At 64.7% G+C, this 111,924-nt stretch carries 101 protein-coding genes, 1 other RNA gene and 9 pseudogenes (1 of these 111 only partly in view); 50 read left to right on the forward strand and 61 right to left on the reverse strand.

Features of this window, described 5'->3' with window-relative positions:
• The first annotated feature begins 124 nt into the window (after positions 1–124).
• Positions 125–2,191 carry a TonB-dependent receptor gene (locus ACCQ13_RS12515; protein WP_104605241.1) on the forward strand — a complete coding sequence of 689 codons (2,067 nt, stop codon included), beginning with the start codon at positions 125–127 and terminating at the stop codon, positions 2,189–2,191.
• A gap of 111 nt (positions 2,192–2,302) precedes the next feature.
• Here the strand turns inward: ACCQ13_RS12515 and ACCQ13_RS12520 are convergent, their stop codons facing one another.
• The 7 genes and pseudogenes from ACCQ13_RS12520 to ACCQ13_RS12550 all read right to left on the reverse strand — a co-directional run.
• Positions 2,303–2,506, reverse strand: a complete 204-nt coding sequence (locus ACCQ13_RS12520; RefSeq protein WP_104605239.1) for a hypothetical protein — start codon at positions 2,504–2,506, stop codon at positions 2,303–2,305.
• 151 nt (positions 2,507–2,657) lie between these two features.
• On the reverse strand, positions 2,658–3,164 hold the full coding sequence (locus ACCQ13_RS12525) for a transcriptional repressor (RefSeq protein WP_104605237.1): 507 nt from the start codon (positions 3,162–3,164) through the stop codon (positions 2,658–2,660).
• A gap of 13 nt (positions 3,165–3,177) precedes the next feature.
• Positions 3,178–4,581 carry a glutamate--tRNA ligase gene (gene gltX, locus ACCQ13_RS12530; RefSeq protein WP_159407279.1) on the reverse strand — a complete coding sequence of 468 codons (1,404 nt, stop codon included), beginning with the start codon at positions 4,579–4,581 and terminating at the stop codon, positions 3,178–3,180.
• A 69-nt stretch (positions 4,582–4,650) separates the two neighbouring features.
• Positions 4,651–5,742, reverse strand: a complete 1,092-nt coding sequence (locus tag ACCQ13_RS12535; protein ID WP_104605233.1) for a DUF3616 domain-containing protein — start codon at positions 5,740–5,742, stop codon at positions 4,651–4,653.
• A gap of 146 nt (positions 5,743–5,888) precedes the next feature.
• A complete protein-coding gene (locus ACCQ13_RS12540; RefSeq protein ID WP_104605231.1) occupies positions 5,889–6,785 on the reverse strand; it encodes a carbon-nitrogen hydrolase family protein in 897 nt (298 codons plus the stop codon).
• A gap of 91 nt (positions 6,786–6,876) precedes the next feature.
• Entirely contained in the window at positions 6,877–7,488 is a 612-nt protein-coding gene (locus ACCQ13_RS12545; RefSeq protein WP_104605230.1) for a GNAT family N-acetyltransferase, read from the reverse strand.
• 202 nt (positions 7,489–7,690) lie between these two features.
• Positions 7,691–8,290 (reverse strand): annotated as a pseudogene (locus tag ACCQ13_RS12550) (inner membrane CreD family protein); the annotation flags it as partial.
• 366 nt (positions 8,291–8,656) lie between these two features.
• On the opposite strand from ACCQ13_RS12550, the pseudogene ACCQ13_RS12555 reads away from it, so the two are divergent.
• Positions 8,657–9,469: pseudogene (locus tag ACCQ13_RS12555) on the forward strand (C1 family peptidase).
• Positions 9,470–9,590: 121 nt separating this feature from the next.
• Here the strand turns inward: ACCQ13_RS12555 and ACCQ13_RS12560 are convergent.
• Positions 9,591–9,794, reverse strand: a pseudogene (locus ACCQ13_RS12560) (ATP-binding protein); the annotation flags it as partial.
• A pseudogene (locus tag ACCQ13_RS12565) lies at positions 9,785–9,859 on the reverse strand (two-component system response regulator CreB); the annotation flags it as partial. The pseudogenes ACCQ13_RS12560 and ACCQ13_RS12565, both read right to left, overlap by 10 nt.
• Before the next feature lie 164 nt (positions 9,860–10,023).
• Here ACCQ13_RS12565 and ACCQ13_RS12570 point away from each other — a divergent pair.
• The 3 genes from ACCQ13_RS12570 (at position 10,024) to mfd (ending at position 15,848) form a co-directional block, all read left to right on the forward strand.
• The gene (locus ACCQ13_RS12570) at positions 10,024–10,932 is read left to right on the forward strand and encodes a 23S rRNA (adenine(2030)-N(6))-methyltransferase RlmJ (protein WP_104605228.1); all 909 of its coding nucleotides are present in this window, start codon (positions 10,024–10,026) and stop codon (positions 10,930–10,932) included.
• 394 nt (positions 10,933–11,326) lie between these two features.
• Positions 11,327–11,869 (forward strand): GNAT family N-acetyltransferase, encoded by a 543-nt coding sequence (locus ACCQ13_RS12575; protein WP_029219309.1) that lies wholly within the window; start codon positions 11,327–11,329, stop codon positions 11,867–11,869.
• A 511-nt stretch (positions 11,870–12,380) separates the two neighbouring features.
• Complete coding sequence (gene mfd / locus ACCQ13_RS12580; protein ID WP_104605224.1) at positions 12,381–15,848, forward strand: transcription-repair coupling factor; 3,468 nt, start codon at positions 12,381–12,383, stop codon at positions 15,846–15,848.
• 148 nt (positions 15,849–15,996) lie between these two features.
• Here the strand turns inward: mfd and ACCQ13_RS12585 are convergent, their stop codons facing one another.
• The 19 genes and pseudogenes from ACCQ13_RS12585 to ACCQ13_RS12675 form a co-directional block, all read right to left on the reverse strand.
• A complete protein-coding gene (locus tag ACCQ13_RS12585; protein WP_159407281.1) occupies positions 15,997–17,370 on the reverse strand; it encodes a Tle-like phospholipase domain-containing protein in 1,374 nt (457 codons plus the stop codon).
• The gene (locus ACCQ13_RS12590) at positions 17,367–18,026 is read right to left on the reverse strand and encodes a hypothetical protein (RefSeq protein WP_159407282.1); all 660 of its coding nucleotides are present in this window, start codon (positions 18,024–18,026) and stop codon (positions 17,367–17,369) included. The genes ACCQ13_RS12585 and ACCQ13_RS12590 overlap by 4 nt, the downstream gene beginning before the upstream one ends.
• Positions 18,023–18,553 carry a hypothetical protein gene (locus ACCQ13_RS12595; protein WP_159407283.1) on the reverse strand — a complete coding sequence of 177 codons (531 nt, stop codon included), beginning with the start codon at positions 18,551–18,553 and terminating at the stop codon, positions 18,023–18,025. Before ACCQ13_RS12595 ends, ACCQ13_RS12590 begins: the two co-directional genes overlap by 4 nt.
• Before the next feature lie 148 nt (positions 18,554–18,701).
• A complete protein-coding gene (locus tag ACCQ13_RS12600; RefSeq protein ID WP_223214324.1) occupies positions 18,702–19,304 on the reverse strand; it encodes a DUF4189 domain-containing protein in 603 nt (200 codons plus the stop codon).
• Positions 19,273–20,346, reverse strand: a complete 1,074-nt coding sequence (locus ACCQ13_RS12605; RefSeq protein ID WP_159407284.1) for a TrbL/VirB6 family protein — start codon at positions 20,344–20,346, stop codon at positions 19,273–19,275. The genes ACCQ13_RS12600 and ACCQ13_RS12605 overlap by 32 nt, the downstream gene beginning before the upstream one ends.
• 4 nt (positions 20,347–20,350) lie before the next feature.
• Positions 20,351–21,724 carry a Tle-like phospholipase domain-containing protein gene (locus ACCQ13_RS12610; protein WP_372372126.1) on the reverse strand — a complete coding sequence of 458 codons (1,374 nt, stop codon included), beginning with the start codon at positions 21,722–21,724 and terminating at the stop codon, positions 20,351–20,353.
• The gene (locus ACCQ13_RS12615; RefSeq protein ID WP_159407286.1) at positions 21,721–22,380 is read right to left on the reverse strand and encodes a hypothetical protein; all 660 of its coding nucleotides are present in this window, start codon (positions 22,378–22,380) and stop codon (positions 21,721–21,723) included. The genes ACCQ13_RS12610 and ACCQ13_RS12615 overlap by 4 nt, the downstream gene beginning before the upstream one ends.
• Entirely contained in the window at positions 22,377–22,907 is a 531-nt protein-coding gene (locus ACCQ13_RS12620; protein ID WP_104605662.1) for a hypothetical protein, read from the reverse strand. The genes ACCQ13_RS12615 and ACCQ13_RS12620 overlap by 4 nt, the downstream gene beginning before the upstream one ends.
• A 176-nt stretch (positions 22,908–23,083) precedes the next feature.
• Positions 23,084–23,632, reverse strand: a complete 549-nt coding sequence (locus tag ACCQ13_RS12625; RefSeq protein ID WP_104605660.1) for a DUF4189 domain-containing protein — start codon at positions 23,630–23,632, stop codon at positions 23,084–23,086.
• Between the two features lie 17 nt (positions 23,633–23,649).
• Positions 23,650–24,117: pseudogene (locus ACCQ13_RS12630) on the reverse strand (type IV secretion system protein); the annotation flags it as partial.
• 14 nt (positions 24,118–24,131) lie between these two features.
• Positions 24,132–25,250, reverse strand: a complete 1,119-nt coding sequence (locus ACCQ13_RS12635; protein WP_159406429.1) for an ISL3 family transposase — start codon at positions 25,248–25,250, stop codon at positions 24,132–24,134.
• A gap of 255 nt (positions 25,251–25,505) precedes the next feature.
• Positions 25,506–26,207: pseudogene (locus ACCQ13_RS12640) on the reverse strand (TrbL/VirB6 family protein); the annotation flags it as partial.
• A gap of 23 nt (positions 26,208–26,230) precedes the next feature.
• Entirely contained in the window at positions 26,231–27,586 is a 1,356-nt protein-coding gene (locus ACCQ13_RS12645) for a Tle-like phospholipase domain-containing protein (protein WP_159407287.1), read from the reverse strand.
• On the reverse strand, positions 27,583–28,242 hold the full coding sequence (locus tag ACCQ13_RS12650) for a hypothetical protein (protein ID WP_159407288.1): 660 nt from the start codon (positions 28,240–28,242) through the stop codon (positions 27,583–27,585). The genes ACCQ13_RS12645 and ACCQ13_RS12650 overlap by 4 nt, the downstream gene beginning before the upstream one ends.
• Positions 28,239–28,769 (reverse strand): hypothetical protein, encoded by a 531-nt coding sequence (locus tag ACCQ13_RS12655; RefSeq protein WP_159407289.1) that lies wholly within the window; start codon positions 28,767–28,769, stop codon positions 28,239–28,241. The genes ACCQ13_RS12650 and ACCQ13_RS12655 overlap by 4 nt, the downstream gene beginning before the upstream one ends.
• A gap of 128 nt (positions 28,770–28,897) precedes the next feature.
• On the reverse strand, positions 28,898–29,413 hold the full coding sequence (locus ACCQ13_RS12660) for a DUF4189 domain-containing protein (protein ID WP_159407290.1): 516 nt from the start codon (positions 29,411–29,413) through the stop codon (positions 28,898–28,900).
• A gap of 40 nt (positions 29,414–29,453) precedes the next feature.
• The gene (locus ACCQ13_RS12665; RefSeq protein WP_159407291.1) at positions 29,454–30,590 is read right to left on the reverse strand and encodes a TrbL/VirB6 family protein; all 1,137 of its coding nucleotides are present in this window, start codon (positions 30,588–30,590) and stop codon (positions 29,454–29,456) included.
• Between the two features lie 31 nt (positions 30,591–30,621).
• On the reverse strand, positions 30,622–31,269 hold the full coding sequence (locus ACCQ13_RS12670; RefSeq protein ID WP_167527009.1) for a hypothetical protein: 648 nt from the start codon (positions 31,267–31,269) through the stop codon (positions 30,622–30,624).
• A 1,187-nt stretch (positions 31,270–32,456) separates the two neighbouring features.
• Positions 32,457–33,056, reverse strand: a complete 600-nt coding sequence (locus tag ACCQ13_RS12675; protein ID WP_104604492.1) for a hypothetical protein — start codon at positions 33,054–33,056, stop codon at positions 32,457–32,459.
• A 549-nt stretch (positions 33,057–33,605) separates the two neighbouring features.
• On the opposite strand from ACCQ13_RS12675, the gene ACCQ13_RS12680 reads away from it, so the two are divergent.
• The 8 genes from ACCQ13_RS12680 (at position 33,606) to ACCQ13_RS12715 (ending at position 42,403) form a co-directional block, all read left to right on the forward strand.
• A complete protein-coding gene (locus ACCQ13_RS12680) occupies positions 33,606–33,935 on the forward strand; it encodes an STAS domain-containing protein (protein ID WP_104604490.1) in 330 nt (109 codons plus the stop codon).
• A 19-nt stretch (positions 33,936–33,954) separates the two neighbouring features.
• Positions 33,955–35,955, forward strand: a complete 2,001-nt coding sequence (locus ACCQ13_RS12685; protein ID WP_104604488.1) for a chemotaxis protein CheA — start codon at positions 33,955–33,957, stop codon at positions 35,953–35,955.
• A gap of 66 nt (positions 35,956–36,021) precedes the next feature.
• Positions 36,022–38,175, forward strand: coding sequence for a methyl-accepting chemotaxis protein (locus ACCQ13_RS12690; RefSeq protein WP_104604486.1), 2,154 nt, complete (start codon positions 36,022–36,024; stop codon positions 38,173–38,175).
• Between the two features lie 12 nt (positions 38,176–38,187).
• Entirely contained in the window at positions 38,188–38,700 is a 513-nt protein-coding gene (locus ACCQ13_RS12695; RefSeq protein ID WP_104604484.1) for a chemotaxis protein CheW, read from the forward strand.
• Between the two features lie 25 nt (positions 38,701–38,725).
• The gene (locus ACCQ13_RS12700; RefSeq protein WP_104604482.1) at positions 38,726–40,012 is read left to right on the forward strand and encodes an EAL domain-containing response regulator; all 1,287 of its coding nucleotides are present in this window, start codon (positions 38,726–38,728) and stop codon (positions 40,010–40,012) included.
• A gap of 3 nt (positions 40,013–40,015) precedes the next feature.
• The gene (locus ACCQ13_RS12705; RefSeq protein WP_104604480.1) at positions 40,016–40,822 is read left to right on the forward strand and encodes a CheR family methyltransferase; all 807 of its coding nucleotides are present in this window, start codon (positions 40,016–40,018) and stop codon (positions 40,820–40,822) included.
• Between the two features lie 15 nt (positions 40,823–40,837).
• Positions 40,838–41,968 (forward strand): protein-glutamate methylesterase/protein-glutamine glutaminase, encoded by a 1,131-nt coding sequence (locus ACCQ13_RS12710; RefSeq protein ID WP_167526910.1) that lies wholly within the window; start codon positions 40,838–40,840, stop codon positions 41,966–41,968.
• Positions 41,969–42,079: 111 nt separating this feature from the next.
• Positions 42,080–42,403 carry a hypothetical protein gene (locus ACCQ13_RS12715; protein WP_104604478.1) on the forward strand — a complete coding sequence of 108 codons (324 nt, stop codon included), beginning with the start codon at positions 42,080–42,082 and terminating at the stop codon, positions 42,401–42,403.
• A 50-nt stretch (positions 42,404–42,453) separates the two neighbouring features.
• Here ACCQ13_RS12715 and ACCQ13_RS12720 read toward each other — a convergent pair whose 3' ends face one another.
• From ACCQ13_RS12720 to gpmA, 3 genes are all read right to left on the reverse strand, one after another.
• Positions 42,454–44,016 carry a phospholipase D family protein gene (locus ACCQ13_RS12720; protein ID WP_159407292.1) on the reverse strand — a complete coding sequence of 521 codons (1,563 nt, stop codon included), beginning with the start codon at positions 44,014–44,016 and terminating at the stop codon, positions 42,454–42,456.
• A 192-nt stretch (positions 44,017–44,208) separates the two neighbouring features.
• Entirely contained in the window at positions 44,209–46,311 is a 2,103-nt protein-coding gene (locus tag ACCQ13_RS12725) for a M13 family metallopeptidase (RefSeq protein ID WP_159407293.1), read from the reverse strand.
• Between the two features lie 123 nt (positions 46,312–46,434).
• Positions 46,435–47,184 (reverse strand): 2,3-diphosphoglycerate-dependent phosphoglycerate mutase, encoded by a 750-nt coding sequence (gpmA, locus tag ACCQ13_RS12730; RefSeq protein ID WP_104604474.1) that lies wholly within the window; start codon positions 47,182–47,184, stop codon positions 46,435–46,437.
• Between the two features lie 103 nt (positions 47,185–47,287).
• Between gpmA and nfi the strand changes: the two genes are divergently transcribed.
• Entirely contained in the window at positions 47,288–47,998 is a 711-nt protein-coding gene (gene nfi, locus ACCQ13_RS12735) for a deoxyribonuclease V (RefSeq protein ID WP_104604502.1), read from the forward strand.
• 363 nt (positions 47,999–48,361) lie between these two features.
• Positions 48,362–48,823, forward strand: coding sequence for a hypothetical protein (locus ACCQ13_RS12740; protein WP_159407294.1), 462 nt, complete (start codon positions 48,362–48,364; stop codon positions 48,821–48,823).
• Positions 48,824–48,904: 81 nt separating this feature from the next.
• On the opposite strand, the gene ACCQ13_RS12745 is transcribed toward ACCQ13_RS12740, so the two are convergent.
• Positions 48,905–49,759 (reverse strand): pirin family protein, encoded by an 855-nt coding sequence (locus ACCQ13_RS12745; protein ID WP_167526911.1) that lies wholly within the window; start codon positions 49,757–49,759, stop codon positions 48,905–48,907.
• Positions 49,760–49,991: 232 nt separating this feature from the next.
• Between ACCQ13_RS12745 and ACCQ13_RS12750 the strand changes: the two genes are divergently transcribed.
• Positions 49,992–52,064: a carbon starvation CstA family protein gene (locus tag ACCQ13_RS12750; RefSeq protein ID WP_104604470.1), complete on the forward strand. Its 2,073-nt coding sequence runs from the start codon at positions 49,992–49,994 to the stop codon at positions 52,062–52,064.
• Positions 52,064–52,288, forward strand: a complete 225-nt coding sequence (locus tag ACCQ13_RS12755) for a YbdD/YjiX family protein (protein WP_104604468.1) — start codon at positions 52,064–52,066, stop codon at positions 52,286–52,288. The genes ACCQ13_RS12750 and ACCQ13_RS12755 overlap by 1 nt, the downstream gene beginning before the upstream one ends.
• Positions 52,289–53,159: 871 nt before the next feature.
• On the opposite strand, the gene ACCQ13_RS12760 is transcribed toward ACCQ13_RS12755, so the two are convergent.
• Positions 53,160–53,864: an HAD-IA family hydrolase gene (locus ACCQ13_RS12760; protein ID WP_167527010.1), complete on the reverse strand. Its 705-nt coding sequence runs from the start codon at positions 53,862–53,864 to the stop codon at positions 53,160–53,162.
• 192 nt (positions 53,865–54,056) lie between these two features.
• Here ACCQ13_RS12760 and ACCQ13_RS12765 point away from each other — a divergent pair, with 192 nt between their 5' ends.
• Together ACCQ13_RS12765 and ACCQ13_RS12770 are read left to right on the forward strand one after the other, a co-directional pair.
• Positions 54,057–54,866: an ankyrin repeat domain-containing protein gene (locus tag ACCQ13_RS12765; RefSeq protein ID WP_208800370.1), complete on the forward strand. Its 810-nt coding sequence runs from the start codon at positions 54,057–54,059 to the stop codon at positions 54,864–54,866.
• A gap of 36 nt (positions 54,867–54,902) precedes the next feature.
• Positions 54,903–56,096, forward strand: coding sequence for a Tle-like phospholipase domain-containing protein (locus tag ACCQ13_RS12770; RefSeq protein ID WP_159407297.1), 1,194 nt, complete (start codon positions 54,903–54,905; stop codon positions 56,094–56,096).
• Positions 56,097–56,290: 194 nt separating this feature from the next.
• Here the strand turns inward: ACCQ13_RS12770 and ACCQ13_RS12775 are convergent.
• From ACCQ13_RS12775 to ACCQ13_RS12785, 3 genes and pseudogenes are all read right to left on the reverse strand, one after another.
• Positions 56,291–57,531 (reverse strand): annotated as a pseudogene (locus tag ACCQ13_RS12775) (DUF819 family protein).
• Between the two features lie 180 nt (positions 57,532–57,711).
• Positions 57,712–57,927, reverse strand: a complete 216-nt coding sequence (locus tag ACCQ13_RS12780) for a hypothetical protein (protein WP_104604461.1) — start codon at positions 57,925–57,927, stop codon at positions 57,712–57,714.
• A gap of 530 nt (positions 57,928–58,457) precedes the next feature.
• A complete protein-coding gene (locus ACCQ13_RS12785) occupies positions 58,458–59,066 on the reverse strand; it encodes a nucleotidyltransferase family protein (RefSeq protein WP_159407299.1) in 609 nt (202 codons plus the stop codon).
• Positions 59,067–59,123: 57 nt separating this feature from the next.
• Between ACCQ13_RS12785 and ACCQ13_RS12790 the strand changes: the two genes are divergently transcribed.
• Positions 59,124–59,348, forward strand: coding sequence for a hypothetical protein (locus ACCQ13_RS12790; RefSeq protein WP_104604457.1), 225 nt, complete (start codon positions 59,124–59,126; stop codon positions 59,346–59,348).
• 254 nt (positions 59,349–59,602) lie between these two features.
• Here the strand turns inward: ACCQ13_RS12790 and ACCQ13_RS12795 are convergent.
• The 4 genes and pseudogenes from ACCQ13_RS12795 to paoA form a co-directional block, all read right to left on the reverse strand.
• Positions 59,603–60,603: pseudogene (locus ACCQ13_RS12795) on the reverse strand (XdhC family protein).
• Entirely contained in the window at positions 60,600–62,807 is a 2,208-nt protein-coding gene (paoC, locus tag ACCQ13_RS12800) for an aldehyde oxidoreductase molybdenum-binding subunit PaoC (protein ID WP_159407300.1), read from the reverse strand. Before paoC ends, ACCQ13_RS12795 begins: the two are co-directional and overlap by 4 nt.
• Position 62,808: 1 nt before the next feature.
• A complete protein-coding gene (locus ACCQ13_RS12805; RefSeq protein ID WP_104604454.1) occupies positions 62,809–63,759 on the reverse strand; it encodes an FAD binding domain-containing protein in 951 nt (316 codons plus the stop codon).
• A complete protein-coding gene (paoA, locus tag ACCQ13_RS12810; protein ID WP_167526913.1) occupies positions 63,756–64,397 on the reverse strand; it encodes an aldehyde dehydrogenase iron-sulfur subunit PaoA in 642 nt (213 codons plus the stop codon). The genes ACCQ13_RS12805 and paoA overlap by 4 nt, the downstream gene beginning before the upstream one ends.
• Positions 64,398–64,886: 489 nt before the next feature.
• Between paoA and ACCQ13_RS12815 the strand changes: the two genes are divergently transcribed.
• Positions 64,887–66,296, forward strand: a complete 1,410-nt coding sequence (locus ACCQ13_RS12815) for a GGDEF domain-containing protein (protein ID WP_372372419.1) — start codon at positions 64,887–64,889, stop codon at positions 66,294–66,296.
• A gap of 532 nt (positions 66,297–66,828) precedes the next feature.
• Here the strand turns inward: ACCQ13_RS12815 and ACCQ13_RS12820 are convergent.
• From ACCQ13_RS12820 to ACCQ13_RS12835, 4 genes and pseudogenes are all read right to left on the reverse strand, one after another.
• Positions 66,829–67,008: pseudogene (locus ACCQ13_RS12820) on the reverse strand (IS30 family transposase); the annotation flags it as partial.
• 29 nt (positions 67,009–67,037) lie between these two features.
• A complete protein-coding gene (locus tag ACCQ13_RS12825) occupies positions 67,038–67,346 on the reverse strand; it encodes a hypothetical protein (protein ID WP_146090343.1) in 309 nt (102 codons plus the stop codon).
• Positions 67,347–67,421: 75 nt separating this feature from the next.
• On the reverse strand, positions 67,422–68,372 hold the full coding sequence (locus ACCQ13_RS12830; RefSeq protein WP_104604448.1) for a type II toxin-antitoxin system HipA family toxin: 951 nt from the start codon (positions 68,370–68,372) through the stop codon (positions 67,422–67,424).
• Positions 68,369–68,572: a helix-turn-helix domain-containing protein gene (locus ACCQ13_RS12835; protein ID WP_249027661.1), complete on the reverse strand. Its 204-nt coding sequence runs from the start codon at positions 68,570–68,572 to the stop codon at positions 68,369–68,371. Before ACCQ13_RS12835 ends, ACCQ13_RS12830 begins: the two co-directional genes overlap by 4 nt.
• A 200-nt stretch (positions 68,573–68,772) precedes the next feature.
• Here ACCQ13_RS12835 and ACCQ13_RS12840 point away from each other — a divergent pair, with 200 nt between their 5' ends.
• Positions 68,773–69,093 (forward strand): hypothetical protein, encoded by a 321-nt coding sequence (locus ACCQ13_RS12840; protein WP_159407303.1) that lies wholly within the window; start codon positions 68,773–68,775, stop codon positions 69,091–69,093.
• Positions 69,094–69,451: 358 nt separating this feature from the next.
• Here ACCQ13_RS12840 and ACCQ13_RS12845 read toward each other — a convergent pair whose 3' ends face one another.
• On the reverse strand, positions 69,452–69,991 hold the full coding sequence (locus ACCQ13_RS12845; protein ID WP_104605359.1) for a single-stranded DNA-binding protein: 540 nt from the start codon (positions 69,989–69,991) through the stop codon (positions 69,452–69,454).
• A 272-nt stretch (positions 69,992–70,263) separates the two neighbouring features.
• On the opposite strand from ACCQ13_RS12845, the gene ACCQ13_RS12850 reads away from it, so the two are divergent.
• A complete protein-coding gene (locus tag ACCQ13_RS12850; protein WP_159407304.1) occupies positions 70,264–71,262 on the forward strand; it encodes a polyprenyl synthetase family protein in 999 nt (332 codons plus the stop codon).
• Between the two features lie 197 nt (positions 71,263–71,459).
• Here ACCQ13_RS12850 and ACCQ13_RS12855 read toward each other — a convergent pair whose 3' ends face one another.
• From ACCQ13_RS12855 to ACCQ13_RS12875, 5 genes are all read right to left on the reverse strand, one after another.
• A complete protein-coding gene (locus ACCQ13_RS12855) occupies positions 71,460–72,260 on the reverse strand; it encodes a dienelactone hydrolase family protein (protein ID WP_104605355.1) in 801 nt (266 codons plus the stop codon).
• Positions 72,261–72,429: 169 nt separating this feature from the next.
• Positions 72,430–73,836, reverse strand: a complete 1,407-nt coding sequence (gene murD, locus ACCQ13_RS12860; protein WP_159407305.1) for a UDP-N-acetylmuramoyl-L-alanine--D-glutamate ligase — start codon at positions 73,834–73,836, stop codon at positions 72,430–72,432.
• Positions 73,817–75,172, reverse strand: a complete 1,356-nt coding sequence (gene murL / locus ACCQ13_RS12865) for a UDP-N-acetyl-alpha-D-muramoyl-L-alanyl-L-glutamate epimerase (protein WP_159407306.1) — start codon at positions 75,170–75,172, stop codon at positions 73,817–73,819. Before murL ends, murD begins: the two co-directional genes overlap by 20 nt.
• Positions 75,169–75,627, reverse strand: a complete 459-nt coding sequence (locus tag ACCQ13_RS12870) for a hypothetical protein (protein ID WP_104605349.1) — start codon at positions 75,625–75,627, stop codon at positions 75,169–75,171. Before ACCQ13_RS12870 ends, murL begins: the two co-directional genes overlap by 4 nt.
• Positions 75,611–78,220: a bifunctional aspartate kinase/diaminopimelate decarboxylase gene (locus ACCQ13_RS12875; protein WP_104605347.1), complete on the reverse strand. Its 2,610-nt coding sequence runs from the start codon at positions 78,218–78,220 to the stop codon at positions 75,611–75,613. The genes ACCQ13_RS12870 and ACCQ13_RS12875 overlap by 17 nt, the downstream gene beginning before the upstream one ends.
• A gap of 183 nt (positions 78,221–78,403) precedes the next feature.
• On the opposite strand from ACCQ13_RS12875, the gene ACCQ13_RS12880 reads away from it, so the two are divergent.
• Positions 78,404–79,282, forward strand: a complete 879-nt coding sequence (locus ACCQ13_RS12880) for a PhzF family phenazine biosynthesis protein (protein ID WP_104605345.1) — start codon at positions 78,404–78,406, stop codon at positions 79,280–79,282.
• A 31-nt stretch (positions 79,283–79,313) separates the two neighbouring features.
• The gene (locus ACCQ13_RS12885) at positions 79,314–80,192 is read left to right on the forward strand and encodes a PhzF family phenazine biosynthesis protein (protein WP_159407307.1); all 879 of its coding nucleotides are present in this window, start codon (positions 79,314–79,316) and stop codon (positions 80,190–80,192) included.
• 74 nt (positions 80,193–80,266) lie between these two features.
• On the opposite strand, the gene ACCQ13_RS12890 is transcribed toward ACCQ13_RS12885, so the two are convergent.
• From ACCQ13_RS12890 to ACCQ13_RS12910, 5 genes are all read right to left on the reverse strand, one after another.
• Entirely contained in the window at positions 80,267–80,878 is a 612-nt protein-coding gene (locus ACCQ13_RS12890) for a glycine zipper 2TM domain-containing protein (RefSeq protein ID WP_167526914.1), read from the reverse strand.
• A 154-nt stretch (positions 80,879–81,032) separates the two neighbouring features.
• On the reverse strand, positions 81,033–81,467 hold the full coding sequence (locus tag ACCQ13_RS12895; protein ID WP_104605341.1) for an OsmC family protein: 435 nt from the start codon (positions 81,465–81,467) through the stop codon (positions 81,033–81,035).
• A gap of 297 nt (positions 81,468–81,764) precedes the next feature.
• Positions 81,765–82,712, reverse strand: a complete 948-nt coding sequence (locus tag ACCQ13_RS12900) for an aspartate carbamoyltransferase catalytic subunit (RefSeq protein ID WP_104605337.1) — start codon at positions 82,710–82,712, stop codon at positions 81,765–81,767.
• A gap of 13 nt (positions 82,713–82,725) precedes the next feature.
• Entirely contained in the window at positions 82,726–83,193 is a 468-nt protein-coding gene (gene ruvX, locus ACCQ13_RS12905) for a Holliday junction resolvase RuvX (protein WP_104605335.1), read from the reverse strand.
• A complete protein-coding gene (locus ACCQ13_RS12910; RefSeq protein ID WP_104605333.1) occupies positions 83,186–83,752 on the reverse strand; it encodes a YqgE/AlgH family protein in 567 nt (188 codons plus the stop codon). The genes ruvX and ACCQ13_RS12910 overlap by 8 nt, the downstream gene beginning before the upstream one ends.
• A 77-nt stretch (positions 83,753–83,829) precedes the next feature.
• On the opposite strand from ACCQ13_RS12910, the gene ACCQ13_RS12915 reads away from it, so the two are divergent.
• Together ACCQ13_RS12915 and ACCQ13_RS12920 are read left to right on the forward strand one after the other, a co-directional pair.
• Positions 83,830–85,683, forward strand: a complete 1,854-nt coding sequence (locus ACCQ13_RS12915) for a DUF4153 domain-containing protein (protein ID WP_159407308.1) — start codon at positions 83,830–83,832, stop codon at positions 85,681–85,683.
• Positions 85,680–86,219: a DNA-3-methyladenine glycosylase I gene (locus ACCQ13_RS12920; protein WP_104605329.1), complete on the forward strand. Its 540-nt coding sequence runs from the start codon at positions 85,680–85,682 to the stop codon at positions 86,217–86,219. The genes ACCQ13_RS12915 and ACCQ13_RS12920 overlap by 4 nt, the downstream gene beginning before the upstream one ends.
• Before the next feature lie 115 nt (positions 86,220–86,334).
• Here the strand turns inward: ACCQ13_RS12920 and ACCQ13_RS12925 are convergent, their stop codons facing one another.
• From ACCQ13_RS12925 to ACCQ13_RS12940, 4 genes are all read right to left on the reverse strand, one after another.
• Positions 86,335–87,009 (reverse strand): YitT family protein, encoded by a 675-nt coding sequence (locus tag ACCQ13_RS12925; protein ID WP_167527011.1) that lies wholly within the window; start codon positions 87,007–87,009, stop codon positions 86,335–86,337.
• Positions 87,010–87,198: 189 nt separating this feature from the next.
• Positions 87,199–88,182: an IS5 family transposase gene (locus ACCQ13_RS12930; protein WP_159406471.1), complete on the reverse strand. Its 984-nt coding sequence runs from the start codon at positions 88,180–88,182 to the stop codon at positions 87,199–87,201.
• A gap of 220 nt (positions 88,183–88,402) precedes the next feature.
• Positions 88,403–89,533, reverse strand: a complete 1,131-nt coding sequence (locus tag ACCQ13_RS12935; protein ID WP_104604006.1) for a PilT/PilU family type 4a pilus ATPase — start codon at positions 89,531–89,533, stop codon at positions 88,403–88,405.
• 114 nt (positions 89,534–89,647) lie between these two features.
• Positions 89,648–90,685: a type IV pilus twitching motility protein PilT gene (locus tag ACCQ13_RS12940; protein ID WP_104604005.1), complete on the reverse strand. Its 1,038-nt coding sequence runs from the start codon at positions 90,683–90,685 to the stop codon at positions 89,648–89,650.
• A 243-nt stretch (positions 90,686–90,928) separates the two neighbouring features.
• On the opposite strand from ACCQ13_RS12940, the gene ACCQ13_RS12945 reads away from it, so the two are divergent.
• The 3 genes from ACCQ13_RS12945 to ACCQ13_RS12955 all read left to right on the forward strand — a co-directional run bounded on the left by ACCQ13_RS12945 (position 90,929) and on the right by ACCQ13_RS12955 (position 93,406).
• Positions 90,929–91,621 carry a YggS family pyridoxal phosphate-dependent enzyme gene (locus tag ACCQ13_RS12945; protein ID WP_159407309.1) on the forward strand — a complete coding sequence of 231 codons (693 nt, stop codon included), beginning with the start codon at positions 90,929–90,931 and terminating at the stop codon, positions 91,619–91,621.
• A gap of 48 nt (positions 91,622–91,669) precedes the next feature.
• Positions 91,670–92,521: a pyrroline-5-carboxylate reductase gene (proC, locus tag ACCQ13_RS12950; protein WP_159407310.1), complete on the forward strand. Its 852-nt coding sequence runs from the start codon at positions 91,670–91,672 to the stop codon at positions 92,519–92,521.
• 462 nt (positions 92,522–92,983) lie between these two features.
• Positions 92,984–93,406: an HU family DNA-binding protein gene (locus ACCQ13_RS12955; protein WP_104604003.1), complete on the forward strand. Its 423-nt coding sequence runs from the start codon at positions 92,984–92,986 to the stop codon at positions 93,404–93,406.
• Positions 93,407–93,562: 156 nt separating this feature from the next.
• Here the strand turns inward: ACCQ13_RS12955 and ACCQ13_RS12960 are convergent, their stop codons facing one another.
• Positions 93,563–93,745 carry a hypothetical protein gene (locus ACCQ13_RS12960; RefSeq protein ID WP_104604002.1) on the reverse strand — a complete coding sequence of 61 codons (183 nt, stop codon included), beginning with the start codon at positions 93,743–93,745 and terminating at the stop codon, positions 93,563–93,565.
• A gap of 34 nt (positions 93,746–93,779) precedes the next feature.
• Between ACCQ13_RS12960 and ACCQ13_RS12965 the strand changes: the two genes are divergently transcribed.
• The 4 genes from ACCQ13_RS12965 to ACCQ13_RS12980 all read left to right on the forward strand — a co-directional run bounded on the left by ACCQ13_RS12965 (position 93,780) and on the right by ACCQ13_RS12980 (position 96,015).
• On the forward strand, positions 93,780–94,376 hold the full coding sequence (locus tag ACCQ13_RS12965; protein WP_274391961.1) for a M23 family metallopeptidase: 597 nt from the start codon (positions 93,780–93,782) through the stop codon (positions 94,374–94,376).
• Between the two features lie 91 nt (positions 94,377–94,467).
• A complete protein-coding gene (locus tag ACCQ13_RS12970) occupies positions 94,468–94,770 on the forward strand; it encodes a DUF3861 domain-containing protein (RefSeq protein ID WP_167526915.1) in 303 nt (100 codons plus the stop codon).
• A 224-nt stretch (positions 94,771–94,994) separates the two neighbouring features.
• Positions 94,995–95,363: a hypothetical protein gene (locus ACCQ13_RS12975; protein WP_104604009.1), complete on the forward strand. Its 369-nt coding sequence runs from the start codon at positions 94,995–94,997 to the stop codon at positions 95,361–95,363.
• Between the two features lie 55 nt (positions 95,364–95,418).
• Positions 95,419–96,015, forward strand: coding sequence for a YceB family lipoprotein (locus ACCQ13_RS12980; protein ID WP_104603999.1), 597 nt, complete (start codon positions 95,419–95,421; stop codon positions 96,013–96,015).
• Positions 96,016–96,321: 306 nt separating this feature from the next.
• On the opposite strand, the gene ACCQ13_RS12985 is transcribed toward ACCQ13_RS12980, so the two are convergent.
• Positions 96,322–96,789 carry an SET domain-containing protein gene (locus tag ACCQ13_RS12985; RefSeq protein ID WP_104603998.1) on the reverse strand — a complete coding sequence of 156 codons (468 nt, stop codon included), beginning with the start codon at positions 96,787–96,789 and terminating at the stop codon, positions 96,322–96,324.
• Between the two features lie 174 nt (positions 96,790–96,963).
• Between ACCQ13_RS12985 and ACCQ13_RS12990 the strand changes: the two genes are divergently transcribed.
• The 16 genes from ACCQ13_RS12990 to ACCQ13_RS13065 form a co-directional block, all read left to right on the forward strand.
• Positions 96,964–97,422, forward strand: coding sequence for an SUF system Fe-S cluster assembly regulator (locus tag ACCQ13_RS12990; protein WP_104603997.1), 459 nt, complete (start codon positions 96,964–96,966; stop codon positions 97,420–97,422).
• A gap of 15 nt (positions 97,423–97,437) precedes the next feature.
• A complete protein-coding gene (gene sufB, locus ACCQ13_RS12995) occupies positions 97,438–98,895 on the forward strand; it encodes a Fe-S cluster assembly protein SufB (protein WP_104603996.1) in 1,458 nt (485 codons plus the stop codon).
• A 165-nt stretch (positions 98,896–99,060) separates the two neighbouring features.
• Positions 99,061–99,825: a Fe-S cluster assembly ATPase SufC gene (gene sufC, locus ACCQ13_RS13000; RefSeq protein WP_104603995.1), complete on the forward strand. Its 765-nt coding sequence runs from the start codon at positions 99,061–99,063 to the stop codon at positions 99,823–99,825.
• Entirely contained in the window at positions 99,825–101,087 is a 1,263-nt protein-coding gene (gene sufD / locus ACCQ13_RS13005) for a Fe-S cluster assembly protein SufD (protein ID WP_104603994.1), read from the forward strand. Before sufC ends, sufD begins: the two co-directional genes overlap by 1 nt.
• Entirely contained in the window at positions 101,084–102,328 is a 1,245-nt protein-coding gene (locus tag ACCQ13_RS13010) for a cysteine desulfurase (protein ID WP_104603993.1), read from the forward strand. Before sufD ends, ACCQ13_RS13010 begins: the two co-directional genes overlap by 4 nt.
• A 294-nt stretch (positions 102,329–102,622) precedes the next feature.
• The gene (locus ACCQ13_RS13015; RefSeq protein ID WP_104603992.1) at positions 102,623–103,162 is read left to right on the forward strand and encodes a GNAT family N-acetyltransferase; all 540 of its coding nucleotides are present in this window, start codon (positions 102,623–102,625) and stop codon (positions 103,160–103,162) included.
• The gene (locus tag ACCQ13_RS13020; RefSeq protein ID WP_104603991.1) at positions 103,159–103,488 is read left to right on the forward strand and encodes a non-heme iron oxygenase ferredoxin subunit; all 330 of its coding nucleotides are present in this window, start codon (positions 103,159–103,161) and stop codon (positions 103,486–103,488) included. The genes ACCQ13_RS13015 and ACCQ13_RS13020 overlap by 4 nt, the downstream gene beginning before the upstream one ends.
• A gap of 373 nt (positions 103,489–103,861) precedes the next feature.
• A complete protein-coding gene (locus ACCQ13_RS13025) occupies positions 103,862–106,180 on the forward strand; it encodes a TonB-dependent receptor (RefSeq protein WP_159407311.1) in 2,319 nt (772 codons plus the stop codon).
• Positions 106,181–106,228: 48 nt separating this feature from the next.
• Positions 106,229–106,915, forward strand: coding sequence for a Fe2+-dependent dioxygenase (locus ACCQ13_RS13030; protein ID WP_159407312.1), 687 nt, complete (start codon positions 106,229–106,231; stop codon positions 106,913–106,915).
• On the forward strand, positions 106,908–107,642 hold the full coding sequence (locus ACCQ13_RS13035; RefSeq protein WP_159407313.1) for a tetratricopeptide repeat protein: 735 nt from the start codon (positions 106,908–106,910) through the stop codon (positions 107,640–107,642). Before ACCQ13_RS13030 ends, ACCQ13_RS13035 begins: the two co-directional genes overlap by 8 nt.
• Positions 107,643–107,649: 7 nt before the next feature.
• A complete protein-coding gene (locus ACCQ13_RS13040; RefSeq protein WP_104603987.1) occupies positions 107,650–108,288 on the forward strand; it encodes a PepSY-associated TM helix domain-containing protein in 639 nt (212 codons plus the stop codon).
• A 20-nt stretch (positions 108,289–108,308) separates the two neighbouring features.
• Positions 108,309–108,824 (forward strand): DUF2271 domain-containing protein, encoded by a 516-nt coding sequence (locus tag ACCQ13_RS13045; protein ID WP_159407314.1) that lies wholly within the window; start codon positions 108,309–108,311, stop codon positions 108,822–108,824.
• A gap of 175 nt (positions 108,825–108,999) precedes the next feature.
• Positions 109,000–109,803: a DUF4198 domain-containing protein gene (locus tag ACCQ13_RS13050; protein WP_104603985.1), complete on the forward strand. Its 804-nt coding sequence runs from the start codon at positions 109,000–109,002 to the stop codon at positions 109,801–109,803.
• 61 nt (positions 109,804–109,864) lie between these two features.
• Positions 109,865–109,941, forward strand: a non-coding RNA gene (locus ACCQ13_RS13055) — sX9 sRNA.
• Between the two features lie 212 nt (positions 109,942–110,153).
• Positions 110,154–111,128 (forward strand): FAD:protein FMN transferase, encoded by a 975-nt coding sequence (locus ACCQ13_RS13060; protein WP_104603984.1) that lies wholly within the window; start codon positions 110,154–110,156, stop codon positions 111,126–111,128.
• Positions 111,125–111,924 carry the start of a sulfite reductase subunit alpha gene (locus ACCQ13_RS13065; RefSeq protein ID WP_104603983.1) on the forward strand. The gene runs 826 nt beyond the window's last position, so the window shows 800 of its 1,626 coding nt (coding positions 1–800); it begins with the start codon at positions 111,125–111,127; its stop codon lies off the right edge, out of view. The genes ACCQ13_RS13060 and ACCQ13_RS13065 overlap by 4 nt, the downstream gene beginning before the upstream one ends.

Consider the following 111,924-nt stretch of genomic DNA (forward strand, 5'->3'; position numbering starts at 1 on the left):
TAACATCTTGTTTGTTCCAGCCTCGCACCGGTGCATCACGCCCGTGCGATGCCTGCCGTCGGCGCCGCAGTTCCGCTGCGCCATTCCATTGCTCCACGGTCACCATCATCGAGTCCGGTCCACCATGCCCCTGAGTGTTGCCTCTTCCCTTCGCCGTTCCACGCTTGCGTTGGCCCTGGCCAGCGTGCTGCTTCCCGTCCTGGCCACGGCCGCGGAGGGCCCGCTGCCCGCCGACCCGCAGACGCCTCCAGATTCGGACAACCGGCATGACGCCTCGCCGTCCAGCGGGCGCCATATCAAGGACCTGGACAAGGTGGTGGTCACCGCCAGCCCGCTGCGCGACGCGGCCGGCGAGCTGAGCCGCCCGGTCGAGGTGCTGGCCGGCGCGCGTCTGGATGAGGTGCGCACCTCCAGCCTGGGCGAAACCGTGGCCAGCCTGCCCGGCGTGCAGAGTTCCAACTTCGGCCCTGGTGTCGGCCGGCCGATCATCCGTGGCCTGGACGGTCCGCGCGTGGCGGTGCTGCGCGACGGCCTGTCCACCCAGGACGTGTCCACCGTCAGCCAGGACCACTCGCCGGCCATCGAGCCATTCCTGGCCAACCAGATCGAAGTGCTCAAGGGTCCGTCCACGCTGTTGTACGGCTCCGGCGCGATCGGCGGCGTGGTCAACGTGGTCGACGGGCGCATTGCCGAGACCCCGGTGGACGGCTTCAACGGCCGCGCCGAAGTGCGTTTCGACGGCGGCGACAAGGACGGCAACACCGATATGTTCCGCGTCGATGCCGGCAACGGCAGCGGGCTGTCGATCCATGCCGACGGCGTGTACCGCAACCAGAACGACTACGACACCCCGCGCGGACGCCAGCTCAACAGCTGGATCGACTCCAAGGTGGGCTCGATCGGTGCATCGCTGGCCGGCGATTGGGGCTTCGTGGGCTTGTCGGCCTCGCGCTTCCGCGACAACTACGGCAATCCGGGCGAACCGGGCGACCCCTCGATCGGCGAGCGCGGCGTGTCGTTGAAGCTGCAGCAGGATCGCTACGACCTCAAGGGCGGGCTGACCGACCCGTGGGGCGACGGCAGCGCGCTGCGCTACAGCTTCGGCCACACCGACTACGCGCATACCGAATTCGAAGGCGACGAAGTAGGCACCGTGTTCTCCAAGCGCGCCAACGAGGGCCGCGTGGAAGCATCCTTCACCTTTGGCGGCGGTTGGCAGACCGCGTTCGGCCTGCAGGGCAGCGACACCACCTTCCAGGCGATCGGTGAAGAATCCTTCGTTCCCAAGACCGATACCCGCTCGCTGGGCGCCTTCGCCGTGGCGCGCAACAGCTGGGAGCGGGTGACCGCCGAAGTGGGCGCACGCGTGGACAAGGTCAAGTACCAGACCGACATCGGCGTGGACCGCGACTTCACCCCCACCAGCTTCTCGGCCAGCGGCGGCTTCCGCTTCAACGAGCAGTGGCGCCTCACAGCCAACCTGGACCACGCCGAGCGCGCGCCGGCCGAAGAGGAACTCTTCGCCAATGGTCCGCATATCGCCACCCTCGCCTTCGAGATCGGCGATGCCAACCTGAAGACCGAGAAGGCCAACCAGGCCGAGCTGGGCCTGAACTTCCAGAACGACTGGGTGGATGCCAAGGTGGCGGCGTACTACAACCGCTACGACGATTTCGTCTACATCGTCGACACCGGCAACCAATGGTTCAACGAAGAAGACAACGACTTCCTGCCGATCCGCCAGTGGACGCAGGCCGATGCGGTCTTCCACGGCTTCGAAGGCGAAGCCACTTTCCACCTGGCCAACAACGACACCGGTGCCTGGGACCTGCGCATGTTCGGGGATACCGTGCAGGCACGCTTGAAGGACGGCGGCAACCTGCCGCGCATCGCGCCAGGCCGGTTCGGTGCGCAGCTACGCTGGGATGCCGAACAGTGGCGCGCCGCAGTGGGCGCCACCCGCACGATGAAACAGGACAAGGTGGCGGTGAACGAAACCCCGACCGACGGCTACACCTTCGTCGATGCGCACCTGGCCTACCACGTGGACCATGGCAGCAATGCCTGGGAAGTGTTCCTGGACGGCAACAACCTCACCAACCAGGACGCCCGCGTGCATACCTCGTTCCTCAAGGACGATGTGATGCTCCCGGGCCGCAGCGCCTCCTTTGGCGTGCGCATGTTCTTCTGACGGCGGACTCTCTCCCCCGCCGACTAGAAGCGAGGCCGCCTTCGGGCGGCCTTTTTCATCGCGGCGCATTCGCCCTTGGCAACGACCATCCTTCAGCAACGGGATCGACGATCAGCGCCTGCCGCGCTGCAGGCGCTTGTGCAGGCTGCGCCGCTGCGCAGCGCTCAACAGGTGCCCGTGCGTGCGCAAGATGCCCAGGATCTGCAGGTGCGCCTGCGCGGTGCGCCGGGCAAGCTCGGCGGCAGCGGCGGCTTGGAGCTGTTGCCACTGCGCCGGGCTGCTAGGGGTCGAGAATGGCAAAGGTTTGACGGGCATGGACGCGTGCGGTGACTGGGTTCGCGACCATGATACGCGGCGCGCGTGAGCGGCCAGAGGGTGCCCATTCCCGATGCCACCGGTGGTGGCGCTTCATGCCGCCACCATCTGGCAGGCAGGCTCCCGCCCGGCCTGCAGCCAGGCGCGTGAGTTACTTTGCCACCGCGCACTTGGCGCACAGGCCATGCACTTCCAGCGTCTGCGCCTGCGGCTGGAATCCCAGTGCCTTGGCGCGGGCGTCCAGTTGCGAGACCACGTCGCGGTCTTCCAGCTCCACCGCGCTATGGCAGCGGTCGCAGATCAGGAACGGCACCGAGTGCTGGGCGCTGTTGGGGTGATGGCAGGCGACGAAGGCGTTGACCGATTCGAGCTTGTGCACGAACCCGTTGGCCATCAGGAAATCCAGCGCGCGGTAGACGGTGGGCGGGGCATCGGCGCCCACGCCCTTGCCTTCGCGCACCCAGTCCAGCAGTTCGTAGGCCTTGACCGGCTTGCCGGCATCGGCAATCAGCCGCAGCACGTTGGCGCGGATCGGCGTCAGCCGCAGGCCGCGTTCGCTGCAGGCACGCTCCACCGCGCGCACGAAACCGTTGGCGTCGTCGACGTGGTGATGCGGCTCGGTGCAGGCATGGTCCTGCGTGTGGGTGTGCTTGGTCATACAGGCTCCGGCGTCAGGCCGCTCCGATCTTGATGAGTGCCGCATCGATGCGTTTCAAGGCACCCTCGCGGCCGGCCAGGTACACCGTCTGCGAAATATCCGGGCTGACCTGGGTGCCGGTGATGGCCACGCGCAGTGGCTGGGCCACCTTGCCCATGCCCAGCTCCAGCGCCGCGGCGGCCTCGTGCAGCGCTGCCGAGACGCTTTCCACGGTCCATTCGCGCTGCGCCGCCAGCAGCTCGCGCGCCTTGCCCAGCGGCACTTCGGCGCCCAGCTTCAGGTGTTTGATGACCGCCGCTGCGTCGTAGACCTCCAGCGGCTGGTACCAGACCACGGCTTTTTCGGCCATGTCCTTGAGGGTCTGCACGCGCTCGCGCAGCGCCACCACCACGTCGGCGGCGGCCGGGCCGTTGGCCACGTCGATGCCCAGCTTGCCCAGCTGGTATTCCAGCTGCGGCGCGATGCTGGCCGGGTCGTCGGTTTTCAGATAATGCTGATTGACCCAGCCGAGCTTGGCCATGTCCAGCCGCGCGGCCTTGGAATTGACATCGGTAATGTCGAACAGGTCCAACAGCTCCTGGCGGCTGAACAGCTCCTGGTCGCCATGCGACCAGCCCAGGCGGGCCAGGTAGTTGATCAAGGCATGCGGCAGGTAGCCGGCGTCCTTGTACTGCATCACGTCGGCCGCGCCGGTGCGCTTGGAGAGCTTGGCGCCCTGCTCGTCCAGGATCATCGGCATGTGGCCGAAACGCGGCACCGGCGCACCCAGCGCTGTGTAGATGTTGATCTGGCGCGGGGTGTTGTTGATGTGGTCGTCGCCGCGGATCACCTCTGTGATGCCCATGTCCCAGTCGTCCACCACCACCGCGAAGTTGTAGGTGGGGTAGCCGTCCGGGCGGAAGATCACCATATCGTCGAGCTCGCTGTTGGCGATCTCGATGCGGCCCTTGATGAGGTCGTCGAAGACCACGCTGCCGTCCAGCGGATTCTTGAAGCGGATGACGCGATTGGGGTCGTCGCGGTACGCCAGCTGCTGCTCGCGGGCAGCGCCGTTGTAGCGCGGCTTTTCCTGTTTGGCCATCGCGGCCTCGCGCATGGCATCGAGCTCTTCGCGGGTTTCGTAGGCGTAATAGGCCTTGCCCTGCGCCAGCAGCTGCTCGGCCACTTCCTGGTAGCGGGCGACGCGCTGGGTCTGGTAGACCGGGCCTTCGTCGTAGTCCAGTCCCAGCCAGTCCATCGCTTCCAGGATGGCATCGATGGCCGCCTGGGTGCTGCGTTCGCGGTCGGTGTCTTCGATGCGCAGCACGAACTGCCCGCCGCGACGACGTGCCTCCAGCCAGCAATACAACGCGGTGCGGGCACCGCCGATATGCAGGTAACCGGTGGGGCTGGGGGCAAAGCGGGTGCGGCAGGTCATGGAGCGCTCGGCGAAACGGGACTGGGCCGATTTTACCTTGCGCAGCGCGGCCCTGCCCGGCCCGCCGGTTCAGCGGTTGCGCAACAGGTCGCCGTACACCACGCACTCGCCACCGCTGCGCGCGGGGCCGGGCGCGTCGTACAGCACCAGCCAGCTGGGCGTCCTGCCGGCCAGCTGCGGCGGCAGGTTGCAGATCGCCTCGGCGCGGTCGCTGTCTTTGCCGTGCGGCAACACCGCCGATTCCAGCAGGGTGTGCTGGAAGCGCACCGGCGCGCGATTGGCGGCCAGTTGCTGGCGGGCGTCCGGCCATTTGAACAGGCGGATCTCGCCGTTCAACACCATGGTCGGCCCGGCCAGCAGGTAGAGATCGTCGCCGGAATAATGCAGATCACGCACGCCCAGCCCGCCCAGTTGCAGGAAGTGCTTGCGCAACAGGGTGCCGTCCTCGTCCAGCGGTGCCAGGCGCAGATGGTCGCCATGCGCTTCCACCGCGATCTCCAGCAAGGCCGACCAGCCACGCAGCACCGGCCCACGCAGGCCCAGCAGCAGGCGTTGGCCGTCGACCACGATGCCCTCGATGTCGAAGCCGTTGTCCTTGCCGGGAATCGTCAGGAACGGACCGAAATGCGGGTCGTCGGCCAGCAGTTCGGTGAGCTGGTTGTGCTTGGCATCGCCCTTGAGCCGCAACGCGCGGCGGCCGTCGGCGGTCTCGCGCACCAGCCGCGGCGTGCCGTCGTCGTCGCGTTCGATCGGCAGGCAGGCCAGCAGACGGCGGTTGGCGTCGAGCTTGAGCTTGGTCAGGCGCTTGGCGTTGTCGGCATCGTCGCGGCCGGGCTTGGCGTTCTTGCGCTTCAACCCATGCGAACCGACCACCCACAGATACCCATCGGACAGCGCCATGCCTTCCAGGTCGGCCTCCTCGGCGTCTTGGCCGGGCAGGTCCAGCAGCTCGGCCAGCGGAAAACTCTGCCCCTCGCCGAAGCGCAAGCGCTCGCGCTGGCCGGGCGGCAGCCTGCGCAACCGGTCCACCGCGCAGGCTTCGTCGCCGGCGACCCACAGCCAGTCGTCGGTGAACGCCGCGCCGGAAAGATTGCTGTGCACCAGCGCGCCCGGCGTGAACTCAAGCCGGACGCTATGCGGAATCAGGGTTTTCTTGGCCATGGGAGCGGGTGAACGACCGTGCTGGAGATGGTCGCCAGTACACCACGAGCGCAGGGCTGGCGGGTACGGCCCGTGATAGCACTGGAGGATGGGCTGCGGCCCAGGAGCGCGCGGTCATGTCCTTGGCAACACCCGGCACGGCTGACTCATTCCCACCTCGCCAGCCGCGCACGCGCCAGACCGGCTGTCCATTGCCCCGGCCAATCGCGATCGTTGGCCACTTGCGCGTGTGCGCGGCGGGTTTCCAAGGCATCGATATCCAGCGACGCATACGCCCACGCCGCCTCGCCCCGGGTCTGCGCCAGCACGCCGTCATCCGGGAAGCCCACATCCATCGGCGCGAACACCGCCGCCTCGCCGGTGTTGACGTCCAGCGCCGGGCTCCAGGGCGCCTGGCCGGCAGTGACCGACTGCGCGACGAACATGCGGTTTTCCAGCGCGCGCGCCAGGCAGCCGATGCGTACGCGGGTGGCGCCGGCGGCGGTGTCGGTGCAGCTGGGCACGATCAGCAGGCGTGCACCGGCCTCGTACTGCGCCCGCACCGGCAGCGGAAATTCGCTGTCGTAGCAGATGGCGATCGCCGCACGCACGCCATCGAGGTCGAACACCTTGAGCGCATCGCCCGGCTCGATCAGCCCGGTGGCCTTTTCGAAGCCGGTGAGCTGCAGCTTGTCCTGCCAAGCGTGGCGGCCATCGGGGGTGAACCAGTCGCTGCGATTGCGGTAGCGGCCCTGGCCTGGATCCAGCAGGAAACTGCCGGGGATCAGGTGCAGCCGGTGCTGGCGCGCCAGGCCGGCAAAGAGTTCAAGCCATGGTGCACGCAAGGCCTGGATGGCGGCCAAGGATTCGGGCAGGCCGGCAGACACCTGCGTGCCGAAGGTCGCGCCCAGCTCCAGCGACAGGTATTCCGGTAGCACCGCCACGCGGGCACCGGCCAGCGCAGCCTCGCCGACCAGGGCCGACACGCGCGCGGCAAACGCATCGAAATCCGCCGGGCGGCCGATCGCGTACTTGGCAACAGCAATGGTGAGCGGCGCATTCATGGGCTAGGTCCTGTACCTGTAGCGGCAAGTGGAGACACACACGGGCCGGCAATGGTCGCAGCCAGCGGCAACGCAGACGGTGCAAGCGCGGCTAGTCTGCCAAGGCGCATGTCCACACGCTCAAGCGGTGGTCGATCTGGCCGTGGTGCAATTCTGCCCAGGCCAGCCGCACCTGCAGGTGCGGCTGCGGCGCATAGCCGCGCTTGCGCCAGAACGCATCGTTGGGGCGATAGTCAGCCGGCGTGCGCGGATCGTCGGGCGCACGGTCCACCGAGCAGAAGGCGGTGAGCGCAAAGCCGCCCAGCGCGCGCGCATGCGCCTGTCGGCGGTCGAAGAACGCGTGGCCGATGCCACGCCCGCGATACGCGGGCAGCAACACCGACTCGCCGAAATAGAACACGCCAGCCGGGTCGATGCCGGCTGCGCGGAAGGGCGCGTGGAAGGCGTCGCCGTCATCGAGCAGCGGCAGGCCAGTGGAGGCACCAATCACCGCATCGCCATCGCGCGCCAGCACGAACACGCTGCGTGGCGAGGCCGCATATGCCGCCAGATAGCTACGTTCGTAATCGGCATCGCCGTCGTACAGATACGGCCATGCACGGAACACCGCGATGCGCAGCTGCGCCACCGCGTCCAGGTACGGCAACCCCGCGTTGCCGCTTACCGCTTCGATGACGAGGGGAGTACGGGTCATGCCGGCCATGGTAAGCGACCGCGCCACCGCCGCTCAGCGCAACCAGCGGCGGTGGTGCCGTTCCGTGGCAACCGGCTGTTGCCACATCAACCAGACCGCCGCTTCTTCTGCAGCCACCAGCACCCCGAGCAGCGCATCGTTGCTGCGGGTCCAGTAGCTGCCATTGCTCAGGCGTTGCCATGGTCCATAACGAAGCAGTCCCGTGGTTGCGGCTGGACTGCAGCTGCGTTTGTGCGCCGGTGGCTAGCGACGACAGCGACCAGCTGGCATCGAAGCCTTTCGGGCCGATGCTGGGTGCGTTGGGCAAGAAGCGGCCGCCGCAGGACGGGGGCTGCCAGGCGGAACGCAAGGCAATCCCGTTGTTGTCGGCGATCGGTGCGATGGCCAGCCGGCGGGTGCCGTCCAGCACGAACTGCATCTCCACCCCATTGCCCTCCTGCAGCCGCCCGGCCACCGGGTCGGCCAGCGGGCTCAGTTCGGCATGCACGCCCGACGACCGATCCGCGAGCGCGCCAGCGCCGCTTTCCAGTGCCACTGCACGCCCATCCATCTGCAGCTGCGGCGTCCCGACCAGCCCACGCACATCGGAAATGCCCACCGCCAGATGCGGTTGGCCATACACGCGGGTGGGCACGGCGGCGTAGTCCAGCGGTGCGTATTCCGCGTGCAGCGCCGCTCTGCAAGAATACACCTGCACGCGATACAGACCCACTTCGCGCACCGACGGCACCATCTCGCCGCTGAGTTTCAGGCTGCGCGGGGTCTGCAACAGCGCGCCCTCACGCTTGCGCCACACTTTGCGCTGGTTGCCCTACTCGTCCGGCAATGTGAAGTGGGCGTTGCCCCGACCTGCGGCCGCACTGTGACGCACTGAAGAAATCCGCAGTTCCACCGGCACAAGTGCAACCCAGGCCCACCACGGACTTCCGTTTCCTCGACAGCGCTTCGCATCGCTACGGCACGCTGTGGCGGCAAGCGCAACGATTCGCCTGCAGTGACGTCCTGCAGATCCATCTCTTCGTTTTCGATTTCGTTCTGAACACGACTTTCCAGCCTCGTCGCTCCATACCGATGTCCGTTACTTCGCGCGCGCCGCACCGGTCGCCTGCCTGCTTGCCTGGCGTGGCTCTACTCCCTGCGCCGACTGCATTCCTCTCTAGCCTGGAGTTTCCCTCCCATGAACATCCAACGTTCGCTCGCACTCTGCCTACTCGCTGCACTGAGCCTGTCCGCCGCCGCACAGGCGGCAACGCACGGCATGGGCTTGAAACCATAGTCGTTGATGCAGCCGGTCACACCGCTGTTCGGAACAGCGAGCGCCGCCAAGTCGGTCCCCGCCAGCGTGGACCTGACCGCCTGGGCGATTCCGCCAGGCGACCAGGGCCAAGTGAATGCATGTGCATCCTGGGCAACGGCCCACACCCTGACCGGCTGGTATGCCAACGCCAACAAGCAGGCGCAGACCCGCTTTGCCCCGATGTATCTTTACAGCCAGGTCAACGGCGGCGTCGATGAGGGCTCCACGCTGGACGCCCCACTGGAGGTGGCGTTGGCGCAAGGTATCGACACCGAGCAGCATTATTCATGGGGCAACTACAACTGGAAGAACCCGCCCACCGCCGCCGACCGCGCCAACGCCGCCAAGAACCCCACGCCGTACCGCAAGTACACCGTGTTGTATTCGGACAACGGCGGCAACGGTGGGCGAGCCTTGATCGAGCAGATCAAGCTTGCGCTGGCCTCGTCCACGCCGGTGGCGATCGGCTTCCAGGTCCGGCAAGGCTTTGAAGACCTCAGCTCCAAGAACCAGGTCGACTACGACACCTCCACGCCGCTGCTGGGCGGTCATGCGGTGGTCGCGCTGGGCTACGACAGCGAAGGGTTGCTGGTCGAGAACAGCTGGGGCACCGGCTGGGGCAACAAGGGCTTTGGCAAACTGGCGTGGTCGGTGGTGGCCAAGGACGTCATGCAAGCCGACGTACTGCACTGAACCCGCAGCGCACATTGTAGTGCGCGATTGACACATCGGCGGCATGTGCTACGGCGCATGCCGCAACTGCCCTGGTGCGGCGATCTGCAGCCGGCCTGTCGCACACGGCAGCCAGTGCGTTTCAGCCGTTGGGTAGGTGCAGGGCCGCTACCGCGCCACCGCCCTCACGATTGCGCAAGGCCACCTCGCCGCCATGCAGACGCGCCACCTCACGCACGAACGGCAGGCCCAGACCAGAGCCACGTTGCCCGGTCAGCGGGCGCGCCAGCGAGTAGAACCGCTCGAACACGCGTTCGATCGCGTAGTCCGGCACGCCACGGTATCGGCGATGGCGGCTTCGTCTTCGACGACGAGCACGCGGACGGGAGGGTCGGACATGGCGCGCAGCATAGCCGCAGGCATGCACGATCTATAGCGCTGTGCCGCCGCGGCAGCGCGCGCGAGGTTCCCCGGCAGCGCAGGCCTGATCGCCGGCGCCGCCAGCACTGGCAGCAGCAGACCGCAAGCGACCGCGCACCCCAGCGCAAACCACCGCGCCCGCTTACACTGCTGCGATGAACTATCGCCACGCCTTCCATGCCGGCAACCATGCCGACGTGCTCAAGCACATCGCCTTGCTGGCGCTGATCGACTCGCTCAAGCGCAAGGACACCCCGTTCTTCGTGCTCGACACCCACGCCGGGCGCGGCCGCTACCAGCTCGGTGGCGAGGAAGGCCGCAAGACCAGCGAGGCCGACGCCGGGGTGATGCGGCTGATGGCCGCGCCCACCCTGCCCGAAGTGGTCGAGCGCTACCTGCGTGCGGTGCAGGCCGACAACCAGGCCTCGGCGCGCCACGCCGCACCCGGACAAAAGCCGGCCCGGCCCACCGCCGGCATCCAGCTCAACCATTACCCCGGCTCGCCGCTGCTGGCGGCTCAGGCGCTGCGCGACCAGGACCGCATGGCGTTCTGCGAGCTGCAACCGGACGAAGCCCAGGCCCTCAAGAGCCTGTTCGACAAGGACAGCCGCGTGCGCGTGCACGCCGGCGACGGCTATGCGGCGATCCGCGCCTTCCTGCCGCCGCGCGCAGGCGATACCAAGATCGGCCGCGGGCTGGTGCTGATCGACCCGCCCTACGAAGCGCAGGATGCCGAGTACCCGCAGATCATCCATAGCGTGCGCGAGGCCCTGGCACGCTGGCCGCAGGCGATCTGCATGGTGTGGTACCCGATCAAGCTGCGCCGCAGCCTGCAACCGTTCATGCGCAAGTCCGCCACGCTGCCCGCCAAGTCGGTGCTGGTCGCCGAGCTGCAGGTGCGCCCGGACGACTCGCCGCTGCGCCTGACCGGCAGCGGGCTGTTGATCGTCAACGCGCCCTGGCAGTTCGACCAGGTGCTGGCCCCGGCCTTGCCGGTGCTGAAGCAGCATCTGGGCGAACCCGGCGCCTCCACCCGGCTGGAGTGGCTGCGGCAGGACGCCTGATCCGCTGCTGGCCGCTGCGGTGGCCGGTGGTGGACGGGACGCAGGACGCTGCGCTGCGGCACGCCCCTGACCATCCCCCTGCATGCACGCGGTGCGGACTCCGATGCACTGCGCTGCACGGGCATCACCAGCGGCCCCTGGCCTTGCCTGACGGCACGTCCGTCGGGATAGCGCGCGGGTCGGTGCCCACTGTGGCGCTGCCGGCGGACCATCGATTAACCGCGTCCGAGCCAATACCCGCGCCCACACTCTCACGGCTGGCTCACGGCTCGGCTCGTTACAGTGAAGTGAGAAGCACTGCCACCTCGTTGGCTCTTGGCGGCGCACCGGATTCATTCACGGTTGCGCGCCGGGCTGGTGCCAGAATCTTCCGACCTTGAAGGAATTACCGGTCATGGCCATTCGCAATCGCATGCCTCCCTGGCATGAAAACTTCAGCCTGCCCAATGGCCGCACTCTTCTGCTACGCCCGATCCGTCCCGAGGACGGCCCGCCGCTGCAAGGGGCATTCAGCCTGCTGGGACCGGAGGAAATCCGCGCGCGCTTTGTGCGTTCCTCCGCCGAAATCACCCCGGAAATGGTGCAGCGCCTGACCCATCCCAACCCCAAGAGCGAGATCGTGCTGGTTGCCGCCGAGCAGCTGCCGCCCGGCGAAGCCCTGGTCGGGGCGGTGGCGCGGGCCGCGTTGGTACCGGGCACCCGCCAGGCCGAGTACACCATCCTGGTCAGCAGTTTCGTCGCCGGCCAGGGGCTGGGCCGGCAGTTGATGCGCAAGCTGGTCAAGTGGGCGCGCCGCAAATATCTCGATTGCCTGTTCGGCGACGTGCTGCAAAGCAACGTACCGATGCTGCAACTGGCCGAATCGCTGGGCTTCAAGCCGCAGGCGCATCCGGAATCGCCGGAATTGGTGCGGATGGTGCTGGAGTTGGATGCCTGAGGGGCTGGGAATCGGGAATCGGGATTTAGGAGTCGGCTTAGCGCTGGCGATCTGCGACTTGGTTGCAAGGCCCTTGCCCGCTCACCATCGCGGGACACGCTGCAAGTACGTCCTTGTAAGCTCTGGCGCGGCATCCCTGCCGCTCAAGGTCCCACGACGGTAAGCGGGCAAGGACCAGTCGAGTCGGTCGGTGCGCATAGCTTTCAATAAAGCCACCAGCAAACGCTCTGGCGCGGTGCCCTTACCGCTTGCGGGACCGTTGGCGGCATGGATGCCGCCACCGAGCCTCCAGGGACGGATTCACGGCGTGTCCCGCAAGCGGTGAGGGCACCGCGCACTCGACCCGCGTGGCTTTGGACTTTCCAGGCCCCACTAAAGAGCCGCCGACAAGACAGATGCACGAGCTCGCAAGGGCTGTAGCCCCGCAGCGCCCTTCTGCATGCACCGTACGAACCACCTTTCACGCCAGATGGACCGGGCACTGCGGGGGCTCTGGTAAAATTGCCGGCTGATGCCGTCGCCTACCTACCCCTCTCCGCCGCTGCCCAAGTCTGGCCAGCTCCGCGCCTATTGGCGCGCACCGTCGTCTCCCACTGCGTTGGCCTGGTCGATCGCGCGGGCCGCCGAGGCGCATGCCGGGCCGCTGCTGGTGATCGCACGCGACAACCAGAGCGCGCACCAGATCGAATCCGACCTGCTGGCCTTGCTGGGCGAGCATTCCGCGCTGTCGGTGGTGCCGTTTCCCGACTGGGAAACCCTGCCCTACGACCAGTTCAGCCCGCATCCGGAAATCATCAGCCAGCGGCTGGCGGCGCTGCATCGCCTGCCCGGCTTGAGCAAGGGCGTGGTGATCGTGCCGGTGCAGACCTTGCTGCAGCAACTTGCACCGCTGAGCTACATCGTCGGCGGCAGCTTCGATCTCACCGTTGGCCAGCGGCTGGATCTGGACACGGAAAAACGCCGTCTGGAGAGCGCCGGCTACCGCAACGTGCCGCAGGTGATGGACCCGGGCGATTTCGCGGTGCGTGGCGGCCTGCTGGACGTCTTCCCGATGGGTGCGGACACGCCGCTGCGGGTGGAGCTGCTGGACGAGGACATCGACTCCATCCGTGCGTTCGATCCGGAATCGCAGCGCTCGCTGGACAAGGTGGATGCGGTCAAGATGCTGCCCGGCCGCGAAGTGCCGATGGACGATGCCAGCATCGAACGCGTGCTGGCCTGCCTGCGCGAACGTTTCGACGTGGATACCCGCCGCAGCGCGCTGTATCAAGACCTGAAATCCGGCATCGCGCCCTCCGGCGTCGAGTATTACCTGCCGATGTTCTTCAGCAAGACAGCCACGCTGTTCGATTACCTGGACACGCGTGTGCTGCCGCTGATTGCCACCGGCGTCTCCAACGCCGCCGATGCGTTCTGGACCCAGGCGCAACACCGCTACGAACAGCGCCGCCACGATGTGGAGCGGCCACTGCTACCGCCGGACGCGCTGTATCAGTCGCCCGATGCGCTGCGCGAGCGGCTCAACAAGCTGGCCCGCATCGAAGTGTGGCCAGCCGATCACCCGCGCATCGAGGACGCCGCCGCGCTCGGCGAACAACCGTTGCCGCCGCTGCCGGTGGCCGCCAAGGACGCACCGGCCGGGCAGGCGCTGGCGTCCTTCCTGGGCCATTACCCGGGCCGCGTGCTGGTAGCCGCCGATTCGGCCGGCCGTCGCGAAGCCTTGATGGAAGTATTGGCCGCCGCACAGCTCAAGCCGGAGGTGGTCGCCGACCTGCCTGCGTTCCTGGCCGCGGCCACGCTACGTTTCGGCATTACCGTGGCGCCGCTGGAAGATGGGTTCGCGCTGGATGACCCGCAGATCGCGGTGCTCACCGAGCGCCAGCTGTTTCCGGAGCGGGCCAACCAGCCGCGCCGCACGCGCCGGGTGGGACGCGAGCCGGAAGCCATCATCCGCGACCTGGGCGAGCTGTCCGAAGGCGCGCCGATCGTGCACGAGGATCACGGCGTGGGCCGTTACCGTGGCCTGATCGTGCTCGATGCCGGCGGCATGCCTGGCGAGTTCCTGGAAATCGAATACGCCAAGGGCGACCGGCTGTACGTACCCGTCGCACAACTGCACCTGATTAGCCGGTATTCCGGTGCGTCGGCCGAGACCGCGCCGCTGCATTCGCTGGGCGGCGAGCAATGGACCAAGGCCAAGCGCAAGGCCGCCGAAAAGGTGCGCGACGTGGCCGCCGAACTGCTGGAAATCCAGGCACGCCGCCGTGCGCGTGCCGGACTGGCACTGCAGGTGGACCGCGCGATGTACGAACCGTTCGCGGCCGGCTTCCCGTTCGAAGAAACCCCCGATCAGCTAGCCGCCATCGATGCCACGCTGCGCGATCTGGGCAGCAGCCAGCCGATGGACCGCGTGGTCTGCGGCGATGTCGGCTTCGGCAAGACCGAAGTGGCCGTGCGCGCCGCCTTCGCCGCTGCCAGCGCCAACAAACAGGTGGCCGTTCTGGTGCCGACCACCTTGCTGGCCGAACAGCATTACCGCAATTTCCGCGACCGCTTCGCCGATTACCCGATGAAAGTGGAAGTGCTCTCGCGCTTCAAGAGCACCAAGGAAATCAAGGCCGAACTGGAAAAGGTCGCCAGCGGCGATATCGACGTCATCATCGGCACGCACCGGCTATTGCAGCCCGACGTCAAGTTCAAGGATCTCGGCCTGGTCGTGGTCGACGAAGAACAGCGTTTCGGCGTGCGCCAGAAGGAAGCGCTCAAGGCGATGCGCGCCAACGTGCACCTGCTCACGCTCACCGCCACGCCGATCCCGCGCACGCTCAATATGGCCATGGCCGGGCTGCGCGACCTGTCCATCATCGCCACCCCGCCGCCGAACCGGCTGGCGGTGCAGACCTTCATCACCGCCTGGGACAACACACTGCTGCGCGAAGCATTCCAGCGCGAGTTGAGCCGCGGCGGGCAGCTGTACTTCCTGCACAACGACGTGGAAAGCATCGTGCGCATGCAGCGCGAGTTGTCCGAACTGGTGCCGGAAGCGCGCATCGGCATCGCGCATGGGCAGATGCCCGAGCGCGAGCTGGAACGGGTGATGCTGGATTTCCAGAAACAACGCTTCAACGTATTGCTGTCGACCACGATCATCGAATCGGGCATCGACATCCCCAACGCCAACACCATCATCATCAACCGCGCCGACCGTTTCGGTCTTGCGCAGTTGCATCAGCTGCGAGGCCGCGTAGGCCGCTCGCATCACCGCGCCTACGCCTACCTGGTAGTGCCGGACCGGCGCTCGATGACCTCCGATGCCGAGAAGCGTCTGGAAGCGATCGCTTCCATGGACGAGCTCGGTGCCGGCTTTACGCTGGCCACGCACGACCTGGAAATCCGCGGCGCCGGTGAGTTGCTGGGCGAGGACCAGAGCGGGCAGATGGCCGAGGTCGGCTTCAGCCTCTATACCGAACTGCTGGAACGCGCGGTGCGCAGCATCCGCCAGGGCAAGCTACCCGATCTGGATGCTGGCGAGGAAGTGCGCGGGGCCGAGGTGGAACTGCATGTGCCCTCGCTGATACCCGAGGACTACCTGCCCGACGTGCACACGCGCCTGACCTTGTATAAGCGTATTTCCAGCGCACGCGATGCCGAGGCCTTACGTGAATTGCAGGTGGAAATGATCGACCGCTTCGGCCTGCTGCCGGACCCGGTCAAGCACCTGTTCGCCGTTGCCGAGCTCAAGCTGCAGGCCAATGCGCTGGGCGTGCGCAAGCTGGATCTGGGCGAGAACGGCGGCCGACTGGTGTTCGAGGCCAAGCCGACGATCGACCCGATGACCGTCATCCAGATGATCCAGAAGCAGCCCAGGATCTACACCATGGACGGCCCGGACAAGCTGCGCATCAAGCTGCCGCTTCCCGAGGGCGCGGATCGATTCAATGCCGCGCGCGGGCTGCTGGCAGCATTAGCACCGAGCTAAGGAAAGTCCAATCAGTTTGAAAAACACGAAGTCACCGAGGCCGATATCCGCCAAGAGCTGCAACCGGCTGATCGCACGATGCGCACGTCGGTCTACAGTGGCGGTAGTCTGCAAGGGTGCAGTCATCGGCGCATCCGGTCATCCATCGCTACATTCCACGCATCGGTGCCGGTGGGGGCATGTCTGGCTGGCTGCGCTGCGCATCCAGGGCCTGCGACTGGCGGACGCTCTCCTGCAATGGAGGTACGGTCTCGGACAAATCCACCTTGGCCCGAAAGCCCGGTGTCTGGCCGATGATCCAAACCACGTCCTGATGCAATGTCACGCTGTGCAATTGATCGACACTCAGGATACCCACACGCTTGGCTTCCACCGTTGCATGCATGGCCTCGGCCGGCGAGGTGCCGGCAGGGAGCTTGCTGTGGATGGCCTGATAAAGCGGATCGTTGGGAACCGATGCGGAGGCAGGCTCGCCAAACCGACCAGGCGGCGTTGTCGACCCATCCACTTCGCTGCCTGCCCCCAACGGCATCTTCCAGCCGGGTGCCACGTACTGCTGTTGGTGCTCTGCCTCCATGCGCTGTTGCACCTCCTGCCAGCGTGCGGCGGCCATCTCTGTCGTTCCAGCGCCAGTTTCCAACGTTCCGCGCAGACGATCGATGGCATCGACGGCCAGGCCATAACCACCGCGTGCACCAAGCGTCAAGCCACCACGCAACACTTCCACGTCATCGCGGTACTTGTCGATCATTGGCGCATACTGACGGGCTAACTGCTGCGCCTTGGGGTCTTCCAGCACCGAGCGGTCTGGACTGCCATTGGCATCCACCGGCAGGAAGTTGTGCATGCGGTGCGAGTCGGCGAGCGGTTGGGCGACCGCTGGATTGCGTGCATCCAAAAGACTGCGGTCATTGGCGTAACCCGCTTTTTCCAGCAAGGCAATCTCCTGCTGAGTGGCGTAGAGCTTGACCTGGCCATAGTGCTTGCTGGCAGCACTGACCGCATCGCCAGCCATCACATGATTGATGACAGCGGTGCCGCCCTCGGGAATGCGACGATCCAGGCTGACTGCACCATAGGCGTTGAAGGTCTCACCCTTGAGGCCGAAGTGGTGCGCAGTGACCTGGGCCAGGTTGCCGCCGAGCGAGTGGCCGGTGACGGTGACGTCGGGGGCTTTGCCGCCTTTGCCGAGTTCGTGCGCATAGTTCAACGCATATCGCGTCAGCTCAAGCGCCTCGGCAGCCTGGTTGTTGTGGCGGGCTGCAACCATGCCACCGTCGGTGTAGATGCCATCTTCTTTCAGCTGTCGGTCGGTCTCGGTGCCGCGGTGAGCGACGATGATCTCACGCGTATCGACGCGCTGATAGACGATGCCTTGATAGCCAGAAGGGCTATCCACATATTTGAGGCGCTTGTAAATATTTCCACCGATATTTACAGGGTCGCTGTCCTCTCCGGTTTTGATTGGCTTGTCGTATGAATCTCTCGAAAGTGCGGCGTATTGCTGGCTCGTAAGACTCATGGGATCACCTTTTTGGTGGACAGGGTGACTTTAAAGAGGTTATTGCGAGCAATATCATTGAAATCATCAACCTTGGATTCGCCACCGTCAGGAAAGTCATCCATACCTGCCTTTGGATAGCGCTCTTTCCAAAAATATGTGATCTTTGGCGTCGATCTATAAATTTCATTTTTGAATAAGATGGGCTGAAATCGAGTCTCCTCTTTCTTGCCAGTAGCTCTCAAAGAGATGCCAACTCCATTCAGCTCGAAGAGGCAAACGCCCTTGCCATAATAGTCAGCATCGATCATGCCGTCAGCATAAATCGTCGCCACATATGTTGTGTCACCAGCCTTCTCGAAGTTGATGGGAATCCCATCTTCCTTCTGCTTTGTCGACATGGCCAATGAGCGATCGAAGGGCGTGCACGCATCGCGATTGGTCATTTCATAGAACGCAGTTCCCGACACCCACTCGAACGGCCCCGGCGCATCCTCGATGGTCATCGTGATCCGGTACGCCTGGGTCGGATGCGGGTTCTTGCGGTAGACCGGATCGCCGTCGGTGGTGGTCGCGCCGGTGTCGTGTCTTTCAGAGCCAGTGTTCATAGGGTTGCATCCTGTCAAGAAAACCAAGACCAGAGAGCCAGCAATTCTGATTCCCAGCTTCCCGTTCATGCTGTCATCGTGCGTTGTGCCGCACGCTGCGCAGCTGTCATGGAATCGGTGAGTCGTGAACAAATGCGGTTAATGTTGACACGATATATCAACAAAGTGATGAGCATGAGCGCGAAGACCAAACCGAACTCGGGAACCTTCCTAATGACATCCATCACAAAGGGGACGCAAGCCGCTGCCACTACAAGCATGAACATCAGAAGTGTCATTGCACCCGCACTGACAATCGCCCGGCGAAGCTGTCTCGCCTCTTCGGTATGTTTTCCCGCTGCTTGCAGCTCTTTCCAAACAGTCATAGCACCAGCAACGAGCCCCAGCAGCATCGACACCACGGCGAAGTGCAATACAGCACAGATGGTGGCGGCATACTGTGCAAGGCCCATCAGGAACGTGAACGAAGTTCGATAGGCGAGGACGACCAAGCTCGCGGTCAGTAAGGTTGAAATCAGCAGGATAGTCAACATGCGTCGAACGCCCCGGGGTGAGCGGTACCAATCTAAGCTGCGGGAGGAGAGCACGGTATCCATTACATCGCTCCATTGACTTAGCGGCGAACGTGTTCAAGGACAAGGGATGAACGTTGAGGGATGCAGGTTGGAGATGCTTTTGGGCGCGCAACTCTTGCGTATCTAACCTTCGCTTGATGATGAATGTGGCAATGCATTCAGGCATGCATCAGAACTTCTCAAAGATCGGATCCGAGCAGTTGGAATAAATAACTCTACACGAACTATTATTTACAGAGGCACAGTCTTTTTCTGCCTTTACTGTAACTTTCTCAAGTGCCGCACCTGTGGAAAATTGTAATTTTCCATCAGAAGATTTTCCATCCTTATAAGGTTCCGCCACAGCTGCGCATTGATTAAAGTAAGTCACCCAGTCGCGGCAATCTTTGCCTCCTGTTTTGAAACAACCGGATAAAGCAGCCTTTTGCGCGTCTCGCTTAGAACGTTCTCTACTTGCGACTCCCAACACACCCGTGCCTGACTCATCAAGTGCAACAGCCCCCCAGGTTTTGATCCATTTCCCAAGAGGCCGAGGGGTAGCAGAGCCCTGCTGCTCGTAATAACCGGAGGGAATAGGACCACAGGAGGTAATACTGCCGTTCGCCATTGCAGGAATCTGACCCGGAGGACAGCCCTGCTCAGCCATTGCTGGGACCCCAACGACCATAAGAAATAACAACGCAAATCTGCTGAAACCCATATATCCACACCCTCTGCAAGAAAATTGAGTGCCAACGATTCTAAGCATTGCCATTTTCATTTCTTCCCGCATTACCTCGAGATCCTGGTATTGGACTAGATTCAGATCCCCTCAGGGGGCTAACAGTACGGTTCGTCACCTGACTGGTAGACTGAGCTCTATTAACTGAATCCTCATTAGAAGCCCTAGGCGCTTGCTGCGGCACATACGACCCAGCCGGCTGCCCCTGCGGCCCAGGGCTCGATGCAGCGCCTCCACCAAACGCGGAGAAGTGCATGAAGTTGCTCATGCTGCCTTGCCAGACGGCCGCCGCCAACGTAGGCACGGTGATGATGAGCATCGTCATAATCAGCCCAATACCACCCTGTTGCAGCGCCTGGCTCGACAATCCTTCCGCATTGCCCAACGTGAACAGTTGTGCAGCCCAGTAGGCCGCAGCCACTTTTGCCGTGAATTTCAGCACCATCGCCGTCACCGCCGACAGCATGGCCATCGAGAACAACGTGCCCAGTAAATAGAACAGCCATTTCTTGAACAGGTCCTTGGTCTGGTCGAAGATCAGCGCCAGGATGAAAATCGGCCCGATCCCGATCAGGAAGGCCATGGTGAACTTGAACAACAGCAGCATCGCCCCAGCCGCCATCGGCGGGCTGGCAGTGCCGAAGCCTGCCAGCAGCACAGCACGGCTTTTCTTCTCCAGTGCCTCAGGATCGGTGGGGTCGACGCGCACCGCATCCAGCGCCGTCAGCGCCAGCTGCGTGTAGGCAAGATTTTCGTCGATCGCATCGGAGGCGGTGCTGTCTTGCTCACCGGTAAACAGACCATGGATCTCCTTATCCAGGCCTTGGGTCATGGTCTGGTGCAGCATTGCGCCGTTGACCCCGACAGCTGAAGCAACGCTGATGATGATCGCGACCTTCGCCGCCTTGATCATTGTCGCCATTGCGTTTTCACGCGATTGCCCGGTGGCGATGCGATAGCCCAGAAGCAAGACCCACAGCGTGGTGACCGTCAATGCGATCGTACTGACCCACCTCATGGTACGGCTCATCAGCTGCAGGCCGAACGCCTGAATCTCGTTGCTGAACTCCTTGCTGTCGATCCGCTCACCCATCGTCTTACATTCCACGCATCGGTGCCGGCGGGGGCATGTCTGGCTGGCTGCGCTGCGCGTCCAGGGCCTGCGACTGGCGGATGCTCTCCTGCAATGGAGGCACCGTCTCGGACAAATCCACCTTGGCCCGAAAGCCCGGTGTCTGGCCGATGATCCAAACCACGTCCTGATGCAATGTCACGCTGTGCAATTGATCGACACTCAGGATACCCACACGCTTGGCTTCCACCGTTGCATGCATGGCCTCGGCCGGCGAGGTGCCGGCAGGGAGCTTGCTGTGGATGGCCTGATAAAGCGGATCGTTGGGAACCGATGCGGAGGCAGGCTCGCCAAACCGACCAGGCGGCGTTGTCGACGCATCCACTTCGCTGCCTGCCCCCAACGGCATCTTCCAGCCGGGTGCCACGTACTGCTGTTGGTGCTCTGCCTCCATGCGCTGCTGCACCTCCTGCCAGCGTGCGGCGGCCATCTCTGTCGTTCCAGCGCCGGCTTCCAACGTTCCGCGCAGACGATCGATGGCATCGACGGCCAGGCCATAACCACCGCGTGCACCAAGCGTTAAGCCACCACGCAACACTTCCACGTCATCGCGGTACTTGTCGATCATTGGCGCATACTGACGGGCTAACTGCTGCGCCTTGGGATCTTCCAGCACCGAGCGGTCTGGATCGCCATTGGCATCCACCGGCAGGAAGTTGTGCATGCGGTGCGAGTCGGCGAGCGGTTGGGCGACCGCTGGATTGCGTGCATCCAAAAGACTGCGATCATTGGCGTAACCCGCTTTTTCCAGCAAGGCAATCTCCTGCTGAGTGGCGTAGAGCTTGACCTGGCCATAGTGCTTGCTGGCAGCGCTGACCGCATCGCCGGCCATCACATGATTGATGACAGCGGTGCCGCCTTCGGGAATGCGACGATCCAGGCTGACTGCGCCATAGGCATTGAAGGTCTCGCCCTTGAGGCCGAAGTGGTGCGCAGTGACCTGGGCCAGGTTGCCGCCGAGGGAGTGGCCGGTGACGGTGACGTCGGGGGCTTTGCCGCCTTTGCCGAGTTCATGCGCATAGTTCAACGCATATCGCGTCAGCTCAAGCGCCTCGGCAGCCTGGTTGTTGTGGCGGGCTGCAACCATGCCGCCGTCGGTGTAAAAACCATCTTCCTTGAGCTGTCGGTCGGTCTCGGTGCCGCGGTGAGCGACGATGATCTCCTGCGTATCGACCCGCTGGTAGACGATGCCTTGATAGCCGGAAGGGCTATCTACATACTTCATGCGTTGATAAGAAACCCCGCCGATATCCACAGGCGGGCTTCTTGGTCCTGTCTTTTCTGGTTTGTCATAGACATCGCGCGAAAGTGATGCATATTGCTGGCTAGTCAGGCTCATGGGGCTATCCTTTCAGCTATTAGCGTCACCTTGAACAGATTACTCCGTGCATCCTTATTAAAGTCTTCGGCTTTCGACTGACCCATGTCGGGGAAGCCCGCCATCCCGGACGCTGGGTAGCGAGACTTCCAAAAATATTTGGTTTCAGGAGTCAGTGTCGCGACCTGCTTATTACCTAGACTCGGCAAGAATTCTGTTTCCTCGCCTTTACCTGTCGCTTTCAGTGAAACTCCTAAACCGCCAAATTCCCAATAGCAGATACCTTTGCCGTAGTAATCAGCATCGGCCATGCCATCTGTGTAGATCGTGGCCTCGTAAGTGGCGTCATTGATCTTTTGGAAATCGATTGGAATCCCATCTTCTTTCTGCTTTGTCGACATGCCCAATGAGCGATCAAAGGGCGTGCACGCATCACGATTAGTCATATCATAGAACGCAGTTCCCGACACCCACTCAAACGGCCCCGGCGCATCCTCGATGGTCATCGTGATCCGGTACGCCTGGGTCGGATGCGGGTTCTTCCGGTAGACCGGATCGCCGTCGGTGGTGGTCGCGCCAGTGTCGCGCCTTTCAGAGCCAGTGTTCATAGGGTTGCATCCTGTCAAGAAAACCAAGACCAGAGAGCCAGCAATTCTGATTCCCAGCTTCCCGTTCATGCTGTCATCGTGCGTTGTGCAGCACGCTGCGCAGCTACCATAGAATCCGTGAGTCGTGAACAAACGCGGTTAATGTTGACACGATATATCAACAAAGTGATGAGCATGAGCGCGAAGACCAAACCGAACTCGGGAACATCCCTGATTACATCCATCGCAAAGGGGACGCAGGTCGCAGCCACTGCAAACATAAACATCAGAATTGTCATTGCAGTCGCGCCGACAATAATCTGGCGAAGCTGTCTCAGTTCTTCGGTATTTTTTTCCTCTGCTTGCAGCTTTTTCCAAGCAGTCAGAGCACCTGCAACGATCCGCAGTAGCATCGACACTACAGCGAAGTGCAATACAGCACAGATGGTGGCCGCATACTGCGCAAGCTCCAAGAGGACGACGAACGAAGTTCGATAGGCCAAGGCAGCCAAACTTGCAGTGAGCAGGGTCGACGTCAGCAGGATAGTCAACATCCGCCGAACGCCCTTGGGTGAGCGGCACCAATGTACGTGATGGGAGGAGAATACTCTTTCCATTACATCGCTCCTACAAGCTATATTGAACTAACAGCGGCCGCAACCAGGGTTTTAATGAGGAATGACTTCATAGAATTCGCCACCCTGAATTAAACCAGATAGCAGTAGCGTACAGGAAGAACGCTGCGAAAATTCTGCAAACCTTGATGAATTTTCCTTTTTATACCGTAAATTTATCAATAAGATTTGAAAATAGGTTCCGAGCATGCTTCATAAATAATCTTACACTCTACGCCCGGCGTAGCCCCATTGTCAGCTTTGCATCTATCCAAAGCAACATTACTTGCCTCTACAGTTGTCCCAGCACCCACAAAATTTGAACGGCCAGTTGAAAATGGCTTGCCGTTAACTTTTGGCTCAGCGATAGCAGCACATTGGTTTTTATAAGCAAGCCCGATCCTGCAGTCTTTTTCGCCATGGGAGGCGCAACGATTGAGAGCGTCCTTTTCAGCCTCAGCTTTGGAGATTTTTCCGGTAGTTACGCCATAGCTAAAAATAGAGTCGACAGACCCCATCGCTATAGCTCCCCACGTTTTTATCCACTTGCCACTCGGCCGAGGGGCATCAGAACTCTGCTGCTCGTAATAACCGGTGGGAATAGGACCACAGGATGTAATACTGCCGTTTGCCGTCGCAGGAATCTGGCCCGGCGGGCAGCCTTGCTCCGCCTTAGCATTACTGGCAATACACAGGGCGAAAAAAATCAATACCCAGCTAAATTTCATAAATACCCCTCTTCGACTCAAGTCAGTCGGCTATCACCCTGATTAGCTATACCTCTAGAACCACTACCCTCTTGAGGGGGAGCGGCTTGTGGAGTGCCGGAAACCCGCTGACCCACTGAACCCAGAGATGAGGGAGGTGTAACCGAATTATCTTTAGCTATCTGTTGCGGCACATAAGACCCAGCCGGCTGCCCCTGCGGCCCAGGGCTCGATGCAGCGCCTCCACCAAACGCGGAGAAGTGCATGAAGTTGCTCATGCTGCCTTGCCAGACGGCCGCCGCCAACGTAGGCACGGTGATGATGAGCATCGTCATAATCAGCCCAATACCACCCTGTTGCAGCGCCTGGCTCGACAATCCTTCCGCATTGCCCAACGTGAACAGTTGTGCAGCCCAGTAGGCCGCAGCCACTTTTGCCGTGAATTTCAGCACCATCGCCGTCACCGCCGACAGCATGGCCATCGAGAACAACGTGCCCAGTAAATAGGGATCTTCGCGGATCACTGTGGGTGCAATCGAGCATTTTCGGGTAGCGCGGGCAGGAAGCTGGCGATGATCTTGAGCCTCAGGAACTCCTCGTCGCGATAGCCGTAGGCGCTGCGCTGGATGACCCGGATCTTGTTGTTGAGCCCTTCCACCAGGCCGAGGCTGACCTTGTTCTCCGGCCTGCAGTACGCCGCGATGCCGTCCCAGTGCCGCTCGATCATCCCCACGAACGTCTGGTAGGGCGCCAGCCGCTGCCAGCGCAGACTCTGCTTCCAGCGCTCGAAGAACTCCCGTGCACCTCGCTCGGTGCGGTAGCTCCACAGCTGCCCGAAGGACTCTTTCAGCAGGTACGCCGTGTTCAGACGTTTGTTGGCCGCCAGCAGCTTGGCGAGCGCCTTCCGACCGTCCAGGGTAAGGTTTTCGCGATTGCTCAGCAGGGTGTAACGCTGGCCCTTGATGTAACTGCGATCCTGGCCTTGAAGGCGCTTGTACTCGTCGCGCCGCACCTGATCGAGCGCGTCGGACAGGTGGCGCATGATGTGGAATTTGTCGAACACGATGCTGGCGTTGGGCGCGTTCTTGCCCACCGAGTTGCGAAACGGCCGCCACATGTCCATCACCGCCACGTCGATGCCGGCGCTACGTTTTGGGCCCAATTCGGCGAAGAACTGGTCGATGTCCGCCTCGGTGCGCCCACTGCCGCCGAACCAGATCGGTCGGCCGCGCTCCAGATCGCTGACCACAACGCGGTAGTCATGGCCCTTGTGGATCGCGATCTCGTCGATGCCGATGGCGCGCGGCGCCGGCGTCCCCGCCCGGCGCACCTGCTCGGCCATGTACAGCTTGGACAGCTCCTTGACCGTGCTGTCGTGCAGGCGCTCCAGCTCAGCCACGGCCTTGTGCGTCATGCTCCGGCACAGATTGCCCACATGCAGGGCGAATCGCTCGGTGTAGCGCGGATTCTTGGCCAGCCAGTCCAGCCGCTCTACGTGCACGCCGCCGCACCCCGGGCAATCGACCCGCCAGCGCTCAAACTCCACGAACAGCATCCAGCCGGCCGCCCGCAAGTCGCGGGCGCGGCACAGGCGCTTGTCGTAGCGGCTGCGACACCGATGGCCACAGTTGGAACACACGGCCGTTTTTTTCGGCGCCGCAAGGTCACGATCCGCGCCTTCGGGGCGCCGAACACGCCCTTGAGCGTGGACTCCGCCGCGAAGCCAGGGAAGGAAAACAACTCACTCAGCCGACGGCCCGTTTTCATGCAGAACACCGCGTCAAGAAGTCAGCACAGGATGTACCACCTTCTGGGACGGTGGAAAGGGCCTGTTTCCAAGGCTCAACGCAGATTCAGGGGCCTCAAGGCACCCACACGAATCCGCGATGAGCCGTAAATAGAACAGCCATTTCTTGAACAGGTCCTTGGTCTGGTCGAAGATCAGCGCCAGGATGAAAATCGGCCCGATCCCGATCAGGAAGGCCATGGTGAACTTGAACAACAGCAGCATCGCCCCAGCCGCCATCGGCGGGCTGGCAGTGCCGAAGCCTGCCAGCAGCACAGCACGGCTTTTCTTCTCCAGTGCCTCAGGATCGGTGGGGTCGACGCGCACCGCATCCAGCGCCGTCAGCGCCAGCTGCGTGTAGGCAAGATTTTCGTCGATCGCATCGGAGGCGGTGCTGTCTTGCTCACCGGTAAACAGACCATGGATCTCCTTATCCAGGCCTTGGGTCATGGTCTGGTGCAGCATTGCGCCGTTGACCCCGACAGCTGAAGCAACGCTGATGATGATCGCGACCTTCGCCGCCTTGATCATTGTCGCCATTGCGTTTTCACGCGATTGCCCGGTGGCGATGCGATAGCCCAGAAGCAAGACCCACAGCGTGGTGACCGTCAATGCGATCGTACTGACCCACCTCATGGTACGGCTCATCAGCTGCAGGCCGAACGCCTGAATCTCGTTGCTGAAGTAGTCGTTGACCAGTTTGAAGAACACGAAGTCGCCGAGGCCGATATCCGCCAAGGGCTGCAACCGGCTGATCGCACGATGCGCACGTCGGTTTACAGCGGCGGTAGCCTGCAAGGGTGCAGTCATCGGCGTCATTCGGTCATACATCGCTACATTCCACGCGTCGGTGCCGGCGGGGGCATGTCCGGTTGCGGCCGCTGTGCATCCAGAGCGTGCGACTGCTGCTGGCTCTCCTGCAATGGCGGCACGTCGGCTGCCAGATCGACCTTGGTGCGGAAACCCGGTGTATGACCAAGGATCCAGGCATTACCATCCTGCACGGTCACACTGCGCAGATGATCGACGTTGACGATACCAGCGCGTTTGGCCTCCACGGTCGCATGCATGACCACTGCATCGGAGGTGCCCTGTGGCAGTTTGCTGTGGATGGAGCGATACAACGGATCGTTCTCCATGGAAGCGGCGTCCGACTCGACACAATGCTCGGTGGAGGTGCCAGGGGCGCCCAACGGCATCTTCCAGCCGGGTGCCACGTACTGCTGTTGGTGCTCTGCCTCCATGCGCTGCTGCACCTCCTGCCAGCGTGCGCCGGCCATCTCTGTCGTTCCAGCGCCGGCTTCCAACGTTCCGCGCAGACGATCGATGGCATCGACGGCCAGGCCATAACCGCCGCGTGCACCAAGCGTCAAGCCACCACGCAACACGTCCACGTCATCGCGATACTTGTCGATCATCGGCGCGTAGTGACGGGCTAACTGCTGCGCCTTGGGGTCTTCCAGCACCGAGCGGTCTGGACTGCCATTGGCATCCACCGGCAGGAAGTTGTGCATGCGGTGCGAGTCGGCGAGCGGTTGGGCGACCGCTGGATTACGTGCATCCAAAAGACTGCGGTCATTGGCGTAACCCGCCTTTTCCAGCAAGGCAATCTCCTGCTGAGTGGCGTAGAGCTTGACCTGGCCATAGTGCTTGCTGGCAGCACTGACCGCATCGCCAGCCATCACATGATTGATGACAGCGTTGCCGCCCTCGGGAATGCGACGATCCAGGCTGACTGCGCCATAGGCGTTGAAGGTCTCGCCCTTGAGGCCGAAGTGGTGCGCAGTGACCTGGGCCAGGTTGCCACCGAGCGAGTGGCCGGTGACGGTGACGTCGGGGGCTTTGCCGCCTTTGCCGAGTTCGTGCGCATAGTTCAACGCATATCGCGTCAGCTCAAGCGCCTCGGCAGCCTGCCTGTTGTGGCGGGCTGCAACCATGCCACCGTCGGTGTAGATGCCATCTTCTTTCAGCTGTCGGTCGGTCTCGGTGCCGCGGTGAGCGACGATGATCTCACGCGTATCGACGCGCTGATAGACGATGCCTTGATAGCCAGAGGAACTGTCTACATACTTCATGCGTTGATAAGAAACCCCGCCGATATCCACAGCCGGGCTTCTTGGCCCTGTCCTTTCTGGCTTGTCATAGACATCGCGCGAAAGTGCTGCATATTGCTGGCTAGTCAAGCTCATGGGGCTATCCTTTCGGCTGTTAGCGTCACCTTGAACAGATTACTCCGTGCTTCCTTATTAAAGTCTTCGACTTTCGACTGACCCATGTCGGGGAAGCTCGCCATCTCGGACGCTGGGTAGCGGGAGCTCCAAAAATATTTCGTTTCAGGAGTCAGTGTCACCACCTGCTTGCCACCTAAACTCGGCAAAAATTCAGTTTCCTCGCTTTTACCTGTCGCTTTCAGTGAAACTCCTATGCCGCCAAATTCCCAATAGCAGACACCTTTTCCGTAGTAATCAGCGTCAGCCATGCCATCTGTGTGGATCGTGGTCACGTAAGTGGCGTCATTGATCTTTTGGAAATCGATTGGAATCCCATCTTCCTTGGCTTTTGTTGACATACCCAATGCAGCATCGAACGGCGCACAGTCGTCGCGGTTGGTCATGTCATAGAACGCAGTTCCCGACACCCACTCGAACGGCCCCGGCGCATCCTTGATGGTCATCGTGATCCGGTACGCCTGGGTCGGATGCGGGTTCTTGCGGTAGACCGGATCGCCGTCGGTGGTGGTCGCGCCGGTGTCGTGTCTTTCAGAGCCAGTGTTCATAGGGTTGCATCCTGTCAAGAAAACCAAGACCAGAGAGCCAGCAATTCTGATTCCCAGCTTCCCGTTCATGCTGTCATCGTGCGTTGTGCCGCACGCTGCGCAGCTGTCATGGAATCGGTGAGTCGTGAACAAATGCGGTTAATGTTGACACGATATATCAACAAAGTGATGAGCATGAGCGCGAAGACCAAACCGAACTCGGGAACCTTCCTAATGACATCCATCACAAAGGGGACGCAAGCCGCTGCCACTACAAGCATGAACATCAGAAGTGTCATTGCACCCGCACTGACAATCGCCCGGCGAAGCTGTCTCGCCTCTTCGGTATGTTTTCCCGCTGCTTGCAGCTCTTTCCAAACAGTCATAGCACCAGCAACGAGCCCCAGCAGCATCGACACCACGGCGAAGTGCAATACAGCACAGATGGTGGCGGCATACTGTGCAAGGCCCATCAGGAACGTGAACGAAGTTCGATAGGCGAGGACGACCAAGCTCGCGGTCAGTAAGGTTGAAATCAGCAGGATAGTCAACATGCATCGAACGCCCTTGGGTGAGCGGTGCCAATCTGCGTTATGGGGGGAGAAGACGGTATCCATTACTTCGCTCCTGCGAGCTCTATTAAGCTAACTACGGACGTAGTCAGAGGTAAGGGATGAGCTTTGAGGGCTACCAAGTGGGAATTCCGCATTTAAAGATTGACGCCTTCGATTTTGAATTTTCGAATTCAATATTTTTTGAAAATCGGCTCCGAGCAAGCGGAGTAAAGAATTCCACATTGCATGCTGCTTGCTGATGAGCAACCATTCACTGCATCTCGTTGAACATCATCAATTGATGGACCTCGCGCGAAATGGAGCCTCCCTGAGGCATTAGCCCCATCCTTTTGAGGCCCTGCTATCGCGACGCACTGATTCTCGTAGTTCACCCAATCCTTACATTGACTTCCACCAACCTCAATGCATTTAGCTCGCGCTTCTTCCTGCGCCTCACGCTTAGAAATTCTACCTACTGCAACACCAAGTGTTCCGCTTATCGGATCGTGTGCAATTGCCCCCCAAGTTTTTATCCACTTACCGCTCGCACGAGGTTGCTGCTGGATAGAATTTTCTTGGGGAATAGGTGCACATGCAGCCACTCCTTGCCCACCGATGGGGTACTGCCCCGGGGGACAGCCCTGTTCAGCCATAGCTGAAAACCCGACCATCAATAAAGAAAATGGATAAACATTATTAAAACGCATATTCGCACGACCTTTTTAGCACAATACATGAGTGGTGCCTTTAGACGTCGCCGCTTTCACGTCTTCCGGCATTACCGCGCGAGCCTGCTTCTTGGATGACCGCAGAGTTTGCCGCACCACCAATCGCTTTAACTGCAGCAGTTGACTCTGCACTCTGTCCTTGCGCTTGATTAGTATTTCTATCTATCTGCTGCGGAATATACGACCCAGCAGGTTGCCCCTGCGGCCCCGGACTCGCAGCACCACCGCCACCAAATGCCGAATATGCCATGAACGTCCCCATATTCCCCTGCCAAATTGCGGCCGCCAATGTTGGCACGGTGATGATTAGCACCGTCATGAACAGCCCGATACCGCCCTGTTGCAGCGCCTGGCTCGACAATCCTTCCGCATTGCCCAACGTGAACAGTTGTGCAGCCCAGTAGGCCGCAGCCACTTTTGCCGTGAATTTCAGCACCATCGCCGTCACCGCCGACAGCATGGCCATCGAGAACAACGTGCCGAGTAAATAGAACAGCCATTTCTTGAACAGGTCCTTGGTCTGGTCGAAGATCAGCGCCAGGATGAAAATCGGCCCGATCCCGATCAGGAAGGCCATGGTGAACTTGAACAACAGCAGCATCGCCCCAGCCGCCATCGGCGGGCTGGCAGTGCCGAAGCCTGCCAGCAGCACAGCACGGCTTTTCTTCTCCAGTGCCTCAGGATCTGCAGGGTCGACGCGCACCGCATCCAGCGCCGTCAGCGCCAGCTGCGTGTAGGCAAGATTTTCGTCGATCGCATCGGAGGCGGTGCTGTCTTGCTCACCGGTAAACAGACCATGGATCTCCTTATCCAGGCCTTGGGTCATGGTCTGGTGCAGCATTGCGCCGTTGACCCCGACAGCTGAAGCAACGCTGATGATGATCGCGACCTTCGCCGCCTTGATCATTGTCGCCATTGCGTTTTCACGCGATTGCCCGGTGGCGATGCGATAGCCCAGAAGCAAGACCCACAGCGTGGTGACCGTCAATGTGATCGTACTGACCCACCTCATGGTACGGCTCATCAGCTGCAGGCCGAACGCCTGAATCTCGTTGCTGAAGTAGTCGTTGACCAGTTTGAAGAACACGAAGTCGCCGAGGCCGATATCCGCCAAGGGCTGCAACCCGTTCATCGCTCCGTGGAGAACTGCGTCCATTATCTTCTGCCTGCCTGTCGTGATGGAACGGTCAATTGGACAAGGCTGCTTTCAGCGTTGCGGCCTGCACGACCTGCCCCAACGGTTTGAGCCAGCTGTTCTTGTCGCCATCCAGCGCTTTCCTGGCCAATCGCGACTGGTCTTCCTTGAGCCCAACGATATAGCTGTCATACGCTGTCATCTGCGCCTGCCAGTAATCCAGGTCCATGGCGTTCTGTGCGATGAAACGCTGCACTTCGTTATCGTTGGCAGCAAGCGCTCCTTGGCTGGTACCACCTTTGTCGCGCTGCGCCTCCACCGTTTTGAACTGATTGTTGCGCTCTATGAGGCGCTTGATCATGCGTACTGACTCGTTGTACTTGGCATTTTTCGCCAGCACCATGCGTGTGCATACCTTCATTTGCTCCTCCACCATCTTGCCACTCATGTTCGGTGCGAGAGATTTGAATTGCTGCAGCATTCCTGAGAGGCCGGCTGGCGAGGAACCCGGGCAGTCGTCTTGCAGGCCATAGTCTTCAGGACGTTCGGCAAAGTTGTCGGCCATGGTGGAAGTCCCCAGGTTCAACCGCTGAAGCTTGATGAGCTGCTGCTGATAATGATCCAGCTGCTGCTGATACTGCTTGAGAGTGTCGGTCCATCGCTTGGCCTGCTCTGCGTACTCCTGCAAAGCCTTCCCCATCGACGTTGGGTCATTGACAATCACACCCACCGCATTCGCGGGCCCAGCGCCAAGACCGGCAGCAAGTAACAAGCCTGCGGCGAGGCGTGAGAACGAAGGGCGTGAGCGGCGTGAGCGGTCATTCATGGCGGGACTCGTCGATCTTGTTGGGTGCAGATGGAGGGCGGGGCAGCAAACGAGGGATAACGAGGGCACAGGCAGGAAGGCAATACATAGCCCAGGCAAGTGGCCGGGAGTCAAGCGCGTCACGCAATCCTGAAGTGCCAGAGCTCTGTTCAGACACAGGCGCAGCGACGTGAAAGACGTCGCCAGGGGTGCGGAGATGAGCGCCCGCTGGGCCATTATCCTATGTAAGGTTGAGGCAGGTTGTTAGCAACACTGGCATAGGTCAAGACAAATTGCCACTATTTGCCAGCGCTCCAGACCGTCATTCCATCGTCTAGCGTCCGCCACCTCAGGAGCAACGTTGCCCGAGTAGGAAAAATCTGACATCCGATCGGGGGGTTGCCTCACCCTAGGCAGCTACTGGAGACGTGCGCGTGCCCCCCCCCCCATGTCACGACAGGTGGCCGATTCCGGGTCAGTGGGCGATCTCCGTCAAGGCGTGTAGCCCCACTTCGAGATGATCAATTCCAGGGTCGCTTGATTCACTGGGACAACGCCTGGACACGTCATCAGGTAGGTCCGGCGTGCAGTCGCCGTGGCCGGCGGGTTGAAGGCCGGGCTCCATACCTGGATGGCATGGAAGGCTGCGATCGACGCCGTACATTCGGGACCGGGAGCGCCAGCGTCAGGGCCGGACACGCCGGCCATGCAAAGAAAGACCGAACACGGATCTACCGCCTGGGCGCGAACTGGGGCGCTCACGCCAAGACCTAACGCCGCAGCCAGTGCAAGCGTGGTGGCCATGGTGCATCGCTTCATGATGAATACCTCCCTGGTAGTAGTTGAAGTGACATGCTTGTCTCTGGACGATTTGCGATAAGCATGGCTCAGCGAGACAGTCTAGCCACCGGTTTCCACGGCCCAGACTGGGGCGCCTAACTTTCCGTCTTCGCCAGAATGGCAGCCCTCAAATTATCATTGGAACCGATGCACGCGAAATTATCATTGGAACCGGCGCACGCGGCGTGGGGATCAGGCACCGCTGGCTAGCCGCTCAGCAATTGCTGCAGCGCAACGTCCCGCTACTCGCCTTTCTGCTCTTGGAGCGCGGCATTCGCCTCGCCAGCGGCGCACGGCCGGTCATTGCCGCAGGGCACCAGCTCCGTGCGCTCGACCCGTTCCGGAACGACGAATTCTGCCCGGTCGTGCGCCGTCTCGGTCGCCAGTGACATGGCGGTGTACACCACGTAGCCGGCCATCGCGATACCGATGGCGCCTGCCACCAGCATGGCGGTGGACGCAAGCCACAGGCGCCGCGCGGCGGCGGTCTCGAAGGACCGCTGCGCTTGCAGGAAACGCTGTGTGGTCTGCTGCAGACTGGTTTCGGCCTCGGCCAGCGTCTTGTCGAACTGGTCCAGTGCCGGATCCAGCCCCTGCTGGCTCGCTTGCACCAGCTGCGGCAGCGCACTTTCCACTACCTGGTCGATCCGCTGATCGGCGTCGTCGATTGCATACTGCAGCGTCTGCATCTGCTGCTGTACCAGCTCCTGCAGGCGCTCGTCGCGTTGCCTCATGGTCGCGAGCAGTATGGCCATGGCCTTGACGGCCTCCTGCAACTGCTGTCTGGACGCCCCCAGAATGGCGTTGGCTTGCAGCAGTTCGGGGACATTCTGGCTCTTCATCGTCGTTCTCCCAACGTTTGGATGCAATGCGCGTTAAGTGGATTACCCGCCACCGCGACCTCCACCATCCCCACCACGTCCAGCAGTTCCCGGCAGGCCGTAGTGGAGCATACGCCACGGGGGCACTCCAGGATCTCCTGCGCGTGAATCGATTATCCAAGGATGCTGGTCGATCGATCTTGCACGCCAGTCGCCAGGCGGCATCCGCCACCGGCAGGCAAGCCCAGCAGGAGCAGCCGCCTCTCCGGCACAGCGGCAAGCCGAGCGCATGTTCGCCAGTCTGGCCGCCCTGCGCCCCCCCCCTACCGCCAACCGCCGCCGCTCCGGACCGATCGCCAATCGCTGCCTTTGAGCTCGCTTGCGACGAACCTGAGCCATTAACCTCCATGGAGTGACCGGCTTCGCAGTTCCACAATCGCGCTGAATTTCGACTAAATATTCCTGCAAGGAGCCGATACCTCCTTGGACCGGCACCTTGCGGCATGCGTGGAGCGCATGTTGCCCGTGTCGCAGCGAACTCCCCGCGCCACCGTACCGCCCGAGGCACCCATGAGCACCCTATCGCCCGATTTGCCTGCGCCGTTGACGCTTGCCCTGGAAGGCGAGATGACCATCCGCCGCGCCGCCGAGCTCAAGCCGTTGCTGCTGCCGGCGCTGGAGCATCCGGGCGGGCTGCATCTGGATCTGGGCGCGGTCAGCGAGATCGACACCACCGGCCTGCAGTTGCTGCTGGCCACCAAGCAGGCGATCCAGGCCGACGGACGACCGTTTTCGCTCACCGATTCCAGCCGCGCCGTAGTCGATGTGATCGAACTGCTCGGCCTGCTCGAAGCCTTGTATCCGCACGCGGTCGCAAGCCTCGACGCACGAATTCACTAACGGACCGGGTGACGCGCGCATGGACATGCACCAGCTGATGCAAACCTTCCTGGCCGAAAGCCGGGACCTGCTCGAAGACATGGAACGCCACCTGCTCGAAGCCGAGCGCGGCGAATCCTCGCCCGATGCGGTCAACGCGATCTTCCGCGCCGCGCATACCATCAAGGGCTCGGGCGGCCTGTTCGACCTGCCGCAGCTGGTGGGCTTCACCCATGTGGTGGAAAGCGTGCTGGACCTGGTACGCGACGAAGCGCTGACACTGAGCTCTGAACTGATCGCGCTGCTGCTGGTGTGCTGCGACCACATTCACGCCTTGGTGGAGACTGCGGCCGATCCCGGCCACGCCGATGCGGCCGCATTGGCCGCCGAAGCCGAACCGCTGCTGGCGCAGTTGCAGACCTATCTGCAGGGTAGCGCCTGCGGCGTCACCGCCGCAGTTGCGCAACACGGCGCGCCCGAAAAACAGAGCGGTTACTGGCGCATCAGCCTGAAGCTGTTCGCCGATGCGCTGCGCTTCGGCAATTCACCGCTCAAGCTGATCCGCAACCTGCGCAGCCTGGGCTCGGTGGAATCGATCAGCACCGACTACAGCCAATTGCCGAGCCTCGAAGCGCTCGACCCGGAGGCCAACTATCTCGGCTTCCGGATCCTGCTGCGCAGCGATGCCGATCGCGCCGCCATCGAGGACGTGTTCGAATTCGTACGCGAAGACTGCGAGCTGGAGATCGCCGCAGTAGCTGCACCGACCGATGCGACCGCGTTGGTCACCGTTGCGCCGGCGGCGATGACGGTGCCGGCCAGCACACCGGCAACCGCATCGGCCCCACCACGAGCAGCAGCGGAGACCGGCACGCGCGGCGGAGCCGAAGCGCGCTCGATCCGGGTGGATGCCGACAAGCTCGATCGCATGATCGACCTGGTGGGCGAACTCATTATTGCCGTGTCCAGCACCAACGCCAACGCGCAGCGCAGCGGCGATGCACAACTGCTGGAATCGGCTTCGATCCTGGCCGGGCTGGTGGAAGAAGTACGCGAAAGCGCGCTGCAGTTGCGCATGGTCAAGATCGGTGGCACCTTCAGTCGCTTCCAGCGCGTAGTACACGATGTGGCGCGCGAACTGGGCAAGGACATCGCGCTGGTGGTGGCCGGCGAAGACACCGAACTGGACAAGTCGGTGGTGGAAAAGATCGGCGACCCGCTCACCCACCTGGTGCGCAATGCAATGGACCACGGCATCGAACCGGCTGACGTGCGCGTGGCGCGCGGCAAACCGGCGCGCGGCACGGTGGGCCTGAACGCGTATCACGACTCCGGCAGCATCGTCATCCAGATCACCGACGACGGTGGCGGCCTGAATCGCGACAGGATCCTGGCCAAGGCGCTGGAACGTGGTCTGGTCGAACCCGGCCGCCAGCTCAGCGACCGCGACGTCTTCGCGATGATCTTCGAGCCGGGTTTTTCCACCGCCGAAAAGGTCACCAACCTGTCCGGCCGCGGCGTTGGCATGGATGTGGTCAAGCGCAACATCACCGCGCTGCGCGGCACGGTGGACATCGACAGCGCCGCCGGCCTGGGAACCACCATTTCGGTCCGCCTGCCGCTGACCCTGGCCATCATCAATGGCTTCCAGGTCGGCGTGGGCAAGTCGGTATTCGTGGTGCCACTGGACGTGGTGGAAGAGTGCGTGGAATTCGCACCGGACTACGCCAGCGACTACATCGACCTGCGCGGCAGCGTGCTGCCGTACGTGCGCCTGCGCGAGCTGTTCGCGCTTGGCAGCAAACAACCTGCACGCGAAAGCATCGTGGTGATCCGTCAGGGCACGCAGCGCTTCGGCCTGGTGGTGGACACCTTGCTGGGCGAATGGCAGACGGTCATCAAGCCGCTCTCGAAGGTCTTTGCGCAGGTCAAGGGCATCAGCGGCTCCAGCATCCTGGGCAGCGGCGATGTCGCACTGATCCTGGATGTGCCCAGTCTGATCCAGCAATTGCATCCCACCCAGGACGCGCTGGCCGCCTGAGCGCTCGCCGTTGCTCTGCTGTCACCGCATCGTTTCGTCGTCACCTGACACTCGGAAACCACCGCCATGTCACATCGTCTCCCGCCCGCTACCCAGCTCTGGCTCAGCACCGCCGTGGTCGTTGCCGTCCCCGTGTTCGTTGTCGTGGCAAGCATTGCATTGTCGCTGTCGTCCACTGCCCTGCTGGCCGCCAGTACGGTCGCCGCGCTGCTCGGGGCAGCGCTGCTGGCCTGGTCCATCCGCAGCACCAGCACATCGCTACAGCTAGCCACCACCACCGTGGATGCCTTCGCGCGCGGGCATTTCGACGTGACCCTGCCGCCGCTTCGCGGCGAGCCGGCCAGCGACCTCCTGCGCAGTCTGCACACGCTGCAAGATGGCATGCGCCACCTGCACCAGGAGATCGACCGGGTCTTGCGCGAACACGATGGCGGCGAGATCGATGCGCGCATCGATGCCGCGCGGTTCGATGGCGACTTCCACGCCATGGGCGATGGCATCAACCGCATGGTGACCAGCCACATCGCGGTCAAGAAGCAGGCCATGGCCTGCGTGGCCGAGTTCGGCCGGGGTAACTTCTCCGCAGAACTGGAACGCCTGCCTGGCAAGAAGGCCTTCATCAACGAGATCGTCGACCAGGTCCGCGCCAACCTCACCGGCCTGGTCGCCGAAGTCAACCGCATGTCGGGCGAGCACGATGCCGGCGATATCGATGTGGTCATCGACACCCAGCGTTTTGCCGGCGATTTCCGCCGCATGGCCGAAGGCATCAACGCCATGGTGGCCAGCCATATCGCGGTCAAGAAGCAGGCCATCGCCTGCGTGGGCGAATTCGGTCGCGGCAACTTCACCGCGCAGCTGCCATTGCTGCCTGGCAAGAAGCGCTTCATCAACGACACCATCGAACAAGTGCGCGGCAATCTCACCGGACTGATCGCCGAGATCAACCACATGTCGGTGGAACACGAAGCCGGCGACATCGACGTGGTGATCGACAGCAGCCGCTTCGATGGCGACTTCCGCAGCATGGCCACCGGCATCAACCAGATGGTGGGCGCACACATCGCAGTGAAGAAGCTGGCGATGGGCGTGGTGGCCGAATTCGGCCGCGGCAATTTCGACGCACCGCTGGCCCAGCTTCCCGGAAAGAAAGCCTTCATCAACGACACCGTGGAGCGCGCACGCGGCAACCTGCGCAGCATCTCCGAGGTCATCCAGGTGATGGGCGCGATGGCCGACGGCGACCTCACCCACACCGTGGAAGGCCGCTACGAAGGCGCGTTTGCCGACATGCAGCGCTACGTCAACACCACCATGAGCCGCCTCACCGAGATCGTGGACGAAGTCAATCGCAACGCCGAAAACCTGGCCAGCGCCTCGGAAGAAGTCAGCGCCACCGCGCAGGCGCTGGCCCAGGCGGCCAGCGAGCAGGCCGCCGGCGTGGAAGAAACCAGCGCCTCGCTGGAGCAGATGACCGCCTCCATCGGGCAGAACACCGAGAACGCACGCGTCACCGACAGCATGGCCGCCAAGGCCGCCAGCGAAGCGGCCAACGGCGGCGACACCGTGCGCGCCACGGTGGTGGCGATGAAGGACATCGCCAAGAAGATCGGCATCATCGACGACATCGCCTACCAGACCAACCTTCTCGCCCTCAACGCCGCCATCGAGGCCGCGCGTGCCGGCGAACACGGCAAGGGCTTTGCGGTGGTGGCCGCCGAGGTGCGCAAGCTGGCCGAACGCAGCCAGATCGCCGCGCAGGAAATCGGCGAAGTGGCCGGTTCCAGCGTGGAGCTGGCCGAAAGCGCCGGCCGCGTGCTGGGTGAGATGGTGCCGTCGATCCGCCGCACGTCCGACCTGGTGCAGGAAATCGCCGCCGCGTCCGAGGAACAGACTGCAGGCGTCAGCCAGATCAACACCGCCGTTGGCCAATTGAACCAGACCACGCAGTCGGCCGCGGCCAATGCCGAAGAACTGGCCGCCACCTCGGAGGAGATGAGCGCACAGGCCGAACAACTGCAGCAACTGATGGGCTTCTTCCGGCTAGGCAATGGCGGACGTGGCGTCGTCCAGGCCAGCAAGCCAGGGCCGCGCCGGGTGGTAGCGGTCGGCCAAGCCACCACCGCCCACGCGCCGGCACGGCGCACCAACGTGCGCCAGATCGGTGTGGTGGCCGCTAGCGCCGATGCCATCGACGAATCGCAGTTCGCCAGTTTCTGAAGGAGGCAGACGATGCAACCGCACAGCAGCGCAACCACCGGCACGCCATCGCCCACGGCACCGCAGCAATACCTGACCTTTTCGTTGGGCAAGGAACTGTTCGGCCTGGGAATTGTCGGCATCAAGGAAATCATCGAATACCGTGTACCCACCGATGTGCCGATGATGCCGCCGGCCCTGCGCGGGGTCATCAACCTGCGCGGTGCGGTGGTTCCGGTGGTGGATCTGCAGCAACGCGTGGGGCGCACCGCCAGCACGATCACCAAGCGCAGCTGCATCGTGATCGTGGAGATCGCCCACGGCGACAGGCACCAGGTCCTCGGCCTGCTGGTGGATGCGGTGAGCGAAGTGCTGGAGATCGCGGCCAGCGATGTTGTTGCCACGCCCAGCTTCGGCGCAGGCGTGGCGCGCGATCTTGTTCATGCCATGGGCAAGATCGGCGAGCGTTTCGTGATCCTGCTCGATACCGATGCCGTACTGGGCCAGGATGCACTGGCCCAGCTTCCCGCCGCACTGGCGGCCTGACCTCCGGATGCCCGCCAGGATGCCCATGCGCCCCGCCCTTCTTTCCTGCAACTGCACGCTGGCTGGCCCGGTCCTGGTGGTCGACGACAGCGCGGTCCAGCGCGAACACGCCATGGCCCTCTGCCGCCAGCTGGGCGCCGATGTGGTCGATGGCGCCGCCGATGGGCACGCCGCGCTGGACTGGCTGAGCCGCGCCAGCGCCCCATCGCTGCTGCTGATCGACCTGGAAATGCCCGGCATGGACGGCGTGCAGTTGCTCGATGCGCTGGCACGCGGCCAGTACACCGTGCCGGTGGTGGTGGTCTCGCAACGTGGTGGTGCACTGATCGATGCGGTAATGCAACTGAGCCGCAGCGCCGGGGTGCGCGTGCTCGCCGGCATCGAAAAGCCGCTGCATCTGCAGGACCTTGCCACCGTACTGGAGTGCGAACCCGCATCACGCACTACGGCGGCCGGCACGCTGCCGTCGGCGGCGATTTCGCCATTGACCCCAGGTGGCGCCGCTGCCGCCTCGCGGCTGGATCGCGCCATGCGTCGCGGCGAAATCCGCGTGGCCTACCAACCCAAGCTCGATCTGAAGGATGGCCGGCTGCGCGGCGTGGAAGCGCTGGCGCGCTGGCGCCGCCCGCAGGGCGACATGATCGGCCCGGACCGTTTCATTCCGCTGGCCGAACGCGAGGGCCTGATCCACGCACTGACCCAGCAGGTGATCGACAAGGCGATCGCACAACTGGTGGCCTGGCGCGGCGAGGGTCTGCACTTGTCGCTGGCCTTGAACCTGTCGCCCAAGCTGCTGGGCGAACCAGGCTTTCTCGAGCAGCTGTGCGCCAAACTGAGCGACAACGGCCTGAGTCCGGCCGATCTGGTGCTGGAACTCACCGAAAGCGCCATCGTGGAGCCGGCCACCGCGCTGAGCATGTTGGCACGCCTGCGCCTGCACGGGTTCGGGCTGTCCATCGATGACTACGGCACCGGCTTCTCGTCGCTGCAACGCCTGGCCAGCATTCCGTTCACCGAACTCAAGCTGGACCGCAGCTTCGTGCAGGCTGCCCACCGCAGCCACAGCCAGCGCACGGTGCTCGAATCCACGCTGGAACTGGCCCACCGGCTGGAACTGACCGCCGTGGCCGAAGGCGTGGAAACCCCGGATGACTGGCGCCTGCTGCGCGAGCTGGGCTGCGATCTGGCGCAAGGCTATCTCATGGGCTCGCCGATGCCCGGGCCGATGCTCTCGGACTGGTGGCGCGAACATGCCGTCCGCATCGCGCGCCTGAGCGAAGGCTCCTTCTCTGCCGATGCGGATGTGGCCTGAACCATGAGTACCGCCACTGCCATCACCGAACAGGAGTTCGGCCGCTTCCAGCGCTTCATCTTCGAGGCGGCCGGCATCAGTATTTCCTCCGGCAAGAAGGCCATGCTGTGCGGCCGCCTGGGCAAGCGCCTGCGCGAGCATCAGTTCGACAGCTACACCCAGTACCTGCAGCTGCTGGAAAGCCGCCAGGACCGCACCGAGATCCAGACCGCAATCGATCTGCTGACCACCAACGAAACCTATTTCTTCCGCGAGCCCAAGCATTTCGACCTGCTGCGCAAGCTGTCCGACGAGCACCGCGGCGGGTTGCCATTCCGTTGCTGGAGCGCGGCCAGTTCCAGCGGTGAAGAGGCCTACAGCATGGCGATGGTGCTGGACGATAGCCTGCAGGGGCGTCCGTTCGAGGTGGTGGGTACCGACATCAGCACCCGCGTGCTGGCCAAGGCGCGCACCGGGCACTACGCGCTGCAGCGCATCGACGGTATTCCGCAGCCGTATCTCAAGCGCTACTGCCTGCGTGGCCAGGGCGAATACGCCGGCACCTTGCTGGTGGAACGGCGCCTGCGCGAGCGCGTGCAGTTCGTGCACGCCAACCTCAACACCGCGCTGCCGCTGCTGGGCAGCTTCGATGCGATCTTCCTGCGCAATGTCATGATCTATTTCAACGGCCAGACCAAGCGCGAGGTGATCCTGCGCGTGCTCGCCAACCTGAAATCGGGCGGATATTTCTGCATCGGCCATTCGGAAAGCCTGAGCGAACTCGACATCGACCTGGTCCAGGTGGCACCCTCGATCTTCCGCAAAGCATGAGCCCAAGGATCCGCCGTGCCGACAGCGTTCAACCGCCCCGCCGCCCAGCCCGCCACCAACACCCACACGAATACCATCAAGGCGATGGTGGTCGACGATTCGGCGGTGGTGCGCCAGGTGCTGGTGGGCGTGCTCAACGATGCGCAGGGCATCGAGGTGATCGCCACCGCCGCCGACCCGTTGCTGGCGATCGAGAAAATGCGCCAGCAGTGGCCCGACGTGATCGTGCTGGATGTGGAAATGCCGCGCATGGATGGCATCACCTTCCTGCGCAAGATCATGAGCGAGCGCCCCACCCCGGTGGTGATCTGCTCCACGCTCACCGAAAAAGGCGCGCGCGTGACCATGGATGCGCTGGCTGCCGGTGCGGTGGCGGTGGTGACCAAACCCCGGCTGGGGCTCAAGCAATTCCTCACCGATTCGGCCGATGAGCTGGTGGCCACGGTGCGCAGCGCCGCACGCGCCAACGTCAAGCGGCTGGCCGCACGCGTGACCGCCGCACCACTGGAAGCCGAGGTCAAGCACACCGCCGACGTGATCCTCCCCGCGCAAAGCGGCCGTGCGCTGGCACAGACCACCGAACGCATCGTGGCCATCGGTACCTCGACCGGCGGCACCCAGGCGCTGGAAGAAGTCCTCACCGCCCTGCCACGCGTCTGCCCGGGCATCGTCATCGTCCAGCACATGCCGGAAAAGTTCACTGCGGCCTTTGCCACGCGCCTCAACGGCCTGTGCCAGATCGCCGTGAAAGAGGCCGCCAACAACGACCGGGTGATGCCCGGCCGGGCATTGATCGCCCCCGGCGGCAAGCATTTGCTGCTGCGGCGCAGTGGCGCGCAGTACTTCGTGGAAGTGATGGAAGGCCCGCCCGTGAACCGGCACCGCCCGTCGGTGGATGTGCTGTTCCGCTCGGCCGCACGCGCAGCCGGCAGCAATGCGCTGGGCATCATCATGACCGGCATGGGCGACGATGGTGCCGCCGGCCTGCTGGAAATGCGCCAGGCCGGCGCGCGCACGGTGGCGCAGGACGAACACACCAGCATCGTGTTCGGCATGCCCAAGGAGGCGATCAAGCGCGGCGGCGCCGACCGCGTCCTGCCGCTGGGCGCGATGGCGCGCGAGATCGTCACCCAGTTGCATCCTTGATCGCCTGGCCCTAAAGATCCATCCCCGCTGCCGCTATCGTTCTTGAAGACCCAGCATTGCGCGGGTCACCCGATGCGGCGGCAATCGCCGTCCCGGGACAGGAGGTGCAGCATGGCCACACGCACTCTCGCCGACAGCCTGTTCATCGATCCGGTCAGCGTCGACTCGGTATTCGTCGACCCCGTCATCGACGCAGGTGCCCACGTCCACTGCGCTGCCGCGACAGCGCCGCCAACCTGCATCACCGAGGACGAACGCCTCCGACAGCAACACCTGCAGCAGGCGCTGGCCGTGCAGTCCCCGCAATCGCAACCCGGCCTTCGCCCCGAGTGGGTGCAGGCGCGTGCGGCCTTGCTCGCGGCGGGCCATCGGCAAGGCGATGCAACCATCGCGCCGGAACCGCTCGGCAGCTCACCGCGCAACCACCTGCACTGACATCGTGTCCTGCACTGCCGACGCACGCCACTGACGTGCGCCGGCAGGCCTCATAGCTGCGAATCCAGCGGCAACCATCCAAGTACCATGGCAGCACTGCGCCGCCACACGCTGGCTGTCGGCTCGCGTGCCCACACCTGCGGCGGCTGCGCGGCATCGTCGTGCCAGCGTAGCTCGCCCTGCGCCAGCGTCACCCGATAACTGAGCGCTGCACTCACCTTGTGGGTGTACAAGCGTTCCAGCTCCGCAGTAACGGCGCGGTCCTCGAACAGCAACCCCATCTCGGTGTTGAGGTTCATCGAGCGCGGGTCCAGGTTGAACGAGCCGATGAAGCCACGCGTGTCGTCCACCACGAAGGCCTTGGTGTGCAGGCTGGCGCCGCTGGAGCCGAACAGGCTGCCATCGGGCTTGCCCATCGGCTTGAGCTCGTGCAGGCGCACGCCCTGCTGCAGCAGCGGCACGCGGTAGTCGGCATAGCCGCTGTGCACGGCCACCACGTCGTTGGCGGCCAACGAATTGGTCAGGATGTTGACGCGCACCTTGCGTTGGCGCAAAGCCCCGATCCAACGCATGCCCTGCTCGCCCGGTACGAAATAGGGCGAGATCACCTTCAACTCGCGCTGCGCGTGGGCCATCTGGCCGATCAGCACCGGTGTCATCCAGTCCGCCTGCGGCGGCGCGCCATCGGCCTTTTCCGGCGGGTCGGAGACGATGCGCGCGCGGTCCAGCCAATGCACCGGACGATCGCCCTGTAGCAAGGCCTGCACCCCAGGCGCACGCCGCAACCGCTGCACATACGGTTGTGCCCGCGCAGAGTCCAGCCCGGCATCCAGGCTGCCGCGCAACGCGTCCAGCGCCTGTGGCCTGGCCGTGGCCAACGCGGCCAACGGCAGTGCGTTGGGGCTGTTCCAGTAGGCGTCGAAGACCTGCTCGACCTGGCCTACCGCTGGCCCTACCACCGCCGCATCCATGTCCATGAAGTTGGTATCGCGCGCGGCATCGAAGTACTCGTCGCCCACATTGCGCCCCCCCACCACCGCAATCCGTCCATCGGCGATCCAGGCCTTGTTGTGCATGCGCCGGTTGATGCTGACCATGCGCAGCACCATCTCCACCCCACGCATCACCGTGCCTTCGCGTGCGCGGGTGGGATTGAACAGACGGATCTCGATCAAGGGGTGGCTGTCGAGCGCCGCCAACACCGAATCGCTGCCGTGCACGTTCATGTCGTCCAGCAACAGACGTACGCGCACGCCGCGGTCGGCGGCACGCAGCAGTTCGTTGTGCAGCAGGTTGCCAGTGAAATCGGCATGCCAGATGTAGTACTGCAGATCCAGGCTACGCCCGGCTGCACGCGCGGTGAGCGCACGCACCGCAAACGCCTCGGTGTTGTCCGCGACGATCACCACCCCGGTGTGCGCCGGATGTGCCTGCTGCAGCGGCGCCACCGCCTTGTCGATGGCCGTCACCATCGCCGTGGCGGGCAGTACGTGGCTGGCCGGCCCACGCTGGCGGTCGGCAAAACGGCCGTAGCCGTAAAGCGACAGCACACTGCCCAGCATGAACGCCAGCATGCCGATGCCGATCCATTTGAAGACGTTCCGCTTGCGCACCGCCAGCCCCAACACGTTCCAGCGCGGCAGTGTAGAGGTTGGCCTTGCAACTGCATGTGCACAGGCCGGCACGCGCCGGTGTGATGTCTCGGCATCACTGGCATGGGGACGGCTACAACGCAGATGCGGCACGCCGCACCTGCCAGCCACCGCGCCCGCAGGAAGCGAGTGCGGTCGCTCAAGGTGCAGCGCTTACCAGATCACGACACGCTCCTTGTCGCTGCGCACCATCGCATCGCCCGGTTTGCACTGGAATGCCTGCGCGAACACCGGCATGTTCGATGGCGCGCCATTGGCGCGGAAATTGGCCGGTGCATGCGGGTCGGTGTTCAAACGCACGCGCAATTCGCCGTCGGTGAAGTTGCGGCGCCACACCGTGGCCCAGTTCATGAAGAAGCGCTGATCCTGCGAATAGCCGTCGATCTGCGTGTTGGCATCGGGCTGTTCCTTCAACGCCATCTGCAAGGCGTCGTAGGCCACGGTCAGGCCACCCAGGTCGCCGATGTTTTCGCCCAGGGTCAGCTTGCCCTTGACGTGCACGCCGGGGATGGCCTCGTAGCCGTCGAACTGCGCCACCAACTGATCGGTGCGCTGGGTAAACAGCTTGCGGTCTGCGTCGGTCCACCAGGTGTCGAAATTGCCCTTGGCATCGAACTGGCTGCCGGAGTCGTCGTAGCCATGCATCATCTCGTGCCCGATCACCGCACCGATGCCGCCGTAGTTCAGCGCCGGATCGGCCTTGGGATCGAAGAACGGCGGCTGCAGGATCGCCGCCGGGAACACGATCTCGTTGCGGGTGGCGTTGTAGTACGCGTTGACCGTCTGCGGCGTCATATGCCACTCGCGCTTGTCCACCGGCTTGCCGATCTTGTCCAGCATGTAGCGGTAGTTGAATGCCTGGGCGGCCTGCATGTTGGCCAGGAATCCGTCGCCACGCGTCTCCAGTGCCGACCAGTCGCGCCACTGATCCGGATACCCGATCTTGGGCGTGAAGCTGGCCCACTTTTCCAGCGCGCGCTGCTTGGTCTGCGGACTCATCCAGTCCAGGCGTTCCAGCCGTGCCTTGAGCGCAGCGGACAGGTTCTGCACCAGCTGCTGCATCTGCGCCTTGGACTCGGCAGGAAACGCGGATTGCACGTAGAGCTGTCCCAGCGCTTCGCCCATCGCCTGGTTGACCGCGTTCAAGGTGCGCTTCCAGCGCGGCAGCATGTCCTGCTGCCCACGCAAGGTCTTGGCATAGAAATCGAAGTTGGCCTGCTCGAACGGCTTGGCCAGATACGGCGCCGCCTCATCGATGCTGTGGAAACGCAAGTAAGCTTTCCAGGTGTCCACCGGCGTGTCGGCAAGCATCGCATCGAGCTCGGCGAAATAACCCGGCTGGCTCAGCGAGAACGTAGCGGCCGGCACCTTGAGCGCGCTGAAGAACGCCTGCCAGTCGAAATGCGGCGTCACCGCGTTGGCGCCGGCTACATCGACCGGGTTGTAGCGCTTGGCCGGGTCGCGCAATTCGATCCGCGACAGCGAGGCGTTGGCCAGCCGCGTCTCGAATGCCATCACCGCCTTGGCCTGCGTCGCCGCCTGCGCAGCCGGGAGACCGGACAATTCCAGCACGCGCGCAATGTAAGCCACGTATTGCTCGCGGATCCTGGCCTGCGCTGGATCGCTGTAATAGCCCTTCTCGGGCAGGCCCAGACCGCCCTGGCCCGCATAGGCAATCATCTGCTCGGAATTCTTGTAGTCGGCATTGGCCCCGAACGAGAACACGAAGCCCTGGCCCTTGGCATAGCTGTCGCGCAACCACGCGGCGATGGCTGGCGCATCGGCCAACGCATCGATGGCCTGCAACTGTGGCTGCAACGGGGTGATGCCGGCGGTGTCGATGGCCGCCTCGTCCGAGCCGGTGCGCCACAGGTCGGCGATCTTGGCATCCACCGAACCAGGCGACAGACTGCCGCGCGCCAACTGCTCCACCAGCGCATGCTGGATGGTCAACGAGCGCTCGGCCAGTACTTCGAAGCTCCCCCAGCTGCTGCGATCGGACGGCACCGGGTTGGCCTTGAGCCACTTGGCGTTGACGAAACCATTGAGGTCCTGGCACGCGTTGATGGCCGGATCCAGATCGCCGCTGCCGAACGCCACGATCGGCGCATCCAGCTTGGACACATCCACCTTGGCCGGTGCGGCCTGCGGCGCGGCGGGCGCGGCCTTGGGGGCATCGTCGGAGGCGCCACAGGCCGACAATGCGACCGCGACGGCCAGCGCAAGCGACAACGGCGCGAAACTGCTCAACTTCATTCAATTCTCCAAGGCCGAAAAACCGCGCCATGCACGGTGGACAGTAAGCGCATGACCGAATCCCGTCGTGCTGTGCGCCACACTCCATTGCAGCGCACTGCCCGCCATTTCACCACGCTGCGATTACCTGGCCTTGCCCTGGTTGGCAACGGCATCGGCCGCGCGCTTGGCCGCGTCCGGGTCGCCGAGATAGCGGTAGCTTTGCACCTGCAGGCTGTCGTCCAGTTCGAACAACAGCGGGATGCCGGTGGGGATATTGAGTTCCAGGATCTGCTCGCTGGAGACGTCATTGAGATACTTGTACAGCGCGCGCAACGAGTTGCCGTGCGCGGTCACCAGCACGGTCTGGCCGGCCTTCAACTGCGGCGCGATCGCGTCGTGCCAGTACGGCAGCACGCGCACCAGCGTGGTCGCCAGCGACTCGGTGCCCGGCAACGCATTGCGATCCAGCGTGGCATAGCGGCGGTCGTGACAGGGGTGGCCCGGGTCGTTGACGTCCATCGCCGGCGGCGGGATATCGTAGGAGCGACGCCAGATCTTGACCTGCTCCTCGCCGTGCTTGGCGGCAGTTTCGGCCTTGTCCAGACCTTGCAGCCCGCCGTAATGGCGCTCGTTGAGGCGCCAGCTCTTGGACACCGGCAGCCAGTCCTGGTCGAGTTCCGTCAATGCGCCCTGCAGCGTATGGATGGCGCGCTTGAGTACCGAGGTGTGAGCCACATCGAACTGCAGGCCCTCGTCCTTCATCAGCTTGCCGGCAGCGGCAGCCTCCTGGCGGCCCTGTTCGGTGAGGTCCACATCCACCCAGCCGGTGAAGCGGTTGTCCAGGTTCCATTGGCTCTGGCCATGGCGCAGCAGTACGAGTTTGCGGGTCACTACGGTTCTCCGATTGGGGGCCGATCAGCCGGCGATTGTAGCGGCAGCCAGCGCATCGCTGGCGTGCACGGCGCCGCCACGGGCCGCGCGCGATGCTGCGGCGATGAAGGCACCCTTGGATCCCGTGTTCGCCGGTTGGGACGGCAGTGTCACCCAGGCGCGACAGTTGAAGCAGCAACTGGCACGCCAGGTCGTGCTGCAGGATGCGGTGACCGCAACGCCGCAACTGCTGGCCGGCTTCGATGTCGGTTTCGAGGACGAGGGCCAGACCACGCGCGCGGCGGCCGTGCTGCTGGATGCACAGACCTTGTTGCCGCTGGAAATGCAGGTGGCACGCGTTGCGACCTCGATGCCCTACGTGCCCGGCCTGCTCAGCTTTCGCGAATTGCCGGCCTTGCTGCGGGCACTGGCGCTGCTGTCGCACACGCCGGACCTGGCGTTCGTGGACGGCCAGGGCATCGCGCATCCGCGCAAGCTCGGCATTGCCGCGCACTTCGGCGTGGTAACCGGGTTGCCCAGCATCGGCGTGGCCAAGCAGCGGCTGGCCGGCCAGTTCGCAGACCCCGGCCCGGAGCGCGGCGACCATAGTCCAGTCCTGCTGGGCGGCGCGCAGATCGGCTGGGCCTTGCGCAGCAAGCCGCGCTGCAATCCGTTGATCGTCTCGCCCGGTCACCGCGTGTCGCTGCAAGGCGCGCTCGCGTGGACCCTGCGCACCCTGCGCGCCTATCGCCTGCCGGAACCGACGCGTCTTGCAGACCGCCTGGCGTCTCGCCGCGGCGAGATTGCGCTGCCTGCACAGGCCAACCTGCTGTAGAAATACGCGACCTTGACAGCGAGAGCGTGCGGGCTTGAGCGACGCGGCACGAAAGGTCGTAGACGGACCATCACTGAAAACACCGGCACCCAGATCAGTTGATTACTCGTGAAACCGTGCGCGTCACAGCTGACTGCACGCACTGCGTTACCAGGTCTCGCAGTGAAAGTGCCGTACTGCACAAGCCATGCCGCGCCCGGTTGCGACAGGGCTTGAGCTTGCTCGCACAGGTGTGGTAGTGATGCAGACGTGAGCGGAGCGCGCGTCATGTGGACGGCAGCCTTGCAGCGGGGAGCTCGAGGCACTGCAGCGGCACGGATTGGCGTCGCCCCCGCATCGTCATCCAATGCCGGGGAACCTTCGATGAAGTCTGCATTCTGCCTTGTCGGCCTGAGTCTGCTGCTGGCCGCCGCCACCGTCCACGCCCAGACCGCGCCGGTCTGCCCGCCGCTGCCACCCGCCTCGGGACTGCAGTGGACCCAATTGGCCGGTGCCGATTATCTGGTCTGCAAGGCGGTCAACGCCGAGGGCCGCCAGGTGGTCGGCGTGATGCTGACCACCCGCGATCCGTCCATGGCGCTGGCGCGCGACCGCCGTGCTGAAAAGGGCCAGATCCAGCAGGAAGCGTTCTACTGGTACAAGCTCGACCTGGGCGGCCGCGAAGTGCCGGGCATGGAATCGCGCCGCGTCACCGTGGTCGAGCTGGGCAAGAAGCGTTACGCACAGCTATGGATCGACGGCGCCAGCAGCGAGGAACTCACCTCGATGCAAGCGTTGGTACAGGCCATGGACCTGCAACCGGCCAGCCTGGCGTTGCAGCGCTGATGAACTGAGCCTACGGCGCTGCCTCGCCTGGAGACAGCGCCGTGCGCATGCGCCACGATCCGGCTTCGCGAGGCCGACACCTCAGAATCGCCCTTCCTGGAAATCGACAAACGCCTGCATCAGTTCCTGCCTGGTGTTCATCACGAACGGGCCGTGCCGCATCACCGGCTCGTTGAGCGGGCGCCCGGCCACCAGGATCAGGCGCGCGCCCTCGGCGCCGCCGCGCAGCGTCAGCCGCTCGCCACCGCCCAGCACCGCTAGTTCCTGCGCCGGCAGCCTACGCGCGGCATCGCCCTGCCCCACCGCCACCGCGCCCTCGAAGGCATACGCAAAGGCGTTGTGGCCCTCGGGCAGCGAGTACTCCCATGCCGCGTGCGCGTCCAGGGCGATATCCAGATACACCGGGCTGGTCGCCGGCTGCACGATCGGCCCGACCACCTCGCCCACCACACCGGCAATCACCTTCACCGTCACCCCAGGCGCCGGCTGCGCCACCGGGATGCGGTCGGGCGCGTACTCCTGGTACTTCGGGTCGGTCATCTTCTCGCGCGCCGGCAGGTTCACCCACAGCTGGAACCCGCGCATGCGCCCGGATTCCTGCTCGGGCATTTCCGAGTGGATCAGGCCGCGGCCGGCGGTCATCCACTGCACGCTGCCCGGCGTCAGCAGACCTTCGTTGCCATGGTTGTCCTTGTGCCGCATGCGCCCGTCGAGCATGTAGGTCACCGTCTCGAAGCCGCGATGCGGGTGGCTGGGAAATCCGCCGATATAGTCTTCAGCCTGTTCGGTGCCGAACTCATCCAGCATCAGGAACGGGTCCAGCTCAGGCAATTGCGCGGTGCCGATCACGCGCGTCAGTTTGACGCCGGCGCCGTCGGAGGTGGGCATGCCGCCGATGGTGCGCAGCACATGCGCCGGGGTGGTCGTGGTGCTCATTGCGATATCCCTGTGCCGTGTGTGGGTGCCGTCATCATGGGTGCGCGTGGCGCCGTACCCAATCGCGACGGCTGCAACCGACCGTTCCAGTCGCCGGCCTCGCCGCAATGGCGCTAGCGCACTTTGCAGGCAAACACCCTACAACCAAAGTTTTACGCTGAAGCGAACCACCGCCATTGACCGCAGGCGGGCACGGGGAGACCCTTGGACGAATCGTTTCCGAGGGGCATGCATGAAAGGGTTCTCGAAGCTGGCCTGGAGCGCGCTCGCGCTGCTGGCCGCGTTCTGCCTGGGTACCGTGGCGCTGCGGCGTGGCGAGCACATCAACGCACTGTGGATCGTGACGGCGGCGGTCTCGATCTACTTGATCGCCTACCGGTTCTACAGCCTGTTCATCGCCGACAAGGTGATGCAGCTCGATCCCACCCGCGCCACCCCGGCGGTCGTCAACAACGACGGCCTTGACTACGTGCCCACCAACAAGCACGTGCTCTTCGGCCACCACTTCGCCGCCATCGCCGGCGCCGGCCCGCTGGTCGGCCCGGTGCTGGCCGCGCAGATGGGCTACCTGCCCGGCCTGCTGTGGCTGGTGGTGGGCGTGGTGTTCGCCGGTGCGGTACAGGACTTCGTGGTGCTGTTCCTGTCCAGCCGCCGCAACGGCCGCTCGCTGGGCGATCTGGTGCGCGAGGAAATGGGCCAGGTGCCCGGCACCATCGCCTTGTTCGGTGCGTTCCTCATCATGGTCATCATCCTGGCGGTGCTGGCGATGGTGGTGGTCAAGGCACTGGCCGAAAGCCCATGGGGCATGTTCACGGTGATCGCCACCATGCCCATCGCGCTGATGATGGGCGTGTACATGCGCTACATCCGCGTCGGCAAGATCGGCGAGATCTCGGTGGTGGGGCTGATCCTGCTGCTGGCCGCGATCTGGCTGGGCGGCAAGGTCGCTGCCGACCCGACCTGGGGCCCGGCCTTCACCTTCACCGCCAAGCAGATCACCTGGATGTTGATCGGCTACGGCTTCGTGGCCTCGGTGCTGCCGGTGTGGCTGTTGCTGGCGCCGCGCGATTACCTGTCCACCTTCCTCAAGATCGGCACCATCCTGGCGCTGGCGATCGGCATCCTGGTGGTGATGCCCGACCTGAAAATGCCGGCGCTGACCCAGTTCGCCTCCACCGGCGACGGCCCGGTGTGGAAGGGCGGGATCTTCCCGTTCCTGTTCATCACCATTGCCTGTGGCGCAGTCTCCGGTTTCCATGCGTTGATCGCCTCCGGCACCACGCCCAAGCTGCTCGCCAACGAAAGCCACATGCGCTACATCGGCTATGGCGGCATGCTGATGGAATCGTTCGTGGCGATCATGGCGCTGGTGGCCGCCTCGATCATCGAGCCGGGCATCTACTTCGCCATGAACAGCCCCGCCCCGCTGGTCGGTACCGACACGGTCGCGGTGGCGGCCAAGGTGTCCGAATGGGGCTTTGCAATCACCCCCGACGTGCTGGAAGCCACCGCCAGGGACATTGGCGAGCACAGCATCCTGGCGCGCGCTGGCGGTGCGCCCACCCTGGCGGTGGGCATCGCGCAGATCCTGCACCAGCTGTTGCCGGGCAAGGACACCATGGCGTTCTGGTACCACTTCGCCATCCTGTTCGAAGCCTTGTTCATCCTGACCGCCGTCGATGCCGGCACGCGCGCGGGCCGCTTCATGCTGCAGGACCTGCTGGGCAACTTCATCCCGGCGCTGAAGAAGACCGAGTCGTGGGTGGCCAACATCATTGCCACCGCCGGCTGCGTGGCGTTATGGGGCTACCTGCTGTACACCGGCGTGATCGATCCGTTCGGCGGCATCCAGACGCTGTGGCCGTTGTTCGGCATCTCCAACCAGATGCTGGCAGGGATCGCGCTGATGCTGGGCACGGTGGTGCTGTTCAAGATGAAGCGCGACCGCTATGCCTGGGTCACCATCGTGCCGGCGCTGTGGCTGTTGCTGTGCACGACGTATGCGGGGCTAATCAAGATCTTCGACAGCAACCCGGCGCAGGGCTTCCTGGCGCAGGCGCACAAGTTCCAGGCCGCCATCGCCAGCAATACCATCACCGCACCGGCCAAGACAGTGCCGCAGATGCAGCAGATCGTCACCAATGCCTACGTCAACACCGGGCTGACGGTGCTGTTTCTGTTCGTGGTGGGATCGATCCTGATCTATGCGATCAAGACGATCGTCATTGCGCGCCGCACTCCGCAACGCAGCGACCGTGAAACCGCGTACGTGGCCTTGCAGCCACACCAGATGGCAGATCTGTAATGGGCACCCAACTCGTTCTTGCCAGCCAATACCAGGCGCATCGCCGCATCTGGCGGCGCCTGATCCAGACCGCGCGGCTGTGCTGCGGCATTCCCGACTACGACAACTACGTGCGCCACATGCTGGAAAAACATCCCGACCGACCGGTGATGGATTACCCCACGTTTTTCCGCGAGCGCCAGGACGCGCGCTACGGCGGCAAGAGCGGCTTCCGCTGCTGTTGAGTCATCAGCGGCACGCTACAACGCAACAGGGCGCGATGCGCATCGCGCCCTGTTGCGTTGATGGCGGCATGATTCTTGCCCGGTCACCATCGCCGGACATACCGCAAGGTAGAGTGGCTGATAGACGGTTCTGCGGATAGATCAGTTGTAGAGCAGTGTGTCTGCGACTTCGCTGCAGGGCCCTTGCCCGCCCACCGTCACGGGACATGCCGCAAGTACGTCCGTGTAGGCTCCGCAGCGGCATCCATGCCGCCACGGGTCCCGCGACGGTGGGCGGGCGAGGACCAGTGGAGATGGTCGGTCTGCATGGATCTCAACCAGCGGCCAGCCAACTGTCTGGAGCGGTGTCTTTAGCTCTCCAACAAAACCATCAGCCGATTGTCTGGCGTGGTGTCCTCGCCGATTGCGGGACCGTTGGCGGCATGGATGCCGCCATCGAGCCTCCACGGACGGATTCACGGCGTGTCCCGCGAGCGGTGAGGGCACCGCGCCCTCGACGCCGCGCCTTCGCTGAAGGGCCCTTGCCCGCCCACCATCGCGGGACACGCTGCAAGTACGTCCATGTAAGCTCCGTGGCGGCATCCATGCCGCCAAGGGTCCCACGACGGTGAGCGGGCAAGGACCAGTCGAAATGGTCGGTCTGCATGGATCTCAACAGCGACTGGCAAGCAGGCGACGCGGTGTCTTGCTTTTCACCAAAACCTACCAACCAACGGTCTAGCGTGGCACCCTCGATTCGCCAGGCTTAGGCTGCATCCAGATGGAGCCACGACTCGGATCGCGGCTGCTTTGCAGACTCCGATAACGCAGCAGGTCAACTGCAGAGTGCAGCGCTGCGAGTTGCCTGCGGCCTACTCACCGAGCCTTTCATTTAACCAGCGCGCCTTTGCGCCAGCCGCGCGAACAACACAGGCAAATGACGCATTTCGTCGAACACCTCAAGCGCACCGAGGCGGCGCAGGGTGTCACCGTGGCCAGGCGGAATGTGGCTGGCACCGATAAACCCCAGTACCTGCATGCCTGCCGCCACGGCCGCCGTGGCACCGGTGGGGCTGTCTTCGATCACCAGGCAACGCTCGGGCGCCACGCCGGCGGTGCGTGCGGCCAGCAGGTACACATCCGGCGCCGGCTTGGGCCGTTCCACCATGTCGGCACTGAAGATGCGCCCAGCCGCACGCGCGGCCAGCCCGGCGCGCTCCACCGAGGCAATCACATTGTGGCGGCGGCTGTTGGAGGCCACCGCCAACGGCAGCGGAATCTGTTCCAGCGCCTCGCGCACGCCCGGGATGGGCTGCACTTGCGCGGCGATCAGGGACTCGCTGCGCGCCTGGATCTGCGCCAGCAAGGTGTCCGGCAACTGCAAGGCAAAGTGTTCTTCCACACGCCGCAGTACTTCCCGGGTGGTCTGCCCGAACGTCGTTTCGAGCAACTGTTCCAGCGGCTCGCTCGGCACGAAAGACACGAGCGCCTCGCGCATCACCCGGTCGGCCAATATCTCGCTGTCGACAAGAACACCATCGCAGTCGCTAATCAGTAGCTCGTAACCCATTGCACCCATCTGCTTGCAAAGCGCCATTATGCCGGCCGCCTTGTGACCGTTGGCTGTGGCGCGGCGCATGCGCGACGCTGAACGCATCGGACAACCCCAGGGCGGCTGCACAGCCCGGCAAGCAGGCCGGGCCGTGCACCGACGCTGCAGACCCAGGTTACGAAATCTTACCGCGCCCGATTGTTACGGCTGGTAGGATCGACCGCGCGGCGGCGGGACTTGCCGCAGCGTCACCAGGAATGCGATCAGGACAAGGAGATTTCGATGCAGACGCGATTCCCCACCCTGCTCGCTCTTGCGACCTCGTTTTTCGCGGTCTCATGCATCGCCTCACCCGGTGCCAAGGAGCAAACCACCATGTCAGCTACGCTGCAGGACCACACCGTCGCCTTCCGCGACCCAGGCCTGACTGAAATTGCCGGCGCCATCGCACACGGCGATGTTGCACGGATCAAGACACTCGCCCCCACCGTCGATCTTGCCGCACGCGGCGATCAGAACTTGACCCTGCTGGAGTGGGCCATCTGGAACGAACAGCCGCATGCACTGGATGCGCTGCTCGATGCGGGCGCAGACCCGTCGCTGCCCGGCATGGACCAGGAAACGGTCGTGCACATGGCCGCAATGGCGCAGGACCCGCAGTATCTGAAGATCCTGTTGCAGCACCAGGCACCGCTCGACATGGTCAGCGCGCGTGCCGGCTGGACACCGCTGTTCCGCGCCGTACAGAGCAAGCGCGATGCGCAGATCGAGCTGTTGCTGGCTGCCGGTGCCGATACCAGGCGGATCGATCACACGGGCAACAGCCTGCTGCATCTGGCCGCACAGAGCGGCGGCGCCAATCCGGCGGTGGTGCGGTTGCTGCAGGCCGGCGTGGACCCGGCGATGCGCAATGCGCAGCAGAAGACCTTCCAGGCGTATTTCTTCACCACGCCGGATCGCCTGCTCAATGCAGCCGGCCAACAGGTCAGGTCGGACGTGCGCGCATGGTTGAGCGCGCACAACATTCCCGTGGAAAGCAGCCGCTAAGCGCGCTTTCCGTACGACGAACGCAAGGAGCCGCGCATGAGCCCGCCAGACATATCGTCTTCCAATCCCATCTCCACCTCGTTCGCCGAATCGATGCGTGGACAACACCCGCAACCGCAGGACCGGCAATTTCCGGCCCTGCTGCAGGATCTCTACGCCACCGCGAACCAACGCCGCGAAGGTGCCCCCGAGACTTTCGCGCCGCTCGCCGATCGCTGGTCGCGCATGGACGATAGCGCGCTGCGCCAGGCCGGCATCGACCCTGCCCTGCTGCACGATGGCAAGAGCGGCTTCGATGCCGCGTTCTATCGCAACGACCAGGGCCAGGTGGTGCTGGGTTTCTGCGGCACCGACGAAGGCAAGGACTGGAAGCACAACATCGGCCAGGGCCTGGGATTCGACGACGCGCAATATGCCTCTGCCATCCAACTCGGCAGCCAGGCCAGGCAGGCGTTTGGCGACCAGGTGGTGATTTCCGGCCATTCCCTGGGCGGTGGCCTGGCCGCCGCGTCGGCCATGGTCAACGACATTCCCGCAGTGACCTACAACGCGGCCGGCGTCAGCGACCGCACGCTGGAACGCCAGGGCCTGGATGCGGCAGCGGCCAAGGACTATGCCGGCAGCACGTTGATCCGTGGCTATCACGTCAAGAACGAACTGCTGACCCACCTGCAGGAAGACAGCATTCCGCTCAAATGGGCAATGCCCGACGCCGCAGGCCACCAGATCGAATTACCCGACCCGGATCCGTTGTCGTTCGCGCAGCGCCTGGTGCCCGGCATGATGTTCAAGCATCGCCTGGACCTGCATGGTATGCACGCGGTCATCAAGGCGCAGGACCTGCAGTCGTCACAACCGCCCCAGGCCGCCGCGTTGCAGCCCGGCAGCCAGTTGTTCAACGATGCGGTGGTGCGGCTGGACGGACAGCGCGAGCGGCTGGGACTGCGCGACGACACCGCCTTTCTCAACACGGCCGCCAGCGTGGCCGCACACGCCGGCAGCGACGGCCTGCAGCGGATCGATCACCTGCTCCCCAATCGCCACGGCGACGGCCTGATCGCGGTGCAGGGCCGGATGGACGATCCAGCCCATCTGCGTAGCCAGGTACAGACCGCTTCGGCCGCCAATGCGCCTGCGCAAGGCAATGTGAGTCAACTGCAGCAGCACAACCAGCAGCAGTCACCCCAGCCCGCCCAACAGGAACAGCCGCAGCGTCCCATTCAGTATTGACACTAATCAGCATCGGCACTGGAGGGCGCGGCGCGTGACCGGCATAGCCGGACGACGCTCATGGCCGGAAGACAAAGCCGCGTCGCCGCAGCGTCGCTTCCGCCACAGCCCTCCGGCTGGCTTGCTACGGGCTGCAAGGTGGCGGCGAGTCGAACGCCTGCAATGGAAAAGAGCTGGACGGCAGCAAGCAATGCCTAAACGGCGCCAGCCATCGCACGCAGGGTAATCCCGACCAGATACGCCAGGTAGGTGCCGGTGGCGTAGCCCAGCGTGCCCAGCAGCACCCCAACCGGTGCCAGCGCCGGGTGGAAGGCAGCGGCAACCACCGGCGCGGAGGCCGGGCCGCCGATGTTGGATTGCGAGCCGATCGCGAAATAGAAGAACGGCACCCGCAACCAGCGGCCCAATCCCCACAGCAGGGCGATATGCACTGCGATCCAGATCAGCCCGAGCAGGAACAGCCAGGGCCGGTCCAGCAGCGCCAGCAAATCCATCTGCATGCCGATGCAGGCGATCAGGAAATACAGCAGCAACGAGCCGATCCGGGAGGCGCCGGCACCTTCCAGGCTGCGTGCGCGAGTGAAACTCAGCAGCAGCCCCAGGCTGGTCGCCAGCACTACCACCCAGACGAACGGCGCGTCCAGGCTGAACTGGCCGGCCCAGCTCAGGTGCGCCTTGCACCAGGCGGCCAGCGGGCTGGCCAGCGCATGCGCCAGGCCGACGCCGCCAAAGGCCACTGCCACGATCACCATCAGGTCGGTCAGGCTGGGAATCCGCGCATGCGCGGCCTGCAAGCGCGCCATGCGCTCCTGCAGCGCATCCAGCGCGCGCGTATCGGCGCCGCTGCGTGCATCGATCGCGCGGGCGCGCCCGGCCATGAAGATCAGCACCGCCATCCACACATAGCCAACCCCGACATCGACCACGGCGAACTGGCCAAAGGTGGTGGCGTCCACATTGAAGACCTCGCGCATCGCCAGCATGTTGGCGCCGCCGCCGATCCAGCTGCCGGCCAACGCCGCCATGCCTGCCCAGGTATCACCCGCCACGGTGGCCGGATGCAGCCAGCGCATGAGCTGGAACGCCACCATCGCGCCCAGCATGATGCTCAGCGACGCGCCCAGATACACTTGGGTCCCAGTCCGAGGATCGCACGCAGGTCGATGCTCAATGTGAGCAGGATCAGTGCCGCAGGCAACAACACATCGCGGGCGATCGGGTTGTAGAGCCGCGTATTGCCGCCGTCGATCAGGCCGATGGTGTTGTAGATCCCCGGCAACAGATAGCACAGCAGCAGGGCAGGCACCACGGCATACACGCGCCGCCACAGTCCCTGCTCGCGTGATGCGGTCCAGAACACCGCACCCAGGGTGGCGGCGATCAGGCCAAAGACGACGATGTCGTTCTGGATCAGGGCAGGAGCGGACGCGGTCACGATAAAGCAGATTCCAGGCAGGGGCCGCCGACGCGGATCGGTCCGACGGCGGCCGATGTCCCGAATCTAGCCGAGCCGACCGCCCGCGCAAAGCGCTGCCGCACGACCCATCGCCCGCCTATCGATACCTGTCCAGCCGACGACCGCTCGCGACGCGCTGCGCGCTGCTACCGGGCCGCGTCAGCCATAGCGCCGAACCACACGCTCGCCCTCGGCGGTATTGAGCACCACGCCGCTGGGCTGGCCGGTCGTCATGCAGTGCAGCTTGGCCGTCAACTCGGCATATTCCAGCGCCCCCTGCTCTCGCAGGTAGCGCAGCGGCGACCACTGGGGACGCGTCACCCACCAACCGCCTTGTTCGGGATGAATACGTACGACGTAACGCGACTCTTCCATCAGGCCTCCAGCCACTAGGTACAGCGCTCGTAACTTAACGGTGCAAGGCCGCGCCAGCGCGCGGTGCACCCGGGATTGAACGATCCGTGTCACCCCCTATTGCCGACATGCCCTTACTTAAGGGGCCGCGGGAGAGTAGCCAGTGGCCCCGCGTTCGGCAGTGTCAGGATGCACGGGAAACGCGCATGACGCCGTCAGGTGGACACTGGCGCTCAGGTAGGAAAATTCCTACGTAACACGAATCACGTTCAACAGTAGATTCCTATACACAGGGTGAACACAACGTCGCAGCGACCGGGACCATCCGCCATTGCGTGGTAGGCGCCTGACGCTGCAATCGATGCACGATTCGCACCTCGGGGAGGGTTTCCATGTTGCTACTCCGAAAGTTCCAGTTTCCGGTCAAGACCGCCATGGTGGTCGGCTATGTCCTGCTCATCAGGGAAGCACTGGCGGTGTGGTCCTGAGGGGCCACGTGCTGCGTGGCTCAAACTTGCCGTGCCTCGTAAGCCAATACCCGACAGAATGTCTCAGTCGCGATCCAGCCATCCGCGCTGCTGCGCCGCCGCCAGGTCGGCGGGCGTGTCCACATCCAGCGCCAGCGCGGGCGCACTGAGGCAGCCGAGCGTGCTGGGATCCAGGCTGGCGAACAGCCCGCGCAGGCCGCTGTCGCCATGCAGGGGAGCATCGGCCCAGACCGTGTGTGCGACCACTGCGGGAATGCCGCGCACGCCTGCGTAGCCGCTAGTGGCGCAGCCCGATGCGGCGCGATCGGCTTGGGCCAGCAATGCGTGCAGGTGCTGCGCGTCCAGCGCCGGCTGGTCGCAGCCAACGACCAGGCTGCGATGCAGCCTGTGATCGGTTTGCACATGGCTGCGGAGAACGGCCAGGCTGGAACCCATGCCGCCGCTCCACGCGGCATGCGGCAACAGCTCCACCGGCAGCCCCTGCAGGACGCCACCCAAACGCTGTGCATCGCACCCCAGCACCACCACGCAACGCAGCGGCGCGGTCTGTAGTGCGATGCGTACCACGCGGCGCAGCATGGGTTCGCCATGGCGCAACAACAACTGCTTGGAGCGTCCCAGCCGTGTGCTCGCACCGGCGGCCAGTATCAGCGCTGCGTGCTCGCGGCTCATGCATCCGTATCCGCGGCGGCGCGGCACAGACAACCCCGCCCGCGCGTGCATTGCCGCATGCCGACGGCGCGCGCCAGAGGCGACACGCATATCCACGCCACGCACTTCGGCACGCAGGCTCGCATCGGGTCGATGGCGTGCGGGCGCGGTGACGGCGGTATGCGCAGCGCCGTATCGACGGTGGGCTGCTGCATCGAGGCGGACAGGAAACAGGCGCATGGCGACATCAACCTGCAGTGGAAGCTGCTCCAGCGTAGAGACAACGTTGTGCGCGGTGGGTGACTGTTTGCCACGAACGGCGGCACGCGCTGTTTGCATCGAAGCAGCAACCGGATGCAGTCGATGCCGCGTCCGGTGTGCTCGGCACGCCCCGGTTCGCGGACACAGCAAGAGTGCACGGCTGCCGCAGCGCGGTGATGCGCAACGAGGCGGAGTTCAATGGTGCGGGTGCGACATGCCCTGTATCAGTCCTGCGTCTGTCGCCGGCGCTTGCGGCGGTGCCGAGACCACTGCCTGGGGCTGCGGCCGCTGCCGACTCAATCGCCCGTGGCCGCCTGCCGGTCGGCCACGGCCTGGGTGGCTTCGGCAATGATTCCCAGTGCGATGGTGTGCGGCGAAGAGCGCCCCATGCGCCAACCGGCGGGCAGACGCAGACGTGCCAGCGCGCACTGATCGTAGCCGAGCGCACCCAGTGCATGTAGCCTCGCCTGGCGCTTGCTGCGGCTCCCCAGGATGCCGATACACGCGGCAGCAGAGTCCAGGCCGCGCTGGGCTACCTGCAGATCGATCTGCGCGTCGTGCGCCAGGCTATACAGGGCGGTGTGCGCGTCCAGTTGGACATCGCGCAATGCATCGCCCAGGCCACGCCTGTCGTAATGCTCCGCGCTCAGCCCGGGGGGTGGTTCGACAGGACCATGCGGGCGCAGGACGCGCACCTCGATGCCCATCTGCCGCGCCAGGGCCACCAGTACCAGCAGCGCAGGGTCCGCTCCCACCAGCACCAATCGCAGTGGCGGACGCTGCACGCATGCGAATTCACCAGGGTGGATATCGCGCACCGTGGCCGGGTAGCGCACGGTGCCGGTGGCGCGATCGAGCGCGACGTGGAACGCACGGCGGTGCTGGCGCGCGTTGCGCCACCGTGCCAGATGTTCGCCCAGGTCCGGGACGGGCCAGACCAGGATGCCGATACGCCCGCCGCAGCTGAGCTGGATATCCAGCACGGGGCTTCCCTGGCCGTAGTCCAGCCAACGCGGTTGGCCATCGCGCAGTGCGGCCTGCGCCTCATGCGCCACCGCCGCTTCCACGCACCGCCCGAGACATAGCCCACCACCTCGCCATGGGAATTGATCGCCATCTCGCTGCCCACCGGTCGTGGCGAAGAACCCTGCACATCGACCAGTGTCGCCATCGCCACGCGCTGCCCGGCACGGTGCCAGGCAGTCAGGATGGGCAATAGGTCCTCGTGAACTGCATAGCCAGGCCATGCCGGCCATGCGGGTGTGGCGTGTGCGGCAGGGGCAACCATCGCGCTCACGCGCGCACGGTTCCGGGCAACTGCGGCAGCAGCTTGTCGAGCGTGATTGGATAGTTGCGCACGCGCACGCCGGTGGCGTTGTACACCGCATTGGCGATCGCCGCCGCGACCCCGCAGATTCCCAGTTCGCCCACGCCTTTGGCCTTCATCGGCGACGACAGCGGATCGCTTTCCTCCAGGAACACCACCTCCTGGTGCGGGATGTCGGCATGTACCGGCACTTCGTAGCCGGCCAGGTCGTGGTTGACGAAGAAGCCCAGGCGCGTATCCACGGCCAGTTCCTCCATCAACGCCGCACCCGCTCCCATGGTCATGCCGCCGATCACCTGGCTACGCGCGGTCTTGGGATTGAGGATGCGCCCGGCGGCGCATACCGCCAGCATGCGGCGGATGCGCACCTCCGCAGTGGCCATGTCTACGCCCACCTCCACGAAGTGCGCGCCGAAGGTGGACAGCTGATGGGTCTTGTCGAGATCGCCGAATTCGATCGTGTCTTCGACCACTATTGCGCCGCGGGCCGCCGCATCGCCCAACGCGACGCGCTTGCCGCCGGAGTGGACATGCCCATCGAGGAATTCGGCGCCGGCAGGGTCCAGCCCCAGCTTCGCCACGATGGCCTCGCGCAGCTTGACCGCTGCGGCATACACGCCTGCAGTGGCGCTATTGGCACCCCATTGACCGCCCGAACCAGCCGACGCCGGAAAGGCGGAATCGCCCAGCCGCACGTCCACCCAATCCAACGGCACGCCCAGCATTTCGGCGGCAGTCTGCGCAATGATGGTGTACGAACCGGTGCCGATATCGGTCATGTCGGTCTCCACTACAACCCGGCCACCTTGCTCCAGGCGCATGCGCGCACCGGAACTCATCACCGGCGCATTGCGAAAGGCAGCCGCCACGCCCATGCCTACCCACCAGCGCCCATCGCGCGTGCTGGCGGGCGTGGGCTGGCGCCGGGACCACCCGAAACGCCTGGCCCCGTCTTCCAGGCAGGTAACCAACTGACGTTGCGAGAAACGGCGTTGCGGGTTCTCCGGATCGACCTGGGTGTCGTTGACGATGCGCAATGCCACCGGGTCCATCTGCAGTTTCTCGGCCATTTCGTCCATCGCCACTTCCAGCGCCATCAGGCCGGGCGCTTCGCCAGGCGCGCGCATGGCGTTGCCTTCGGGCAGGTCCAGCACCGCAAGGCGGGTGGCGATCAGGCGGTTGGCACCGGCATACAGCAACTGGGTTTGCGCTGCGGCGATTTCCGGCGCGCCGCCGGGCAGGTCGCCGGACCAGGTTTCGTGCGCGATCGCAGTGATCCTGCCATCGCGCTCTGCACCGATGCGAATGCGCTGCAAGGTGGCCGGGCGGTGCGTGGCATTGTTGGCGATCAACGGACGCGGCAGCATCACCTTGACCGGGCGTGCGACCTGGCGCGCGGCCAGCGCGGCCAGCACCGCGTCGGCGCGCAGGAACAGCTTGCCGCCAAATCCGCCACCCACATACGGCGACATGATGCGTACGTTCTCGCGCGCGATGCCCAGCGTGGTGGCCAGGTCGCGCGCACCCCAGTGGATCATCTGATTGGACGTCCACACACTCAGCCTGTCGCCCTCCCACATCGCGGTCGATGCGTGCGGCTCCATCATCGCGTGCGAATGGTCGGGCGTGGTGTATTCGGCGTCCAGTCGCACCGGCGCGGTGGCAAATGCAGCGGCGAAATCGCCAACTGCGCTATTAGGCGCCCCGCCCTCCTTGGTGACCTTTGCACTGCCACGCGCCTTTTCCAGGTCATACGCGCCGACATGGCGATCGTAATCCACCTTGATTAACTGCCCGGCCGCGCGTGCCTGTTCGAAGGTTTCTGCGACCACCACCGCGATGGCCTGGTGGTAATGCTCGATCTGTGGCCCGCCCAGCAGCGTGGCGGTATTGAGCTTGCCCTTGTGCAACTTGCCGGCGCTGCGTGCGGTAACCACGCCCAGCACGCCGGGCGCATTGCGCGCCGCGCTCACATCCATGCTGCGGATGCTGCCCTTGGCGATACCTGCACCGACGACATGGCCGTAGGCCGCACGGCACGGCAGATCGTGATGCTCATAGGCGTAGCGGGCCTGGCCCGTGGTCTTGAGCGGGCCGTCGATGCGATCGACGGGCTTGCCCACGACCTTGCGCCGGTCGATGGGATTGGTGCCCGCAGGCGTGTCGAATTTCATATCAGCCCCTCGCCTCGGTCAGGATCGCGCCCAGGGTGCGTTTCACCAGCGGCAGCTTGAACGCGTTGTGCTCGGTGGGACGGGCACCGTCCAGCAGCACCGAGGCGATGGCACGCGCGCCCTGCCGCGACTGCGCCTCGGCCGCTTCGCTACGCCACGGCTTGTGCGCCACCCCGCCCAGGCCCACGCGTGCACTGCCGTCGCGTTGCACCACCGCGGCAACCGATACCAGGGCGAACGCATAGGACGCACGGTCGCGCACCTTGCGATAGACATGCGTGCCTCCAAGCGGTTTCGGCAGCGTCACCGCAGTGATGAGTTCGCCACGCTCTAGCACTGTTTCCAGATGCGGCGTAGCTCCGGGCGCACGGTAGAAGTCGGCCAGCGGCACGCTGCGGGCCTGGCCATCCGGGCGCACGGTTTCGACCACCGCGTCGAGCACGCGCATGGCCACCGCCATGTCGCTGGGGTGGGTGGCGATGCATTCCTGGCTGGCGCCGATCACCGCCAACTGGCGATTGAATCCGCCAATGGCCGCGCACCCACTACCGGGCAAGCGCTTGTTGCACGGCTGGTGGGTATCGTAGAAATACGGGCAGCGCGTGCGCTGCAGCAGATTCCCCGCCGTGGTTGCACGGTTGCGTAGCTGGCCGGAAGCGCCCGCCAGCAATGCGCGAGAGAGCACCGCATAATCACGGCGTACCCGCGTATCGGCCGCCAACGTGGTGTTGCGCACCAGCGCGCCAACGCGCAAGCCACCCTCCGCCGTCGCCTCGATGGTGTCCAGGTTCAGGCCGTTGACGTCGATCAGGTGTTGCGGCGTTTCGATCTGCAGTTTCATCAGATCGAGCAGGTTGGTACCGCCGGCGATGAACCTGGCGCCGGTCTGACGTGCGGCCTTGGCCGCCGCATCCACTGGCGAGCTGGCGCGCTCATAGCTGAAAGCCTTCATGTGCGTGCTCCGGCAACCTCGTTGATCGCCTCGACGATGTTGGAGTAAGCGCCGCAGCGACAGATGTTGCCGCTCATGCGTTCCTGCAGTTCGAGCGTGGTGAGCCGCGTCCTGGCGGTGAGATCCACCGTCACATGGCTGGGAATGCCACGCTTGACCTCATCGAGCACCGCCACCGCCGAACAGATCTGGCCTGGCGTGCAATAACCGCATTGATACCCATCGTGCTTGACGAACGCAGCCTGCATCGGATGCAGGCTGCCCGGCGTACCCAATCCCTCGATGGTGGTCACTTTGGCACCTTCGTGCATCACCGCCAGCGACAAGCAGGCGTTCATGCGTTGACCATCTACGATCACCGTACATGCACCGCATTGGCCGTGATCGCAGCCCTTCTTGGTCCCGGTCAGCTGTAGATGCTCGCGCAATGCATCAAGCAGTGTGGTGCGGTTGTCCAGGGTCAGCGTCACCGGTTTGCCGTTGACCTCGAAGGCGACCGGGCTGGACGTGTTGGCTGGTTCCACGGCTTGCCGTTGCGATACGGCGGCGGCAGGCATCGATTGGGCTGCGGCCACGCTGGCTGCCGATGCCGTCCCGGCGATTAACACCTCGCGGCGGGTAATCCTGAAGTTTCTCATGGCTGGCATCTCCAACAATGCTGGCTTGTTCAAGGCGCGGACAATGTGCAACGGGCACGGTCATCAACGCGTGAGCGCTTTGTGATACCAACGATTCACGGGTCTGTCGCCAACTCTCCGGCTGGACCTCCACAGCCGCGCCGACCTGCGTTCGCCTTGCCACATGACGCGGATGCCTTGCGCTACCAACGAGCTGTTGCCGCCGGCCAGGACCTGGACCCAGGCGACATGTTCGGACGGCGCCCCGCACGAATGGAGGACGCCGTGCACTGCAACGCTCTCTACGCGAGCGGACGCGGCCAGCATTCACCGGGTACGACGCACCGGCCGGCAAGCGGACACGGCCGGCTTCCCGACCACGCGCGCGATGGCACGTCGATTGCATCAAGACCGATATCCAGACGGACGGCGACCGTGATCTCACCCACACGACGGTACAGGCAACGTGCACAACGCATCGCGTTGCACTTCGTGCTGGGCATCGCCTGCCTGCTGCTGCTGGGTTCCGAGTACTGGTCCATTCGCGAGGAGCGCGCAACCGCCCTGCACAGCGCCGAAGCGCAGTCGTTGAACCTGGCCAATTCGTTGGCGCAGCACGCCAGCGACAGTCTGTCGATCGCCGACGCAGTGCTGTCGGGTCTGGTATCGCGTGTCGAACATGGCCAAGGGTCTGCCAGTGCCGGCGCGGCGATGCACCGGTTCCTGGTCCACGAGGCACGCCGTTCGGATCGCCTGCATGGCATCTTCATCTATGCCGCCGACGGCAGCTGGGTGAGTTCCTCGCTGGACAGCACTCCCAGGACGCACAACAACGCCGACCGCGCCTATTTCAGGTACCACCGCGACCATCGCGATGCCATGTCGCTGATCGGCCCGCCGCTACAAAGCCGTTCCGACGGCAGTTGGGTGATGACGCTCAGCCGCCGACTCAATACTCCCAGCGGAGAATTCGCGGGTGTGGTTCTGGTGACACTGCAGCTACGCTACTTCCAGAATTACTACAGCGCCTTCGACGTGGGCCCGCATGGCACCATCGGCATGATCGACAACAACGGCGTCGTGCTGGTACGCCGACCGGACCGACGCGGCGTGATCGGCACGTCGGTCGCCGGCACTTCGATCTTCGCCACCATCCGTGCGCGCCGACACGGCACCGCCATCTACCGCTCACCGATCGATGGGGTGAAACGCATCTCCAGTTTCGCGCCCGCCCGCCCCTACCCGCTGACCGTATTGACCGGCTTTTCGGTGGACGATGCGCTGCACAGTTGGCAGCAGGCGGCGCGGCAACGGATCGTGATTGCAGCGCTCGGCTGCACGCTGTTGCTGGGTGTCGGCTTCTGGCTGGACCTGCAGGTGCGGCGCATGCATCGCGCCGAAACCCAGCTGAGTTCCGACGCCTGGGTGGACGCGCTGACCGGCATCGCCAACCGCCGCGCGTTCGATCAACATCTGTCGCAGGCGGTGCAGGATTCAGTGCATCTGCAGGTGCCAGTTTCGGTGCTGATGATCGACGTCGACCACTTCAAGCTCTATAACGACACCTATGGACATGTGAACGGCGATGCGTGCCTACGCCTGATCGCCGCAGCCATCGCCGGCTGCACCCGCCGCAGCGAGGAGGTGGCTGCCCGCTACGGTGGCGAAGAGTTTGCGGTGATCCTGCCGCATACCGATACGGCGGGCGCCCTGCGTGTGGCAGAGAGCCTGCGCGCGGCCGTCGCCGACCTGGGTCTGATGCATCTGGCCAGCCCTACCAGTCCCCATGTCACCGTCAGCGTAGGCGCTGCCAGCTGCGATACGCCGCAGAAACCGGCGACACCGCAGACACTCGTGCACGACGCCGACGTGGCGCTGTACCGCGCCAAGCAGGCTGGCCGGAACCGGACATCCGCGTGACGGATGCGCAGCGCAGTCCGACGGCATTTGCACTGCTCACGCAGGTTCCACGCTTGCGCGGCGAAGCCGACCCATTGCCGCGCGTGCATTACGCGTAGAAGACGCCGTTGAACGGGATGCTGTGGCAGCAGTCAGGCACCGAGCCACACAGGCGTGCATCCGGCGCCGACACCGCGACCGTGATGGCATCTCTCAAAGACGCATCAACGGACCGACATTTCCCAAGCAGCGTGCGTGCAAGTCCCCACTCACCTGCGCAACTACAGTAGACAATCCGCCAAAGCACATGCCGTTCTCAAACTACGGCAAAGATTCTTGAACTCATCTCATGTCGGCATAAAAAATCCGGCCCTCAGTAGGGACATGCCGGGATTTACCTCCATTTGCGCACCACCAATCACAACAATAATAAACTATTACATAACATTCACATAAACCCATACCACCGATAAAATGAGCCAAATTCATAATGGAATGTAGAAGCCCGAGCAATAACCCAGCATCCATAAAGACAGTCGCCAAACCGGCGACCTCAAGATTCAAGTGCAACACGTGATTTAAAGGTTGCGAGTTCTTCTTCCATCGCTTCACTGGGCGTTTTCCAGCCCAGCGTTTTTCGTGGACGGGTGTTCATCAGCAAGGCGATGTGATTGAGATACTCCTGACTGACGCTGGACAAATCCACACCCTTGGGTAGGAACTGGCGCAGCAGAGGCGATGGCAATCCGGCCTCGTTACTGGTCAGCCCATCGGATCCGAATCGGCAAGGCCGGATCGGCCAATGACAACCCGCTGGGCGTTCACCGGCTCGGGGCCGGACAGTCTACGGAAAGACTCGCCAAGGTCCAGCTCCCCAAGGTTGTAGGTGCGCTTGTTGTACAGCATGCTCAGGCCCTCCTGCCACGCCAGGAGCATCCGCTTGCCGATCTCGCGGAAGCACGGATGCTCGTTGACTGCTTCGCGCACCGCCGGCGCGACCTCGGAGATTGCCTGGCCAATCTGCTCCACGATTTGGGTTTGCTTGCGCGCGGGCACCCCGAATACCGACACGATCGACTGCTGCAGGGTCCGGCCCGGATCCCAAGTCTTTCGACCACCCAAGCTGATGCCTGGCGGGTTCTTGGCTTACTGGCCATAGGCTGCCTTGGTGAGCATGTCGTAGACAGGCGTGGCCTCAACGTCGCGGCGGGATGTGTACCGAAGCGCCACGTTCTTCGCATGGCAGTCGGCATTCCTGAGCGCATAGGTCAACAGAACAACCGTGGCAAGATGTTGGTTCACCTCCATCCTGCGATCGGCAGGAACATGGTCGCGAACAGCCCTGGCGATCCGCTCCCACGTGGTTTCGTACTTGTTCGCCGGCCGCATGCCGAGCAGCGCGCAGAAGTCCTCCATGCCCCATAGAGGCTGGCCGTCGTCGTCCACATCGAAGCGATCCACGACCAGCGCCTGGCCATCGCGCGAGATTTCTGTCTTGGCCGTGGGCAGCACCTTCGCCGCCACCTGCATCGACAGGTGCTCGTTGAGGGACACGAATGGCAGGTGCTGGGATGAGCCCTTGATGATGTGCCGGTGGGTGAAAAGCGTTTCCTCTTTGTGGTTGCCCAGACCGGTCAACTTCTCCGTGTCCAGGAACTTGGGGACAACGCCAGAAACACCGCTGGTGGCATGCTCGCGCACCAGTTCTGCGAAGGCTTCGGCGGAGTTGTCGCCCTGCAGGAGTGCGGCCACGTCAACCGGCTTGGCCGGCTCATTGAGCACGGCGCCAGGAGGCGCGATCTGGATGCGCCCGATCATGTTCCTGCCGACCACCGACAGCAGGTTCATTGGGCTGCCGCCGATGTGGGGGCCGAATTGCTCCTGCAGCACCTGCAGCAAGTAGCCCTCGGGCAGGTTCATCTGGAAGATCGGGTGCAGCTGGTCGTCCCAGTCCCACGGCTCCCGCCGCACCGGCATGGTGAGCGACACGAAGTCGTCTTGCTCCACATCATCGTGGTAACTGAGCCGGCTCGTGAAACTGTTCAGATCCTCCAGCGAGGCGACCTCATGCCCGTGCACATAGACAGACAGTTTCATCGGCGCGGCGCCATGTGCTCTTTCCGGAGCTCATCGAGGTTGCCGGCTGCACCCTCTTCCTTGAACTCCAGCTCCATGCCCAGGGCGGACAGGACAGCAAGCAGCTTTCGGGATCCGAACTCGGACACCCTGCCCAGCTCGAACCGAGACAGCGTGTCCGACGACACCCCCGCTTGCGCGGCCACATCGGCCTGGGTCATGCGTAGAGCGCGCCGGCGATGGGCGACGGCCAAGCCTAGCTCCGCGAGCGTTTGCATTAGACGTATGCACCTAGAGAATGGGCGAACGGCCCAAATATTAGGGATATACACCTAATTTGCAAGCAGCCAGCGCGGGCGGGTGGATTCCGACTTGCCGAGTACCTGAGGAAGGGAAATCCTTCGACTAGGACAAGTACGCCGTGCAGGCGTCTTTCGCCAACGTGCGCAGCCTCTCGCCCGACCTGGGCGGCCGGCCCCTGCCGTCGATATACAACCCCGACAGGCGCTGGTTCCTGCTGTCCTCCTTGGACATCGATGTCCCGACCGCTTCCGAGGACCAGCTGCGCGTCGCGCTCGCCGCAGTGAAGAGCAGCTACCGAGCCGAACGCAGCAAGCCGACGTTGAACTACCGCCGCCTGTGGGTGCACCAGATCGATTTCTACGAGCTGTGCAACCTGCTGTTCGGCCTGGTCAACGACGCGGACGAATTTGCCGATCCGCAAGAGTTGCTAGAAGCCTGACAGGACTGAAGCGGTCACACATGGCCTTGGCGACAGCTGCTCAGCCTCAGCGCAACACCCTCATGGGCAGAAAACCAAGTTGATCACCGCAACTGCCGCAAAGGCGATGGCAAGCTGCCCCATCAGCATGAACGTCACGGGCTTGCCCAAAATCTACCGCTTGCCGTTGTACTCCGCGTCGCCAAAGCTCAATTGCATCGAAATCGCCCGCTTGGGTCGTCGGTCAATTGACGCAGACCAGGCTGCTTTGTTCAGAGCGTCCCTAGATAGAAATCTACCGGCAAACTCTGAAAAAAATGGCAGGAAACCGAAGCTCCCTGCCACCTTGGTAAACGCACAACGGGCACTACTTGGTGATCTAGAACGGAATATCGTCATCGGCAAAGTCGTCCATCGGCGGAGCCGACTGCTGCTGCGCCGGCTGCTGACGACGCGGGGCATAGTCCTGACCACCGCCGCCACCACCGTAGCCGCCGCCCTGGCCGCCACCGCCACCGCCCTGCTGGCGCGGAGCCTGCGAGCGCTGCGGACGGTCGCCGCCCATGCCGCCACCGCCGCCTTCACCACGGCCGCCGAGCATCTGCATTTCGTTGGCGACGATATCGGTGCTGTACTTCTCCACGCCATCCTGACCGGTGTACTTGTCGTAGCGCAGTTCCCCTTCGACGTAGACCTGCGAGCCCTTGCGCAGGTATTCGCCGGCGATCTCGCCCAACTTGCCGAAGAACACCACGCGGTGCCATTCGGTGCGCTCCTGGTTGTTGCCGTCGCGGTCCTTGCGCATGCTGGTGGTGGCCAGGCTCACGCGGGTGATCGCCATGCCGGCCTGGGTGTACTTGGTGTCGGGATCGTTGCCGAGGTTGCCGACGAGGATGACTTTGTTGATGCCGCGGGCCATAAATGCTTCCGATGGTGCGCCGGCGCCGAAGGGGCGCGGCGGTGAATGTCTTGGGGCCAATGTTACCGCACCTGCCCAGCGACAGTGCCTGCGCCCGGCCCGTCGCAGGGCCGGAAAACGCCGCGACGGCGGGTGGGAATCGGTACTCGCCGGCAATCCCGCAAGGCAGGCGCAGCAACGGTTTCCACCCTGCTCCGGCAACGCCGGACACACATGGCGGGACGGATCCGGCCCGGGCACCTATAATCGATACACATCACGAACGCCTGCGCATGACCATCGCCGAAGACCTCCCCACCGTTCTGGACCTGCTCCAGATCCAGTCCCTCGCCGCGCCGGACATGGCTGCGGTCGATGCCCTGATCCGCCGTCGTCTGGCGTCGGACGTCGTGCTCATCAACCAGATTGCCGACCACATCATCTCCGCCGGCGGCAAACGCCTGCGGCCGATGCTGGTGATGCTGGCCGGCCACGCGGCTGGCGGCTCTGGCCCGGAGCACCATCAACTGGCGGCGATCATCGAGTTCATCCACACCTCGACCCTGCTGCACGACGACGTGGTGGACGAGTCGGACCTGCGCCGCGGCCGCAGCACCGCCAATGCGCTGTGGGGCAACGCGCCCAGCGTGCTGGTGGGCGATTTCCTGTATTCGCGCAGCTTCCAGCTGATGGTCGAACTCGACCGCATGGAAGTCATGCAGATCCTGGCCGATACCACCAACCGCATCGCCGAAGGCGAAGTGCTGCAGCTGTTGCACGTGCACAACCCGGACACCGACGAAGCCGCCTACCTGCGCGTGATCGAGCGCAAGACCGCGGTGCTGTTCGCCGCCGGTACCCGCCTGGGCGCGCTGGCGTCGGGCGCGGATGCGCAGGTGCAGCAGCAGCTGTACGACTACGGCATGCAGCTGGGCTTCGCCTTCCAGATCGCCGACGACGTGCTTGATTACGCCGCCGAGGCTGCGGATCTGGGCAAGAACCTGGGCGACGATCTGGCCGAAGGCAAGGCCACGCTGCCGCTGATCCACGCCATGGCCCATTCGGACGCGGCCACGCGGCAGCGCCTGCGCGCCATCGTCGAACAGGGCGATGCGACGGCGATGCCGGAAGTGCTGGCCGCCATCCATGCCACCGGCGGGCTGGACTACAGCCGCCAGCGCGCCGCCGAATACGCCGCCGCCGCCGAGCAGGCGCTGGCAAGCTTGCCAGCCAGCCCGGCGGTGGCCGCACTGCGCGGCCTGGCCCGTTACGCGGTGCAACGCACACATTGATCCGGTGCGCTGGGCGCGCCGGACGGGATTGGGCATTGGGGATTGGGAATTCGTCAAAGCGGCTTGGCTGTGCTCTTACGAATCCCCGCATTCGATGGCCAGCGCAGGCCAGTGAATACAGATTCACGGGAAAATTCGAAGGACGGGACCACGCTTTTGCGAATCCCAAATCCCGAATCCCCAATCCCCAATCCCGGCTACCGACCAAACCGCTCATCGAAGAAATCGCCCAGCATGCGATAGGCACGCTTGGCGGCACGCGGGTTGTACAGGCAGCCCGGCGCGCTGTTGGCATCGGCCTCGGCGAAGCAATGCACCGCGCCACTGAAGTTGACGAACTGCCAATCCGCGCCAGCGGCATTCATTTCGGTTTCGAACGCGGCGATGTCGGCCTTGGTCACGCTCTTGTCGTCGGCGCCGTTGAGCACCAGCACTGGTGTCTTGGCCGCGCCGGCAGCCGCCGGGCTGGGCGAGGCGATGCCGCCATGCAGGCTGACTACGCCAGCCAGCTGCGCGCCTGCACGCACAAGTTCCAGCACCGTGGTGCCACCGAAGCAGAAGCCCACCGCACCAATGCGCGCCGCATCCAGCGGTGCCTTGCCGGTCTGCGCCTTGAGCACCTCAACGGCTTTCAGCGCGCGTGCGCGCAACGTCGGCGGATCTTTCTTCAGCGCACCGGCGAACTGCCCCGCCTCGCTGTCGTTGGCGGGGCGCTTGCCCTTGCCGTACACGTCGGCCACCAGCACCACGTAGTCGTCGCCGGCCAGTTGCTTGTCCTTCTGCACAGCAGAGTCGTTGACGCCACGCCAGTTCGGCACCATCACCAGGCCGGGCCGCTTGGCATCGCCGGCATCGTCGTAGACCAGCACACCGCTGTAGGTGTCCTTGCCGATCTTCCACTCCAGCGGCTTGGCCTGCATCGCCGCCATTGTCGGAAATGCCAGCGACGCTAGGACGCCAACCAGACCCACACTGCTCAACGACCATTGCTTGTGCATGCGCTTGCTCCGGGGATGTGCGCGCAGTGTAAGCGGAGCCGGCGTGCAGAAGCGGTCGCGATGTGCGTCAGCGGTAAAACGACCAGCCAGCCTTGCGCCAACCTGCCCGTTGCGCCACTGCCTGCATCGCCAGCAGCCGATTGCGATCGCATCGGCGCGGCACCACGCGTTACTGCACGCCCAGCCCGGGAATCGCACTGATCGCCTCCGGGTCGAACCCGGCCAGCTGGGCGAAATGCCGGCCGCGTGCCACGTAGTCGCTGTACGCACCGAAGCTGGGCGCGCCCGGCGACAGCAGCACCACACCGCCCTGCTCGCCCAGCGCCTCGCGCGCCAGCTGCATCGCCTGCTGCAGATCGCCGGCGGCGTGCAGGCTGAAATGCCCCGACGCGGCAAGCGGTGCCAGCAAGGCGTGGATGCGCGGGCCATTGGCACCCATCGTGACGATTTCCAGCGGTGCCTGCTGCGCCATATGCGCGGCGAAATCCTGCCAATCCAGCCCGCGGTCATGTCCACCGACCAGCAAGGCCACGCGCCGTTGCGCGAAGCAGGCCAGCGCAGCCAGCGAGGCATGCGGGGTGGTGCTGATCGAATCGTTGACGTAGCCGATGCCGTCCACGCTGCCCAGCCACTGCAGCCGGTTGGGCAAGGGGCGGAAACTCGACGCAGCCGGCGCGAGCGCCGCGGCATCCAGGCCCAGCGCTTCCACTGCAGCCAGCACCGCGCACAGATTACGGCGGTTATGTTCGCCGGGCAGCGGCACGTTGGCGGTATCGAAAATGGCCTGCGCGCCGCGGTACACCACGTCGCCACGCAGATGCCAGCCGTCGGGATGATTGAACCAGCGCACCTCGCTATCGGGCAACTGCATGCCGCGCAACAGCGGATCGGCCGCGTTGAGCAAGGCGATCCGCGGGCGGCCCTCGGTCACCAGCGACAGTTTGTCGCGCACGTAGCGCGCCTCGTCGCCGTGCCAGTCCAGATGTTCGGGAAACAGATTCAGCACCAGTGCCAGCTGCGGGCGCGCACCGCTGCGCGCGACCTCGCCGGTCTGGTAGCTGGACAACTCGATCGCCCAGTACGCCGGTGGCGGCTGCGGTGCCAGCACTTCCAGCAAGGGCTGGCCAATATTGCCGACCAGCGCGGTGCGGTGCCCGGCGCTGCGCAGCAGGTGCGCCAACAGCGCGGTGGTGGTGCTCTTGCCCTTGGTACCGGTGACACAGATGGCGCCAGGCACGTCGTCATCGGCCTGCGCGTGCTCGGCGAACCATAGCGCAGTGCCGCCGATGAACTGCGTGCCTTGCGCGGCGGCGGCCAGTGCCTCGGCGCGATACGGGCTGATGCCGGGCGACTTCAGCACGATCTCGAACCGGCCCAGCGCCTGCGCGCTGGCATCGGTCTCTACCTGCAATGCCGCATCGTCCAGCGCCGCGAGTTCGCGCGCCTCCTCGGTACTGCAGAACACCGTCAGTGGCTGGGCGGGCAGCGCGGTGCGCACCGCGCGATACGCCGCGCGCCCTTCGCGCCCCCACCCCCACAATGCAACCGCCTTGCCCTCAAGCTGCGAAATTCGCACGCACGCGCTCCCACAGCGCCGCCGGGATACGGTGCTCGCCATCGATGGCCATCAATGGCTCCACCTGCAGCTCCTGCGGGTCCAGTTGCGGCTGGATCTGCCGGATGAAGCGCGTCACCAGCGCGTCTTCCTTCCACTCCGCACGCGTTGCCAGCAACGCCATCGCCGCGCGCGATTCGCGGCCTTCGCCCACGCATTCGAACGGCTTGTGGTCCTGGAATTCCAGCAGCGCGTCGTAGCCGCCGGCCTGCGCGGCATCGTCGAGCAGATTGCGCCCGAAGATCCCCACCAGTCGCGTCTTCGGCATGAACGGGGCCAGCGCCAGGAACACGAAGTGGCACTTCGGGCACACCCCGCACCAGCGGTGCACCGGGCGTTCGCCCATGATGTGGAAGTTGCGGTTGCAGCTGGAAAAATGCGCGTCGTAGTAGTCGGTCCTGGCGAACTGCCGCGCCACCGCCAGCTCGGACAACGGCCGCAGCAACGAGTAGTAGCGCAGATCGGCCGCCACATGGCGCTGCACGTACTTGCCGAACGCCTGCTCGAAGGCCCAGCCCTTGGACCACTGGTGATTGACCTCGCCGGTACCCGGGATCTGGCTGCCGTAGCTGGCCGAGCGTTCGTTGGAAAACACCACCTGGTCCACGCCGGTCAGCAATGCCGACAACACCAGGATGGCCGAATTCACCGCAGTGACCGGGATATGCCCGTTCCAGGCACCCTGGCGATTGAGCTCGAACAGCTCCGGCGCCAGGACGCGGCCGACATTGAGCACCGGCAAGCCGGTGCGCTCGGCGCAGGCGCGGATGAGCTGCGAACCACCGATCCAGCTCACGGTCTGATCGACACCGGCCTGGCGCAGGGCCTCGATGCTGACCAGCGAATCCTTGCCGCCGCCGATGGCGACCAATGCGTGTTCGCGCAAGCCCAGCGCAGGCGCTGGGGCAGCTGCCTGCGCGACCACCGGAAAGTTGATCTTGCCGTGCAGGTTCAAGCCATTGCGGTAGGCGAATTCGCCCAGGCCATGCAGATAGACGCTTTCCACCAACGCGGCGGTGTTGGCATCGATGCTGTAGCTGTCGATGGCGATGGTCGGCGGCACTGCGGCCTTGTAGTAACTCACGCCCGCGATCAGGTGCAGCAGGCGCAAGGCCTGTTGCACAGCTGCGGCATGTGCACCCTCCAACACGAATGGCGCGCCTGGCACGGCGACGGTTTCCACCAGTTCCGGGCCCTGGTCGAAGGCATACACCAGCGTCGCCACGCCGGTCTGCGCGTCGAGCGCGCAGCGCACGAAACGGAATGTGGAGATCTGGTGTTTGTCGAAAGCGCTCATGGACTACCTGCAGGAACGTGCAAGCGACGCAGATAACGTCGGCACAGGACATATTCAATCATGGAAAACGGCACTGCGGCCCACAGCAGCGGCAGGCAACCGATCGCGAACAACAGCAGCATGACCTGCGAGCCGATCACCTGCGCATCGCCGGTCGCTGCCAGCGCCACCAGCAGGTACAGCAGCAGCGCCGGCAGATAGCTGAGCCCGCTCAACAGCACCGTGCGCAGCGCCATGCCGCCTGCGTGCCGTGCTGGCGCGCGTGACTGGCGACGCAGCTGCCAGCGCCCGGACCACCAGGCGCCGATGCCGGCAGCAAACACTGCGGGCAGCGCCCACTTCAAGCTGTCGGTCCAGCGCATGTGCAGACCGGCCATGTCGATGGCGGTGGACGCCACTATCGACGCACCGCCGGCCAGCGTACTGAGCGCCACGAACTCAGCCAGCGGGCGCATCGATGACCTCTTCGCGCGGCAACTCGCGCTGGTTGTAGGTGCTGGCCATCACATAGCCGTATGCACCGGTATCGGCCACCAGCATCACATCCTCCGGCGCGGTGGTGGCCGGTAGCCGGCGGCGCTTGCCGAACACGTCCGAGGATTCGCAGATCGGCCCGACGATATCGAAACTGCCATCAGCCGGCGCATCGAGGCGGCTGAGATTCTCGATGTCGTGCCAGGCGTCGTACAGTGCCGGGCGAATCAAGGTGTTCATGCCCGCATCCAGCCCCACGCGCTGCACGCCGTCCTTTTCGATCACCTGGGTGACCTGCGCCAGCAGCACGCCGGCCTCGGCCACCAGGTAGCGGCCCGGCTCGATCGCCAGGCGATACCCCGGGTGTACGGCCTTGACCTCGGCCAGGCCCTTGGCCCACACCTCCAGGTCGAACGGCTCGTCCTCGGCACTGTAGGGAATCGGCAGGCCGCCACCGATATCGATGGTCTCCACCGTGCCGATGCGGCGCGCGAAGCCGGCCAGTTCGTCGTACATCATTCGCCAGTGTTCGCCGGTCTCCACGCCGCTGCCCAGGTGCGCATGCACGCCGGTGATGGTGACATCGAGCGTGCGCGCCGCCTCCACGAACTCGTCCACGCGCGTGGACGACAAGCCGAACTTGGACGCCTTGCCGCCGGTATTGACCTTCTCGTGGTGGCCATCGCCGTGGCCCAGGTCGATGCGCAGCCACACGTTGCGGCCACGGAACACCTCCGGCCAGTTACGCAGCGCCTCGACGTTGTCCACGGTGACGGTCACGCCCAGCGCGAATCCTGCTTCGTATTCGGCCTTTGGCGCAAAACTCGGCGTGAACAGCACGCGGCGCGGCGACAGCTCGGGCAGCGTCTGGAAGACCCGGCGCAGCTCACCGTGCGAGACGCATTCCAGGCCGAAGCCGGCCTGTTCCAGCGCCATCAGGATCGCCGGATGCGCGTTGGCCTTGATCGCATAATAGCGTTGATCCACCGCGGCAATCTGCGCCAATGCGTGCGCACGCGCGCGCACCGTCGGCAGGTGGTAGGCATAGCGCGGTGTGCCGGCCTTGGCCAGCGACAGCAGATGCGTCCGCTCGGCATGCCACCACGGCGTGGGCCGCGGACGCACCGAGCCGATGATCTCACGCCAGCGCGGGCCGAACACTTCGCCTTCGCTGACCGGCATTGCCCCACTATCGATCAATTCCGCATGCAGGATCGGCAGCAGGCCATCGGCGTCGGCTTCATCGATGACAAAGGTCAGGTTCAAGTCGTTGGACGACTGCGAAATCATGTGCACGCGTTCCTGCCCGAACGTGGCCCACACATTGGAGAGCTTGTGCAGCAGCGAGCGCATGCCGCGCCCGACCAGGGTGATCGCCGCGCAAGGAACAATGATCTTGACCTTGCAGATCTGCGACAGATCCGCCGACAGCGACGCCAGTACGTCGGTATTGACCAGGTTTTCCGACGGATCCAGCGACACGGTGACATTGGTTTCGGCCGAGCCGATCAGGTCCACCGACAGGCCATGCTTCTTGAACAGCGCGAATACGTCGGCCAGGAAGCCCACCTGCTGCCACATGCCGATGCCTTCCATCGACACCAGCACGATGCCGTTGCGGCGGCTGATCGCCTTGACGCCGGGCACCGGCTCGGCGCTGCCGTCGATGCTGGTGCCGGGCAGGTCGGGGCGTTCGGTATCCAGGATCGCCATCGGCACGCCGGAATCGCGACAGGGCTTGATCGACCGCGGATGCAGCACCTTGGCGCCGGTGGTGGCGATTTCCTGTGCTTCGTAATAGTCCAACCGGGTCAGCAGGCGTGCATCCGGCACGTCCTTCGGGTTGGCGCTGAACATGCCGGGCACATCGGTCCAGATCTCCACGCGGCTGGCGCCCAGCAGCGCGCCGAAATACGCCGCCGAGGTATCCGAACCGCCACGGCCAAGGATCGCGGTGCCGCCATCGGCGTGCCGCGCAATGAACCCCTGGGTGATGAGCAGGCGGTTAGGCTGCGCATCGAAGCGCGCACGCCACGGCGCATCGGCCTGCCACTGGCAGGACACCGACAGGCGCCTGGACCATTCGCTCTGATTGGGCTGCGGCGGCAGCGCCGACAACCACTGCCGTGCATCCAGCCAACCCATGTCCAGGCCGTTGGCATGCAGGTACGCCGCACCGATGGTGGAGGACAGCAACTCACCCTGCCCCAGCACCTCGGCCTGCCAATCGAGCGTGCGCGTGGCAGCGCGCGCGTCGCCCACCAGCGCGTGCAGTGCGGCCAACCGCTCGCCCAGCACCGCCTGCGCATCGAGTTCGAGCTCGGCAACGAACTCACGGTGACGCTGCTCCAGCGCGGCCACGCGCTGCGCGCTGTCGGCGGCGCCATCGGCGATGGCGGTAAGCTCGTTGGTCACGCCCGACAGCGCAGAGACCACCACCAGCACGCGGCCGCCGGTTTCGGTCGCCCGTTTGCCCGCCAGTTTTCCAATCGTGTCCCAGCGATGACGACGCGACACCGAGGTGCCGCCGAACTTGAGGACGATCCAACGATCGGTAGAGTGGGGAGCTGACATGGGGTAGGCGTTTACGATTTGGGGGGAAAAGCCGGTATGCCGGGCGCAACCCCCGATTCTACTGCCAATATCTCCCGCATGATCCCCATCAATCGTTGCAGTGGCCCAGGATTAAGAGACCGCGCTGCGACGGTTTACGCTGCAACCATCCGCATGCACACCCACTCCCGAGATCGCTGACAGATGAGCAAGCATCGCTACCTGCAACTGGATGTCTTCGCCAGCCGCCCCGGCTCCGGCAATCCGCTGGGCGTGGTGTTCGACGCGAGCGCGTTGTCGGGCGAGCAGATGCAGCAGATCGCCGCCTGGCTGAACCTGTCGGAGACGATCTTCTTCCTGCCGGTCAGCGTGCCCGGTGCCGATTACCACATCCGCATCTTTACCCCACGCACGGAACTGCCGTTCGCCGGCCACCCCAGCGTGGGTGCAGCATGGGCTGCGGCCACGCACGGGCTGACCGGCTATAAGGCCGATGGCCGCCTGCGCCAGCAATGCGCCGCCGGCGTACTGCCGGTGGAGGTCTTCGACCGGCACGGTGCCTTGCAGGTCCGGCTGCGCGCGCCGCATGCGCGCGTGGTGGCGGGTGGCGATCGCCACGCGGCGGCCGTACAGGCCGCCTGCAGCGGGTTGCGCACGGCCACGCATCCGGCAGCCCTGTGGAACAACGGTCCCCACTGGTGGCTGCTGGAACTGGCCGATGCCGATGCGGTGCGGCAGGCCGCCCCCGATTTCGCTGCGATCACCCGCCTGACCCAGGCCAGCGCCGCCACCGGGCTATCCATCTACGCGCCCGTCCATGGCGGCAGCGAAGACCTGGTGGTGCGCGCGTTCTGCCCCGGCACTGGCATCGCGGAAGACCCGGTCACTGGCAGCGCCAATGCCTGCATCGCTGCACGCCTGCATGGCGAGGGACGCCTGCCAGGCGAGGGCTCGCGCTATGTCGCCAGCCAGGGCCGCGAGGTCGGCCGCGACGGACGCATCCAGGTGGAACTGGACGATCAGGGCGAGGTCTGGATCGGCGGAACGACGCTGCAGGTGATCGACGGCCGCATCGATTGGTAAGCTGCCGCGCCCTGCCCGCGGATCGCCCCTCATGACCACCCGCCGTTTCCTGCAACTGGATGTGTTCTCCGCCCGCCCCGGCAGCGGCAACCCGCTGGCGGTGGTGCTGGATGCGCAGGGGCTGGACGATGCGGAGATGCAGGCGATCGCACGCTGGACGAAGCTGCCGGAGACCACCTTCGTGTTCCCTGCGGCCGATGCGCACAGCAGCTACCGGCTGCGGATGTTTTCGCCGCAAAAAGAAGTCCCGTTCGCCGGTCACCCAAGCGTGGGCACGGCGCATGCGGTGCTCGAAGCCGGGCTGGCCGCGCCCCACGACGGCCTGCTGGTGCAAGACGGCATCGCCGGACAGTTGCCACTGCGGGTGGAGCAGATCGATGGCCACCGCAGTATCGCCATCCGCACGCCACGCGCCCGCGTCGCCGAACAGGTCGCTGCCGACGACCCGCGTCTGCGCGCCGCGCTGCATGGCTGGCCGCTCGGCAGCCTGCCACCGGCGCTGATGGACGGTGGCCGCACCTGGTGGGTGGTGGAGCTGGCCAGCGAGGCCGCCCTGCGCGGCCTGCAACCGGACTGGGACGCGATAGCCGCATTGGCCGAATCCACCGGCAGCATGGGTGTATTCGCCTACGCCTACGCCGCGACCGCAAGCACCTACGACCTTGCCGTGCGCGCGTTCGTCGGCAATGCGCGACGTTTCGAGGATGCGGCATCGGGTGCAGCCAACGCGGTGCTGGCGGCCTGGCTGGACAGCCGCCAGGCGCTGCCGGGCAAGGATCGTCGCTACGTGGTCAGCCAGGGACGCGAAATCGGCTTCGATGCGCTGTTGGAAATGCGGGTGGATACCAAGGGCCATGTGTGGTCCGGCGGCCAGGTGCAGACCGTCATCCGCGGCACGCTCGATTGGTAGTGGGATGCCGGGTCATCGGCGTTGCACACGACGATGCAACGCGATGACGATGTAACACCGCTACCTCGGTACACTCAGTCCGGGCGCACGTCGACGCGCACGCGAATCCTGTCGCCGGGGTTGTAGTCGCTGCGCGTGTGGTACAGGCGGCCGCCGTATTCGTAGGTCACGTCGTACCCATCCACGCGCTCGCGCGAGGTGCGGTAGGACACCGGTTCGCAGACGCTGACATTGCCGCGGTAGGTGCGGTTGTTGGCCTCGTAGATCGAGCGGCCCGCGGCCACGCCGGCCATGGTACCAACGGCGGTACCCACCAGGCGACCGTTGCCGCCACCCACCTGGCTACCCAGCACCGCGCCAGCGATACCACCGATCACACTGGCCACGCCGCGACCGGAATTGGGCGAGGCATAGCCGCCTTCGTTGCGGTAGTAACCGTCATTGCTGGTGTAGTAACCGTCGGCTGGACGGTTGTAGCAGCGTTCGTTGGTCCGCTCGGTGTAGGAGTCGGACACCAGAATCGGATCCACGCGCACCACCCGTGCATATTCGTAGCGGCCATCTTCGTAGCCGCCGCGATAGGAGTCGCGGTACACGTCGCGATAGCTGCCGTCGTAGCGCTGCGCTGTCGCAGTGCCAGCCGCAGCCAGCCCAATCACAAGAGCACCAAGCACAAGAGTTTTCATCGTGGCAGCTTCGCAAGGGAGGACACGCTGCCGATGCTCGACCCATGCCGGTGAAACCGCCCTGAACCGGACAGGCCCTGGAAACGCGTATTCAGGTTGCCGCCAGCTGCATGGCGGCGGCAACGTGCACCGACGCCATGCAGTGCGAAGCGCATCAGTTGGAGAATTCGGTTTCCAGGCTGATCGGCACTGCACTCAACGCCTTGGACACCGGGCAATTCTTCTTGGCGGCATCGGCCAGCTCGCGGAACTTGGCTTCGTCGATGCCAGGCACCACGGCGTTGAGCTTGAGACGGATCTGCGACAGTTGCGGGCCGCCTTCCATCGACAGATCGACGTCGGCACGCGTGTCCAGCGAGGCTGGCGGGAAGCCCGCTTCGCTCAGCTGCGCCGACAGCGCCATGGTGAAGCAGCCCGCATGCGCTGCGGCAATGAGTTCTTCCGGATTGGTGCCCTTCTCGTCGCCGAAGCGGCTGCTGAAGGCATAGCGGGTGTTGTCCATCAGGCCGCTCTGCGGCGTGCTGAGCTGACCCTTGCCGGTCTTGAGGTCGCCTTCCCAGTGTGCGGTGGCGTGACGCGAAATACCCATTGCGGTCTCCTGCGATGAAAGAGAGCGTCACGATAGGGGAGTGGGTGTTACGTGGTGGTGCTGGGAATCGGGAATCGGGAATCGGGAATCGGGAATCGGGAATCGGCAATCGCAAGAGCAGGCCACGGGGTGGGATCGTTGGCAAGACGCGTGGCGTTGAACGAACCTGAGAACCCGTGGCTTGCTCATCCCGCCATGGCTTCCTGCTTTGCGCTTAGACATGCAGTGCGCCGGTCTGTCTTGATCGCTTTACGTCCGCGTCCGCTTGAGGCGGACGCGGACGTTCTGCTGACGGCATCAGCCCAGCAGGGTTTCCAACACGGCCATGCGCACGGCCACGCCGTTGGCGACCTGGCGCAACACGCACGATTGCGCGCCGTCGGCAACTTCGTCGGTGATTTCCACGCCGCGATTGATCGGGCCGGGATGCAGCACCGCCGCATCGCGCCCGGCACGCGTCAGCCGCTCGCGGGTGAGGCCGTATTCGGTGTGGTACTGCTCCAGCGAGGGCACCAGGCCCTCTTCCATGCGCTCGCGCTGCAGGCGCAGCATCATCAGCGCATCGGCGCCTTCCAGCATGGCGTCGAAGTCCTGGCCGACCACGCAGCCATCCAGCATGTCGTCATCGGGCAACAGGCTCGCCGGGCCACAGACGCGAATCTCGCCGGCGCCCAGCGTCCGCAAAGCATGCAGGTCCGAGCGCGCCACGCGCGAGTGCTTCACGTCACCGACGATGACCACCTTGAGCCTGGAAAAATCAGTGCCCTTGGCCTGGCGCAGGGTGAGCATGTCGAGCAGGCCCTGGGTGGGGTGCGCACTGCGGCCGTCGCCGGCATTGATCAACGCGGTGCCCTCGCCGGCTGCAGCAGCCAGCGCTTCCACCGCGCCGTCGTCGGGATGGCGCACCACAAACCCGCGCACGCCCATCGCCTCCAGATTCTTCAAGGTGTCGCGCGCAGTCTCGCCCTTGCGGGTGGAAGAGGTGGACGCGTCGAAGTTCAGCACGTCGGCGCCCAGGCGCTGCGCGGCCAGATGGAACGAACTGCGCGTACGTGTGGACGGCTCGAAGAACAGCGTGCACACCGCGGTGCCAGCCAGCACGCTGCGCTTGCCGACGCGGCCCACCGCGGCATCGCGGATCTGGCCGGCGCGATCGAGCAGTTGCAGCAGCGTGGCGCGCGGCAATCCTTCCAGGGTGAGCAGGTGACGCAAACGTCCATCCGAATCGAGTTGCATGGTGGTCATCGCAGGTCGGGAATCAAGGGAGAAGAGTGGCCTGGTCGGGCGCAGCCAACCAACGTTCGACGATCACGGCCGCGGCCATGGCATCCAGTGCCTCGGCATCGCGGCGACGCTTGCGCCCATCGGCACGCTCACGCGCAAAGCGCTGCGCGGCTTCGACCGAGCTGGAGCGCTCATCGATCAACACCACCGGCAGCGCATAGCGCTCGCGCAGTTGACGGGCGAATGCATGGGCACGCTTGCGCGCAGGCTGGTCTTTGTCGTCCAGGGTGAGCGGGTCGCCCACCACCAGGCCATCGGGCCGCCACTGCTTGTGCACGCGATCCAGTGCCACCCAGTCCGGGCCGCCGGCGTGCACGTTGACGACCGCCACCGCACGAGCGCCGGCACCCAGCGCGGTACCGACCGCCACGCCGATCCGGTGCGACCCCACGTCGAAGCCCAGCACCGTGCCATCGGGGCGGAGGGTGCCCGCCTCAGGCATGCCCGGAATAATCCGTCAGCCGGAACAGATCCACGCCGATGCGCCCGGCGGCGGTCTGCCAGCGATCTTCCAGGGCGGTATCGAACAGCACATCGGCATCGGACGGCGCGGTGAGCCAGCTGTTCTCGCCGAGTTCGAATTCCAGCTGCCCCGCCCCCCAACCTGCACAACCCAGCGCTACCAGCGCATTGCGCGGGCCTTCGCCGGCAGCCATGGCTTCGAGGATGTCGCGCGAGGTGGTCAGGAACACGCCCTGCCCCACTTCCAGGCTGGAATCCCATTCGCGCGCATCGTCGTGGATGACGAAGCCGCGCTCCGGATGCACCGGCCCGCCATTGAGCACGATCTGCTCGCGCAGCTGCGCATCTTCGGTCTCGATCCCCATCTGCGAGAGCACTTCGCCCACGGTGTACTCGGACGCGCGGTTGACCAGCACCCCCATCGCGCCATTTTCGTCGTGCTGGCAGATCAGCGCGACGCTGCGCGAAAACGTGGGATCGGACAGCGCCGGGAGCGCAATCAGCAGTTGGTTGGCCAGCGGCGTAGGTAAAACGGACATGGCCGCATTCTAGCCGTTCGCTCCGCCGCGCGCTGCGCCAATGCGATACTGCAGCCCGACACCGCCAAGGACCGACGATGCTGCCCCCACCGACCAACGCGGCCGCACACCCCGACGCGCCGCTGCCGCGACAGATCCGCGCATCCATCGTGCTGGTGGCACTGTTGCAAGGCGGCCTGCTGTACCTGGCGGCGCTGGGCGAACAGCACGGCGTGCGGCCGTTCACCGAACTGGGCATGCGCATCTGCTGGTACACCCTGGTGATGACGGTGCCCAGCATGGTGCTGCTGAGCCTGCAGCAGCTACGCGATCGCCGCCTGTGGCAGCACATCGCCGGCAGCACGCTGGTACTGGCCGCCCTGGCGGGCTGGGCAGCGTGGAGCGCCACCGGTGCGCCAGGCCTGCGGACCGCGGCAGTGCTGTGGCCATTCGGCTTCACCGTCACGGCCGGGTGGTTCGTCGCCCTGCCCTGGTTGCAGTCTCGACAACAGCACGGCCACTGGCGGGCGGACTACCGCGACCTGTTCGAACACGCCTGGCAGAACGCCCTGACCCTGGCACTGGCGCTGCTGTTCGTGTGGGTGTGCTGGATGGTGCTGTGGTTGTGGGCCAGCCTGTTCGCATTGGTCAAGATCATGGTCTTTCGCGAGCTGTTCCGCGAACAGGCCTTCATCTACCTGGCGACCGGCATCATGACGGGGCTGGGCATCCTGATCGGGCGCACCCAGCACCGCGCGGTGCAGGTGATGCGGCAGATCCTGTTCGCGTTGTGCACCGGCCTGCTACCGCTGCTGGCCGGCATCGCACTGCTATTTGTGCTGGTACTGCCATTCACCGGCCTGCAGGCGCTTTGGCAGACCCGTTCGGCTGCGGCGATCCTGTTGAGCCTGGTGTTCGCGCTGGTGCTGTTCGCCAATGCGGTCTATCGGGATGGCGACGTGCAGCCACCGTATCCGCGCTGGCTGCGTCGGGTGGTCGAGGCCGGGCTGCTGAGCCTGCCGGCGCACGCGGGGCTGGCAGCCTATGCCCTGGCGCTGCGCATTGGCCAGCATGGCTGGACTGGCGAGCGCTTCTGCGCGGCGGTGCTGGCGTCACTGGCGCTGGCCTACGCGCTGGCCTACGCCTTCGCAGTACTGCGGCCGCGCGCCGACCGCTGGCTGCCGCACCTGGCCAGCGGCAACCTGCTGCTGTCATGGGTGGTGATCGGCCTGGCGATCCTGATCAACAGCCCGTTGCTGGACCCTTACCGCATCACGGTGCAGAGCCAGATGCAGCGGCTGGCCACCGGCACGCCCGAGAGCGAGAAAACGAATCTGCAATTCCTGCGCTTCGACAATGGCCGGCGTGGCTATCTGGCGGTGCAGTCGCTGCGCGACGATCCCGCGTTTGCGGGCGATGCCGCACGCCAGCAAGCGCTGGGCCGGCTGCTGGCACGCACCGAACGCTGGGACCGTGACGAGCAGGCACAGCCGCCAGCAAGCAACGAGCTGACCGACCTGGCCCAACTCCGCAAGCAGGTGGTCGTTGCCGCCGGCAAGGCAGCGCCGCCAGCCGATTGGTGGACCTATCTACTGACGTCCACCCCACGCCTGCAGGATCGCGGCCAGTGCACGCAGCGCGACAGCGATTGCGTGGTCAGCAGCGACGATCTGGATGGCGATGGCCAGCCCGATGTAATGCTGTGCAATGTAAAGGGCGAGTACGCGATCGATTGCGTGCTGTATGCGCGCAACGCGGCCGGTTGGTACCAGGCCGGCACGATCCGGCACCATTCCGGCGGCGGCAACGCCCAGGAGCGGCTACGCCAAGCGCTGCGCAACGGGCAGTTGCAGACGCGCCCCACGCGCTGGCCGGACCTGATTCTGCCCGAAGGCACCCGCATCGACATCACGCCAAGCGCCGACGGCATCAATCCGCCGCCTCGCCCATGAGCGCCTATTGTGCGATCGCGCCGGGTCATCCGGTGCATGCGCATTACCACGATCACGAATACGGCTTTCCGCAGCGCGAGGACCCTGAGTTGTTCGAACGGCTGGTGCTGGAAATCAACCAGGCCGGCCTGAGCTGGGAAACCATCCTGCGCAAGCGTGCCAATTTTCGCCTGGCCTACGACGGCTTCGACGTGGATACCGTGGCGGCCTATGGCGATGCGGATGTCGCGCGCCTGCTGGGCGATGCCGGCATCATCCGCAACCGCCTGAAGATAGTGGCGGCCATCCACAATGCGCAGGTCATCCAGACCCTGCGCCGCTCGCACGGCAGCTTCGCGCAGTGGCTGGACGCGCAGCATCCGCTGGACAAACCGGCCTGGGTCACATTGTTCAAGAAGACCTTTCGCTTCACCGGCGGCGAGATCACCGGCGAGTTCCTGATGAGCCTGGGCTACCTGCCCGGCGCGCATCACCCCGGCTGCCCGGTATACACGCGGGTCGCAGCCCTGGCACCGCCCTGGATGCGCAGCGTGTGATGCAAGCTCTGCGCAACGCGCCTGCCCGCCAGGCCTCGCGCTCCGGCAGCGCACCCAGCGCCTGCGTTCCTGCCGATTGCCACACCCGCGTAGTGGCGCGTCTACCCTCGCGCAGTCACACGCCCATGTATCGGTGCGGGCGGTGGTTGAACATCAAGACCAGGCTCAGCATCAACGCGCCCAACGCCGAATACAGCACCTTGTGCGGCGCCAGCACGGCGAAGGCCACGAGCATCAGCATGGTATCGAAGCTCATCTGCACCTTGCCGGCGCTCCAGCCGCGTTCGCGCTGCAGGTAGACCGCCAGGATGCCGATGCCGCCCAGGCTGCCACGGTGGCGGATGAAGAACAGGATGCCCAGGCCCGACAGCGCACCACCGGCAATGGCCGAGAATGCAGTGCTGATCTGCGCGTAATCGGCCCAGCGCGGCAGCAGGTCGGTCAGCGCACCGCAGGCACCCACCGCAGCAAAGGTCTTCAAGGTGAATTCCCAGCCCATGCGGCGCACGCTCAGCCAGTAGAACGGCAGGTTGACCAGCACGAACACCAGGCCGAAGTTCCAGCCCAGCGCGTAGTGCAGCAGGAACGCCACGCCGGCCATGCCACCGATCATCAACCCGCCCTTGGCGAAGATGGCCAGACCCAGCGAAGCGACCAGGGTCGCCAGCAGCATGCCCTGCACGTCTTCGGCCACCGAATGATGGTAAGCACGGTCGTCGGCCGCGGTGCCCGCCGAATCCGGCGGTGGCGTCAATGGGCCGGAGGTGACCACCGCGCCGTCATCGGGCAACGGCGCCTGCTCCGGACGCAGATCGGAATCGGGAAGGCTCACAAGGGTGGGGACTGCAGTGGGGTGCGGTATTAGGGATTGTCTGATCAACGCAGCCAGGAGACGGAAAAAGCCGTCCTGGGTCGCGTAAAACTCGTTCAAACCTTCGATTTTCGCCGTTTTCAGCTCATTTCCGAGGGTTTCCCCGGATTACAGACGCAACTCGGCCATCGCAGGCAATAAGTGCTTTCGCTTCTGCCACAGGTTCGACAGCGCAAACAGCGTCAACACCTGCGCGGTGTTCTTCGCCAAACCGCGATAGCGCACCTTGACGTAGCCGAACTGGCGTTTGATAACGCGGAACGGATGCTCCACCTTCGCCCGCAGGCTGGCCTTGGTGTGCTCCCAACGCTTTGCCCGCTTCAACGCGCGTTTGTTCTTGATCTGCTTCAACTTCGAGCGCTTTTCTGCGATCAGGTAGCGCAGCTTGCGCTTGCTCGCCATCTCTTCGCGCTTGTCCAGTCCGGTGTAGCCGCTGTCCCCGCTCACCGTGTCTTCCTTGCCGTGCAGCAGTTTGTGCGCCTGCGTGATGTCCGCCGCGTTGGCTGCCGTGCATTCCACGTGGTGCACCAACCCGGACTCATCATCCACGCCAATGTGCGCTTTCATCCCGAAGTAGTACTGGTTGCCCTTCTTGGTCTGGTGCATTTCCGGATCGCGTTCGCCCTGCTTGTTCTTGGTCGAACTGGGCGCAGCAATGATCGTGGCATCCACGATCGTGCCACCACGCAAGCTCTGGCCCTTGCGTGACAGATGCGCGTTCACTCGATCAAACAGCTTGCGTGCCAAGTCGTGCTGTTCCAGCAGATGCCGAAAGTTGAGAATCGTGGTCTCATCCGGCACCCCATCCAGGCCGCCGATCTTCGCAAAACGCCGCATCGACAACGTGTCGTACAACGCCTCTTCTGCCCCAGGGTCGCTCAGCGCGTACCACTGCTGCAAAAAGTGAATCCGCAGCATCGTCTCCAGTCGATACGGCTGTCGCCCAGGCTGGCCCGACTTGGGATAGTGCGGTTCGATCAGCGCCAGCAAGGCCTTCCAAGGCACCACCTGATCCATCTCGGCCAGGAACACCTCCCGCCGTGTTCGCTTGCGCTTGCCGTTGTACTCCGCGTCGCCAAAGCTCAGTTGCATCGAAATCGTCCGCTTGGGTCGTCGGTCAATTGTCGCAGATCAGGCTGCTTTGTTCAGAGCGTCCTTAGACACTATCGGCCGGCGCGGTTACATCCGAAACTGCAACGCGCCCATTGGGAGCGGCAGAATTGCCCGCGCGGGCAGTTCCGGGTCCGGCCGGAGGGCTGCGCGATGCGGCTGCCCGGTTCGAGCAGGCCGCCTTGCGTGACTGCGGCCGATCTTACCGAACCTCGGCGATCTCCACCCCGTCCAGTCCCTGCGCCAGGGTCTTGGCATCCCCGCCTTGCGAGAGCTTGATGCGCAGGCGCACCTCGTTCTGCGAATCGGCATAACGCAAGGCATCTTCGTAGCTGATCTCACCGGCCTGGTACAGCTCGAACAGGCTCTGATCGAAGGTGCGCATGCCCAGGTTGGTGGACTCCTTCATGATCTCCTTGAGCTTGTGGATCTCACCATCACGGATGTAGTCCTGCACCAGCGGCGTGCCCAGCATGATTTCCATCGCCACGCGGCGGCTGCGCCCATCCGGGGTGGGGATCAGCTGCTGGGCGACCACGCCTTTGAGGTTGAGCGACAGGTCCATCAACAACTGGCTGCGGCGATCCTCCGGGAAGAAGTTGATGATGCGGTCCATCGCCTGGTTGGCGTTGTTGGCGTGCAGCGTGCACAGCACCAGGTGGCCGGTTTCGGCGAAGGCGATGGCGTGGTCCATGCCTTCGCGGGTACGCACCTCGCCGATCATGATGACGTCCGGCGCCTGGCGCAGTGTGTTTTTCAGCGCGTTTTCCCAGCTATCGGTGTCGATGCCGACTTCGCGCTGGGTGATGATGCAGCCCTCGTGCTTGTGCACGAATTCGATCGGGTCCTCGATAGTGATGATGTGCCCGGTGGAATTCTGGTTGCGGTAGCCGATCATCGCCGCCAGCGAGGTCGACTTGCCGGCACCGGTGGCGCCGACGAAGATGATGATGCCGCGCTTGGTCATCGCCAGCGTCTTGATGACCGGCGGCAGGCTCAGTTCTTCGACGGTGGGAATGCGCGTTTCGATCCGGCGCAGCACCATGCCGACCTGGTTGCGTTGATAGAAGCAGCTCACACGGAATCGGCCCACGCCCGACACACCGATGGCGAAATTGCACTCGTGGGTCTTTTCGAACTCCTCGCGCTGCGCCGGCGTCATCACGTTCAGCACCAGGTCGCGGCTCTGCTGCGCGGTCAGCGGTGTCTGGGTGATCGGGCTGATCTTGCCATGCACCTTGATCGCCGGCGGCATGCCGGAGGTGATGAACAGGTCCGACGCCTTCTGATGCGCCATCAGCTTGAGAAAGGAGGTGAAGTCGATGCTGCTCATGGCGTGCGCCCTCGGTGCCGGGAATGGGGAATCGAGAATCGGAGAAGCCGGGCAACGGATCCGGTAACGGGAACCGCCTTTACGATTCCCTATTCCCGATTCCCTATTCCCGAATCACTCAAATATCCGCTTGTCCTTGGCATATTCGCGCGCCTGGTTGCGCGTGATGAGGCTGCGCTTGACCAGGTCCTGCAGGTGCTGGTCCAGCGTCTGCATGCCGTATTGCTGGCCGGTCTGGATCGCCGAATACATCTGCGCCACCTTGTCCTCGCGGATCAGGTTGCGGATGGCCGGGGTACCGACCATGATTTCCCAGGCGGCAGTGCGCCCGCCGCCGACCTTCTTCAGCAGCGCCTGCGAAATCACCGCGCGCAGCGATTCGGACAGCATCGAGCGCACCATCGGCTTTTCCCCGGCCGGGAACACGTCGATGATGCGGTCGATGGTCTTGGCCGCCGAGCTGGTATGCAAGGTGCCGAACACCAAGTGGCCAGTCTCTGCCGCGGTAAGCGCCAGGCGGATGGTTTCCAGGTCGCGCAATTCGCCGACCAGGATGATGTCCGGGTCTTCGCGCAGCGCCGAGCGCAGCGCCTCGTTGAAGCCGTGCGTGTCGCGGTGCACCTCGCGCTGGTTGATGAGGCACTTCTGCGAGACGTGCACGAATTCGATGGGGTCCTCGACGGTGAGGATGTGGCCGTATTCGTTCTTGTTGATGTAATCGATCATGCCGGCCAGCGTGGTCGACTTGCCCGAGCCGGTCGGGCCGGTGACCAGGATCAGCCCCTGCGGCTGGTCGATCAGCTGGCGGAAGATCGGCGGGCAGCCGAGGTCTTCCAGGGTCAGCACTTCGGAGGGAATGGTACGGAACACCGCCCCGGCGCCGCGATTCTGGTTGAACGCATTGACGCGGAAGCGCGCCAGCGAGGGAATCTCGAAGGAGAAATCGACCTCGAGGAATTCTTCGTAGTCGCGCCGCTGCTTGTCCGACATGATGTCGTACACCAGCGCATGCACCTGCTTGTGGTCCAGCGCCGGAATATTGATACGACGGACATCGCCATCGACACGGATCATCGGCGGCAGCCCTGCGGACAGGTGCAGGTCCGACGCCTTGTTCTTGACGGAAAACGCCAATAGTTCAGCGATATCCATGCGCTGCTTTTCCCCTAGGCTGCGATTGGAAGGTACTCCCCTGCCGGCAGTATAGCGTTCTGGCAGCGCGCGGGAAGCGGGTCAGCGCCGGTTCGGGCCGGCAGGCCGGCGCAGGGCTGAAGGCGTTGTTTTTCGGGCATGACCCTAGCCTGCATCCAGGCCAGGGGGCCGCCCTACCCTACGTGCTGGAAGCCAGCCACCGGCGGCGGCACACTAGCCACCCGTCTTTCCTGGATGTCCCCCGTGCCGGTTTCGTCGCTGCAGCAGATTCTCGATGCCATCCAGGCCGCGGCAACCGACCACGCACGCAGCGACGTCCGCCTGCTGGCGGTCTCCAAGACCAAGCCGGCCGAGGCCATCGCCGCCTTGGCGGCGCAGGGGCAGCATGCATTCGGCGAAAACTACGTGCAAGAAGCCGAGGCCAAGATCGCCATGCTCCGCGCACTTGGGCTGGAATGGCACCTGATCGGCCACCTGCAATCCAACAAAGCCGAGCTGGCCAGCCAGTGCTTCGACTGGGTGCAGACCGTGGACCGCCCCAAGCTCATTCCGTTGCTGGCGCGCCATCGCCCCGGCGATCGTGCACCGTTGAATGTGCTGATCCAGGTCAACATCGACGATGAGGACAGCAAACACGGCTGCGCGCCGGAGGCGATCGATGCGCTGGCCGACGCCATCGCACGGCAGCCCACACTGCGCCTGCGCGGATTGATGGCCATCCCGGCGCCGTTTCCGGAAGCGGCGCGGCGCGCGGCGGCCTTTGTCGGCATGCAGGCGCTCTTCGCACGGCTGCAGCAGCGTTTTGCGCAGGTGGACACCTTGTCGATGGGCATGAGCTCGGACTTCGCCGAAGCGATCGCGGCCGGTGCCACCATGGTGCGGGTGGGCACAGCGCTGTTCGGTGCACGCACGCCTTCGCCCGATGCATCCGCCTGATCCACGCCGCGCGCCGGCACCATCCATCGTTGCTTACTGGAGTTCCCAATGACCTTGCCTTCCGCGTCTGCATCGTCCGCCAACGCCGGCTCCATCGCCTTCATCGGCGGCGGCAACATGGCGCGCAGCCTCATCGCCGGGCTGATCCGGCAGGGCGTGCCGGCGGCGCGCATCCGGGTCGCCGAGCCAGTGGCCGAACTGCGCGCGGCGCTGTCGCGCGACTTTGGCGTGGAAACGTGGGAAGACGCTTGCCAGGCCGCCGATGGAGCCGACACCTGGCTGCTGGCGGTCAAGCCGCAGGTCATGCCAGCGGTCTGCGCGCAGCTGGCCGATCTTGCCCAAGCCCGACAGCCGCTGCTGGTGTCGATCGCGGCCGGCATCACTGCAACGCAGCTGCAGCGCTGGTGCGGCGGCGATGTGGCCGTGGTTCGTGCGATGCCCAACACCCCTGCCCTGCTCGGTGCCGGCGTCACCGGGCTGTACGCCAGTGCGCGCGTCTCCCAGGCCCAGCGCGCGCAGGCGACCCGGTTGTTACAGAGTGCCGGCGTCACCGTGTGGATCGAGGAGGAAACGCAGATGGATGCGGTGACCGCCGTCTCCGGCAGCGGGCCGGCCTATGTGTTTCTGCTGGCCGAGGCGATGGAGGCCGCAGCACAGGCGCAGGGCCTGCCGGCCGATACCGCGCGCACGCTGGTTTTGCAGACCTTGCTCGGTGCCTCGCGCATGCTCACCGAATCGGGCGAGGCACCCGAGGTGCTGCGACGTCGCGTGACCTCGCCCAATGGCACCACGCAGGCGGCCATCGAAACGTTCCAGGCCGGCGGCTTCGAAGCGCTTGCAGGCAAGGCGATCGCGGCGGCCACCGAACGCGGCCGCAGCCTGTCTGCCGCAAACGACTAGGAACGACTAGGCAAGCGTGCACGCGAGGCGGAACTGCCGCCGCGCCGCACTCCTGGGAGCGCGGCGTGCTGCCAGGCCTGACGCTTCATCGCAGACGGCAAGCAGACGCCGCCATGGCGCGACCTGCAGCAACGCGGCTGTCGCGTGCGCGATGATCGACGGCCGCACGATCGTGCGCTTGGTCGCGCCCAGCCGAACGCGGCGCGCACCCTGCCGTGCACGCGCCTGCGCAAGCGCCTGCTGCTGCGCGTCAGATGCCCTGCAGCCACGCGTGCGCTACGCACAGCGCACACCGGTTTGCCCCGGTTTTCCACCGCTGGTGAACGAATCCCGTCGAAACACGGTTTTTTCGTGTCGTTTTAGCGTTTGCCTATTGGCGGCGCGCAGCAGTTGCCCTACATTTCGCGTTGCCGACCGGGTCGGCAGACCCAACACCACCAACGAATACGGAACGTATAACTCATGGCAAAAACCGCCGCTAAGAAGGCTGCCCCCAAGAAGGCAGTGAAAAAGGTCGCCGCCACCAAGACCGCGAAGCCGGCCAAGGCCGCCAGCAAGACCGCCGCGCCGAAGCCGATCAAGGAAGCGCTGAGCAAGACCGGCCTGGTCGCGCATATTGCCGAAGCCACCCAGCTGGCTCCGAAGGAAGTGCGCGCCGTGCTGGCGGCGCTGGAAGGCGCTGCACATGCATCGCTGAGCAAGAAGGGAGCGGGCAGCTTCACCCTGCCGGGCATGCTGAAGCTGACCAGCGTCCACGTGCCGGCCAAGCCCAAGCGCAAGGGCATCAACCCCTTCACCAAGGAAGAGCAGGTCTTTGCTGCCAAGCCGGCCGGCTTCAAGGTCCGGGCACGCGTTGCAAAGAAGCTGAAGGACTCCGCGCTCTGATCGAGCGCATCTTTGGTGTCATCGAGACGGCCTTCGGGCCGTCTTTTTTTGTTTCATGATGACGCCAGCGGGGCATGTCGCCTGGAAAATCCTTGAGGCAATGCCGAAACGGCGTCGCGGACATTCGCCCCCTGCAAACGGCCACAGGCCTCCACGTTAGCGTGGCCGTCGCATGTCCGACGGCGGCATGAAGTGCTTGCGATGCGATTGCTGGAGAGCTGCCTGCGGCTGATCGGGCATGCCCGGACGCACCATCGACAGCGCTGCGATGCCTGGCTGCGACATGGCCAAGACCACGCCGACATAGGCGACGCTGCCGCGACCATACCTCCCGCTCATCGCCAGCGTCCTATCCTGGCGGGCATCCCAGCCAGTGACACTCTCCGTGACCTTGCCTGCTTCGTCCTCCAGCCCGGCGCGCCGTGTTCGCCGCATCGTGGTGTCGATCGCACTGCTGTGCAGCCTGGTCGTCGCCGCACGCTGGGCCTGGCAGCTACCGATCGCCGGACAGCTGCGCGCCACCTGGGAGCTGTCCCAGATGGCGCCGCCGGTCTCGTTGCGCGTGCCGGTGCAAGACGTGCGTGCACGCCAGATCGCCGATACCTTCGGCGCGCCACGCGGGCGCGACCGCACGCATGCCGGGGTGGACATCTTCGCGCCGCGTGGCACGGCGGTGCTGGCGGCAACCCGTGGCGTGGTCAGCGCAATCCGCGATCGCGGGCTCGGCGGCAAACAGGTCTGGGTACTGGGGCCGGCAATGGAACGGCACTACTACGCGCATCTGGACGACTGGGCTGCGGGGCTGGCGGTCGGCCAGGTGGTCGAGCCCGGCACGCCGCTCGGCACGGTGGGCACCACCGGCAATGCGCGCGGCACCCCGCCGCATTTGCACTATGGCGTCTATGGACGCAACGGTGCGTACGATCCATTGCCGCTATTGCGCAGGAATGCACCTGCGCCAGGCGATTGAGCAGGCTGGAACACTGCGTCATGGCGCACGCTCTCGAGCGCAGCGCAGCCTGCGCCTATGGTGGCCTTACCCCGCAATGACTCGACCCGCCATGACCCGAAAACGCTATCGCATCACGGTCACGCCGATCGAAACCGATGGCCGCCCCTGTGAGGATCGCTGCGCCATCGAGTTCGAGCAGCGCTCCCGCGCGGACTGGATGCGCTTGGTCGAAGAGCTACACCTGCGCCGCGACCTGAGCAGCGATGAGTGCGCTGCCCTGACAGTAGGATCGCAACTCCTCGAAGACCTGGCCGCACGCCCACGCGCACGCCCAAGCAACGCGCTGGACGCGCTACGGCCCAAACTGCAATTGCTGCTGGAACGCCTGCAACGCGTGCAACCGGGGGTTTGAGCGCAGCAGCACCGCCCACCGCTACACTGCGCGCATCGGCCAAGGGGAGCGCCATGCGCTGGATCGGAATCATCATCGTGGTCGTTGCGATCGGCGGCTGCAGTTGTGGGCGTACCCCGACCCCCGACACGGGCGCCGTCACCCCGGCACAGGTAACGCCGGTAGCGCCCGCGACGGTCCACGATGCCGCGCACAAGGCCAATGCGCCGCCCGCCGCCGTGCCCATGATCGATGCGACGACGCAGGCCGGCTTGATCGCCGCCGGCTCCACCGTGCAACGCTATCTGGGCGCCCTGCCCGGCGCTGCGCGTGCGCAGGCCGATGCGCTCTGGGTCGGTGGCCGCCCGCCCCCCGTCCCGGATGACGGCGTGCTACGCGCCATGGGCGGCATCGTTTCGATGCGCATCCTCAACGATCCTGCGCAGCCGCTGGATCCGCAGCAGCCGTTGCAACGGGTGGAAGTGCCGGTACGCATCGTCGTGCGCACTGCATCGGGCAGCCAGCAACTGGTCGGGACATACCGGTTGCAACCGCGTGCCGGCGGCCAGGGCTGGGAGATCTACTCGGCCACGCTGCATCCGGTGTTGCGCTAACCCACGGTTCACCGGCGGCGAATAAGGTGGTGTCATCTGCCGCTGGAGTCACCCTATGAAATTGCGCTTGCTCGCCGGACCCCTGCTTGCACTGGCCCTGGCATTGCCAGGCGCGACCGCGTGGGCGGCACCCCAGATCCAGGGCCACCAGATCAGCGTGCAGGCCAGCGATGTGCAGCAGTATCTGGGCGGACGTTTTCCGCAAACCCACGACGCCCTGGGCGGGCTGATTGCCATGACCGTCAGCAACCCCGCGCTATCGCTGCCACCCGGTGACCGCCTCATGATGGCCTTCGATCTGTCGGTGGCCACCGCAGGTGCGGCGCCTGCGCCGGTCGGTCACGTCACGCTGACCAGTGCACTGCGCTACGACACTGCCAAGCAAGGGTTTTATCTCGACCAACCCAGCATCGACGATTTTCGCCCGGCCAACGCCGGTGCGCGGCTGGATCACAGCACGCGCCAGCTGCTGAACGCCTGGCTGGCGGACTATGCGCGCAAGGAGCCGATCTATCGTATCGACCCGTCTATCGCTGCATTGATGGGTGAGGTGCAGGTGCAATCGGTTGCCATCCAGAACGGCCGGGTGGCGGTCACTTTCAACCAGAACATCGAACAGCTGGTGCCACCGGCGGCGGTGTCCGGCAGCTGAGCGAATGTTCTGCCTAGCCGCGCAGCCTTCGACCTGCCGGTGTCGCTCGTTCATCGCAAACCGCCGCCATCCGCCTGTGTGCGGCTGCGAAGGCGCGGATGCAAGGTGATTGCGGTTTCATCGGTGCGCTGGGTGTCTGGGTCGGGAAGCCACCGGGCAACACCAGCGCGTGGTAGGCCTCGTACCTTGCCTGGTCTAGACAACCCTCCACCGCCACGCGCGCCCCAGCCGGGGTGATCGCAATCATTGATCCGAGCGCCAGCACCCGGCGCGATTCCCTCGACCTCGGCGCCCCAGGAGTTCTGCTCAGCGCTTGGGCTGCAGCATGGTGCCGGTACAGTTCTTTGAACCGCAGCGGCATTCCCAGATCTTCTTCAACCGCGGCGTGTGCCGTTCGCTCAAGGTGATGCCGTAGTTGTAGGTGAGCTCCTCGCCGGGCTTGATGGCGCGCTTGGCCTCGATGAAGATCTTGTCCTTGCGGCGGTCGTCGCCTTCTGCCTCTTCGATCACCGCTTCGCAATTGGGATTGCAGCTGTGGTTGATCCAGCGCGCCACGTTGCCTTCGTAGTTGGCGTCCAGCACGTAGTCGTCGCTGAGGGTGAACAGAAACGTGTGCCCGCTCTCCACATCGCCGGTGTCGTCGGCGTCCACCTCGGCATGCGTGCGCAGACGGCCCTTGTACTGGATGATGCGCTCGCCCTTGCGGAGCGCGGCGAGGGCGAACATGCCATTGCCGTGGATACGTGACTTGCGGGCGGCAACTTTGCGCGACATGTAAGGATCCGGTGATGGGGCCGCTCATTGTGACCGCAGCGCGCCCCACCGCCAAGCACAAGCGCGCCACCGCTCGCAACAGCTGCGGCTTGCCGGCGGCTGAACCGGGCAGTTGGCCGTCCCGCGCCCAAAAGAGTACAATTTCGGTCCGTTTTAGGATGGCAGCGATTTCCCATGTTGCGCGTCACCAAACTCACCGATTACGCCACCGTGGTGCTGACCGTGTTGGCCGCGCGCAGCGAGCAAGTGCTCAGTGCCAGCGAGCTGGCCGAGCAGGCCGGGCTTGAAGCGCCGACCGTGAGCAAGATCCTCAAGCCGTTGTCGCAGGCCGGCCTGGTCGAAGGTCTGCGCGGCGTGCATGGCGGCTACCGGCTGGCACGCGCCGCCAGCGACATCACCCTGGTGGAAATCGTCGAGGCAATGGAGGGCCCGCTGGCGATCACCGAATGCAGCCAGGACCACAGCCAGTGCGGCATCGCGCATACCTGCGGGGTGCGTTCCAACTGGCGCCTGATCAACGACGTGGTGGGCGATGCCCTGCGCCGCGTGACGCTGGCGCAGATGCTGCAGCCCCTTTCCCTCCCTGGCGACAGCCGCCGGCGTTCCATCGCCGCGCGCGTCGCGACCACCTGACCTGTAGGCAGCCCGATGGCCACCGAACTTGCTCCTCCGCAGAATGCACAGATCCTCGAACGGCTGGGCCGGCGCTACGACGCCGGCTTCGTCACCGAGATCGAATCCGATTCGCTCCCGCCCGGCCTGGACGAAGATGTCATCCGTGCGCTGTCGGCCAAGAAAGACGAGCCGCAGTGGATGACCGACTGGCGTCTGGAGGCCTACCGCCATTGGCTGAAAATGCCGATGCCGGAGTGGGCGAAGCTGCAGATCGCGCCGATCGATTTCCAGGCGCTGAGCTATTACTCCGCGCCCAAGGGCCCGAAGTACGCCTCGCTGGACGAGGTGCCCAAGGAGCTGCTCGATACCTACGACAAGCTCGGCGTGCCGCTGCACGAGCGGGCCAAGCTGGCGGGCGTGGCGGTGGATGCGGTGTTCGATTCGGTCTCGGTCGGCACCACGTTCCGCAAGGAGCTGGCCGAAAAGGGCGTGATCTTCTGCTCGATGTCCGAGGCCATCAAGGAGCACCCGGAGATCGTCAGGCAGTACCTGGGCAGCGTGGTGCCGGTGGGCGACAACTACTTTGCCGCCCTGAACTCGGCCGTATTTTCCGATGGCAGCTTCGTGTTCATTCCTGCGGGTGTGCGTTGCCCGATGGAGCTGAGTACCTACTTCCGCATCAACGCCGGCCATACCGGCCAGTTCGAGCGCACCTTGATCGTGTGCGAGGACAAGGCCTACGTCTCGTATCTGGAAGGCTGCACTGCGCCGATGCGCGATGAAAACCAGCTGCATGCCGCCGTGGTGGAGCTGGTGACGCTGGAAGATGCCGAAATCAAGTATTCGACCGTGCAGAACTGGTACCCGGGCGACGAGAACGGTGTTGGCGGCATCTACAACTTCGTCACCAAGCGTGCCGAATGCCGTGGTGCGCGCAGCAAGGTCACCTGGACACAGGTCGAAACCGGCTCGGCCATCACCTGGAAGTATCCCTCGTGCGTGCTGCTCGGCGACGACTCGGTGGGCGAATTCCATTCGGTAGCGCTCACCCACCACCGCCAGCAGGCCGACACCGGCACCAAGATGATTCACATCGGCAAGCGCACCAAGAGCAAGATCGTCAGCAAGGGCATCAGCGCCGGGCGCGGCCAGAACACCTACCGCGGCCTGGTCAAGGTGGACCGCAATGCCGATGGCGCGCGCAACTACACCCAGTGCGATTCGCTGTTGATCGGCAAGCAGTGCGGCGCGCATACCTTCCCCTATATCGAGGTGAAGAATCCGGGCGCCACTGTCGAGCACGAGGCCACCACCTCCAAGATCAGCGACAACCAGCTGTTCTATTGCCGCGCGCGTGGCATCAGCCAGGAAGATGCGGTGTCGCTGATCGTCGACGGCTTCTGCAAGCAGGTCTTCCGCGAACTGCCGATGGAGTTCGCCGTAGAAGCCAAGAAGCTGCTGGAAGTGTCGCTGGAAGGCAGCGTCGGCTGACACTCATTCCCTTCTCCCTTTGGGAGAAGGTGGCGCGCAGCGCCGGATGAGGGTACGAGCTAAGCCTCGTGCACCCAAATTCAGGAGCCGCTTCGCGCCGACCCTCACCCCAACCCCTCTCCCGGCGGGAGAGGGGCTACATAAGAATTCTGACGGACCATCAGCATGCTCAACATTCAAAATCTCCACGCCAGCATCGCCGGCAAAGACATCCTCAAGGGCCTGTCGCTGGATATCCAGCCCGGCCAGGTGCACGCCATCATGGGACCCAACGGCGCCGGCAAGTCCACGCTGGGCAATGTGCTGGCCGGGCGCGATGGCTATGAGGTCGGCGAAGGCAGCGTGCAGTTCGACGGCAAGGACCTGCTCGACCTGCCGCCGGAAGAACGCGCCGCTGCAGGCCTGTTCTTGGCCTTCCAGTACCCGGTGGAAATCCCCGGCGTCAACAACACCTATTTCCTGCGCGCCGCGCTCAATGCGCAGCGCAAGGCGCGCGGCGAAGACGAGCTGGATTCGATGCAGTTCCTTAAGCTGGTTCGGCAGAAACTGGCTGTGCTGCACTTGAAGGACGAGCTACTACACCGCGGCGTCAACGAAGGCTTCTCGGGTGGCGAAAAGAAACGCAACGAAATCTTCCAGCTGGCCGTGCTGGAGCCCAAGTTCGCCATCCTGGACGAGACCGACTCCGGCCTGGATATCGACGCACTCAAGAGCGTGGCCGACGGCGTCAATGCCTTGCGTTCGCCGGAGCGTTCGTTCCTGGTCATCACTCACTACCAGCGCCTGCTCGACTACATCAAGCCGGACGTGGTGCATGTGCTGGCCGAAGGCCGCATCGTGCAGAGTGGCGGCCCGGAGCTGGCGCTGGAGCTGGAAAAGCACGGTTACCACTTCCTGAAGGACCGCGTGGTGCCCGAGGTTGCCGCCTGATGAGCGCGCTGCTTGATTCCCTGGCGCACGGTTTCCGCGGCGATGACAGCCGCCGCGCCGAACTCGATGCTGCCCTGCAGAGCGGCCTGCCCGGCCCGCGTGCCGAGGCCTGGAAATACACCTCGCTGCGGCAGCTGGAGCGGCGCAGCTTCCAGCCCGCGCCGCTGGTGCCGACGCTGATCGACGCCGCCGCGCTGGATGTGATCCCCTCGCCGCGCCTGGTGTTCGTCAACGGGCGGCCGTCGCAGGCGCTGAGCGATCTGTCGACCTTGCCCGATGGCGTGCAGCTGGGCACCTTGTCCGCCTCGCTGGCCGCAGACGGCCAGGCGCAACAGCTGCTCGGCCGACGCTTCGAAGGCAGCGACGAGATCTTCGCCCGTCTCAATGCCGCACTCGCCGATGAAGGCGTGCTGGTGCAGGTGCAGGATGCTGCGCAGATCGCGCTGCCGTTGCATCTGGTCTTCGTCAGCGTGGCCGGCGAACACGACCTCGCCTGGCATCACCGACATCTGATCGAGCTGCGTGCCGGTGCGTCGTTGAACGTGGTCGAACATCACCTGCATATCGGCGATGCGGCGCACCTGGCCAACAGCTTGATGCACGTGCACTTGGCGCAGAACGCGGCGTTGTCGCATGCACGCGTGCAGGCCGACAGCGCGCAGGCGACCTCGTTGCTGCGCACCGATGCCGTGCTCGCGCGCGATGCACGCTACCAGCGCGTGGACCTGGAACTGGGCGCCGGCCTGTCGCGGCACGAGCTCAACGTGCGCCTGGAAGGCAGCAACGCCCGGCTCACCGCCAATGGCGTGCTGCTGGGCAATGGTCGCCGTCATGTCGACACGCGCCTGGGCATCGAACACATCGCCCGCGACACCGCCTGTGAGCTGGTATGGCGCGGCGTGGGTGCCGATCGCAGCCGCGTGGTCTTCCATGGCGGTATCCGCATCCGTCCCGGGGCCGACGGTACCGATGCGCGGCTGTCCAACAAGAACCTGCTGCTCTCGTCAAACGCTGAAATCGATACCCAGCCAGTGCTGGTGATCGATGCCGAAGAAGTCCAGGCCGCGCATGGCGCCACCGTCGGCCAACTCGACGACAACGCCTTGTTCTATCTGCGCTCGCGTGGCTTGCCGCAGGCGCAGGCGCAGCGTTTGCTAAGCGCCGCGTTCTGCCACGAACCGTTGCGGGTACTGCCGGACGCACTGACCGCAGTGCTGGCGCTGCAGCTGGACCGCGCCCTGAATTCGGCGGGCGTGGCATGAACATGCCGGCCGTTCCGCAGCACGCGGCACCCGACTGGAACCGCGTGCGCTCCGATTTCCCGCTACTCATGCGGCAGGTGCATGGCAAGCCGCTGATCTATTTCGACAATGCCAACACCGGGCAAAAGCCGCTCCAGGTGATTGCGGCCACCGACGCGTTCTATCGCCGGCAGAACGCTAATGTCAGCCGCGCAGTGCATGCGCTGGGAACCGAGGCAACCGATGCATTCGAAGGCGCGCGCAGCAAGCTGGCGCGCTTTCTCAACGTGCGCGCCGACGAGCTGGTGCTTTGCAGCGGCACCACGTTCGCGATCAACCTGGTGGCTTACTCGTGGGCACTGCCGCGGCTGGGCCCGGGTGATGTGATACTGATCTCGCGCATGGAGCACCACGCCAACATCGTGCCGTGGCAGCTGGTGGCCCAGCGCACCGGCGCCAGCATCCGCGTGGCCGAGATCACGCCCGACGGCGCGCTGGATCTGGACGCACTGCGCAAGGCGATGACGCCCGAGGTCAAGCTGCTCGCCGTTACGCATGTGTCCAACGTATTGGGCACGGTGAACCCGGTGCGCGAGATCTGCCGCGACGCGCGCAAGCGCGGCATCGTCACCGTAGTGGACGGCTCGCAGGCGGCGCCGCACCGGCGTATCGACGTGGCCGCGATCGGCTGCGATTTCTACGCCATCACCGGCCACAAGATGTGCGGCCCCACCGGTACCGGTGCGCTATGGGCGCGCCGCGAACACCTGCAGGCGATGCCGCCGTTTTTAGGCGGCGGCGAGATGATCAAGGAAGTCAGCTTCGAGGGCACCGTGTTCAACGATGCCCCGCACAAGTTCGAAGCCGGCACGCCCAATATCGCCGGCTTCGTGGGCCTGGGTGCGGCGGTGGACTATCTGGAGACGCTCGGTCTTGCGCATGTGGAAGCCCGCGAGGCGGAACTGCTGGCGCACTTCACCGAGGAGCTGCAGCGCATCGACGGCCTGCGCCTCTTCGGCACCACGCCCGACAAGGCAGCGGTGGTGTCGTTCCTGGTCGAAGGCGCCCACGCGCACGACCTGGCCACCCTGCTCGACCTGGAAGGCGTGGCCATCCGCTCCGGCCAGCATTGTGCGCACCCGCTGCTGCAGTACTACGACGTGGCCGCCACCTGTCGCGCCTCGCTGGCGTTCTACAACACCCATGACGAGATCGAGCGGTTCGTTGCGGCGTTGCTGAAGGTGCGTCGACTACTGGGTTGATTGGAATAGGGAATCGGGAATGGGGAATCGAGAGCGGCTCTACCGAAGACCTGGGACGTTCTATGCATGGAACATGGCTCATCGAGCAGCGCAACGCTTTTCCCGATTCCCGATTCCCGATTCCCGATTCCCGATTCCCGATTCCCGATTCCCGATTCCCGATTCCCGATTCCCGATTCCCGATTCCCGATTCCCGATTCCCGATTCCCGATTCCCGATTCCCGATTCCCGATTCCCGATTCCCGATTCCCGATTCCCGATTCCCGATTCCCGATTCCCGCTAAACTGCCGCACATGCAGACCACCACCTTCCGCACCGCCACCGTCGAAGACATCGACGCCCTTGTCCAGCTGGTGACCTCGGCCTATCGCGGCGACAGCAGCCGTGTCGGCTGGACCACCGAGGCCGATCTCCTCGATGGCGCGCGTATCGATCCGGCCGTGCTGCGCCAGGACATCCTGCGCGAGCGCAGCCTGGTGCTGCTGGTCGAACAGGACGGGCGCCTGCTGGCCTGCGCGCACATCGCCGCCGACGACGACGCTGGCTACTTCGGCATGTTCGCGGTCGAGCCAACGCTGCAGGGCAGCGGGCTGGGCAAGACGTTGCTGGCTTACGCCGAGCGTCTGGTGGCCAGCGAGTGGGAATTGCCGCTGATCCGCATGACCGTGATCGATGTGCGACATGAGCTCATCGCCTTCTACGAACGTCGCGGCTACCGCCGTACCGGCGTGTTCAAACCTTTCCCGTATGGCGACGAACGCTTCGGCATGCCGCTACGCGAGGACCTGCGCTTCGAAGTGCTGGAAAAACAGCTCGGACACACCACGCCATGAGCCAGACCTGGACCTTCGTCTGTGCCAGCGCGGCCCTGTTGCCTGGCGAATTGCAGACCGTCTGGGATGAGGTGACCGACGCACCGATCGTGGTGTTCAATCTGGAGGGCGAGCTCTACGCCCTGGAAGACCGCTGCACCCACGAAGACTACGCGTTGTCGCCCGGCAACTTCGACCCGGTGGCGGGCAGCATCGAATGCCAGCTGCATGGCGCACGCTTCGACATCCGCGATGGCCGCCCGCTGTGCGCCCCTGCCTACACCGCCGTGCCCAGGTTCCCGGTCAAGCGCGAACACGACGGTATCTGGACCCGGGACGATCGCTGAGCAGGTTGCCGGCGCATCCCAGCGCCTGTTGAACCTGTACCCTGCCGCGTCAGCATCTGGGTGCCATCGACGCTGCCTCCCATCTGCGCCGCACACGCCCTGCCCGCTGACAGGATTGCGAAGAAGAATGATTTTCATTTAATATCACACTTTCTTTAGGCCTTCTTCACCCGGCCTTTCAGCGACCCCATGCGCCTGCGTCCACCCGGTCCCGCTCCATCGCCCTGCCTGCGCTTCACGGCGTCCGTCCCTGGCGGCGTGCCTGCGGGACGGCGGCGACGCATCGCCTCAGGCTAGCCAGCGCGTCATCCGTATCGTCCTTCGCTCCGTGCCGCCGCCAGGCCGGACACCGTTTCCTTCTTCGAGACCTCTCATGACTCCCAGGATTTCACCGCTCGCCTCGGCCGTACTGTTGACACTGTCTGCACCTGCACTGGCCCAGCCCGGCGATGCCCCGGCTCCTCCCGGCGCGGTGGACCTGGATGCGATCCGGGTACAGCAGGAGCGCGCACAGAAGCCGTCTTCGCCCAAGTACACCGAGGCGCTGCGCGACACCCCGCAGACGATTACCGTGGTCACCAAGCAGACCATGGACCAGCAGAACCTGCTGTCCCTGCGCGATGTGCTCAGCACCCTGCCCGGCATCACCTTCGGTGCCGGCGAAGGCGGCGGCGGGTATGGCGACAACATCAACCTGCGCGGCTTCACCGCCAGCAGCGACATCACCACCGATGGCGTACGCGACAGCGCGCAATACAGCCGCAGCGACACCTTCAACCTGGAGGCGGTGGAACTCATCAACGGCGCCAATTCAGCCATGTCCGGCGCCGGTTCGGTGGGCGGCAACATCAACCTGGTGACCAAGACCGCCGGCCAGGGCGATTTCACCAACGTGCTGATCGGTGGCGGCAGCGACCGCTATGGCCGCCTCGCCGTCGACAGCAACTACGACTTCGACAATGGCACTGCGGTGCGCCTGAATGCCATGGGCCACACCCAGGACGTGCCCGGCCGCAACGAGGAATTCCGTCATCGCTGGGGCTTTGCGCCATCGGTGGCGTTCGGCCTGGGCTCGGACACGCGTTTCACCCTGAGCTATCTGCACCAGCACGACAACAACCTGCCGCAGTACGGCGTGCCGTTCGCACTCAGCCCGTTCAACGATGGCCCGCTGCCGGGCGTGGATGCGGAAACCTATTTCGGCTACCGCAACACCTCGCGCCAGGAAATCGACGTGGACATGCTGACCGGCGTGCTGGACATGGACTTCGGCGACACCGTCAAGCTGCGTAGCCTGGCGCGTCTGCAGCGGGTGGATCAGTCGCTCAATGCCACCGCGCTGCAGGGCACCTGGTGCCTGCCCAACGGCACCGACCCCTACACCGGGCGCGCCTGCGTCGGCCAGCCGCCGGCCACCTGGAATCCCAGCAGCGGCCCGCGCGGGCTGGTGCGCAATACCGAGAACTTCATCGCCCACAGCCAGACCGACCTGACCGCCACGCTGCAGACCGGCGCCATCGAACACCGCCTGGTCGCCGGCGTGGCGATCAGCAAGGAAGATTTCGAGCTGGACAGCGGCACCACCTTCCGCAATGCCGACGGCTCCGCCACCGGCATCACCTTCCCGCTGCAGTCCTTCGACAACCCGTACAACATCTGGACCGGCCCGCAGAACTTCGTCCGCACCGGCCACAGCAAAGGCAGCCTGACCAATCAGGCCATCTATCTGTTCGACACGCTGCAGTTCAACGAGCAGTGGCTGCTCAATGTCGGCGGCCGCTACGAACACAACGAAGGTGCCAGCACCACGTACAACGTCAATGCGGCCGGCAACATCACCGGGGTTGCCGCCGGCTTCCCGGCCGACAGCGACGAGGAGCTGTTCTCCTACCGCGCCGGTCTGGTGTTCAAGCCTGCGGACAACGCCAGCGTGTATCTGTCGTATGCCAACAGCAAGACCCCGTCCAAGGCCTCGGTCAACGGCTCATGCACGCCGATCGCCACCGCCACTGTCGGCGCCAACTGCAACGTCGCGCCGGAAACGGCGGTCAACATCGAACTGGGCGGCAAGTGGGACGTACTGGATGAGCGCCTGGCGCTGACGGCGGCAGTGTTCCGCAACGAGCGCGAAAACTTCAAGGTCAACAGCGGCGACCCGTTGATTCCCGAGCAGGTGTTGGACGGCAAGGCGCGCGTGGACGGCATCGCGCTGGGCGCGGCCGGCTATCTGACCGACCGTTGGTCGATCTTCGCCAACTACACCTTCCTGGACAGCGAAGTGCTGCGAAGCGTGTCCAACCGCACCGCCAGCCTCACCGGCGACCCGGTGGCCGGACGCGACCTGGTGCAGACACCGCGCAATGCTGGCAATGTCTGGACCACCTACACGCTTGACCGCTGGACCTTCGGCTACGGCATCACCTACCAGGGCGGCTTCTACGCGAACAATGCCTCGGCCGCGGCCTACCGCAAGACCGACGATTACTGGGTGCACCGCGCCATGCTCGGCCTGCGCGTCAACGACTGGCTCAGCCTGCAGTTGAACGTCAACAACCTGCTCGACAAGGAGTACTACACCAGCGTGCGCAACAACCTCACCGTCAACGCCGCAGGCACCGTCACCGCCGGCAACGGCTGGGCGTTGCCGGGCGAGGGCCGCTCGGCGGTATTGAACGCCACCTTCAGCTTCTGACCTTGCGAAGCGCCATCCGCCCCGCGCGGATGGCGTGGAGACCACCGCATGCTGTTGCCCATTCCCGATGTCCTGGATACCGCGCAACTGGGCGCCCTGCGCGCACGGCTGGACGCGGCCGATTGGGCCGATGGCCGCATCACCGCCGGCCACCAGTCGGCCCAGGCCAAGGACAACGCGCAGTTGCCCGAAGGCAGCGCCATCGCGCGCGAGGCCAGCGCGCTGGTGCTGGAAGCGCTGTCACGCAGCAGCACCTTCTTCTCTGCGGTGCTGCCACGCCGGATCTATCCGCCGCTATTCAATCGCTACAGCGGCGGGCAGTCGTTCGGGTATCACGTAGACAACGCGGTGCGCTACGACCGCAGCCATGGCGGCGCCGAGCCGATGCGCACCGATGTCTCCGGCACGCTGTTTCTCAGCGAGCCGGGCAGCTACGACGGTGGCGAACTGGTGATCGAAGACACCTACGGCACGCAGTCGGTCAAGCTGCCGGCCGGGCATCTGGTGATCTATCCCGGCACCAGCCTGCACAAGGTCAATCCGGTCACCCGCGGCACGCGCCTGGCGGCGTTCTTCTGGACCCAGAGCATGCTGCGCGACGCAGCGCAGCGCCGGCTGCTGTTTGAACTGGATGTTTCGATTCGGCGGCTGACGCAAGACACGCCCGGCCATCCGGCGCTGATCCAGCTCACCGGCGTGTATCACAACCTGCTGCGGCAATGGGCCGATGTCTGAGCCCGTGTTGGACCCGGCACAGCCCGAGCAGGCCATTGCATCGCTGCGCAAGGCCGCCGCCGGCCAGGACAGCGACGCACAGCTCCTGCTGGCGCAACTGTATGCCGAAGGGCGCGGCATCGCGCGCGATCCGGCTGCGGCGATGCTGTGGTACGAAGTGGCGGCCAATGCCGGGCATCCGCAGGCCATGAACCAACTCGGCCGCTGCCACGAACTGGGCTTCGGCACCCCGGTCAACGACGACTTGGCCGCGCTATGGTATCGCCGCGCCGCCGACCATGGCCTGGACTGGGGCATGTACAACCTGGCGCATCTGTACGCCTCCGGGCGCTCGGTCGCGCAGGACCAGGCGCAGGCGCTGGCGCTGTATCGCCAGGCCGCCGAACGCGGGCATGCCAAGTCGATGAACTTCCTGGCGCGCTATCTCGACCAGGGCCTGGCCTGCACTGCCGACCCACATGCCGCGCGCGACTGGTATCGCCGGTCTGCCGAGGCCGGCGACTTCCGCGGCCAGGCCAGCTACGCCACCTTGCTGGCCGATGCGGGCGCGCTCGATCAAGCCGAGCAGTGGATGCGCCGCGCCATCGCCGGTGGGCATGCCGGCTTCCTGCATCAACTCACCGCGCTGCTCGGCAATGCGCCGCAGCCGCGCCTGCGCGCATTGCTCGGCGAAGTGGCTGCGCGGCAAGCGCAACTGCAAGCACCAGCCGCCACAGACCCGGCCTGAGCACGGCATGTCGCCCTCCAACGCCACCACCGCCAGTGCCCAACAACGCCGTGGATTCTGGCTGCGCATGCTGCACCAATGGCACTGGATCAGCTCGGCGCTGTGCCTGATCGGCATGCTGCTGTTTACGATCACCGGGCTGACCTTGAATCACGCCGCACGCATCGAAGCCAGCCCATCGACGCAACAGCGCACGCTCACCCTGCCGCCCGCGTTGCTCAAGACCCTGGGCGAACGCCAGCAAGGCGATGCGCCGCTGCCACCCCGCGTGGCGCAGTGGCTTGGGCGCGAACTGGATATCGGCATCGGCGCGCACAACGGCGAGTGGTCGCCCGACGAGGTGTATGTGGCGCTGCCGCGGCCCGGCGGCGACGCCTGGCTGAGCCTGGACCGCGCCACTGGCGCGGTCGACTATGAGCGCACCTCGCGCGGCTGGGTCGCCTACGTCAACGACCTGCACAAGGGCCGCAATACCGGGCCGGCCTGGGGCTGGTTCATCGACGTGTTCGCCATCGCCTGCCTGGTGTTCTGCATCACCGGCCTGTTCCTGCTGCACCTGCATGCGCGCCAGCGCCGCATGACCTGGCCGCTGGTCGGCCTGGGCCTGCTGATCCCGCTGCTGCTTGCCCTGTTGTTGATCCACTGACCCTTTCCTCGGAGACGACCATGCGCGCCACCCTGACCATCGCCCTGAGCGGCCTGCTCGCCATGCCGGCGTATGCGGCCACGCTCGACATCAACGTCGAAATCCCCAAGCTCAACGTCGCCGAATACCACCGTCCGTACGTGGCGATCTGGCTGGAAGGCGCGAACCAGAAGGTCGCCGCCAACCTGGCGGTCTGGTATCAATCCAAGGACACCGCCGAGGGCCACGGCACCAAGTGGTTGCCGGACCTGCGTCAGTGGTGGCGCAAGAGTGGCCGCACGCTGGACGTGCCGGTCGATGGCGTCACCGGCCCGACCCGCCCGGCTGGCGCGCATGCGCTCTCTTTCAACGACACCAAGGGCGCATTGAAGTCGCTGCCGGCCGGCCAGTACACGCTGGTAGTGGAGGCCGCGCGCGAGGTCGGCGGCCGCGAACTGGTCAAAGTGCCCTTCACCTGGCCGGCAACGGCGGCGCAGAGCGCCAAAGCCAGCGGCAGCAGCGAACTGGGTGCGATCAGCCTCACTGCCAAGCCTTGATGCAGGGCGTCGGCATGGGGCGCAGGCCGCTGTCCTCAGTCTCCGGCCGACCCAAGCCGCCGTCGCCCAACCGTATCGTCGCTTGCAGGTTTTATCTCCACGCCTCCGCCCAGCGCAGCGACTTGCGCTGACCAGACACGCGACCCACCGTCTTCCATGCCCTCAAGGAGTTGTCATGCAACGCTCTCTCGTCCTGACCGCCCTGCTCGCCGCACTGCCGGCTACCGCGCTTGCGCACAAGGCCTGGCTGCTGCCCTCGCAGACCGTCATTGCCGGCGAAGCGCCGTGGATCACCGTCGATGCGGCGGTCTCCAACGACCTGTTCTATTTCAACCATGTGCCGCTGCGGCTGGATAACCTGAGCATCACCGCGCCCGACGGCAGCGCGCTCAAGCCGGACAACCCGGCCACCGGCAAGTACCGCAGCGTGTTCGACCTGCAGCTCACCCAGCCCGGCACCTACAAGCTCAGCATCGTCAATGCCGGCCTGTTTGCCAGCTGGAAGGAAGACGGCAAGCCCAAGCGCTGGCGCGGCAACGAAGCCAGCTTCGCCACCGAGGTGCCGAAGAAAGCACAGGACCTGCAGGTTTCGCAGTCGCTCAGCCGCGTGGAAACCTTCGTCACCCGTGGCGCGCCGACCACCACCGCGTTCAAACCCAGCGGCAAGGGCATCGAGCTGGTGCCGATCACCCATCCCAACGACCTGGTCGCCGGCGAAGCGGCGCACTTCACCCTGCAACTGGATGGCAAGCCGGCCGCCGGGCTGGAGATCGAGATCGTGCGCGGCGGCACCCGTTATCGCGATGCGCAGAACGAGATCAAGCTCAAAACCGATGCCAAGGGCGGCTTCAGCGTGACCTGGCCGGAACCCGGCATGTACTGGCTGGAAACCAGCAGCGAAGACAGCAAGACCTCGCTGCCGCAGGCCAAGCAGCGTCGCCTGGGCTATGTAGCAACACTGGAAGTACTGCCGCAGTAAGAGTGACCAACCAAGCTGCTGCGCATCCGCCAGGCGGGCGCGGCCGGTGCCCGGAAGCGGCATGGATCCTGCGTCCACGCCGATTACGCGTGCGCCGTCCACATCCACCTGACGACTGCTCGCTACGGTTTATCCGCCACTCCTTCCAACGGGCACCACCGCTTGCGTGCGATGGCGATGCCGCAGCGGACGCTCTGCAGTGCCCGCTGCCGTGGCCAGTTGCCTCGATGAGGCCGGGTCTGCGTTCGTCGGGCGGTGGCGGTGAACGCGGCAATCGTCTGCAAGCGGATGCAACCGGCCGCCCCGCGCGTCACCATGGCGTTCCTGCCCCATTGCCCACCGGTCCACGCATGACTTCAACCGCTTCCGCAAACGCCACGCTGGCTACCCTGGGCGGCCGCAGCATGGGCACCACCTGGAGCGTCAAACTGGTGGTGCCGCCCGCACGCGACCTGCATCCGCTGCATGCCGGCATCCAGGCGGCGCTCGACCGCGTGGTCGCGCAGATGAGCACCTGGGAAGCGGGCTCGGACATCAGCCGCTATAACGCTGCGCCAGCCGGCCACTGGCAGGCCCTGCCCGAGGAGTTCCACACCGTCCTGCAGACCGCCTTGCAAATCGCACAGGCCAGCGGAGGGGCGTTCGACCCCACCGTTGGGCCGATGGTCGAGCTGTGGGGGTTCGGTGCCGCCCCCGGCCGGCACCAGGTGCCCTCTTCCGAACAGATCGCACTGGCCAGCCTGCGTTGTGGATGGCAGCGCGTGGAGCTGGTGCGCGGGCGCGTGCTGCAAGCGGGAGCGGTAGCGCTGGATCTGTCTGCCATTGCCAAGGGCTACGGCGTGGATTGCGTCCACCACACCTTGCTGCAGGCTGGCGTCGCCAGCGCCTTGATCGAGGTCGGCGGCGAGCTGTTCGGCTATGGACGCAAACCCGATGGCAGCGCCTGGCACGTGCTGGTCGAATCGGCGGCCGACGAAGACGCCGGTGCGGCGTTGCCGGCGCGCGTGCTGGTGCTGGACGGGTTGGCGGTGGCCACTTCGGGCGACCGCTGGCACCGCTTCGATGCCGGCGGCACGCGCTACGCGCACACCATCGATCCGCGCACCGGTGCGCCGGTGCCGCATGCCCCGGCGGCGGTGACGGTACTGGCCGCCGACGCCATGCATGCCGACGCCTGGGCCACCGCAATGACCGTCCTCGGCCCCGAGGCCGGGCTTGCACACGCCCGCATCGCCGAGCTGGCAGTGCGCTTCCTGGCGCGTCAGGGCGGTGCACTGCACGAATCCATGAGCCCTGCCTTCGAACGTCACCTGGCCGACGCATGACCAGCCCAGCTCCACGGCTCTGGCTGGGCAATGGCGTACTGCTGCTGGCCTTGGCCGCACTTGCCGGCTGGCTGGGCAGCCTGCACGCCGGCACCTGGTGGAGTGCGCCGGCACCAGCGCGCTGGCAGTGGGCCGGTGCCGCAGTGGCCCTGTACGCGGTGCTCTGCGGCGTGGCCTGGGCGCATCATCGCAGGCAGCACAGCGCCAACGCTGACGACTGCGGCGTCCTGATCGTCTGGGCGAGCCAGACCGGATTCGCCCGCGAACTGGCCGAGCGCTGTGAAGCCGCCCTGCAAGGTGCAGGCGTCGCTGCCTGTGCACTGCCGCTGGAGGAAGTGGATGCCGATCGACTCGCGCGCGTGCCGCAGTTGCTGTGCATCCTCAGCACCAGCGGCGAAGGCGATGCGCCCGACCACGCGCAGGCCGTGGAGCGCGACTGGCTGGCCCGCGACAGCCAGGACCTGGCCGCCGTACGGTACGCAGTGCTGGCACTGGGCGATCGTCGCTACACGCAGTTCTGCGCCTTCGGCCGACGCATCGACAGCTGGCTGCAGGCACGCGGCGCCAGCGCGCTGTTCGAGCGCATCGATGTGGACAACGCCGATCCACGCGCGTTGCAGCGATGGCAGGACCACCTGACCGTGCTGGCACCGGCACTCGCCTCGCAGGCGACGTGCAGCGTGCCGAGCGTCGGCACCTGGCGACTTCGCGAACGCCGTCACGTCAACCCGGGCAGCGCCGGGGCGCCCATCCAGCGGCTTCGGCTCACCCCCCACGATGGCCCGCTGCCGCAGTG

Source organism: Xanthomonas sp. NCPPB 1638, from assembly GCF_041475635.2.
GTDB lineage: Bacteria > Pseudomonadota > Gammaproteobacteria > Xanthomonadales > Xanthomonadaceae > Xanthomonas > Xanthomonas cucurbitae.

What these genes read in the sequence shown, in the direction of transcription:
- ACCQ13_RS12625 (WP_104605660.1), bottom strand. Translation starts at nt 23,632, where the DNA reads ATGAAATTTAGCTGGGTATTGATTTTTTTCGCCCTGTGTATTGCCAGT.
- ACCQ13_RS12835 (WP_249027661.1), bottom strand. Translation starts at nt 68,572, where the DNA reads ATGACCCAGGCCGATGTGGCCGCGCAAGCGGGGGTGTCGTCGGACACG.
- ACCQ13_RS12540 (WP_104605231.1), bottom strand. Translation starts at nt 6,785, where the DNA reads ATGAATGCGCCGCTCACCATTGCTGTTGCCAAGTACGCGATCGGCCGC.
- gltX (WP_159407279.1), bottom strand. Translation starts at nt 4,581, where the DNA reads ATGACCTGCCGCACCCGCTTTGCCCCCAGCCCCACCGGTTACCTGCAT.
- ACCQ13_RS12850 (WP_159407304.1), top strand. Translation starts at nt 70,264, where the DNA reads ATGACCATCGCCGAAGACCTCCCCACCGTTCTGGACCTGCTCCAGATC.
- ACCQ13_RS13045 (WP_159407314.1), top strand. Translation starts at nt 108,309, where the DNA reads ATGCGCGCCACCCTGACCATCGCCCTGAGCGGCCTGCTCGCCATGCCG.
- ACCQ13_RS12695 (WP_104604484.1), top strand. Translation starts at nt 38,188, where the DNA reads ATGCAACCGCACAGCAGCGCAACCACCGGCACGCCATCGCCCACGGCA.
- ACCQ13_RS12570 (WP_104605228.1), top strand. Translation starts at nt 10,024, where the DNA reads ATGAACTATCGCCACGCCTTCCATGCCGGCAACCATGCCGACGTGCTC.
- ACCQ13_RS12515 (WP_104605241.1), top strand. Translation starts at nt 125, where the DNA reads ATGCCCCTGAGTGTTGCCTCTTCCCTTCGCCGTTCCACGCTTGCGTTG.
- ACCQ13_RS12545 (WP_104605230.1), bottom strand. Translation starts at nt 7,488, where the DNA reads ATGGCCGGCATGACCCGTACTCCCCTCGTCATCGAAGCGGTAAGCGGC.
- ACCQ13_RS12760 (WP_167527010.1), bottom strand. Translation starts at nt 53,864, where the DNA reads ATGGCGCTTTGCAAGCAGATGGGTGCAATGGGTTACGAGCTACTGATT.
- ACCQ13_RS12845 (WP_104605359.1), bottom strand. Translation starts at nt 69,991, where the DNA reads ATGGCCCGCGGCATCAACAAAGTCATCCTCGTCGGCAACCTCGGCAAC.
- ACCQ13_RS12985 (WP_104603998.1), bottom strand. Translation starts at nt 96,789, where the DNA reads ATGTCGCGCAAAGTTGCCGCCCGCAAGTCACGTATCCACGGCAATGGC.
- ACCQ13_RS12665 (WP_159407291.1), bottom strand. Translation starts at nt 30,590, where the DNA reads ATGGACGCAGTTCTCCACGGAGCGATGAACGGGTTGCAGCCCTTGGCG.
- ACCQ13_RS12745 (WP_167526911.1), bottom strand. Translation starts at nt 49,759, where the DNA reads ATGAGCACCACGACCACCCCGGCGCATGTGCTGCGCACCATCGGCGGC.
- mfd (WP_104605224.1), top strand. Translation starts at nt 12,381, where the DNA reads ATGCCGTCGCCTACCTACCCCTCTCCGCCGCTGCCCAAGTCTGGCCAG.
- ACCQ13_RS12660 (WP_159407290.1), bottom strand. Translation starts at nt 29,413, where the DNA reads ATGCGTTTTAATAATGTTTATCCATTTTCTTTATTGATGGTCGGGTTT.
- ACCQ13_RS12990 (WP_104603997.1), top strand. Translation starts at nt 96,964, where the DNA reads ATGTTGCGCGTCACCAAACTCACCGATTACGCCACCGTGGTGCTGACC.
- ACCQ13_RS12595 (WP_159407283.1), bottom strand. Translation starts at nt 18,553, where the DNA reads ATGGATACCGTGCTCTCCTCCCGCAGCTTAGATTGGTACCGCTCACCC.
- ACCQ13_RS12585 (WP_159407281.1), bottom strand. Translation starts at nt 17,370, where the DNA reads ATGAGTCTTACGAGCCAGCAATACGCCGCACTTTCGAGAGATTCATAC.
- ACCQ13_RS12900 (WP_104605337.1), bottom strand. Translation starts at nt 82,712, where the DNA reads ATGACCACCATGCAACTCGATTCGGATGGACGTTTGCGTCACCTGCTC.
- paoC (WP_159407300.1), bottom strand. Translation starts at nt 62,807, where the DNA reads ATGAAATTCGACACGCCTGCGGGCACCAATCCCATCGACCGGCGCAAG.
- ACCQ13_RS12870 (WP_104605349.1), bottom strand. Translation starts at nt 75,627, where the DNA reads ATGCGCCCGCTGGCTGAGTTCGTGGCGCTCAGTACGCTGGCCGGCGGT.
- ACCQ13_RS12670 (WP_167527009.1), bottom strand. Translation starts at nt 31,269, where the DNA reads ATGGGGAAGGCTTTGCAGGAGTACGCAGAGCAGGCCAAGCGATGGACC.
- paoA (WP_167526913.1), bottom strand. Translation starts at nt 64,397, where the DNA reads ATGAGAAACTTCAGGATTACCCGCCGCGAGGTGTTAATCGCCGGGACG.
- ACCQ13_RS12655 (WP_159407289.1), bottom strand. Translation starts at nt 28,769, where the DNA reads ATGGATACCGTCTTCTCCCCCCATAACGCAGATTGGCACCGCTCACCC.
- ACCQ13_RS12895 (WP_104605341.1), bottom strand. Translation starts at nt 81,467, where the DNA reads ATGGGTATTTCGCGTCACGCCACCGCACACTGGGAAGGCGACCTCAAG.
- murL (WP_159407306.1), bottom strand. Translation starts at nt 75,172, where the DNA reads ATGAGCGCTTTCGACAAACACCAGATCTCCACATTCCGTTTCGTGCGC.
- ACCQ13_RS12610 (WP_372372126.1), bottom strand. Translation starts at nt 21,724, where the DNA reads ATGAGCCTGACTAGCCAGCAATATGCATCACTTTCGCGCGATGTCTAT.
- ACCQ13_RS13050 (WP_104603985.1), top strand. Translation starts at nt 109,000, where the DNA reads ATGCAACGCTCTCTCGTCCTGACCGCCCTGCTCGCCGCACTGCCGGCT.
- ACCQ13_RS12940 (WP_104604005.1), bottom strand. Translation starts at nt 90,685, where the DNA reads ATGGATATCGCTGAACTATTGGCGTTTTCCGTCAAGAACAAGGCGTCG.
- ACCQ13_RS13020 (WP_104603991.1), top strand. Translation starts at nt 103,159, where the DNA reads ATGAGCCAGACCTGGACCTTCGTCTGTGCCAGCGCGGCCCTGTTGCCT.
- ACCQ13_RS12600 (WP_223214324.1), bottom strand. Translation starts at nt 19,304, where the DNA reads ATGCGGGAAGAAATGAAAATGGCAATGCTTAGAATCGTTGGCACTCAA.
- ACCQ13_RS12930 (WP_159406471.1), bottom strand. Translation starts at nt 88,182, where the DNA reads ATGCAACTGAGCTTTGGCGACGCGGAGTACAACGGCAAGCGCAAGCGA.
- ACCQ13_RS12685 (WP_104604488.1), top strand. Translation starts at nt 33,955, where the DNA reads ATGGACATGCACCAGCTGATGCAAACCTTCCTGGCCGAAAGCCGGGAC.
- ACCQ13_RS12960 (WP_104604002.1), bottom strand. Translation starts at nt 93,745, where the DNA reads ATGAGCGGGAGGTATGGTCGCGGCAGCGTCGCCTATGTCGGCGTGGTC.
- ACCQ13_RS12770 (WP_159407297.1), top strand. Translation starts at nt 54,903, where the DNA reads ATGAGCCCGCCAGACATATCGTCTTCCAATCCCATCTCCACCTCGTTC.
- ACCQ13_RS12700 (WP_104604482.1), top strand. Translation starts at nt 38,726, where the DNA reads ATGCGCCCCGCCCTTCTTTCCTGCAACTGCACGCTGGCTGGCCCGGTC.
- ACCQ13_RS12715 (WP_104604478.1), top strand. Translation starts at nt 42,080, where the DNA reads ATGGCCACACGCACTCTCGCCGACAGCCTGTTCATCGATCCGGTCAGC.
- ACCQ13_RS12535 (WP_104605233.1), bottom strand. Translation starts at nt 5,742, where the DNA reads ATGGCCAAGAAAACCCTGATTCCGCATAGCGTCCGGCTTGAGTTCACG.
- ACCQ13_RS12750 (WP_104604470.1), top strand. Translation starts at nt 49,992, where the DNA reads ATGAAAGGGTTCTCGAAGCTGGCCTGGAGCGCGCTCGCGCTGCTGGCC.
- ACCQ13_RS13015 (WP_104603992.1), top strand. Translation starts at nt 102,623, where the DNA reads ATGCAGACCACCACCTTCCGCACCGCCACCGTCGAAGACATCGACGCC.
- ACCQ13_RS12880 (WP_104605345.1), top strand. Translation starts at nt 78,404, where the DNA reads ATGAGCAAGCATCGCTACCTGCAACTGGATGTCTTCGCCAGCCGCCCC.
- ACCQ13_RS12520 (WP_104605239.1), bottom strand. Translation starts at nt 2,506, where the DNA reads ATGCCCGTCAAACCTTTGCCATTCTCGACCCCTAGCAGCCCGGCGCAG.
- ACCQ13_RS12780 (WP_104604461.1), bottom strand. Translation starts at nt 57,927, where the DNA reads ATGGAAGAGTCGCGTTACGTCGTACGTATTCATCCCGAACAAGGCGGT.
- ACCQ13_RS13010 (WP_104603993.1), top strand. Translation starts at nt 101,084, where the DNA reads ATGAACATGCCGGCCGTTCCGCAGCACGCGGCACCCGACTGGAACCGC.
- ACCQ13_RS12605 (WP_159407284.1), bottom strand. Translation starts at nt 20,346, where the DNA reads ATGGGTGAGCGGATCGACAGCAAGGAGTTCAGCAACGAGATTCAGGCG.
- ACCQ13_RS13040 (WP_104603987.1), top strand. Translation starts at nt 107,650, where the DNA reads ATGTCGCCCTCCAACGCCACCACCGCCAGTGCCCAACAACGCCGTGGA.
- proC (WP_159407310.1), top strand. Translation starts at nt 91,670, where the DNA reads ATGACCTTGCCTTCCGCGTCTGCATCGTCCGCCAACGCCGGCTCCATC.
- ACCQ13_RS12680 (WP_104604490.1), top strand. Translation starts at nt 33,606, where the DNA reads ATGAGCACCCTATCGCCCGATTTGCCTGCGCCGTTGACGCTTGCCCTG.
- ACCQ13_RS12980 (WP_104603999.1), top strand. Translation starts at nt 95,419, where the DNA reads ATGAAATTGCGCTTGCTCGCCGGACCCCTGCTTGCACTGGCCCTGGCA.
- sufB (WP_104603996.1), top strand. Translation starts at nt 97,438, where the DNA reads ATGGCCACCGAACTTGCTCCTCCGCAGAATGCACAGATCCTCGAACGG.
- ACCQ13_RS12975 (WP_104604009.1), top strand. Translation starts at nt 94,995, where the DNA reads ATGATCGATGCGACGACGCAGGCCGGCTTGATCGCCGCCGGCTCCACC.
- ACCQ13_RS12725 (WP_159407293.1), bottom strand. Translation starts at nt 46,311, where the DNA reads ATGAAGTTGAGCAGTTTCGCGCCGTTGTCGCTTGCGCTGGCCGTCGCG.
- ruvX (WP_104605335.1), bottom strand. Translation starts at nt 83,193, where the DNA reads ATGCCTGAGGCGGGCACCCTCCGCCCCGATGGCACGGTGCTGGGCTTC.
- ACCQ13_RS12790 (WP_104604457.1), top strand. Translation starts at nt 59,124, where the DNA reads ATGCCGACGGCGCGCGCCAGAGGCGACACGCATATCCACGCCACGCAC.
- sufC (WP_104603995.1), top strand. Translation starts at nt 99,061, where the DNA reads ATGCTCAACATTCAAAATCTCCACGCCAGCATCGCCGGCAAAGACATC.
- ACCQ13_RS12890 (WP_167526914.1), bottom strand. Translation starts at nt 80,878, where the DNA reads ATGAAAACTCTTGTGCTTGGTGCTCTTGTGATTGGGCTGGCTGCGGCT.
- ACCQ13_RS12575 (WP_029219309.1), top strand. Translation starts at nt 11,327, where the DNA reads ATGGCCATTCGCAATCGCATGCCTCCCTGGCATGAAAACTTCAGCCTG.
- ACCQ13_RS12740 (WP_159407294.1), top strand. Translation starts at nt 48,362, where the DNA reads ATGAAGTCTGCATTCTGCCTTGTCGGCCTGAGTCTGCTGCTGGCCGCC.
- sufD (WP_104603994.1), top strand. Translation starts at nt 99,825, where the DNA reads ATGAGCGCGCTGCTTGATTCCCTGGCGCACGGTTTCCGCGGCGATGAC.
- ACCQ13_RS12675 (WP_104604492.1), bottom strand. Translation starts at nt 33,056, where the DNA reads ATGAAGAGCCAGAATGTCCCCGAACTGCTGCAAGCCAACGCCATTCTG.
- ACCQ13_RS12785 (WP_159407299.1), bottom strand. Translation starts at nt 59,066, where the DNA reads ATGAGCCGCGAGCACGCAGCGCTGATACTGGCCGCCGGTGCGAGCACA.
- ACCQ13_RS13025 (WP_159407311.1), top strand. Translation starts at nt 103,862, where the DNA reads ATGACTCCCAGGATTTCACCGCTCGCCTCGGCCGTACTGTTGACACTG.
- ACCQ13_RS12910 (WP_104605333.1), bottom strand. Translation starts at nt 83,752, where the DNA reads ATGTCCGTTTTACCTACGCCGCTGGCCAACCAACTGCTGATTGCGCTC.
- ACCQ13_RS12955 (WP_104604003.1), top strand. Translation starts at nt 92,984, where the DNA reads ATGGCAAAAACCGCCGCTAAGAAGGCTGCCCCCAAGAAGGCAGTGAAA.
- ACCQ13_RS12755 (WP_104604468.1), top strand. Translation starts at nt 52,064, where the DNA reads ATGGGCACCCAACTCGTTCTTGCCAGCCAATACCAGGCGCATCGCCGC.
- ACCQ13_RS12935 (WP_104604006.1), bottom strand. Translation starts at nt 89,533, where the DNA reads ATGAGCAGCATCGACTTCACCTCCTTTCTCAAGCTGATGGCGCATCAG.
- ACCQ13_RS12620 (WP_104605662.1), bottom strand. Translation starts at nt 22,907, where the DNA reads ATGGAAAGAGTATTCTCCTCCCATCACGTACATTGGTGCCGCTCACCC.
- ACCQ13_RS12525 (WP_104605237.1), bottom strand. Translation starts at nt 3,164, where the DNA reads ATGACCAAGCACACCCACACGCAGGACCATGCCTGCACCGAGCCGCAT.
- ACCQ13_RS12805 (WP_104604454.1), bottom strand. Translation starts at nt 63,759, where the DNA reads ATGAAGGCTTTCAGCTATGAGCGCGCCAGCTCGCCAGTGGATGCGGCG.
- nfi (WP_104604502.1), top strand. Translation starts at nt 47,288, where the DNA reads ATGAAGGCACCCTTGGATCCCGTGTTCGCCGGTTGGGACGGCAGTGTC.
- ACCQ13_RS12645 (WP_159407287.1), bottom strand. Translation starts at nt 27,586, where the DNA reads ATGAGCTTGACTAGCCAGCAATATGCAGCACTTTCGCGCGATGTCTAT.
- ACCQ13_RS12650 (WP_159407288.1), bottom strand. Translation starts at nt 28,242, where the DNA reads ATGAACGGGAAGCTGGGAATCAGAATTGCTGGCTCTCTGGTCTTGGTT.
- ACCQ13_RS12615 (WP_159407286.1), bottom strand. Translation starts at nt 22,380, where the DNA reads ATGAACGGGAAGCTGGGAATCAGAATTGCTGGCTCTCTGGTCTTGGTT.
- ACCQ13_RS12855 (WP_104605355.1), bottom strand. Translation starts at nt 72,260, where the DNA reads ATGCACAAGCAATGGTCGTTGAGCAGTGTGGGTCTGGTTGGCGTCCTA.
- ACCQ13_RS12920 (WP_104605329.1), top strand. Translation starts at nt 85,680, where the DNA reads ATGAGCGCCTATTGTGCGATCGCGCCGGGTCATCCGGTGCATGCGCAT.
- ACCQ13_RS13030 (WP_159407312.1), top strand. Translation starts at nt 106,229, where the DNA reads ATGCTGTTGCCCATTCCCGATGTCCTGGATACCGCGCAACTGGGCGCC.
- ACCQ13_RS13060 (WP_104603984.1), top strand. Translation starts at nt 110,154, where the DNA reads ATGACTTCAACCGCTTCCGCAAACGCCACGCTGGCTACCCTGGGCGGC.
- ACCQ13_RS12690 (WP_104604486.1), top strand. Translation starts at nt 36,022, where the DNA reads ATGTCACATCGTCTCCCGCCCGCTACCCAGCTCTGGCTCAGCACCGCC.
- ACCQ13_RS12885 (WP_159407307.1), top strand. Translation starts at nt 79,314, where the DNA reads ATGACCACCCGCCGTTTCCTGCAACTGGATGTGTTCTCCGCCCGCCCC.
- ACCQ13_RS12875 (WP_104605347.1), bottom strand. Translation starts at nt 78,220, where the DNA reads ATGTCAGCTCCCCACTCTACCGATCGTTGGATCGTCCTCAAGTTCGGC.
- ACCQ13_RS12970 (WP_167526915.1), top strand. Translation starts at nt 94,468, where the DNA reads ATGACCCGAAAACGCTATCGCATCACGGTCACGCCGATCGAAACCGAT.
- ACCQ13_RS13035 (WP_159407313.1), top strand. Translation starts at nt 106,908, where the DNA reads ATGTCTGAGCCCGTGTTGGACCCGGCACAGCCCGAGCAGGCCATTGCA.
- ACCQ13_RS12915 (WP_159407308.1), top strand. Translation starts at nt 83,830, where the DNA reads ATGCTGCCCCCACCGACCAACGCGGCCGCACACCCCGACGCGCCGCTG.
- ACCQ13_RS12705 (WP_104604480.1), top strand. Translation starts at nt 40,016, where the DNA reads ATGAGTACCGCCACTGCCATCACCGAACAGGAGTTCGGCCGCTTCCAG.
- ACCQ13_RS12590 (WP_159407282.1), bottom strand. Translation starts at nt 18,026, where the DNA reads ATGAACGGGAAGCTGGGAATCAGAATTGCTGGCTCTCTGGTCTTGGTT.
- ACCQ13_RS12830 (WP_104604448.1), bottom strand. Translation starts at nt 68,372, where the DNA reads ATGAAACTGTCTGTCTATGTGCACGGGCATGAGGTCGCCTCGCTGGAG.